The 112,578-nt window shown below is 67.3% G+C and carries 109 protein-coding genes, 1 tRNA gene and 1 other RNA gene (2 of these 111 cut by a window edge); 60 read left to right on the forward strand and 51 right to left on the reverse strand.

The genetic code is table 11. The annotated features are described in order from the left end of the window. A protein-coding gene (locus tag N2K95_RS14340) for a M20 metallopeptidase family protein (protein WP_260652077.1) crosses the window boundary here: on the reverse strand, positions 1-212 show its 5' end (the start). It extends 964 nt beyond the left edge of the window; 212 of the gene's 1,176 nt are visible here — the first part of the coding sequence; the start codon lies at positions 210-212; the stop codon falls past the left edge of the window. Between the two features lie 51 nt (positions 213-263). After that, positions 264-425: a hypothetical protein gene (locus N2K95_RS14345; RefSeq protein ID WP_260652078.1), complete on the reverse strand. Its 162-nt coding sequence runs from the start codon at positions 423-425 to the stop codon at positions 264-266. Positions 426-552: 127 nt separating this feature from the next. Here N2K95_RS14345 and N2K95_RS14350 point away from each other — a divergent pair, with 127 nt between their 5' ends. From N2K95_RS14350 to N2K95_RS14365, 4 genes are all read left to right on the forward strand, one after another. Then, a complete protein-coding gene (locus N2K95_RS14350; protein WP_260652079.1) occupies positions 553-1,950 on the forward strand; it encodes a sensor histidine kinase in 1,398 nt (465 codons plus the stop codon). A gap of 77 nt (positions 1,951-2,027) precedes the next feature. Further along, positions 2,028-2,768: a response regulator gene (locus N2K95_RS14355; RefSeq protein ID WP_260652080.1), complete on the forward strand. Its 741-nt coding sequence runs from the start codon at positions 2,028-2,030 to the stop codon at positions 2,766-2,768. Positions 2,769-2,873: 105 nt separating this feature from the next. Continuing rightward, complete coding sequence (locus N2K95_RS14360) at positions 2,874-3,755, forward strand: ABC transporter ATP-binding protein (RefSeq protein WP_260652081.1); 882 nt, start codon at positions 2,874-2,876, stop codon at positions 3,753-3,755. Beyond that, on the forward strand, positions 3,752-4,981 hold the full coding sequence (locus tag N2K95_RS14365; protein ID WP_260652082.1) for an ABC transporter permease: 1,230 nt from the start codon (positions 3,752-3,754) through the stop codon (positions 4,979-4,981). Before N2K95_RS14360 ends, N2K95_RS14365 begins: the two co-directional genes overlap by 4 nt. Positions 4,982-5,051: 70 nt before the next feature. Here N2K95_RS14365 and N2K95_RS14370 read toward each other — a convergent pair whose 3' ends face one another. The 4 genes from N2K95_RS14370 to N2K95_RS14385 form a co-directional block, all read right to left on the reverse strand. Beyond that, positions 5,052-6,605 (reverse strand): acyl-CoA synthetase, encoded by a 1,554-nt coding sequence (locus tag N2K95_RS14370; protein WP_260652083.1) that lies wholly within the window; start codon positions 6,603-6,605, stop codon positions 5,052-5,054. Between the two features lie 4 nt (positions 6,606-6,609). Then, a complete protein-coding gene (locus tag N2K95_RS14375; RefSeq protein WP_260652084.1) occupies positions 6,610-7,620 on the reverse strand; it encodes an ABC transporter substrate-binding protein in 1,011 nt (336 codons plus the stop codon). A gap of 255 nt (positions 7,621-7,875) precedes the next feature. After that, complete coding sequence (gene malQ / locus N2K95_RS14380; protein WP_260652085.1) at positions 7,876-10,044, reverse strand: 4-alpha-glucanotransferase; 2,169 nt, start codon at positions 10,042-10,044, stop codon at positions 7,876-7,878. Positions 10,045-10,103: 59 nt separating this feature from the next. Continuing rightward, positions 10,104-10,430, reverse strand: coding sequence for a DUF6221 family protein (locus N2K95_RS14385; protein WP_260652086.1), 327 nt, complete (start codon positions 10,428-10,430; stop codon positions 10,104-10,106). Between the two features lie 112 nt (positions 10,431-10,542). On the opposite strand from N2K95_RS14385, the gene N2K95_RS14390 reads away from it, so the two are divergent. Beyond that, entirely contained in the window at positions 10,543-10,776 is a 234-nt protein-coding gene (locus N2K95_RS14390; RefSeq protein ID WP_260652087.1) for a hypothetical protein, read from the forward strand. Positions 10,777-10,798: 22 nt separating this feature from the next. On the opposite strand, the gene N2K95_RS14395 is transcribed toward N2K95_RS14390, so the two are convergent. Further along, positions 10,799-11,557 (reverse strand): SDR family NAD(P)-dependent oxidoreductase, encoded by a 759-nt coding sequence (locus N2K95_RS14395; RefSeq protein WP_260652088.1) that lies wholly within the window; start codon positions 11,555-11,557, stop codon positions 10,799-10,801. Positions 11,558-11,677: 120 nt separating this feature from the next. Here N2K95_RS14395 and N2K95_RS14400 point away from each other — a divergent pair, with 120 nt between their 5' ends. Further along, entirely contained in the window at positions 11,678-13,390 is a 1,713-nt protein-coding gene (locus N2K95_RS14400; protein ID WP_260652089.1) for an AMP-binding protein, read from the forward strand. Here the strand turns inward: N2K95_RS14400 and N2K95_RS14405 are convergent. After that, positions 13,387-16,851 (reverse strand): bifunctional proline dehydrogenase/L-glutamate gamma-semialdehyde dehydrogenase, encoded by a 3,465-nt coding sequence (locus N2K95_RS14405; protein WP_260652090.1) that lies wholly within the window; start codon positions 16,849-16,851, stop codon positions 13,387-13,389. The two genes, N2K95_RS14400 and N2K95_RS14405, sit on opposite strands and share 4 nt — an antisense overlap. 140 nt (positions 16,852-16,991) lie before the next feature. On the opposite strand from N2K95_RS14405, the gene N2K95_RS14410 reads away from it, so the two are divergent. Beyond that, a complete protein-coding gene (locus tag N2K95_RS14410) occupies positions 16,992-17,897 on the forward strand; it encodes a LysR substrate-binding domain-containing protein (RefSeq protein ID WP_260652091.1) in 906 nt (301 codons plus the stop codon). A gap of 959 nt (positions 17,898-18,856) precedes the next feature. Here the strand turns inward: N2K95_RS14410 and N2K95_RS14415 are convergent. The 4 genes from N2K95_RS14415 to N2K95_RS14430 form a co-directional block, all read right to left on the reverse strand. After that, positions 18,857-19,807, reverse strand: a complete 951-nt coding sequence (locus N2K95_RS14415; protein ID WP_260652092.1) for a YsnF/AvaK domain-containing protein — start codon at positions 19,805-19,807, stop codon at positions 18,857-18,859. Between the two features lie 213 nt (positions 19,808-20,020). Then, on the reverse strand, positions 20,021-21,709 hold the full coding sequence (locus N2K95_RS14420) for a long-chain-fatty-acid--CoA ligase (protein ID WP_260652093.1): 1,689 nt from the start codon (positions 21,707-21,709) through the stop codon (positions 20,021-20,023). An 81-nt stretch (positions 21,710-21,790) separates the two neighbouring features. Beyond that, a complete protein-coding gene (locus tag N2K95_RS14425; protein WP_260652094.1) occupies positions 21,791-22,756 on the reverse strand; it encodes an ATP-grasp domain-containing protein in 966 nt (321 codons plus the stop codon). A gap of 114 nt (positions 22,757-22,870) precedes the next feature. Continuing rightward, positions 22,871-23,623 (reverse strand): SDR family NAD(P)-dependent oxidoreductase, encoded by a 753-nt coding sequence (locus N2K95_RS14430; protein WP_260652095.1) that lies wholly within the window; start codon positions 23,621-23,623, stop codon positions 22,871-22,873. A 134-nt stretch (positions 23,624-23,757) separates the two neighbouring features. Between N2K95_RS14430 and N2K95_RS14435 the strand changes: the two genes are divergently transcribed. The 3 genes from N2K95_RS14435 to N2K95_RS14445 all read left to right on the forward strand — a co-directional run bounded on the left by N2K95_RS14435 (position 23,758) and on the right by N2K95_RS14445 (position 26,785). Beyond that, a complete protein-coding gene (locus tag N2K95_RS14435; protein WP_260652096.1) occupies positions 23,758-24,444 on the forward strand; it encodes a phosphoribosyltransferase in 687 nt (228 codons plus the stop codon). A 153-nt stretch (positions 24,445-24,597) separates the two neighbouring features. Next, positions 24,598-25,194 carry an HdeD family acid-resistance protein gene (locus N2K95_RS14440; protein WP_260652097.1) on the forward strand — a complete coding sequence of 199 codons (597 nt, stop codon included), beginning with the start codon at positions 24,598-24,600 and terminating at the stop codon, positions 25,192-25,194. Positions 25,195-25,498: 304 nt separating this feature from the next. Next, entirely contained in the window at positions 25,499-26,785 is a 1,287-nt protein-coding gene (locus N2K95_RS14445; protein ID WP_260652098.1) for an ammonium transporter, read from the forward strand. Positions 26,786-26,872: 87 nt separating this feature from the next. Here N2K95_RS14445 and N2K95_RS14450 read toward each other — a convergent pair whose 3' ends face one another. Further along, positions 26,873-28,666, reverse strand: coding sequence for a thiamine pyrophosphate-requiring protein (locus N2K95_RS14450; RefSeq protein WP_260652099.1), 1,794 nt, complete (start codon positions 28,664-28,666; stop codon positions 26,873-26,875). Between the two features lie 140 nt (positions 28,667-28,806). Here N2K95_RS14450 and N2K95_RS14455 point away from each other — a divergent pair, with 140 nt between their 5' ends. The 4 genes from N2K95_RS14455 to N2K95_RS14470 all read left to right on the forward strand — a co-directional run bounded on the left by N2K95_RS14455 (position 28,807) and on the right by N2K95_RS14470 (position 32,605). Further along, entirely contained in the window at positions 28,807-29,349 is a 543-nt protein-coding gene (locus N2K95_RS14455) for a dihydrofolate reductase family protein (protein WP_260652100.1), read from the forward strand. 250 nt (positions 29,350-29,599) lie between these two features. Then, positions 29,600-30,415, forward strand: coding sequence for an alpha/beta fold hydrolase (locus tag N2K95_RS14460; protein ID WP_260652101.1), 816 nt, complete (start codon positions 29,600-29,602; stop codon positions 30,413-30,415). Between the two features lie 7 nt (positions 30,416-30,422). Next, entirely contained in the window at positions 30,423-31,985 is a 1,563-nt protein-coding gene (locus tag N2K95_RS14465) for an ATP-binding protein (protein WP_260652102.1), read from the forward strand. 143 nt (positions 31,986-32,128) lie between these two features. After that, positions 32,129-32,605: a GtrA family protein gene (locus N2K95_RS14470; RefSeq protein ID WP_260652103.1), complete on the forward strand. Its 477-nt coding sequence runs from the start codon at positions 32,129-32,131 to the stop codon at positions 32,603-32,605. A 16-nt stretch (positions 32,606-32,621) separates the two neighbouring features. On the opposite strand, the gene N2K95_RS14475 is transcribed toward N2K95_RS14470, so the two are convergent. From N2K95_RS14475 to N2K95_RS14500, 6 genes are all read right to left on the reverse strand, one after another. Then, positions 32,622-34,001 carry an NAD-dependent succinate-semialdehyde dehydrogenase gene (locus tag N2K95_RS14475; protein WP_260652104.1) on the reverse strand — a complete coding sequence of 460 codons (1,380 nt, stop codon included), beginning with the start codon at positions 33,999-34,001 and terminating at the stop codon, positions 32,622-32,624. Positions 34,002-34,145: 144 nt separating this feature from the next. Next, positions 34,146-34,868, reverse strand: coding sequence for a trimeric intracellular cation channel family protein (locus N2K95_RS14480; RefSeq protein ID WP_260652105.1), 723 nt, complete (start codon positions 34,866-34,868; stop codon positions 34,146-34,148). Between the two features lie 124 nt (positions 34,869-34,992). Further along, positions 34,993-35,283, reverse strand: coding sequence for a hypothetical protein (locus N2K95_RS14485; RefSeq protein ID WP_260652106.1), 291 nt, complete (start codon positions 35,281-35,283; stop codon positions 34,993-34,995). Between the two features lie 100 nt (positions 35,284-35,383). Then, positions 35,384-36,433, reverse strand: coding sequence for a glucose 1-dehydrogenase (locus tag N2K95_RS14490; protein ID WP_260652107.1), 1,050 nt, complete (start codon positions 36,431-36,433; stop codon positions 35,384-35,386). A gap of 138 nt (positions 36,434-36,571) precedes the next feature. Further along, positions 36,572-36,941: a transfer-messenger RNA gene (gene ssrA / locus N2K95_RS14495) on the reverse strand. A 173-nt stretch (positions 36,942-37,114) separates the two neighbouring features. Then, entirely contained in the window at positions 37,115-37,411 is a 297-nt protein-coding gene (locus N2K95_RS14500; protein ID WP_407080092.1) for a hypothetical protein, read from the reverse strand. 147 nt (positions 37,412-37,558) lie between these two features. Here N2K95_RS14500 and N2K95_RS14505 point away from each other — a divergent pair, with 147 nt between their 5' ends. The 10 genes from N2K95_RS14505 (at position 37,559) to N2K95_RS14550 (ending at position 47,771) form a co-directional block, all read left to right on the forward strand. After that, positions 37,559-38,221 (forward strand): nucleoside/nucleotide kinase family protein, encoded by a 663-nt coding sequence (locus N2K95_RS14505; protein WP_260652108.1) that lies wholly within the window; start codon positions 37,559-37,561, stop codon positions 38,219-38,221. A 134-nt stretch (positions 38,222-38,355) separates the two neighbouring features. Further along, positions 38,356-39,276: an SMP-30/gluconolactonase/LRE family protein gene (locus N2K95_RS14510; RefSeq protein ID WP_260652109.1), complete on the forward strand. Its 921-nt coding sequence runs from the start codon at positions 38,356-38,358 to the stop codon at positions 39,274-39,276. A gap of 53 nt (positions 39,277-39,329) precedes the next feature. Further along, a complete protein-coding gene (locus N2K95_RS14515; protein WP_260652110.1) occupies positions 39,330-40,406 on the forward strand; it encodes a CdaR family transcriptional regulator in 1,077 nt (358 codons plus the stop codon). 96 nt (positions 40,407-40,502) lie between these two features. Continuing rightward, positions 40,503-41,732, forward strand: a complete 1,230-nt coding sequence (locus tag N2K95_RS14520) for a glycerate kinase (RefSeq protein WP_260652111.1) — start codon at positions 40,503-40,505, stop codon at positions 41,730-41,732. A gap of 55 nt (positions 41,733-41,787) precedes the next feature. Next, a complete protein-coding gene (locus N2K95_RS14525) occupies positions 41,788-43,143 on the forward strand; it encodes a GntP family permease (RefSeq protein WP_260652112.1) in 1,356 nt (451 codons plus the stop codon). 133 nt (positions 43,144-43,276) lie between these two features. Further along, positions 43,277-44,743 (forward strand): amino acid permease, encoded by a 1,467-nt coding sequence (locus N2K95_RS14530; RefSeq protein WP_260652113.1) that lies wholly within the window; start codon positions 43,277-43,279, stop codon positions 44,741-44,743. Between the two features lie 119 nt (positions 44,744-44,862). Continuing rightward, positions 44,863-45,261, forward strand: coding sequence for a hypothetical protein (locus tag N2K95_RS14535; RefSeq protein WP_260652114.1), 399 nt, complete (start codon positions 44,863-44,865; stop codon positions 45,259-45,261). A gap of 41 nt (positions 45,262-45,302) precedes the next feature. Beyond that, the gene (locus N2K95_RS14540) at positions 45,303-45,629 is read left to right on the forward strand and encodes a hypothetical protein (RefSeq protein WP_260652115.1); all 327 of its coding nucleotides are present in this window, start codon (positions 45,303-45,305) and stop codon (positions 45,627-45,629) included. 227 nt (positions 45,630-45,856) lie between these two features. Beyond that, on the forward strand, positions 45,857-46,348 hold the full coding sequence (locus tag N2K95_RS14545; protein WP_260652116.1) for a DUF5684 domain-containing protein: 492 nt from the start codon (positions 45,857-45,859) through the stop codon (positions 46,346-46,348). Positions 46,349-46,511: 163 nt separating this feature from the next. Continuing rightward, positions 46,512-47,771 (forward strand): Nramp family divalent metal transporter, encoded by a 1,260-nt coding sequence (locus N2K95_RS14550; protein ID WP_260652117.1) that lies wholly within the window; start codon positions 46,512-46,514, stop codon positions 47,769-47,771. Between the two features lie 2 nt (positions 47,772-47,773). Here the strand turns inward: N2K95_RS14550 and trxB are convergent, their stop codons facing one another. Next, positions 47,774-48,751: a thioredoxin-disulfide reductase gene (gene trxB / locus N2K95_RS14555; RefSeq protein WP_260652118.1), complete on the reverse strand. Its 978-nt coding sequence runs from the start codon at positions 48,749-48,751 to the stop codon at positions 47,774-47,776. A 105-nt stretch (positions 48,752-48,856) separates the two neighbouring features. Between trxB and N2K95_RS14560 the strand changes: the two genes are divergently transcribed. Then, complete coding sequence (locus N2K95_RS14560) at positions 48,857-49,381, forward strand: GNAT family N-acetyltransferase (protein WP_260652119.1); 525 nt, start codon at positions 48,857-48,859, stop codon at positions 49,379-49,381. 34 nt (positions 49,382-49,415) lie between these two features. Here N2K95_RS14560 and N2K95_RS14565 read toward each other — a convergent pair whose 3' ends face one another. From N2K95_RS14565 to N2K95_RS14580, 4 genes are all read right to left on the reverse strand, one after another. Next, complete coding sequence (locus tag N2K95_RS14565; RefSeq protein WP_260652120.1) at positions 49,416-50,291, reverse strand: ABC transporter permease; 876 nt, start codon at positions 50,289-50,291, stop codon at positions 49,416-49,418. Beyond that, complete coding sequence (locus tag N2K95_RS14570; RefSeq protein WP_260652121.1) at positions 50,288-51,217, reverse strand: ABC transporter ATP-binding protein; 930 nt, start codon at positions 51,215-51,217, stop codon at positions 50,288-50,290. Before N2K95_RS14570 ends, N2K95_RS14565 begins: the two co-directional genes overlap by 4 nt. Before the next feature lie 24 nt (positions 51,218-51,241). Beyond that, entirely contained in the window at positions 51,242-51,787 is a 546-nt protein-coding gene (locus N2K95_RS14575; protein WP_260652122.1) for a GNAT family N-acetyltransferase, read from the reverse strand. 97 nt (positions 51,788-51,884) lie between these two features. Beyond that, positions 51,885-51,957: transfer RNA gene (locus N2K95_RS14580), tRNA-Ala, on the reverse strand. A gap of 209 nt (positions 51,958-52,166) precedes the next feature. On the opposite strand from N2K95_RS14580, the gene N2K95_RS14585 reads away from it, so the two are divergent. Then, positions 52,167-52,571 carry a four-helix bundle copper-binding protein gene (locus tag N2K95_RS14585; RefSeq protein ID WP_407080093.1) on the forward strand — a complete coding sequence of 135 codons (405 nt, stop codon included), beginning with the start codon at positions 52,167-52,169 and terminating at the stop codon, positions 52,569-52,571. Between the two features lie 15 nt (positions 52,572-52,586). On the opposite strand, the gene N2K95_RS14590 is transcribed toward N2K95_RS14585, so the two are convergent. Further along, positions 52,587-53,102 carry a mycothiol transferase gene (locus N2K95_RS14590; protein WP_260652123.1) on the reverse strand — a complete coding sequence of 172 codons (516 nt, stop codon included), beginning with the start codon at positions 53,100-53,102 and terminating at the stop codon, positions 52,587-52,589. Positions 53,103-53,246: 144 nt separating this feature from the next. Between N2K95_RS14590 and N2K95_RS14595 the strand changes: the two genes are divergently transcribed. The 4 genes from N2K95_RS14595 (at position 53,247) to N2K95_RS14610 (ending at position 57,314) form a co-directional block, all read left to right on the forward strand. Then, positions 53,247-53,471, forward strand: a complete 225-nt coding sequence (locus tag N2K95_RS14595; RefSeq protein WP_255791013.1) for a hypothetical protein — start codon at positions 53,247-53,249, stop codon at positions 53,469-53,471. A gap of 64 nt (positions 53,472-53,535) precedes the next feature. Then, a complete protein-coding gene (locus tag N2K95_RS14600; RefSeq protein WP_260652124.1) occupies positions 53,536-54,252 on the forward strand; it encodes an IclR family transcriptional regulator in 717 nt (238 codons plus the stop codon). Between the two features lie 85 nt (positions 54,253-54,337). Further along, positions 54,338-56,308, forward strand: coding sequence for a heavy metal translocating P-type ATPase (locus N2K95_RS14605; protein WP_260652125.1), 1,971 nt, complete (start codon positions 54,338-54,340; stop codon positions 56,306-56,308). Between the two features lie 10 nt (positions 56,309-56,318). Beyond that, complete coding sequence (locus N2K95_RS14610; protein ID WP_260652126.1) at positions 56,319-57,314, forward strand: magnesium and cobalt transport protein CorA; 996 nt, start codon at positions 56,319-56,321, stop codon at positions 57,312-57,314. A gap of 72 nt (positions 57,315-57,386) precedes the next feature. On the opposite strand, the gene N2K95_RS14615 is transcribed toward N2K95_RS14610, so the two are convergent. After that, positions 57,387-58,748: an MFS transporter gene (locus N2K95_RS14615; protein WP_260652127.1), complete on the reverse strand. Its 1,362-nt coding sequence runs from the start codon at positions 58,746-58,748 to the stop codon at positions 57,387-57,389. A 306-nt stretch (positions 58,749-59,054) separates the two neighbouring features. Here N2K95_RS14615 and N2K95_RS14620 point away from each other — a divergent pair, with 306 nt between their 5' ends. Then, positions 59,055-60,491, forward strand: a complete 1,437-nt coding sequence (locus N2K95_RS14620; RefSeq protein WP_260653827.1) for a DHA2 family efflux MFS transporter permease subunit — start codon at positions 59,055-59,057, stop codon at positions 60,489-60,491. Positions 60,492-60,555: 64 nt separating this feature from the next. Here N2K95_RS14620 and N2K95_RS14625 read toward each other — a convergent pair whose 3' ends face one another. Continuing rightward, entirely contained in the window at positions 60,556-61,437 is an 882-nt protein-coding gene (locus N2K95_RS14625) for a manganese catalase family protein (protein WP_260652128.1), read from the reverse strand. Between the two features lie 200 nt (positions 61,438-61,637). Here N2K95_RS14625 and N2K95_RS14630 point away from each other — a divergent pair, with 200 nt between their 5' ends. After that, positions 61,638-63,113 (forward strand): S10 family peptidase, encoded by a 1,476-nt coding sequence (locus N2K95_RS14630; protein ID WP_260652129.1) that lies wholly within the window; start codon positions 61,638-61,640, stop codon positions 63,111-63,113. Positions 63,114-63,180: 67 nt separating this feature from the next. Here N2K95_RS14630 and N2K95_RS14635 read toward each other — a convergent pair whose 3' ends face one another. Further along, a complete protein-coding gene (locus N2K95_RS14635; RefSeq protein ID WP_260652130.1) occupies positions 63,181-63,681 on the reverse strand; it encodes a DUF456 domain-containing protein in 501 nt (166 codons plus the stop codon). Between the two features lie 220 nt (positions 63,682-63,901). On the opposite strand from N2K95_RS14635, the gene N2K95_RS14640 reads away from it, so the two are divergent. Continuing rightward, entirely contained in the window at positions 63,902-65,011 is a 1,110-nt protein-coding gene (locus N2K95_RS14640; RefSeq protein WP_260652131.1) for a TIGR04086 family membrane protein, read from the forward strand. Positions 65,012-65,539: 528 nt separating this feature from the next. Here the strand turns inward: N2K95_RS14640 and N2K95_RS14645 are convergent. Then, a complete protein-coding gene (locus N2K95_RS14645) occupies positions 65,540-66,448 on the reverse strand; it encodes an SDR family oxidoreductase (RefSeq protein ID WP_260652132.1) in 909 nt (302 codons plus the stop codon). Positions 66,449-66,665: 217 nt separating this feature from the next. On the opposite strand from N2K95_RS14645, the gene N2K95_RS14650 reads away from it, so the two are divergent. Continuing rightward, a complete protein-coding gene (locus N2K95_RS14650) occupies positions 66,666-67,106 on the forward strand; it encodes a universal stress protein (RefSeq protein ID WP_260652133.1) in 441 nt (146 codons plus the stop codon). Positions 67,107-67,202: 96 nt separating this feature from the next. Here the strand turns inward: N2K95_RS14650 and N2K95_RS14655 are convergent, their stop codons facing one another. Continuing rightward, positions 67,203-68,726, reverse strand: a complete 1,524-nt coding sequence (locus N2K95_RS14655; protein ID WP_260652134.1) for an MFS transporter — start codon at positions 68,724-68,726, stop codon at positions 67,203-67,205. A 127-nt stretch (positions 68,727-68,853) separates the two neighbouring features. On the opposite strand from N2K95_RS14655, the gene N2K95_RS14660 reads away from it, so the two are divergent. The 3 genes from N2K95_RS14660 to N2K95_RS14670 all read left to right on the forward strand — a co-directional run bounded on the left by N2K95_RS14660 (position 68,854) and on the right by N2K95_RS14670 (position 70,555). Continuing rightward, positions 68,854-69,420 (forward strand): TetR/AcrR family transcriptional regulator, encoded by a 567-nt coding sequence (locus tag N2K95_RS14660; RefSeq protein ID WP_260652135.1) that lies wholly within the window; start codon positions 68,854-68,856, stop codon positions 69,418-69,420. Between the two features lie 71 nt (positions 69,421-69,491). Continuing rightward, positions 69,492-69,959: a ribonuclease E activity regulator RraA gene (gene rraA / locus N2K95_RS14665; protein ID WP_260652136.1), complete on the forward strand. Its 468-nt coding sequence runs from the start codon at positions 69,492-69,494 to the stop codon at positions 69,957-69,959. A gap of 8 nt (positions 69,960-69,967) precedes the next feature. Next, positions 69,968-70,555, forward strand: a complete 588-nt coding sequence (locus N2K95_RS14670; RefSeq protein ID WP_260652137.1) for a dienelactone hydrolase family protein — start codon at positions 69,968-69,970, stop codon at positions 70,553-70,555. Here N2K95_RS14670 and N2K95_RS14675 read toward each other — a convergent pair. From N2K95_RS14675 to uraD, 7 genes are all read right to left on the reverse strand, one after another. Next, positions 70,552-71,397: an HpcH/HpaI aldolase/citrate lyase family protein gene (locus N2K95_RS14675; protein ID WP_229950764.1), complete on the reverse strand. Its 846-nt coding sequence runs from the start codon at positions 71,395-71,397 to the stop codon at positions 70,552-70,554. The two genes, N2K95_RS14670 and N2K95_RS14675, sit on opposite strands and share 4 nt — an antisense overlap. 80 nt (positions 71,398-71,477) lie before the next feature. Next, complete coding sequence (allB, locus tag N2K95_RS14680) at positions 71,478-72,836, reverse strand: allantoinase AllB (RefSeq protein WP_260652138.1); 1,359 nt, start codon at positions 72,834-72,836, stop codon at positions 71,478-71,480. After that, a complete protein-coding gene (locus N2K95_RS14685) occupies positions 72,836-73,660 on the reverse strand; it encodes a bifunctional allantoicase/(S)-ureidoglycine aminohydrolase (RefSeq protein WP_260652139.1) in 825 nt (274 codons plus the stop codon). Before N2K95_RS14685 ends, allB begins: the two co-directional genes overlap by 1 nt. Continuing rightward, entirely contained in the window at positions 73,657-74,967 is a 1,311-nt protein-coding gene (locus tag N2K95_RS14690) for a DUF6986 family protein (protein WP_260652140.1), read from the reverse strand. The genes N2K95_RS14685 and N2K95_RS14690 overlap by 4 nt, the downstream gene beginning before the upstream one ends. Then, positions 74,967-75,902 (reverse strand): factor-independent urate hydroxylase, encoded by a 936-nt coding sequence (pucL, locus tag N2K95_RS14695; RefSeq protein WP_260653828.1) that lies wholly within the window; start codon positions 75,900-75,902, stop codon positions 74,967-74,969. Before pucL ends, N2K95_RS14690 begins: the two co-directional genes overlap by 1 nt. Before the next feature lie 15 nt (positions 75,903-75,917). Next, positions 75,918-76,259: a hydroxyisourate hydrolase gene (gene uraH, locus N2K95_RS14700; RefSeq protein WP_260652141.1), complete on the reverse strand. Its 342-nt coding sequence runs from the start codon at positions 76,257-76,259 to the stop codon at positions 75,918-75,920. After that, positions 76,256-76,783 (reverse strand): 2-oxo-4-hydroxy-4-carboxy-5-ureidoimidazoline decarboxylase, encoded by a 528-nt coding sequence (gene uraD, locus N2K95_RS14705; RefSeq protein WP_313771109.1) that lies wholly within the window; start codon positions 76,781-76,783, stop codon positions 76,256-76,258. Before uraD ends, uraH begins: the two co-directional genes overlap by 4 nt. Before the next feature lie 239 nt (positions 76,784-77,022). On the opposite strand from uraD, the gene N2K95_RS14710 reads away from it, so the two are divergent. The 4 genes from N2K95_RS14710 to N2K95_RS14725 all read left to right on the forward strand — a co-directional run bounded on the left by N2K95_RS14710 (position 77,023) and on the right by N2K95_RS14725 (position 82,811). Then, positions 77,023-77,577 carry a DUF3995 domain-containing protein gene (locus tag N2K95_RS14710; protein WP_260652142.1) on the forward strand — a complete coding sequence of 185 codons (555 nt, stop codon included), beginning with the start codon at positions 77,023-77,025 and terminating at the stop codon, positions 77,575-77,577. Between the two features lie 282 nt (positions 77,578-77,859). Then, a complete protein-coding gene (locus N2K95_RS14715) occupies positions 77,860-79,011 on the forward strand; it encodes an XdhC family protein (protein ID WP_260653830.1) in 1,152 nt (383 codons plus the stop codon). A 9-nt stretch (positions 79,012-79,020) separates the two neighbouring features. Then, entirely contained in the window at positions 79,021-79,923 is a 903-nt protein-coding gene (locus N2K95_RS14720; protein WP_260652143.1) for an FAD binding domain-containing protein, read from the forward strand. Then, positions 79,920-82,811 carry a molybdopterin-dependent oxidoreductase gene (locus tag N2K95_RS14725; RefSeq protein ID WP_260652144.1) on the forward strand — a complete coding sequence of 964 codons (2,892 nt, stop codon included), beginning with the start codon at positions 79,920-79,922 and terminating at the stop codon, positions 82,809-82,811. Before N2K95_RS14720 ends, N2K95_RS14725 begins: the two co-directional genes overlap by 4 nt. Positions 82,812-82,868: 57 nt before the next feature. Here N2K95_RS14725 and N2K95_RS14730 read toward each other — a convergent pair whose 3' ends face one another. The 3 genes from N2K95_RS14730 to N2K95_RS14740 all read right to left on the reverse strand — a co-directional run bounded on the left by N2K95_RS14730 (position 82,869) and on the right by N2K95_RS14740 (position 85,621). Beyond that, positions 82,869-83,966, reverse strand: a complete 1,098-nt coding sequence (locus N2K95_RS14730; protein ID WP_260652145.1) for a fatty acid desaturase family protein — start codon at positions 83,964-83,966, stop codon at positions 82,869-82,871. A gap of 336 nt (positions 83,967-84,302) precedes the next feature. Then, complete coding sequence (locus N2K95_RS14735) at positions 84,303-85,286, reverse strand: hypothetical protein (RefSeq protein ID WP_260652146.1); 984 nt, start codon at positions 85,284-85,286, stop codon at positions 84,303-84,305. After that, the gene (locus N2K95_RS14740; protein WP_260652147.1) at positions 85,283-85,621 is read right to left on the reverse strand and encodes a PadR family transcriptional regulator; all 339 of its coding nucleotides are present in this window, start codon (positions 85,619-85,621) and stop codon (positions 85,283-85,285) included. Before N2K95_RS14740 ends, N2K95_RS14735 begins: the two co-directional genes overlap by 4 nt. 158 nt (positions 85,622-85,779) lie before the next feature. Here N2K95_RS14740 and N2K95_RS14745 point away from each other — a divergent pair, with 158 nt between their 5' ends. The 3 genes from N2K95_RS14745 (at position 85,780) to N2K95_RS14755 (ending at position 88,238) form a co-directional block, all read left to right on the forward strand. After that, entirely contained in the window at positions 85,780-86,118 is a 339-nt protein-coding gene (locus N2K95_RS14745) for a PadR family transcriptional regulator (protein WP_260652148.1), read from the forward strand. Next, a complete protein-coding gene (locus tag N2K95_RS14750; RefSeq protein WP_260652149.1) occupies positions 86,115-87,146 on the forward strand; it encodes a hypothetical protein in 1,032 nt (343 codons plus the stop codon). Before N2K95_RS14745 ends, N2K95_RS14750 begins: the two co-directional genes overlap by 4 nt. 123 nt (positions 87,147-87,269) lie before the next feature. Continuing rightward, a complete protein-coding gene (locus N2K95_RS14755; protein WP_260652150.1) occupies positions 87,270-88,238 on the forward strand; it encodes a hypothetical protein in 969 nt (322 codons plus the stop codon). Positions 88,239-88,298: 60 nt separating this feature from the next. On the opposite strand, the gene N2K95_RS14760 is transcribed toward N2K95_RS14755, so the two are convergent. Together N2K95_RS14760 and N2K95_RS14765 are read right to left on the reverse strand one after the other, a co-directional pair. After that, positions 88,299-89,183, reverse strand: coding sequence for a dihydrodipicolinate synthase family protein (locus tag N2K95_RS14760; RefSeq protein ID WP_260652151.1), 885 nt, complete (start codon positions 89,181-89,183; stop codon positions 88,299-88,301). 11 nt (positions 89,184-89,194) lie between these two features. Then, positions 89,195-90,109, reverse strand: a complete 915-nt coding sequence (locus N2K95_RS14765; protein ID WP_260652152.1) for an EamA family transporter — start codon at positions 90,107-90,109, stop codon at positions 89,195-89,197. 45 nt (positions 90,110-90,154) lie between these two features. Between N2K95_RS14765 and N2K95_RS14770 the strand changes: the two genes are divergently transcribed. From N2K95_RS14770 to N2K95_RS14815, 10 genes are all read left to right on the forward strand, one after another. After that, complete coding sequence (locus N2K95_RS14770) at positions 90,155-90,631, forward strand: MarR family winged helix-turn-helix transcriptional regulator (RefSeq protein WP_260652153.1); 477 nt, start codon at positions 90,155-90,157, stop codon at positions 90,629-90,631. A gap of 250 nt (positions 90,632-90,881) precedes the next feature. Next, positions 90,882-91,751, forward strand: coding sequence for a hypothetical protein (locus N2K95_RS14775; protein WP_260652154.1), 870 nt, complete (start codon positions 90,882-90,884; stop codon positions 91,749-91,751). Between the two features lie 74 nt (positions 91,752-91,825). Continuing rightward, positions 91,826-93,073, forward strand: a complete 1,248-nt coding sequence (locus N2K95_RS14780; protein WP_260652155.1) for a glycosyltransferase 87 family protein — start codon at positions 91,826-91,828, stop codon at positions 93,071-93,073. Positions 93,074-93,196: 123 nt separating this feature from the next. Further along, a complete protein-coding gene (locus tag N2K95_RS14785; protein WP_260652156.1) occupies positions 93,197-94,009 on the forward strand; it encodes a mycofactocin-coupled SDR family oxidoreductase in 813 nt (270 codons plus the stop codon). 169 nt (positions 94,010-94,178) lie between these two features. Next, on the forward strand, positions 94,179-95,198 hold the full coding sequence (locus tag N2K95_RS14790) for a VOC family protein (RefSeq protein WP_260653832.1): 1,020 nt from the start codon (positions 94,179-94,181) through the stop codon (positions 95,196-95,198). Between the two features lie 4 nt (positions 95,199-95,202). Next, entirely contained in the window at positions 95,203-96,180 is a 978-nt protein-coding gene (locus N2K95_RS14795) for a fumarylacetoacetate hydrolase family protein (RefSeq protein ID WP_260652157.1), read from the forward strand. Positions 96,181-96,206: 26 nt separating this feature from the next. Further along, on the forward strand, positions 96,207-97,187 hold the full coding sequence (locus N2K95_RS14800) for a cyclase family protein (protein ID WP_260653833.1): 981 nt from the start codon (positions 96,207-96,209) through the stop codon (positions 97,185-97,187). Positions 97,188-97,231: 44 nt separating this feature from the next. After that, positions 97,232-98,359 (forward strand): FAD-dependent monooxygenase, encoded by a 1,128-nt coding sequence (locus N2K95_RS14805; protein ID WP_260652158.1) that lies wholly within the window; start codon positions 97,232-97,234, stop codon positions 98,357-98,359. Next, positions 98,356-99,477, forward strand: a complete 1,122-nt coding sequence (locus N2K95_RS14810; protein WP_260652159.1) for an amidohydrolase family protein — start codon at positions 98,356-98,358, stop codon at positions 99,475-99,477. Before N2K95_RS14805 ends, N2K95_RS14810 begins: the two co-directional genes overlap by 4 nt. After that, positions 99,470-100,492 carry a fumarylacetoacetate hydrolase family protein gene (locus N2K95_RS14815; protein ID WP_260652160.1) on the forward strand — a complete coding sequence of 341 codons (1,023 nt, stop codon included), beginning with the start codon at positions 99,470-99,472 and terminating at the stop codon, positions 100,490-100,492. The genes N2K95_RS14810 and N2K95_RS14815 overlap by 8 nt, the downstream gene beginning before the upstream one ends. 65 nt (positions 100,493-100,557) lie before the next feature. Here the strand turns inward: N2K95_RS14815 and N2K95_RS14820 are convergent, their stop codons facing one another. Both N2K95_RS14820 and N2K95_RS14825 read right to left on the reverse strand, forming a co-directional pair. After that, positions 100,558-101,016 carry an HD domain-containing protein gene (locus N2K95_RS14820; RefSeq protein WP_260652161.1) on the reverse strand — a complete coding sequence of 153 codons (459 nt, stop codon included), beginning with the start codon at positions 101,014-101,016 and terminating at the stop codon, positions 100,558-100,560. 176 nt (positions 101,017-101,192) lie between these two features. After that, positions 101,193-101,663: a GNAT family N-acetyltransferase gene (locus N2K95_RS14825; protein ID WP_260652162.1), complete on the reverse strand. Its 471-nt coding sequence runs from the start codon at positions 101,661-101,663 to the stop codon at positions 101,193-101,195. A 148-nt stretch (positions 101,664-101,811) separates the two neighbouring features. On the opposite strand from N2K95_RS14825, the gene N2K95_RS14830 reads away from it, so the two are divergent. From N2K95_RS14830 to N2K95_RS14840, 3 genes are all read left to right on the forward strand, one after another. After that, on the forward strand, positions 101,812-102,009 hold the full coding sequence (locus tag N2K95_RS14830; protein WP_260652163.1) for a hypothetical protein: 198 nt from the start codon (positions 101,812-101,814) through the stop codon (positions 102,007-102,009). A gap of 79 nt (positions 102,010-102,088) precedes the next feature. Then, on the forward strand, positions 102,089-102,289 hold the full coding sequence (locus N2K95_RS14835; RefSeq protein WP_260652164.1) for a hypothetical protein: 201 nt from the start codon (positions 102,089-102,091) through the stop codon (positions 102,287-102,289). A gap of 131 nt (positions 102,290-102,420) precedes the next feature. Further along, on the forward strand, positions 102,421-102,729 hold the full coding sequence (locus tag N2K95_RS14840) for a hypothetical protein (RefSeq protein WP_260652165.1): 309 nt from the start codon (positions 102,421-102,423) through the stop codon (positions 102,727-102,729). Here N2K95_RS14840 and N2K95_RS14845 read toward each other — a convergent pair. The 3 genes from N2K95_RS14845 to bsh all read right to left on the reverse strand — a co-directional run bounded on the left by N2K95_RS14845 (position 102,726) and on the right by bsh (position 105,329). Further along, the gene (locus N2K95_RS14845; protein ID WP_260652166.1) at positions 102,726-103,214 is read right to left on the reverse strand and encodes a MarR family winged helix-turn-helix transcriptional regulator; all 489 of its coding nucleotides are present in this window, start codon (positions 103,212-103,214) and stop codon (positions 102,726-102,728) included. The two genes, N2K95_RS14840 and N2K95_RS14845, sit on opposite strands and share 4 nt — an antisense overlap. Then, positions 103,211-104,107 (reverse strand): alpha/beta hydrolase family protein, encoded by an 897-nt coding sequence (locus N2K95_RS14850; protein WP_260652167.1) that lies wholly within the window; start codon positions 104,105-104,107, stop codon positions 103,211-103,213. Before N2K95_RS14850 ends, N2K95_RS14845 begins: the two co-directional genes overlap by 4 nt. 274 nt (positions 104,108-104,381) lie before the next feature. Beyond that, positions 104,382-105,329, reverse strand: coding sequence for a choloylglycine hydrolase (bsh, locus tag N2K95_RS14855; protein WP_260652168.1), 948 nt, complete (start codon positions 105,327-105,329; stop codon positions 104,382-104,384). A gap of 289 nt (positions 105,330-105,618) precedes the next feature. Between bsh and N2K95_RS14860 the strand changes: the two genes are divergently transcribed. From N2K95_RS14860 to N2K95_RS14870, 3 genes are read left to right on the forward strand one after another with little or no spacing between them, the layout of a single operon-like run. Continuing rightward, entirely contained in the window at positions 105,619-106,659 is a 1,041-nt protein-coding gene (locus N2K95_RS14860) for a nitroreductase family protein (protein WP_260652169.1), read from the forward strand. Further along, positions 106,656-108,233 (forward strand): phenylacetate--CoA ligase family protein, encoded by a 1,578-nt coding sequence (locus N2K95_RS14865; protein ID WP_260652170.1) that lies wholly within the window; start codon positions 106,656-106,658, stop codon positions 108,231-108,233. The genes N2K95_RS14860 and N2K95_RS14865 overlap by 4 nt, the downstream gene beginning before the upstream one ends. Positions 108,234-108,288: 55 nt before the next feature. Continuing rightward, positions 108,289-108,972 carry a M23 family metallopeptidase gene (locus N2K95_RS14870; protein WP_260652171.1) on the forward strand — a complete coding sequence of 228 codons (684 nt, stop codon included), beginning with the start codon at positions 108,289-108,291 and terminating at the stop codon, positions 108,970-108,972. 331 nt (positions 108,973-109,303) lie between these two features. Here N2K95_RS14870 and N2K95_RS14875 read toward each other — a convergent pair whose 3' ends face one another. The 4 genes from N2K95_RS14875 to hpaE all read right to left on the reverse strand — a co-directional run. After that, complete coding sequence (locus tag N2K95_RS14875; protein WP_260652172.1) at positions 109,304-110,101, reverse strand: HpcH/HpaI aldolase family protein; 798 nt, start codon at positions 110,099-110,101, stop codon at positions 109,304-109,306. Further along, positions 110,086-110,871 carry a 2-oxo-hept-4-ene-1,7-dioate hydratase gene (gene hpaH / locus N2K95_RS14880; RefSeq protein WP_255791069.1) on the reverse strand — a complete coding sequence of 262 codons (786 nt, stop codon included), beginning with the start codon at positions 110,869-110,871 and terminating at the stop codon, positions 110,086-110,088. The genes N2K95_RS14875 and hpaH overlap by 16 nt, the downstream gene beginning before the upstream one ends. A gap of 84 nt (positions 110,872-110,955) precedes the next feature. Then, positions 110,956-112,053, reverse strand: coding sequence for a 3,4-dihydroxyphenylacetate 2,3-dioxygenase (hpaD, locus tag N2K95_RS14885; protein WP_260653834.1), 1,098 nt, complete (start codon positions 112,051-112,053; stop codon positions 110,956-110,958). A 50-nt stretch (positions 112,054-112,103) separates the two neighbouring features. After that, on the reverse strand, positions 112,104-112,578 hold the 3' end of the coding sequence (gene hpaE, locus N2K95_RS14890) for a 5-carboxymethyl-2-hydroxymuconate semialdehyde dehydrogenase (protein ID WP_260652173.1). 1,043 nt of this gene lie beyond the right edge of the window; only the last 475 of its 1,518 coding nucleotides appear in the window; its start codon lies beyond the right edge, outside the window; its stop codon occupies positions 112,104-112,106.

Genomic DNA, 112,578 nt, shown 5'->3' on the forward strand with positions numbered 1-112,578 from the left:
AGGACCGTCGGGCCGGGTTCGGCTCCGCGCAGTACGGCGACCACGGAGGTGGTCTTGACCCCCAAAGTGATGTCCAGATCCAGCCCCTCCAGGGCGGCAAGGACCTTTTCCTGCGTCCGGGGCAGGTTGATTCCGGTCTCCGGGTCCCGGTGCAGCTCCCGCCGCAGGGCCACCAGTTCAGGCAGGATCGCCTGTGCTTCCTGTACAAACATGCTGTAAGTCCTGTCATCTACGCTGATGGCCGGCTGCCGTCCGGGCTGCCTCTACCTACGCAGTAAATCACTCCCTTCGCTCCAGCACAGCGGTGCGGGCCCCACCCGTGCCGTTTCCGGTGCGACGACGGCGGCCGGCGGCAGCGGCGGTACGACGACGGCGGCCAGCGGCAGCGGCGGTACGACGACGGCGGCAGGCTGGGCAGCCGACACACCGGCACCCGGGGCGTCCCCGGGCACCAACGTCGAACCGCACCACAGTGGCGGACTCCCTCATCCCCCGGTCGCTCATCCCCGCGGCGGAGCCCCCGCGCACCGTTCGGCTCCTAGACTGGGCACCATGATCGAGACCATGGCCTTCGACCGGGCCGACGCCGCCGCAGAGCAGCACCAGAAGACGCGGCCGCGCTGGCTCACCCGTCTCCCCTGGCGGACCGGCGAGGACTGGGAACGCCCGGGGCCCACCCGCGACCAGCAGCGCCACGACGTCATCGGAACCCTGGTCCTGCTGGTGGTCTCCGCGTTCATTTTGGAGGTGAGCCGCGGAATCGGCGCCCTGGCCGGGGAAACCGAGCCCATCTGGATCCAGCACCTGGCGCTGGCTCTGATTATCCTGCCCTTGGTGGTGCGCCGACGTTACCCGGTGGCGGTCATGCTGGTCTGCAGCGCCGTGTTCCTGGGCCTGGGACTGCTGGTGCCCATGGTCGCCACCCAGATGACCTTCCAGGCGGCCTATTTCGCCTCGCTCTACACAGCCGTGGCATGGGCGAAGGACCGAAGGATGCTCTGGCTCGGCACCACCGTGGTTATTGCGGTGATGGCCTTGTGGGTCATCCTCTCCTTCACCGTCTCGTCCTCCTATGACGGCATGCTGGAACGGATCACGGAAGGCGATGACACCTACCGCGGATTCCTGCCGCCGCTGGTTTCCCTGGCCCTGTACAACCTGGCGATCAACGCGGCGTTCTTCGGCGGAGCCATCATGTTCGGCATGAGTGCCTGGCGCAGCGCGCACCAGCGTGAACTTCTTGTCCGGCAGTCCGCGCAGCTGGAACTCCAGGCGACGGAACTGGCCCGGCAGGCGGTGCTGGACGAGCGGCTGCGCATCGCGCGGGAGCTGCACGACGTCGTCGCGCACCACATCTCGGTGATCGGCGTCCAGGCCGGCGCGGCCCGGCGCGTGCTGGAGAAAAAGCCGGAAGCTACGGCGGGCGCCCTGCAGACCATTGAGGCCTCCTCCCGGGAGGCGGTCGAGCAGATGCGCTCCCTGCTGGGCGTGCTCCGCGCCGGCGGGGACCCGGGCCCAGAGTCCGACGGCGGTGCGCGGCGCAGTCCGGAGCCCGGCCTGGCGGACGTCCCCGAACTGGTGCAGGAGCAACCGGGACTGTCGGTGTCCTACCACCGGTCCGAGGACGCTCCCGGCGCCCTGGACCGGGTCCCCGCGCCCATGGGCCTCTCGATTTACCGGACGGTTCAGGAGTCCCTCGCCAACGTCCGCAGGCACTCCACCGCAGGGGCCGCCGTCGTCGCGCTCCGGACCGGCACCACGGAGACAGGGAACCGCTGGGTGGAAGTCGAAACCGTGGACAACGGCAGGCCGCGCGCCGGGGACACTGCGGGGTCCGGCTTCGGTATCCGGGGCATCCGTGAGCGTGCTGACCTGCACGGCGGCATCGCCGAAATAGGTCCGCGGTCCGGCGGCGGCTGGCGCGTCAGGGTCCGCTTTCCGGTGCGTTGACCGCTACCGTGGGTGCCGGGGGCGGTACCGTGCCGTGGGCTGGGGCATGCCCCTGCGAAAAGGAGAGACACAAGTCGATGGAACCGATCCGGGTCCTGCTGGCCGATGACCAGGCCCTGCTGCGGGCGGGGTTTGCCATGATGCTTTCAGTTGAAGACGAAATCGAGGTGGTGGGGCAGGCCGCCAACGGCCGCGAAGCGGTGGACTTCGCTGCGGCGCATCCCGTGGACATCATCCTCATGGACGTGCAGATGCCGGTGCTGGACGGCATCCGGGCCACCGAACAGGTGGTGCAGGCCGGCACCGCGAAGGTCATCATCCTCACCACCTTTGAACGCGACGACTACCTGTTTGACGCCATCAGCGCCGGGGCGAGCGGCTTCCTGCTCAAGAACTCCGATCCGGATGACCTGGTCGCCGCGGTCCATGCGGTGGCCTCCGGCCATGCCCTGCTGGCGCCGGAGATGACCGTCCGGATGATCGAGCGCTTCGCCCGGCAGCTGCATGCCGAGGCCGCGGGGTCGCCGACAAGTCCGGCGGGCACCCCGGCTGCCGGGATCCGTCCGCCGGCCGGCTCCAGCCAGCAGCGGAAACTGCTGGCTTCGCTCACCTCCCGCGAGCGCGAAGTACTGGTGAACGTGGCCGCCGGGCGCAGCAATGCCGAGATTGCCGCGGGCATGTTCGTGGCCGAAGCGACCGTCAAAACCCACGTCTCCAATCTGCTGGGCAAGATCCAGGTCCGGGACCGGGTGCAGGCCGTGGTGTTCGCGTACGAGTCCGGCCTCATCCTCCCGGGGGATAAGCCCGCCGCCGGCTGAGCCCCGCAGGTTCCATCCCGCGGCCGATCCGCTCCGGCGTCCTTCTGCCTAAGCTCGAAGCAGAAGACAACCGCCAGGCCCGGCTTCCGCCGAAAGGAACAGCCCATGTTGCAGGTCCGCAACCTCACCCGACGCTTCGGGGACAAGACCGCCGTCGACGACGTCACGTTCGACATTCCGTCCGGCCGCATGACCGGCTTCGTCGGCGCGAACGGCGCCGGCAAGACCACCACCATGCGCATGATCATGGGCGTGCTGACCGCCACGTCCGGCGACGTACTGCTGGACGGTTCCCCCGTGACCGCCGCGCAGCGGGCGCAGTTCGGGTACATGCCCGAAGAGCGCGGCCTCTACCCCAAGCAGCCCATCATCGACCAGCTGGTCTACCTCGGCCAGCTGCACCGGATGAGCCAGTCCTCCGCCCGGCGCGAGGCACTGGCGCTGCTGGACCGGTTTAATCTGGCCGACCGGAGCAAGGACAAGCTCGAATCGCTCTCCCTGGGCAACCAGCAGCGCGTGCAGATCGCCGCCTCGCTGCTGCACCGGCCTACCGCCCTGATCCTGGACGAACCGTTTTCCGGACTGGATCCGCTCGCGGTCGACTCGATGGTGGAGCTGCTGCGCGAACGGACCGCGGCCGGCGTGCCGGTGCTGTTCTCCAGCCACCAGCTGGACCTGGTGGACCGGCTCTGCGACAACCTCGTGGTCCTGCAGAACGGCCGTCTGATGGCCGCCGGCACCGGCGACGATCTGCGCGCCACGGCACCCCGGCGGCACCGCATCACGGTGTCCCCCGACGCCGGCTGGCTGCGCGAGGAAACCGGGCTCACCGTCATCGATGTGGCCGGCCCCTCCGCGCTCGTGGAGTTCGACGACGACGTGCACGCCCAGCGCACCCTGGCCGCCGCACTCTCCCGCGGCACGGTGCAGGAATTCGCCCCCATCCGACCTTCCCTGAGCGACATCTACCGTGAGGTGACAGCATGAGCACCGAAACCCGCACCCCCGTGGCCACGCCCGGGCAGACTCCGGAAGCCCCGGACAACACCCCGGCCTGGGCAATCGTGACGCTGCGCGAAGTCATGGTCAAAATGCGCGACCGCACCTACCTGCTCTCCACCCTGGTGACCCTGCTGCTGATCGGTGGCAGCGTTTTCTTCAACGCCTACATGTCCGCCCGCGGCTCGGACCACACGGTGGCCGTGGCCGATTCCGCCGCCACCGAAATCATCGCCGCCGCGGACGCCGCCGGCTCTGAAAATGACGGCAACACCTCCTTCGAAGCCGTGACGGCCGACTCCCCGGAGGCTGCCCTGCAGCTGGTCCGCGACGAAGAGGCCGACGCCGCGCTGCTGCAGGAGGAGAACGGCAACTGGACCCTGACCGGGAAGGACGAGATCGATTCCGGGCTGCGCGGGCCGGTCTCCGAAGCCCTGACCGGCTATGTCATCAGTGCCAATGCCGCCGCCGCGGGTACCACGGCCGCGGAACTGACGGCAGGCAGCGAGCTGGACGAAGCCCTGCTGGAAGGCGACGCCGAGCAGGCCGTCATCGCCTCCGTCATTGGCTTCGCATTCAGTTTCCTCTTCTACATGGCCACGATCCTGTTCGGCATGGCCATTGCCACCTCCGTGCTCGAGGAGAAGCAGAACCGGGTGGTGGAGATCCTGGCCACCGCCATCCCCATCCGCCAGCTCCTCTACGGCAAGGTCATCGGCAACACCATCCTGGCCGTGGTGCAGCTGGCACTCTACGGCGGGGTGGCCCTCCTGACGCTGAACCTCACCGGAACCGCGGACATGGTGGGATCCATCATTCCGGTATCCGGCTGGTTCCTGGTCTTCTTCCTGGTCGGGTTCCTGATCCTGGCCGCCGGCTGGGCGATGCTCGGCGCCATGGCCAGCCGTTCCGAGGACCTGAACAGCAGCTCCACTCCGGTGATGGCCATCATTTTCGCGGCACTCTTCGCCGGCCTGTTCGCCAAGGGACAGCTGCTGGTCATCGCCTCGTTCGTGCCGGTCATTTCCTCCGTAGCCATGCCCATCCGGATGCTCAACTCGGACGTGCCGCTGTGGCAGACCTTCGCGTCGCTGGCCCTTGCGCTGGCCGCGGCCTACGCGCTGCTGTCCTTCGCCGCCAGGATCTACCGGCGGGCCGTCCTGCAGAGCGGAGGCGCACTGACCCTGCGCAAGGCCATGAAGCTGGAGCAGTAGCCCCGGAAGGGAGCATCACAAATGGCAGGCGGGGAGCATCGGCTCCCCGCCTGTTTCATTTGTGCTGCAGTCAGCCCGAATACTGCCGGCGCAGCTCAGCCTTGCGGATCTTTCCACTCGCTGTTCGGGGAAAGTCCTCCACCATCGTCACGGTGCGCGGCACTTTGTACCGGGCCAGCCGCGCGAAGAGGTGTTGCTGTACTTCTTCGGCCGTCAGCGCGTATCCCTCCCGCAGGCTGATGACCGCCCGGGGCACTTCGCCCCATTTGCTGTCCGGCACTCCGATCACGGCAACGGCAGCCACGGCCTCCAGTTCCGCAATGGCCTGCTCGACCTCGGCCGGATAAATGTTCTCTCCGCCGGAAATGATCATGTCCTTCAGCCGGTCGGAGATGAACAGGTACCCGTCGTCGTCGAAATAGCCCATGTCCCCCGAGCGGAACCATGCGTCCTCCGCGTAGGCCTCCGCGGTGGCGTCGGGCCGGTTCCAGTAGGAGCGGATGACGTTGGGGCCGGAAATCTGGATCTCCCCCACCTCCCCCGCCGGGAGCACCCCGCCGTCCGGGCCCGTGACCCGCACGTCGGTGAAAAAGTGCGGCAGCCCGGCAGAGCCTGCCTTTTCCCGGGACCGCGCGGCGGGAAGCGCCGTGGCACCCGGAGCCGTTTCGGTCATTCCATAGCCGTTGGAGAAGGACAGGCCGCGGGCCTCATAGGCCTCCAGGACGCGCAGGGGCACTGCGGATCCGCCGCAGGTGATGGTGGTCAGCGAGCTGATGTCCCGCTTGTCCCAGTCCGGATGTTCGCACAGCATCTGGTACGTGGTGGGAACGCCGCTGATGTAGGTAGCCGCATACTGTTCAATCGCGGCCAGCGTGCGGCCCGGTTCGAACCTGGTTTCCAGCACCACCGTTCCGCCCTTGAGGAGCACCGGAAGCACACCCATGTCCAGGGAGGCGACGTGGAACAACGGGGAGATCATCAGGGCGACCTCGGTCCCGGACACGTCATAGTCCACCAGCACGTTGTAGCAGTTCCAGGCGAGGTTGGCGTGGGACAGCAGGGCACCTTTGGGCTGGCCGGTGGTGCCGGAGGTGTAGAGGATCATCGCCCCGTCCTCTCCCCGGACGGGCAGGTCCAGCCGGTCCGGGGACGCTCCGGCAATCACCGCGTCGAAGTCAGACACGGGCTGCCCGCCTGCTGCGGCCGGACCGACCTCCGGCGCGGCGCCGTCGGCGACCTCCAGCCGCACCGCCACCGAGGTGCCGGCCGATCCCAGCTGCGCCAGCCGGGCGAGCGCACCCGTGTACACCAGGACCGTGCTGCCCGAATCCTGCAGTGCAAACCGGATCTCGGGCGGCGCCAGGCGGGTGTTCAGCGGAACAAAGACGGCGCCCAGGGTTCCGGCGGCGAAGAACGTCTCCAGGAAGGCGGGATGGTTATCCCCGAGGAACGCCACCCGGGAGCCGTGGTCCACACCGGACGCCCGCAGTGCCTGTGCCAGCCGGTTGATCCGCTCGTCCAGCTCCGTGTAGCTGATGCCCCGGCCCTGGAAGACCAGTGCCGTCCGGCCGGCGGACTTCAGGCGCCGGCGGTGTATCCATGATCCCAGCCCCTGGTTTTCCATGGCGCTACTGCACCGTCATGGCATCGACGTCCGGTTCCTTTGCCACAAACTCGTACTTCATCATGAGGGCACCCATATCGTCCAGCTGGTCGCTTCGAAGTTCGGCATCGAACTCCTCCATGGCCAGGTTCTCGGCGACTGCCGGGTCCATATCCATGAACGCCGGAAGGGTGGCGCGGACGTCGTCGATGTTGGCCTGCGCAGAGGTGAGCGTTTCGGTGACGGCTTCCTTGAACGCCGTGACAGTTTCCGCGTTTTCCTCCGCGTACCGGCCGGAGGTAAACGTGACCATCGTAGGCATCCCGGGGACCGCTTCCTGGTTCGGATAGCCCACCAGGACATAGTCAGGATTGGCCAGGGCACGGCTCAGGAAAGGCTCGGGCAGCCAGATTGCGTCGGTGTTGCCGAGCTCGAGCTGGGCTTCCATATCCGGGAAGGGCAGCTCGTTGAACTTGATCTGCTCCGGATCGGCGCCGGCCAGGGCGGCGCTTTCCATGATGGTCAGATCACCTTGGGTATTGACCGCGTTGACGGTAGTGGTTTTGCCTTCCAGATCCGCGAAGGACGTGATCCCGGAGTCCGCGCGGGCCACCACGCCGTTGATGTCATTGCCCTCGGAGAGGGAATTCGAGTACCCGGAGACGATCTGCATATCCAGGCCCTTGTCCTTGGCCACCATGACCGACAGCGGGTTACCCACGGCGAAATGGATATCACCGGTGGAGACCGCGGGCAGCATGGCCGCACCGCCCTGGCCCCGCTGGAGCTCTATTTCCAGCCCGTGCTTCTCGAAAATTCCTTCGTCAATGCCGTACTGCATGGCTGAGGACGGCGCGATGGACAGCACCCCCACCACTATCTGCTGCAGTTCACCGGTGCCGGAACTTTCACTGCCCGACGGCGACGACTCGGCCTCGGAGCCGCCAGTCGAACCGGAGCAGCCGGTCAGTGCCAGTGCCAGCAGAACTCCGCCTGCCGCAGCGGTGGACAGTTTCCTGGTGATCGTGTTCCTCATGACCTACCTCTTCATTGTGGTGGTAAGAGTGGTGCCCTGGCCGTAACCCCGGACGGTGGCTCCATGAACCCGTGGCGGCGGCTGGCTCCATGTCACCCCGGATCATTGAGAATGTCAACAGTATTATTTTTCCCATACCGGCAGGGACCCCGGGAAGCGCACAAAAAAGCGGTGCGGTGGTCCGCAAGGCAGACCACCGCACCGGTGCTGAAACGAAATCTCCGCAACGCCCGGAGGCGAGGGCGGAGTGGAACCCTAGATCCCCTTCTGCATCAGGGCTGCCAGGGAGCGGAACCTTTCGTTCTGTTCCAGATTATCCAGCAGCACCGCGTCGCCGTCGGGACCGCAGAGGGGAATCCGCCAGTTCGGATACTCATCGGCCGTCCCCGGCTGGTTCTGGGTCTTCTTCTCGCCCACCAGATCCGCCAGGGCCACTCCCAGAAGCACCGAGGGGGTCTGCAGGATGAATTCGTGCAGCGCCTCCACGGTCTGCTGCACTTCCTCGCCGTGCATCTGCCCGGCCACCTGATCAGAGGCGGACTCCGGCAGCAGTCCGCGCTGCCGGAGCGCGTCCAGCACGGCCTCCTGCGCCTCGCTGTCCGCCTTCCGCTCTTCCTCCACCGGCCGGTTGAGCAGGCCCAGGGATTCGCGCAGGTTCACGTGTTCGCCGGCCAGGTAGCCGGCAGTCGGCGGGAGGTCATGGGTGTTGACGCTGGTCAGCGCGCCCACCCGGTATTCCTCGGGTGCCCGGGGGCCGTCCTCGGTCTGCTCGAACCACAGGATGGAGGTGCCCAGCACCCCGCGCTCGGCGAGGTATTCCTGGACCCACGGCTCAAATACGCCCAGGTCTTCGCCGATGACGACGGCGCCGGCCCGCTGGGCTTCCAGCGCCAGGATGCCGATCATCGCCTCGTGGTCGTAGTAGACGTACGCACCCTCGCCCGGAGACCCGGCCTCCTGCGGGATCCACCAGAGCCGGATCAGGCCCAGGATGTGGTCCACGCGGATACCGCCGGCATGCCGGAGGATGGTGCGGATCATGTCCCGGTAAGCGGCATAGCCGGACTCGGCCAGGCGTCCCGGGTGCCACGGCGGCTGGCTCCAGTCCTGGCCGCGCTGGTTGAACATGTCCGGCGGTGCACCCACGGAAATGCCGGAGGTCAGCACATCACGGAGCATCCAGGCGTCGGCGCCGCTGGGGTGCACACCCACAGCGAGGTCATGGATGACGCCGATTCCCATGCCGGCCTTCTTCGCGGCCCGCTGGACGGCTTCGAGCTGCTCGTCGCAGATCCACTGCAGCCACTCGAAGAAGTCGATGCGTTCCTGCAGCCGGGGCAGCTGCCGGATCACGTAGTCGCTGTCCGGACCGGTGGCCTCGGCCCATTCCGGGGCGCCGGGGGCCAGTTCCTCTGCCAGAGCACACCAGCGGGCGAAGTTTTCCAGGCCCTGCCCGGCGTCGGCCTTGAAGGCGTCAAACTGCTTCTGCCGGCCCGGGCTGCGCTCCACCTGGTACACATCCTGCAGTGCCTGCAGTTTGGCGGCATAGCTGGCGTTGCGGTCCAGTTCCGCCGCGGAGGTGTTAGCCGGGTAAAGCGATCGGGCCGCTTCTTCGGCCGCCTGGCGCCGGTCGTCGGTGAGGTAGGCGTATTCGGGTACTGCTTCCACCCGAATGTACAGCGGGTTGAAGAACCGCCGGGTGGTGGGGAGGTACGGGGAAGGCTCGATGGGGGGAACGGGCTCCGCAGCGTGGAGCGGGTTGATCAGGACGAACCCGGCGTCGTAATCCGTGCCCGCAACGGCGGCAAGGTCCGCCAGATCGGTAAGGTCTCCGATCCCCCAGGACCGGGAGGAGCGGACGGAGTACAGCTGCGCCTGCACGCCCCAGGCGCGGTCGGCTTCCAGCGAGTCCGCAGTGTCGAGCCGGTCCGGGGTGACCACCAGCACGGCGCTGCCGGAGGTGTCGCCGCTTACCACTTCCAGACGGTGCCAGCCCAGTTCCAGTCCCTTGGGCAGGGGAACCATGGTGCGTGCCACGGCTGAGCCGTCCACGTCGCGTTCCTCCTCGGGCGTGGAGGGCCAGTCCAGTTCCTGCTCCGAGCCGTCTTCCAGGCGGAGGGTCAGCTGCGCGGAGCTGTCCGGCGGCAGGTGGACCGGCACGCTGCCCGGCTGACCCTGGCGGACGACGACGGTGGGCGGCAGCGGGCGCTTCCATGCGGCTGCCTTTGACTCGGTCAGGGACCGCTCCAAGTCCTGCTCTGAATCGGTGGCCAGGCCCATGGCGGAAAGGACGCTGCGCAGCGTGGAGTCCGAAACCGGTTGCTCGGAACCGTCCCATCCGGTGAAGGTGGTGGCTACCTTGTGAAAATCGGCAAGCTGATGGAGAAGATCCGGGGTGGACGGGGCTTTGGGCTTTTCACTCATAAAACCAATCTATGGCCCCGGCCCCGCCGAACGCACCTTCGGGGTCGGCTGCCTGCCCGCTAGGGGTGTTCCTGCGTGAGGCGCCAATTGTCCTGGAAATCCGGATGGTCTTCGTGGACGGCAGCGAGCGCGGAAAGCGCCAGCCGCGTCCATTCCAGCTCCTCGCGGAACTGGGGATCCTCGTCGGGGTCCACCACCATGCGCGAAAGGGCATGGCGGCGGGTGCCCCCGATGATCTCGATGAGCATAAGCTTCGTTTCGCATTCCTTCAGCAACCGTTCCTCATACCAGCGGTCGGAGAGTGAAACGTCGGAGGATGCGAGTAGTTTGCGGGCTTCGGAAATGTCTTCCTGGAAACGTGTGACCAGGAAATCGACGATATCCATGGCCCGAATCGTACCTGTCCGGCGCCCGCCGGTCAGGAGTCCATGCGTGAACGGGAATATTTAATGGCCAAGCCGTGGTTACTGTAAGCATCAACTAAACAGGAGACGCATTTTGCCGGTAGCTAACGCCCACTCCCAATCCACGACGTCGCACGCCAGGCGCGTGCGCAGCATCCGTTCCCTTCGCCGCGGCGACACCGTTGAAGCCCGCAGCGGCGGCACCACCTATTTCCGCGGCGAGGTCCAGGACACCGCCCCCGGCCTGTCCACGGTCTGGATCCGCGATGAGTCCACCGGCCAGCGGACGGCGGCCAGCATGGACGATTTCAGCCTCTGGAAAGAGTAGGGGATCCCGCTCCCGGGCGGAATCAGCGGTCAATCAGGGCACCGGCGCTGATGTTCAGCGTCGCCGCTGTCATGCTGGCGGCACGGTCGGAGGCGGCGAAGGCCGCCACGTTGCCGACGTCGTCCAGGGTGGCCGCGCGGCCCAGCATCGTGGAGCGGACCATGGCGTCGGCAATCTCGCCGGCGCCTTCCATGTTTTCCGGCAGTGTTTCCGGAACCCCGCCGCTGCGCAGGGTCAGCACCCGGATCCCGTAGGACCCCAGCTCACTGGAGAGCTGGCGGCGCATGGACTCCATCGCCTCAAAAGCTGTCTGCAGCCCGCCCAGGAACAGACCGGGCACCGGATCCCCCGAGCCGCCGAACACCAGAATCACCCCTGACCGCTGGCGCATCATATGCCGTGCTGCGGCCTGCGAGGTCAGGAAAATGGTCTCGACGGCGGTGGCGACCGGCCGGAGATAATCGGCCACGGACATTTCGGCCATAGGCGTCCCCTGCACGTCCCCGTGCTGGATCACGTTCATGGAGATGTCCAGGCTGCCGGCTGCCGCCACCACGTCGTCGGCATGCTCGTTAACCGCCCGCGCGTTGGTGGCATCCAGCAGGGCCGTGTCCGCCGTTCCCCCGGCCTGCCGGATCCGCTCCGCCACCGCTTCGAGCGGTCCGGGTGTGCGGCCGGCGAGGAACACCCGCGCCCCCTCCCGGGCAAAGGCCTGCGCCACGGCTGAGCCAATGCCGCCGCCCCCGCCGTAAATCACCGCATTCTTTCCACTGAGGTCCATGGTCCCGCCTCCCGGTTGCCCTGCCTGCCCTGCCGGTCCCGCCCGCCCGCATACGGTCCCCATCATGGGCCGCTGCCCGGTGCAGACACAATGTCCCGGCTAAGCCCGCGTCGGCCTAGCATGGAGACTACGGCCGCGGGAGTGATCCACGGCACACTTGATGGAACGGAGCCGCACAAGATGTTCAACGCCCTCACTGTCCAGGAACCGGTGGCGCCCGCCGCGCTGCTGTGCGACCGGCATCCCGCCGACTCGGTTGCCTTTACCGTCATTGAGCAGGACCTCTCGGCCACGGACCTGACCTACGGGGAACTGCAGGAGAGTTCGGAGCGGGCAGCGGCTGCGCTTGCCCGGCTGGGGGTGCGCCGCGGGGACCGGGTGGCAACGCTGATGGGCAAGAGCGGCGACCTGGTGACAGTGCTGCTGGGCCTGTGGCGGCTGGGGGCGGTCCATGTGCCGCTGTTCACCGCGTTTGCCACGCCTGCCGTTTCCGTCCGGCTGGCCGCCAGCGGAGCCCGGGTGGTGGTCGCGGACGGAAACCAGCTGGACAAGGTTTCACCGCTGGTTTCCGACCTTGGACTCACGGTCCTGGCCGCCGGGGCAGCCGGGGATGCCGGGGATGCCGGGGCAGCCGGGGCAGCCGGGGATGCAGCCGCCGGGGTCCAGGACTGGCTGGAGCTGCTGTCCACCGAGCAGCCCGGCATGCCGCCGGCAGTCCTGGATCCGGAGGACCTGCTGGTGGAGATCTTCACGTCGGGCACCACCGGGGCGCCCAAGGGAGTTCCCGTGCCGGTGTCCGCGCTCGAAGCGTTTTCCGCGTACTTCTCCTACGGATTGGATGTGCGGGATGAGGACGTGTTCTGGAACGCTGCAGATCCGGGCTGGGCCTACGGCCTGTACTACGGGATCCTGGCGCCGCTGGCTGCGGGCCGCCGGAACCTGCTGCTGCGCGGCAGTTTCAGCGCGAAGCTGTGCTGGCAGGTCCTGGAGCGGTTCGGCGTCACGAACTTCGCCGCGGCGCCCACCATTTTCCGCTCGCTGCGGGCCGAAGCGCCCGACGGCGTCGGCCCCCTGGCGCTGCAGCGCGCCTCAAGTGCGGGCGAACCTCTGGACGCCGAAACCATCAGCTGGGCCACCCGCTGCCTGGGCACTCCCGTCCGGGACCACTACGGGCAGACGGAAATGGGGATGTGCATTGTGAACGGCTGGGAGGAATCGGTGTCCCGCGAGATCCGCCCCGGATCCATGGGCCACGCCCTGCCCGGCTACCGCACCGAAGTGCTGTCACTGGAAGAAGACTCTCCGGCCGCGCCGGGCGAGAAGGGGCGGGTGGCCATTGACGTTCCGGCCAGCCCGTTGATGTGGTTCCGCGGCTACACGGACAATCCGCAGAAATCCGCAGAACGCTACAGCAGTGACGGCCGCTGGTACTACACCGGAGACACCGGGTCACGCGATGCCGACGGCTACACCTACTTCTCCGCCCGGGATGACGATGTGATCATCATGGCCGGTTACCGGATCGGCCCGTTCGAGGTCGAATCCGTCCTGGCCACGCATCCGGAGGTGGCGGAGAGTGCCGTGATCGGGGTGCCGGACGAGCTGCGCGGGGAACGGCTCGAGGCGTACGTGGTGCTCCGCTCCGGCTCCGGCTCCCCCGAGCTGGCGGCGGAACTGCAGCAGCTGGTCAAGACGCAGTATGCCGCCCATGCGTATCCGCGGGCGGTGCACTTTGTGGAGGAGCTGCCAAAAACGCCGAGCGGAAAGCTGCAGCGTTTCCTGCTGCGTGCTTCCCGCCCGGCGTCGGAGTCCGAACCTCCGGTGAACGCCTAGATCAGCGCGTCCGAGAGGAAGTTCGGCGTTCCGAAGCGGTGCGCGGTGATGCTGACGGCCTGCTCGTGCAGGAACGGCAGCAGCTCCAGGCGGCCGGATTCGGTGACGGGCTGGGCGTAGACCGCGATATCCGGGGTGCCGCCGGTGGCTTCGGCCAGCGCCGGGGCGGAGCCGCCGATGAGCCGGACCCGACCGGAGGTCAGCGAGGCAGCCGAAGCCAGCCAGGCGGCGTCGTCCTGAACCCGGAACTCAAGTCCGAGTTCGGTCAGGACGGCCCGCACTCCGGCGGGGAGGTCGACGGCGGCGGACACGGACACGTTCGATCCTGCGGTCAGCGCTGCGGCCAGGACCCGGACGAGCCGGGCTGCGGGCTGGCCTTCGGCGAGGCGCACGGTGACCGGAACGGGAACGTACCGGAACACGTTGCGCTCGGCGGACAGGGCGGACACGTCCTTCGCGGTGCCGAATTCACTGTTCCAGGCACGCGCGTCGCTGTTCGCAGCGCGGCGGAGGAAGGCGGCGTCGTCGGCAGTGAAGACCGAGCCGGCCGATTCCGCGGCGGCGACCAGGCGTGCTGCCGGCGCTGCTGCGGGCAGTTCAACGGCTGCTTCGGAGGTGCCGTTTACGGCTTCCCAGTTGCCCAGGCCGATCAGGTAGTTCGGACCGCCGGCCTTGGTGCCTGCACCCACGGCGGACTTCTTCCAGCCGCCGAACGGCTGGCGGCGGACGATGGCGCCGGTGATGCCGCGGTTCACGTACAGGTTGCCCGCGGAGATGCGGTTCAGCCAGACGTCCATTTCCGCGGGCTCAAGGGAGTGCAGGCCCGCGGTGAGGCCGTAGTCGATGTCATTGGCCATATCGATGGCCTCTTCGAGGGTAGCGGCGGTCATGACGCCGAGGATCGGTCCGAAGTACTCGGTGAGGTGGTACTCCGAGCCGCGGCGGACACCGGTGCGGATGCCCGGGCTCCACAGCCGGCCGCTCTCATCGAGCTGTTCCGGCTTCAGCAGCCAGGTTTCGCCCTCGCCCAGTTCGGTAAGGCCCCGAAGGAGCTTGCCGGCGGCGGGCTCGATGACCGGGCCCATCTGCGTGGTGGGATCTTCGGGGTAGCCGACCTTCAGTGACTGGACGGCGTCCACGAGCTGGTTCCGGAAGCGCTGGGACCGAGCCACGGAACCGACCAGGATCACCAGCGACGCGGCGGAGCATTTCTGCCCGGCATGGCCGAAGGCGGACGCAGCGACGTCGCGGGCGGCGAGGTCGAAGTCCGCACTCGGGGTGACGATCACGGTGTTCTTGCCCGAGGTTTCGGCCAGGAGCGGCAGATCGGGGCGGAAGGAGCGGAACAGTTCGGCGGTCTCGTAGCCGCCGGTCAGGATCACGCGGTCCACGGCCGGGTGGGAAATCAGCTGGCGGCCGAGTTCCTTTTCACCCAGCTGGACGAGCTGCAGGACGTCGCGCGGAACGCCGGCTTCCCAGAGGGCTTCCACCATGACCGCACCGCTGCGGGCGGACTGGCGGGCGGGCTTGATAACGACGGCGGACCCGGCGGCCAGCGCCGCAAGGGTCGAGCCTGCCGGGATGGCTACCGGGAAGTTCCACGGCGGGGTGACCACGGTCAGGCGGGCCGGGACGAAGCGGGCGCCCTCCACGGTGTCGAGTTCGCGGGCGAGCTCGGCGTAGTAATGCGCGAAGTCGATGGCTTCGGAGACCTCGGGGTCCGACTGGTCCAGGGTCTTGCCGGTTTCGGCGGCCATGACCTCCATCAGATCGGCACGGCGTGCCTCGAGGACTTCGCCCGCGCGGTGCAGGACCTCGGCGCGTTCGGCACCGCTGAGTGCACCCCAGGCCTTGCTCTTGGTGACGGCGGTGTTGATGACGGCGTCGAGCTCCGCCTCGTTGCTCACGGCGGCCGCGGCGACGGCGGCCTTGCCCAGTTCGGACCCGGGGACGCGGGCGAGGATGCCGCGGCCCCAGGCCTGGTTTGCGGGCAGCGACGGATCGCTGTCCGGGGTGTTGTCGAAGCTGTCCGTGGCCGCGGCCACGGCGGGGAGGTTCCGGTCCTGCACACGGTGCGGGGCAGGAACGGCGGTGTCCAGGTTCTCCAGCGAAGCCAGGAAGCGCAGTTTCTCGCGTTCGAACAATGCCTCGTTGTCGGCCAGTTCAAACACGGCGGACATGAAGTTCTCCGAGCTGGCGCCTTCCTCCAGCCGGCGGATCAGGTAGGCAATGGCAACGTCGAATTCCGCCGGGTGCACCACCGGGGTGTAGAGCAGCAGGCTGCCGACGTCGCGGCGCACCACCTCGGCCTGGCCCGCGGCCATGCCCAGCAGCATTTCGAATTCGATGCCGTCCCGCACGCCGCGTTCCCCGGCCAGCAGCCAGGCGAACGCGACGTCGAACAGGTTGTGTCCGGCAACGCCGATCCGCACGTTCTTGATGCGGTCCGGATGCAGGGCGTAGTTGATGACGCGCTTGTAGTTGGTGTCGCTGTCCGCCTTGGTGTGCCAGGTGGCCAGCGGCCAGCCGTGCAGGGAGGCTTCGACCTGTTCCATGGGCAGGTTGGCGCCCTTGACCACGCGGACCTTGATGGCGGCACCGCCGTCGGCGCGGCGGGCGGCAGCGAATTCCTGCAGGCGCACCATGGCCGAGAGGGCGTCCGGGAGATAGGCCTGAAGCACGATGCCGGCTTCCAGGTCTTTGAACTCAGGCTGCGAGAGGATCCCGGTGAAGACCGCCATGGTCATCTCCAGGTCCTTGTACTCCTCCATGTCCAGGTTGATGAACTTCTTCACCGGGGACTGCGCGGCGCGGCGGAAGAGCGGGGTGAGGGAGTCGATGACGTGCTGCACGGCCTCGTTGAATGCCCACGGGGAGTGCGGGGCCACGGTGGAGGAGACCTTGATGGAGACGTAGTCGACGTCGTCGCGGGCCAGGAGGGCGTGGGTGCCTTCCAGACGGCGGGCTGCCTCGTGCTGGCCGAGGACGGCCTCGCCGAGGAGGTTCATGTTCAGCCGGGTGTTGTCCTTGCGGATGCCCGCGATGGCCTTGCCGAGCTTGGCGTCGGTGGCGTCAACGATGAGGTGGCCGACCATTTCGCGCAGCACCTTGCGGGCGGCGGGGATGACCACCTGCGGCACAACCGGTCCGAGGATGCCGCCGGCACGCACGGCGGCACGCATGTACCAGGGCAGGAATCCGGGCACACGGGGGGCCAGGGCGGCGAGGTTGCGGGCGGCGACGCGGATATCTTCGGGGCGCACAACGCCGTCGACGAAGCCCACGGTGAAGCCCAGACCGTCCGGGTCCTTGAGGACCCCGGCCAGCTGGGCGGCGGACGCGTCCACGGGCACGGCAGCTGCCTCGGTCAGCCAGCGGCGGACAAGGGCGACGGACTGCTCTGCCAGCTCGGCGCTGGGGGCGGCGTCGGCGGTGGCGCGGTCCTCATAGGTGTCGGTCATGACTTGGTGCTCTTTTCATCTAACAGGTGGTTATCCCCCGGGGGTACTGATCCAGTATCCGCTTGTAGTTCAATTAGATAAAGCGATCTTTTCCAACCAATACAGGTTGGCTCTCCTTATCAATTCGAAGGACGTCCCGCGTGCTTGATATCCGCCGCCTTCGGCTGCTGCATGAACTGAAAGTCCGGGGCACGCTGGCGTCCGTTGCCACGGCATTGAATTTCAGTCCGTCCTCGGTGTCGCAGCAGCTGGCCCTGCTGGAAAAGGAGGTGGGGGTGCCGCTGCTGCGCAAGACCGGGCGGCGGGTCACGCTCACTCCGCAGGCCGAGATCCTGGTGGAGCACGCGGCCGGCATCCTGGATGCCATGGAGCGGGCCGAAGCTGGTCTGGCCGAGTCCCTGATCACCGTGACGGGAACGGTCCGGCTGGCTGTCTTCCAGTCCGCGGCTCTGGCCCTGATGCCGGATGCCCTGACCATCCTTGGCCGGGATTATCCGGAGGTGCGGATCGAAATGACCCAGCGCGAACCGGAAACCGCCCTCTATGAAACCTGGGCCCGGGATTTCGACCTGGTGATTGCCGAACAGTACCCCGGGCACGCGGCGCCCAGGCATCCCGGGCTGGACCGGGTGCAGCTCACCACGGATGCCATCCATCTGGCGGTGCCTGCCGGGGAGTTGGGCGGCGGCGAGGTCCGGTCCATCGCAGACACCGCATCCCGTGCCTGGGTGATGGAACCCCGCGGCGCCGCCTCGCGGCACTGGGCCGAGCAGGCGTGCCGGCAGGCGGGGTTCGAGCCGGATGTTCGGTATGAAACGGCGGACCTGCAGGCGCAGATCCGACTGATCGAGTCCGGCAACGCCGTCGGCCTCATGCCGGAACTGGTGTGGACCGGCCGCACTCCGACGGTCCGGCTGCTGGATCTGCCGGGGCGGCCGCGGCGGACCATCTTCACCTCGGTCCGGGAGGCGGGGAGCCAGCGTCCGGCCATCCTCGCGTGCCGGGAGGTCCTGGAGCGGACGGCCCGGCTGGTGTCCTCCGTGTAGGTGTGTGCCGGGCGGGCTGGGGCCTGGCCGCCAGCACAGCGTCCCACCGGGTGGGCTGCTGTTGCTGATGGGACCTCAGGAGCTACGACGAGCCCCAAACCGTGGGACCCCGTACGCGGAGGGGTCTCCCGCCAGCACAGCGCCCCATCGGGTGGGGCAGCTGATGCTGGTGGGAGCTCAGGAGATACCACCAGCCCCAAACCATGGGACCCCGTGCGCGCTGGGACTGACTCCCAGCACAGCGTCCCATCGGGTGGGGCCTCTGGTGCTGATGGGACCCCAGTAGACACCACCAACCCCAAACCGTGGGACCCCGTGCGCGCTAACGCCATTCAGTGTGCAGTAAATGCAGTCCGGCCGCTCGGCAGGCAGCATCTACTGCACTATGAAGCCGCAGCTCGGCTCCGCGTCGGCTGGTTCACAGCTGATGTCCTCTGCGGTTCCGCCAGGCAGCTTCAGGTGTACGTACACAAGAGGCGCCGGGCTGCCCGCTGGGTGGTGCTGCTGTGACAGCGGCCCCACCAATAACATCAGCACCAGTCGCTGGGATTCGGAGCCGGCTATACGGGAGATTCACGGGGCGGAACTGATCTACTGAGCAGATAATGCGCTTATGGCCACCGGATAACCCCGTTATCTGCTCAGCAGATCCCGAACCCCCGCGAATAACCCCGTTATCTGCTCAGCAGATCCCGAACCCCCGCGAATAACCCCGTTATCTGCTCAGCAGAAACCGGACCCCCGCGAATAACCCCGTTATCTGCTCAGCAGAAACCGGACCCCCGCGAATAACCCCGTTATCTGCTCAGCAGAACCCAGTCCCCCGCACTCATCACCCCCGGGACCAGCACAGCGGCAGCGCCTACCCCAGACCAGGCCGGCATCCCCCACCCCGCACAGCACAACGGCGGACCCCGGAAGCCCGGGACCCGCCGTCGTGCGCGTTGGAGAGTTGGAACCTAGCGGCTACCGCCGGACCCGGATCCGGAGGACCCGGACGAACCTGAGCCGGAACCGGACCCGCCGGACTTCTTCCCGCGGCCGGAGGAGCTGTCGTTCACGTCCGTGTCGATCTGCTCCTTGCGGACCTCCTCGGACACACTCTCCGTGCCGGTGACCGTCTCCGTATCCAGGCGAACACGCTCCACCGGTTCGGTGTGCTTGGACACCACTGCTTCTTCGGCGTGGAGGGTCACTTCGTGCTCGTCTTCGCTGAGTTCGGCGCCGGAGAGGGCATCACCCGCATTGGCGTCCGTAATGGGCTCACGCTCGATCCGCACTTCCTCGTGGCTGACCGGCACCTGCTTGGTGACGGTCTCCGTCACGATGTACTTGCGCAGCCGCGCCTTGCCCACTGCCCGGCTCTCGGTGCCGACGTTGAGCCGCTCCTCCGAACGGGTCATGGCGTCGTCTCCGCTGGAACCCGAGCCCGAACCCGAACCGGAGCCGGAGGACGAGGAAAGGCTGGACGTGCCCGAACTGGTGGACGTGCCCGCGGTCCGTGAATCCGAAACGGTACCGCTGCCCATGCTGCTGTCCCGCGTCTCGGTGATGGTGTCGGTTTCCGAGACGGACTCGGAGGATCCGTCGTCGTAACTGAAGCCGTAGTAGCGGTAGAGGGTGACTTCCTCATCGGGGCTGATCGAACCGTCGCTTTCAATGTGCGGCGCGTTCTTAACCTCTTCCTTGGAGTAAGGCACCAGGACGTCGGCGCCCTCAACGGTTGCCTCGCTGAGGGGAATGAACGTTTCCGAGGTGCCGAAGAGGCCGGTGTTCACGGTGACCCATGCCGGTTCGTCGGTCTGGTCGTCCAGGTAGAAGGTGCCTACGGCGCCGATCCGGTCACCGTTTGGACCCACCACATTGCCCGAACCACTCATGAGTCCTTCGACCTGCTGATTCGTGATCATCTTGTTCTCCTCGCGACAGCGAATCCGCCGAGTCGGTTGACCGACGGCAATTCACCACCGGCCTGAGCGGAGACAGCAGGGCGATCGGTAATCCGCCTGCGGCTCCGGGCCGGCTGGTTGACTGGTGAGGAACCTGGCACACATACCAAGCCCACTTACAATTCCAACCGCTGGCCCGGGGACCGTCAATAGGTACTTATAGAGAGGGAAGAACTACGCGTCCTGCAGCAGCTTGTCCCGCACCTGGCGGCGCAGCACCTTGCCCAGCATGGACTTGGGCAGTTCCTCAATAACCACGATCTTCCGCGGCACCTTGTAGGGCGTGAGCCGTTCGCGGCAGTAGGCGCGCAGCGCGGCCTCGTCGAGTTCGGCACCTTCCTGGAGGACGACGGCGGCCACCACCTGCTCGCCGCCGTCGGCCCGGGGCAGGCCCACCACGGCGGCGTCGAGGATGTGCTGGTGGGTGCGCAGCACGTCCTCGACCTCCGACGGCGAGACGTTGAAGCCGCCGGTGATGATCAGTTCCTTGCGGCGGTCCACCACCTTCACGAAGCCGTCCTCGTCCACGGTGACGATGTCCCCGGAGCGCAGCCAACCGCCGTCGAGCAGTACCTCGGCAGTGCCCTCGGGGTTGTTCCAGTACCCTGCGAAAACCTGCGGCCCCCGGATGAGCAGCTCGCCGGGGGCACCGCGCTCGACGTCGTTCTCCGGGTGTTCCGGGTCCACCACACGCATGTCGGTGCTCGGGAAGGGAACGCCGATGGTGCCGTTGCGGCGCGATTCGGCGAACGGGTTGCCCAGGGCCACCGGGGAGGATTCGGTCAGTCCGTAGCCTTCGACCAGCAGCCCGCCGGAGACCTCTTCCCAGAGCTTCACCGTTGCGGCGGGGAGGGTCATGGCGCCGGAGATGGCGAAGCGGATGGTGGACAGGTCCACGCCGCGCTTCTTGGACTCGTTCGCGGTCTTTTCGTAGATCGGCGGAACGGCGCAGAAGACGGTGGGCTTGGATTTCTTGGCTGCGGCCAGCACCAGGTCGACGTCGAACTTGGGGAACAACACCAGCCGCGATCCGGTCAGGACCGAGAAGGTCAGGTACAGGGTCAGGCCGAAGGCGTGGAACATCGGCAGCACGCCGTAAATGACTTCCTTGCCCTCCTGCGCACCGTGCATCCAGGCCTTGCCCTGCAGTGCGTTGGACCGCAGATTGTAATGCGTCAGCATCACGCCCTTGGGCAGCCCGGTAGTGCCGGAGGTGTACTGCAGCGCTGCCAGGTCGGTGACCTCCGGGCGCGGGTGCTCCGGCGCCAGGGGTGCGTTGTCCAGCAGCTCTTCCCAGGACATGGTGCGCTCGGTCTTAACCGTCAGGCCCGCGCGGGTGCGCCGCAGGGACGGAACGGGCAGGGCCAGCGCCATTCGCTTGATGCGGGGCATCGTCTTGGTGATGTTCACGGCCACGATGGTTTCCACGGCCACGTCGCCGGGGAAGTCCTGGACCTTCTCCACCGCCTTGTCCCAGACGATGGCCACCTTCGCCCCGTGGTTTTCGAACTGGTGGCGCAGCTCGCGCTCCGTGTACAGCGGGTTGTGGCCGACGACGACGGCGCCCAGCCGGAGCACAGCGTAGAACGCGATGAGGTACTGGGGGCAGTTGGGCAGGATGACGGCGACCCGGTGGCCCTTGCGCACGCCCAGCTTCCGCAGGCCTTCAGCGGCCCGGTTAATCCGGTCGCCGAGGTCCCGATACGTGGTTTCCGCGCCGAAGAATTCCAGGGCCACCTTGCTGCCGAACCGCTCCACAGCATCTTCCATCATGGCTGTCAGGGACTCCGTGGGCAGCTCAATCTGCGCGGGAACGCCGGGCTGATAGTTCTTGACCCAATGCGGTTCCGGGGCAGCAGACATGGAGGACTCCTTCTGGTCGGACAATACTTCGACTATATCGAGGCAGCAGCCCTGTGGATAAAAAAGTTGTGCCGCACCACGCTATCCGACGGCGGGGTCCAGAGACGCCAGATACCGGGCCAGGGCACGGGGCGCGGACCGCGGAGCCGCCGCTTCGACGGCGGCGTTGTAGTTCGTGTTGGTGTTCACGTCATAGGTGAGCAGCCGGCCGTCCGCGGCCTCGATGAACTCAATGCCGCAGACCTCCAGCCGGTTGCGGCGGGCGAATTCCAGGTACTTGCCGATCACGGGGTGGTCGAAATCCTCGCGCAGGCTGAACAGCTGGGTGTCCGCGTCCGGAGCAATGGTGGCGCCGGGCGGCATGATCGGCTTGCCCGTGGACGGGTCGATGGCGCAGGCATCGGCGGGGCAGAGCTGGAATCCACCGCGGGCCGTGTCCGCCTTGATGGCGTAGAGGAATTCCCCGCCCACAATCTCCGCCCGGGTGATGAAGGGCTCGGCCGCAACAATGTACTCCTGGATCAGGGTGATGCCGTCCGCCGGCTCCTCGAACTCCTCCGACGCGACGTAGTCCGCCAGTTCGCCGTGGGATTCGAACTTCCGGACCCCGAGTCCCTTGCCGCCCTGGTTGTGCTTGGTGATGAACGGCGCCTCGAATTCCTTCGCTGCGGCCAGGATTTGGTGGCGTCCGACGGCAGCGACGGTGCGTGGAGTGTCGATGCCCGCGGCGCGCAGCGCGGTCAGCTGGTCCACCTTGCTCATTTCCAGCTCCAGCACGCGGCGGCCGTTGACCGTCCGGCGGCCGTGCGCTTCGAGCCAGGACAGCACCGCCCGGGCGTAGTCCTTGGACAGCCCGTGCTCCCTGGTGTGCGAGGAGGCGCTGATCCGGGACCAGAAAATCCCCTCCGGCGGCACGGAGTCCAGGTCCAGGACGCCGTCGGTGAGCAGCCATTCCTCCACGTGCACACCTTCGGCTTCGAAGGCGCGGGCAAACGGCGGGAACCACTCGGGGTTCTCATGCAGGGCATAGACCGTGGGGGTGCTCATGGGACTCGCTTTCGCCGGTTCGTCGTCGGCCGGGAGGGCCGGCGGTGCAGAGCAACCCTAGGCCCGACGGCGGGGCGATGCCAGCTTCCGTGACGCCCGACGTCGGCCGCCCTCCTACCGCCCCCGGCCTGCCAGCTTAGCCACGAGTGCCTGCGGCGCCCGGTTGCCGACGGTGGCCAGCACCCGGTACCGCTTGGACGGAATGGAGATGCCCTTACCCGCGAAGGCGTCTGCGAGGGCTTCGCGCACCACGCGGTCCGCATTGAGCCACATCCACTTGGGGTAGATGGTCTTGTCCATCTCCATCCGCGCGTGGAAATCCGTGTGGACAAAGCCCGGGCAGACGGCGGTCACGGTGATGCCCCGGTCCCGGTAATAGAGGTTGGCCCAGCGGCTGAAGTTGATCACCCAGGCCTTCGCGGCGCTGTAGGTTCCCCGCGGGATGAAGCCGGCCACCGAGGCCACATTGATGATCCGGCCGCCGCCGCGGGAGGACATGGCATTCAGCGCTGCGTGGCTCAGCTGCAGCGGCGCGCCCACCAGCACGTTCAAGTGGTCCACTTCGTCCTGCAGTTCGTTGCGGGCAAAATCGTTCTTCAGCCCGTAGCCGGCGTTGTTGACCAGCAGTCCGACGTCGGGTTTCCGTACGCGGTCAGCGACGGCGGCCACCCCTTCCGGGGTAGCGAGGTCCGCCGCAATCCACTCGGTCTTCACGGAGTAGTCCCGTGCCAGTTCCTCCGCGGTGGATTCCAGCCGCTCAGTATTCCGGCCGGTGAGCACCAGGTTGTACCCGCGCTGCGCGAGCTGGCGGGCGAACTCCGCGCCGATCCCGGATGTGGCTCCTGTGATAACTGCTGTCTGCGTCATACCGCCACCTTTCTATGCCGCGGCGGGTTTGGCAACGCGGCCGGTTGTGTACGCCCCTTGCCGGTGCCGGCGGTGGTCCCTAGCTTGGGAGGAGCACCGAGCCCGTTTATTCCCTTACTGATCCGTCCCTTCCCATGTTCTTCTCCGCTTCTGCTTCCTCCGCCCGCTGGGAGGACCGTGCCGACGCCGGCCGGGACCTCGCCGTCGGGCTGGCCGCCTATGCGGGGGCACCCGGATTGCTGGTCCTGGGCCTCCCCCGCGGCGGAGTCCCCGTGGCAGCCGAAGCGGCGCGGGCGTTGTCCGCCCCGCTGGATGTGGTGGTGGTGCGCAAGATCGGCTTCCCGGAGCAGCCGGAGCTGGCCGCCGGTGCGGTGGCCGGCATCGCGGGAACGGTCTGCACAGTCCGCAACGAGGACGTACTCCGTTACTGGCGCAGCCGCGATCCCGGCGCGGAGGACCTGTTTGCAGCCGCGGCGGAGGAACAGCTTGCTGAAGTCCGGCGGCGGGAGGAGCTGTTCCGGCCGGGAGCGCCGGCGCGGAACATCACCGGCGCGACGGTCATTGCGGTGGATGACGGGCTGGCCACCGGAGCGACCATGCGCGCGGCCCTGGGAGCGGTCCGAAAGCTCGGGCCGGGGCGGCTGGTCGCGGCGGCCCCGGTGGCGTGCGGCAGTACGGCGGGGCTCCTCGTCCCGCCGCCCGACGACGTCGTGGTGCCCTGGCCGAACAGCGGACTGGAGGCGGTGGGGCTGGCCTACCGCCGGTTCGGCCAGACCACAGACACCGAGGTCCGTGCACTGCTGGGCGTCGAAGGGGATTGACCGCCGCCGGGGGAAGGCCCTCCCCCGCCGATCCCATGCCGGGCCGGCCGGTTCCGGGGCAGTTCCCTAGAGAAGCAGGCCCGCCGCGGCGGATACTAGGGGGTGACCGGCGTCCGCCGGACCGGGGGGAGAATCTCTCTGGAGGTTTTGGGAATGTCCGCATCAGGCAGTTCTTTCCATCAAGAGGGCGGGTTCGCGTTGGACGCCTTGAACCTTGCCAAGTCCGCGGTGCGGGGCATCCGCCTGGGACTGGGCATCACCGGACTGGTTTCGGTGGTCCTGGGGCTGCTGGTCCTGTTCTGGCCCGGGGCGACGCTCGAGGTTCTCGCGGTCCTCTTCGGCCTGTATTTCGTTGTCGCCGGTGCGGTCCGCATCCTGCTCGGCATCTTCACCGGGCTGGGCGCAGGATTGAAGATCCTCAATATCCTGGTGGGCCTGGCCCTGCTGGTAGTGGGGGTTATTGCCGTCCGCAATCCCATGGAAACCCTGACGGCCCTCGGGCTGGTCATCGGGATCGCCTGGATAGTGGAGGGCGTTATGGCCCTGGCCGAGTCTGACCGCGGCGGGTCCCGCTGGTTCGCCATTGTCCTGGGCGTCCTCAGCATTCTCGCCGGGATTGTGGTGCTCTTCCTCCCCCTGGAAACCCTCGCGGTTCTCGTGATTTACGGCGGGATCTTCCTTGTGGTCCTGGGTGCAATCCAGATTGTCCGGGCCTTTGCCTTCGGCCGCGGCATGCCCCGGAACGCCTAGCTTCCCCGCTTCCCTGACAGCTAGGCCGCCGGCGGCACGCGCCCGAGCCGGGCGGCGCGCCGGGCATGCGCGCAGGAGCCGGGCGCATACGCACCCAGCAGGCTCCCAGCAGACATCCAGCCCGCGTTAACGCACCGCTAACCTCAAGGCGCTCCCGGCCGTAACATCCCGGCCCCACCCTTAAAGCAGCGCCGCTAATACCGGGGTGCCCGGCCGGCCGCGGGGGGCCGGCCCGTCCATATTCTCCGCCCGGCTGCGTCGGCAGAAGCAGAAACGGGCGCACAACCCGAACGGGAGTACCTCCATGGACTCTGGAAACACGGCCTGGCTGCTGGCCAGTTCCGCTTTGGTCTGCCTGATGATCCCCGGGATCGCCTTCTTCTACGGCGGCATGGTGGGCTCACGGCGGATCCTGAACATGATGATGATGTGCTTCGGCGGGGCCAGCCTCGTCGCCGTCCTATGGGTGCTTTACGGCTATTCCGCAGCATTCGGCGATTCGCTGGGCGGTGTGGGCCTGCTGGGCGACCCGCTGGAATACCTCGGCCTCTCCGCGCTCCTCGCTGAAGATCCCGCCGCGTCCGTCCCGGTGGCCCTGTTCGCAGCCTTCCAGCTGATGTTCGCCTGCGTGACCACTGCCCTGGTGGCCGGGTCCGCGGCCGGTCGGATGAAGTTCGGGGCCTGGATGGTCTTCGCCGGTCTTTGGGCCACACTGGTCTATTTCCCGGTGGCGCACTGGGTCTTCGCTTTCGACAACGCGGAAGGCACCGTCGTCGGCGGCTGGATCGCCAACCGGCTGGGCGCCATCGACTTTGCCGGCGGCACCGCGGTGCACCTGAACGCCGGTGTTGCTGCCCTGGCCCTGGCGCTGGTCCTGGGCCGCAGCAAGGGCTGGCCGAACTCGCACGGCCAGCCGCACAGCCGGCCGCTGATCCTGCTGGGGGCAAGCCTGCTGTGGATCGGCTGGTACGGCTTCAACGCGGGCTCAGCCCTCAGCGCGGGCCATTCCGCCGCCGTCGTCTTCCTGAATACAGCCGTCGCGGCCGCAGCCGGTCTGCTGGGCTGGATGCTGATGGAACGGCTGCGGCTGGGCCGCTCCTCGAGCCTGGGTGCGGCGTCGGGCCTGATTGCCGCACTGGTGGCCATCACCCCGGCGTGTGGTGCGGTGAGTCCACTGGGCGCCGTCGCCATCGGTGCGATCGCCGGGCTGGTCTGCTCGCTGGCCATCGAACTGAAGTTCCGCCTCGGGTTCGATGATTCGCTGGACGTGGTGGCCGTGCACGCGGTCGGCGGCCTGCTGGGCACCCTCCTGATTGGCCTGTTCGCCACGGAGGCAGCACCCAACGGGGTGAGCGGTCTCTTCTACGGCGGCGGCTTCTCCCTGCTCGGCAGCCAGGCCATCGCCTGCGGCGCCGTGCTGGTCTACTCCTTCGTAGTCACCTGGGTGATTGCCAAGGTGCTGCAGCTGACCATCGGCCTGCGCATCCCGGAGGAGAGCGAGCTGCGGGGCATCGACCTCATGGCCCACTCCGAATCCGCCTACCTGAATGATGAAGAACCCGTGGAGCTCGGCGCACCGACCCGCACCTAGGTCGGGGGTACCGAAAGGAGGAACGGGCGCACCCGCTGCGGGTGCGCCCGTTCCGGCGTTCCGGGGGCTGCTCCTGCCCCGGAATGCTCAGAGATCGCGGTAGAGTCCCTCTTCCTGCTCCAGGTAGATATCCAGCAGCCGGCGGGCATGCTCGCCCGCGGCGCCCTCCTGCGCCAGTCCGTCCTTCATGGTCTCGGCCTGGGCGGCACCGCTGGGGAACGGCGGCAGCAGCGGCACCGCGGGATCGGTGACCACCTCGATCAGGAACGGCCGCGTGGCGGCGAGCGCCACGTCCCAGGCCTCGCCCAGCAGTTCCGGATCCTCCACCCGGATGCTTTCCAGCCCCAGCAGCTTGGCGTACTCGGCGTACGGAAAGTCCGGCAGCGACTGGCTGGCCTCGAACCGCGGATCGCCCTCCATCTCACGCTGTTCCCACGTGACCTCGGCCAGCTCACGGTTGTTGAGCACGCAGAGAACGAAGCGGGGGTCCTCCCACTTCTGCCAGAGCCGGCTCAGGGTGATCAGTTCGGTCACTCCGGCCATCTGCATGGCGCCGTCGCCGGAGAGCGCCACCACCGGACGGTCCGGGTACGCCAGCTTCGCGGCCAAACCGTACGGCACGGCGCAGCCCATGCTGGCCAGCGTGCTGGACAGGTGCGCGGGCACGCCTTCCGGAAGGTGCAGGTGCCGCGCGTACCAGTACACGGAACTGCCGACGTCGACCGCCACCTGCGCGTTGTCCGGCAGGCGCCGGTTCAGCTCGTACACCACGCGTTCCGGGTTCACCGGATCGGCGGGCGTCATGGCCCGCGTCCGGGCCAGCTCGTGCCAGCGGCGGACGCTTTCCTCCACCTGCCGCCGCCAGGGCGCGTCCGGCCGGGCTTCCAGCAGCGGAATCAAGGCGTCCAGGGTGGCCACGGCGTCTCCGGTGATGCCGACCTCCACCGGGTAGCGGTTGCCGACAGCGGACGCATCCCGGTCAATCTGTACTCCCCGCGCGGTCCCGGGCTTGGGATAGAACTCCGTCCACGGATCGCTGGATCCGATGATCAGCAGGGTGTCGCAGTTGTCCATCACGTAGCCGGCGGAACTGGTGCCCAGATGCCCCATGGTCCCGGCGGAAAGCGGCAGTGTTTCATCCACGTACGGTTTGCCGAGCAGGCTGGTGGTGATGCCGGCACCGATCTTGTCGGCCAAAGCGTAAACCTGTGCGCGGGCATCGCGGGCACCCTGCCCCACCAGCAGGGCCACCCGCTCGCCGGAGTTGATCACTTCCGCGGCGGCCCGGATATCCGCTTCAGCCGGTGAGGTCCGCGCGGGGCTGAACACCGGGACGGTGTTGAGGATGCCGTGCTCCTGTTCCAGTTCCGGCGCCGGTGCCTGCTGCACATCATGCGGAATGATGACGACGGCGGGCGTTCCGGTGGCCAGCGCCTTCTTGAATGCGCGGTCCAGCACCAGCGGAACCTGTTCAGGGGAGTTGATCTGCTGGCGGAACGCCGAGGCCACGTCCCTGGTCAGGTTCATCAGGTCCACTTCCTGCATGTAGGAGGACCCCAGCACGCTGCGGGACTGCTGGCCGACGATGGCCACCACGGGCGCCCCGTCCAGCCGCGCGTCGTACAGGCCGTTGAGCAGGTGGATCGCGCCGGGGCCCTGCGTGGACATCACCACACCCACTCCGCCGGTGTATTTGGCATGTCCCACGGCCATGAAGGCGGCGTTTTCCTCGTGCCGGACCTGGATGAACTCGGGGTCGCCGCTGCGGCGCATGGCACCCAGGACGGTATTGATGCCGTCTCCGCTGTAGCCGAACACCCGGTCCACGTTCCAGGCCTGCAGGCGTTCGACAATCAGATCCGCTACGAGCCGCTCGCTCATGGTTTTCCCTTCCGCGCTGTCCGCCCGGCCGGTTGCCAGCCCCGGCCGACGCAACAAATGATCAGGCTGCTTATGGTCAATGCCTATCAACCTATCCCAGAAGGCTTCGCTGGGTACCGGTGCACCGTTATCCTCGTCCCATGCCTAAGGTCATCTATTACGTTGCCTCCTCCCTGGACGGTTTTATCGCTACGGAGGACAACCGCCTGGACTGGCTGCTCCAGTTCGGTTTCGAGGCCTTCCAGGACCATTACAACCGGTTCATGGCCGACGTCGGCGCCGTGGTGATGGGCGCGGAAACCTACCGCTGGCTCCGGGCGGAGGAGCCGGAGAGCTGGGAGTATTCGCAGCCGTGCTGGGTGCTCAGCCACCGGGAGGAACCGGCTCCGCCGGAGGGTGACATCCGGTTTGCCTCGGGGGACGTCCGGGAGGTCCTGCGGGAAGCCCGTGACGCGGCGGGAGAGCGCAACATCTGGATGGTGGGCGGCGGCAACGTGGCGGCCCAGTTCGCCGAGGCCGGCCTGCTGGATGAATTGTGGGTGACCTACATGCCGGTGGCCTTGGGCAGCGGGAGGCGGCTCCTGCCGGTGTCCGGGCCCACCGCGCCCATGCGCCTGCTTGCCGCTACCTCCTTCGACGGCGGGGCGGTCGAACTCCGTTACGGCGTATCGAAAGCGCAATAGCCCGGCGTTTAGGGCACCGGCAATGCGGCACTTACCGTTTTCGCGGACATTTGACAGACATTCTGCACTCGCACGGCGTAAATGGTGGCTGATTTGTTGTCACGATGCTTGTTTACATTCCGGCCCGTCCGCCACGGCATTCCAGCCGCGACCCGGCTGGCCGTTTATACCCAAGCGGACCTGTAATGTTTGCTGTGACTCCGCTCATGGTATTGCGGGCACGGCATAAGAAAAGCAGGCGTACAGGTAAATGAAGACTGATATCCGCACCCGGAACAACGTTCAAGTGCTGGGACGAGCGGACGGGCCAGTGCTGCTTTTCGCCCATGGTTTCGGCTGCGATCAGGGAATGTGGTCACGGGTGCTGCCCCGCTTCACCGATGACTTCAAAGTGGTCCTCTTCGACCATGTAGGGGCGGGCGGTTCCGATCTGGATGCCTACACCCCGGCTAAGTACTCCACCCTGGACGGCTACGTGGCCGACGTCCTGGAACTGTGCGAGGACCTGGACCTGCAGGACGTCACCTTCATTGGTCACAGCGTCAGCGCCATGATGGCCATCGCGGCCGGTGCCACCGCGGCCGAGCGTCTTGCCCGGATCATCCTGGTTGCCCCGTCGCCCAGCTACATGGACTATCCCGAGGACGGCTACGTGGGCGGCTTCAGCCGGGCCGATCTGGATGAACTCCTCGAATCCCTCGACACCAATTACCTGGTCTGGGCCGCCGCCATGGCCCCGGTGATCATGGGCAACCCCGCCGCACCGGCCCTGGGCACCGAACTCGAAGGCAGTTTCTGCCGGGTCAACCCGGGCATCGCCCGGCAGTTCGCCCGCGTGGCGTTCCTGACCGACGTGCGGAGCCTGCTGCCCAAGGTCACCGTTCCCTCGCTCATCATGCAGGCCTCAGCGGACCTTCTGGCCCCGGACCATGTGGGCCGCTACCTGCAGGAACACCTCCCGCAGAGCACCCTGGTCCAGATGAAAGCCACCGGCCACCTCCCCCACGTGAGTGCACCGGAGGAGACCGCGGACATCATCCTCGGCTACCTGCAGCAATCAAAGTAGACCGACCGTGGACCTGGATTTCCAGCTCGATTACCGCGCCCTGTCCCAGTCCGCTCCGTCGGGGTATTTCGTCACCCTGGCGGACGGTACGGTGGTGGACGCCAACGGCACGGCACTACGGTGGATCGGCAAGACCCTGGAAGAGGTCCGCGGCACCAGCCTGTTGAAGCTGCTGCCCGTGGGCGACCGGATTGTGTACACCACCCATGCAATGCCTCAGTTGCAGCTGAACTCGGCGTTCGCCGAACTTGCCGTCGACCTCCTGGGGCCGGACGGCCAGCGCATCCCGGTCCTGCTCTCCGCCACGCGCTCACCCGCCGCCGACGGGCGGCCGGTGCTCGACCAGGTGGTTGCGTTCTACGCCCACGAGCGCCGGTTGTATGAGCGGGACCTGATTTCCGCTCTGCGCACCGCCGAGGACGCCGAGGCCGCCCGTGCCGAGGCGGAAGCCAGCCTCACCGCGCAGGCAGTGGTGCTGCAGGAAAAGGACGTGGTGCTGCAGGCCTCGCTGCTCGAGAGCCTGCGGAAGGAGTCGATGCTCGAGACCATCCTGAATACGGTTCGGGTAGGCGTGGTGGTTATTGGCGAGGACGGCCGGCGCATCCTGACCAACTCACGCCAGATCCTCCACGAACGCCTGGCCCGGCCTACCTACACCATCAATCCAACTGAAGCCGAGATGCTGATCTTCGGGCCGGACCGAACCACCCTGATCCCGATGGGACGGCGTCCGGTGCAGCGGGCCATCCTGGGCGAGTCCTTTTCAGACCAGCTGGTCTGGTACGGGAGCGGTGAGGAACAAAAGGCGCTGAGCGTCTCGGCCCGCTCCGTGAAGGGCGACGGCGACGCCTTCCGCGGCTCCGTGATCGCCTACAGCGACGTCACCGGGCTCGTCAACGCCGTAGCGGCCAAGGACGACTTCGTGGCCAATGTGTCCCACGAGCTGCGCACACCGCTGACGTCGATCATGGGTTATCTGGAACTGGCACTGGACGAAGAAGACGTCATTCCGGCGTATGTGGCCTCCTCGCTGAAGGTCGCCCAGCGGAATTCCGAGAAACTCCTGCACCTGGTTTCGGATCTGCTGTCCGCCGCGGCCGGATCCGCCCACGTACAGCAGGAAGTCACAGACCTCAGCGAACTGATCCGGGCCGGCATCACCTCCGCCGCGCCTCGCGCCGAAATCAACTGCGTGACCATTGTCGCCGAGGTCCCCGAGACCCTGCCCGCCCTGGTGGACCCCAAGCGCATCTCCCAGGTGCTGGACAACCTGCTTTCCAACGCGGTGAAGTACTCGCCCGACGGCGGCCGGGTGACGGTCAGCGCGTGGCGCAGCGAGGACGGGGCGACCGTCCTTCAGGTGGCGGACTCCGGGATCGGCATGACCGAAGCCGAGCAGTCCGAGGTCTTCACCAAGTTCTTCCGCTCGGGTACCGCGCGTCGGGCGCAGATCCCCGGCGTCGGGCTGGGCCTGGTCATCACCAAACGCATTGTGGAGGAACACGGCGGCACCATCGCCATGCAGAGTGAGGCCGGCAAGGGCACTGTCTTTACGGTCACACTGCCCTGATCCGGCTTGCATTTGCGCGGATTTTGAGGCCAAAAGCGCTTTGTGCCATTATCCGAAAGGTAAAAGTCCCTCCCCGCGTGCGCGCACCCGGTGAGGGCAGGAAGCTGCTTCCCGCAGCAATGCGTTGAATGGATTTTTCGGTAATGGCAGAAACCAGCAAGGTGCGCGCAATCGTCCGCCGTCTGGGCTCTTTTTCAGCAGTCGGCGCCGTCGCCTTCGTGGTTGACGTAGGCCTGTTTAATATTCTCTCTGCCACGCTGGTGCCCGACCAGCCGATCGTAGCCAAGACCATTTCCGTACTCGCGGCCACCACTGTTTCGTGGCTGGGCAGCCGGTACCTGACCTTCCGGAAGCTGCGCACCCGGAGCATCCGCAGCGAGACGCTGCTTTTCGCCCTGACCAATCTGGTGGGACTGCTCATTTCCACGGGCTGCCTGTACATCTCGCACTACGTGCTGGATTTCCGCAGCACCTTTGCGGACAACATTTCGGGCAACGTGGTGGGCATCGCCCTGGGCAATATCTTCCGCTACTTCGCGTACCGGTACGTGGTGTTTAACGGGCCGAGCGACCGCGCGGGGCAACCGGAAACGGAACCGGAAAGCACCCGCGCGGCCTAGCCGCTTCCGCGCGGGGTTACTTCTTCTGCGGGGTGCGGATCAGCTTCTTGTTGACGAACTCGGCCATGCCGAACCGGCCCAGCTCGCGGCCGACGCCGGAGCGCTTGACGCCGCCGAAGGGCAGGTCCTCCTGCGTGCCGGAGGTGCCGTTGATCCAGACCATGCCGCTTTCCAGCTGGTCGGCTACGTTCAGGGCGCGGTTTTCGTCGGTGCTGAACACCGCGCCGCCGAGGCCGAACGGGGAGTTGTTGGCCAGTTCAATGGCTTCTTCCTCGCTGGAGACCTTGTAGATGACGGCCGCGGGGCCGAACAGCTCTTCGGAGAACGCCCGCATTTCGGGCGTGACGTCGGTCAGGACGGTGGGCTGCACATAGGCGCCCGGGCCGTCGATCAGGCTGCCGCCGGTGTGCAGGGTGGCGCCCTTGTCCACGGCATCGCGGATCTGCTCCACCAGGCCGTCGGCTGCTGCCTGCGTGGAGAGCGGACCGAACCGGGTTTCCGGCTGGAGCGGGTCGCCGGGCTCAATGGCGGCCATCCGCGCGGTGAACTTCTCCACGAAGTCGTCGTAGAGGTCCTCCATCACAATGAAGCGCTTGGCGGCGTTGCAGGCCTGCCCGCCGTTGCCCATCCGGCCGATTACTGCGGCCTTGACCGTGGTGTCCAGGTCCTCGGTGTCCAGGACGATGAACGGATCGCTGCCGCCGAGTTCCAGCACGTACTTCTTCAGGTTCCGGCCGGCGACCTCGGCGACGGCGGACCCTGCCCGCTCGGAACCGGTCAGGGAAACGCCCTGGATCCGCGGATCGGCGATGATGTCCGCAGCCTGCTCGTTGGTGGCGAACAGGTTGATGTAGGCACCCTCGGGGACTCCGGCGTCGGCGAAGATCTGTGCCATCGCCAGGGCGGACTGCGGGCAGTTGTTGGCGTGCTTGAGCAGCACCGTGTTGCCCAGCATCAGGTTCGGACCGGCGAAGCGGGCCACCTGGTAGTACGGGTAGTTCCAGGGCATGATGCCCAGCAGGGCGCCCACGGGCTCGGTGCGGACCACGGCGTTGCCGCCGCCCTTGACGTCGAGCTGCTCGTCCGCCATGAAGCCGGGGCCCTGGGTGGCGTAGTACTCGTAGATGTTGGCGGAGAGGGCAACCTCGCTCTTCGCCTCGCGCAGCGGCTTGCCCATTTCCAGGGCAATCAGCTTGGCGAGCTCGTCGGCACGCTCCCGGTACAGTTCCGCAACGCGGGTGATGACCTTGGTGCGGTTTTCCACGGGCTCGTTCCGCCAGCTGGCGAAGGCCTCGTGTGCTGCAGTGACGGCCTGGTTGATTTCGGCGTCGGTGGCTTCAGCGAATTCCTGAAGGGTTTCTCCGGTGGCTGGATTTACGCTCTTGTAAGCACTCATATTGGCCACGCTACTCCCGTAAATCGGGTCTGCAAAAGCCTGGAATTACGGGACTAAATCCGCCTCAGCGCTTGTTGTAGGGCAGCCGCGGACAATCGCCGGAAGGCGGCCGGGAAGGGTGCAACCAGGCCGGTCGCCAGTCCGTCACCGGCGCAGGCGTGCTTTCCAGAACCTCGGGCGCGGCCAGCCCTGGGCCGAGCTGCGGCGGTCCTCCGTGCGGGGGCGCCGGCTGAGCCGGACACTGAATTCCCCGGGTCCGGGCAGCCGCCAGCCGCGCCGGCGGGCTACGGTGCACAGCACGGCGCAGGTGCCGATGGCCACGCCCATGCCCACGTTCTGCAGGCCCAGCTGGTAGAGGATCACCATTTCGACGGCGGCCACCAGCGCGCCCGTGGCGTACAGGGTGTTGCCGCCGAAGATGGCCGGCACCCGGCCCACCACGATGTCGCGGATCATGCCGCCGCCCACGGCGGTGACAACACCGATCAGGATGGCCGGGAGCCATTCGAGCCCCAGTCCCAGCGCCTTGGCCGTGCCGGTGGCGGCCCAGCAGCCCAGCGCGAAGGCGTCGATCACGATGAGGAACCGGTTGGCCCACTTGCCCTTGAGCTCAATGGCATAGGCAATGGCGGCCCCGGCGATGGCCGCAAAGAGATAGGCGGGGTTTGTCAGCGCTACGGGCGTGCCGGCCTGCAGGAGGGTGTCACGCAGCACACCGCCGCCCAATGCAGAGGTGAGGGCGAGGACCAGGAAGCCCACCGGGTCCATCCGCAGCTGCCGCGCCACGGCGCCGCCGAGGACGCCGTTCGCCAGCACACCGGCGAGGTCGACGGCGTCGAACACCGCACTCGGGTCGAAAAGATCCACGCCGCTCCTGCTGTTTCCGTTGCCCGTTCTGCCGCCGCCCATTCTACGTGGCTAGCGCGGGGACACCGCCATCAGCAGGTAGCGGCCCACCGTCCTGGCTGCCGGGATTTGCCCGGCCCGTCGGTCAGCTGTCGTCCCCCTGGGGATACTCGTCGTCGTTCCCGGGGACGTCCGCTTTCTGTTCCAGGATGTCCGCTTCGGACCCCTCGGGATGGACCGGGCCCTCGGGCCCGGCGTCCCCGGTGCCTGGAACTGCTGGAATCTCCTGCTCAATGCCGTCTGCCTCGGAACCGTCGCGGTGGACTTCTCCGGCCGGGCCGGCATCGCCGGCGCCGGGAACCGCGGGCAGTGACTGCTCCGCCCTGTCGGCCTCCGAACCGTCGGGAAGAACCGGTGGGTCAGCGTCCTTGCGCATGTGCGTGCCTCCAATGCGGGTTGCCGTGGCCGCCGCGGGCGGCTTCAGTCTCTTCTGTTTATCACCGAAGCCGCCCGGTAGAAATACCCCGTCGAACCCTCTAGGAGTCCTGCAGGTCCAGCACTACCTTGATGTCGCCGTCGCGGTCCTCGCAGGCCTGTGCATAGTCCGCCAGCGGAACGCGGCGGGAGATCAGCTGCTCCAGCCAGCGGGCGTCGCTCTTGGCCAGGGCCGCAGCGGCTTTGAGGTAGTGGCGCCGGTTGGCGTTGACGGTGCCGAAGACCACGCGGTTGTCCATAACCAGGTTCAGGTTCAGTTCGCCCAGGTCCAAGGGCTGCTCGCCGCCCGGCTCGGAAACGCCGGTGAGGCAGGTGACCGAGTTCTTGGCTCCGTGCTGCAGGACGTCGCGGATTACCGTTGGCACGCCGGTGCATTCGATGATGATGTCCGGCTTGATGCCGGACTCGGGGAGGGTATCCGTGTGGAAGACGGCGCCCAGGTCCTTGGTCAGCTTCTCCTTCGGCCCGTCCTCCTCCAAATCGAAGACGTGCACTTCGAGTCCGCGCTGGACTCCGAACAAGGCACCGAGCAGTCCGACGGGGCCGGCTCCGGTGACGGCGACTACCTGCGGCCGGAAGTAGGCACGGCCGCCGATCCGGTCAATCTGCTCCCAGGCCTTGGCCAGAATGGTGGCCGGTTCCAGCAGCACGCCTACGCGTTCCAGCGAGGGTTCGAGCTTCACCATGTCCTCGGGGTCCCCGCGCCAGTATTCGCGCGCGAAACCGTCGAGCCCTTCGATGCCGTGCTCGGTGTAGGTGCCGGTCAGGCACATGTCCCACTCACCGGCGGCACAGGCCCGGCAGTTCTCGGCGCAGGGGCGGCGGACAATCCCGACCACGAGGTCTCCGGCGGCGAGGTCGGAATCCTCGGGGGCCTCGACGACGCGGCCCAGGTTCTCGTGTCCCATCACCAGGTAGTCCCGGTCCTCGGGCGCGGTGCCGAATTCGGCAGCGATAACCTCACGGTCGGTGGCGCACAGGCCCACCGCGAGGGTCTCCACCAGCACGCTGCCCTCGGCTGCCTCCGGTTCCGGCAGGTCCCGAAGCTCCAGCGAATCCTTCTGCCCCGGGGTGATGATTAGTGCCTGCATGTGTTTCCTTCCCGTGGCTGCCTGCTGTCTGTATCCCAGATTAGCGGCACGGCGGCAGTGCCCGGGAAACGGCTGCGGCCGGGGGCGCAGCCCGCCCGGACACAGAGAAGGCCTGCCCCGGAGGGCAGGCCGTCAAAGTGGTGGAGATGGGGGGAATCGAACCCCCGTCCGGTGTTGTATTGCCAGGGCTTCTCCGGGCGCAGTATGCGTCGGATTTTCTCGGCCCCAGCCATCGTGCATACGAGTGGCTGATCCGGGCCCAGCCGTCAAAATGTCCCGAACACTCCGACGGCGGGAGTGTTCAGCAGTGGCTCTCTAAACGACGCCAGCATCCGGAGCGAGAGCAACTCCGGGCTGACGGACTACTCCGGCTGCTTAGGCAGCGAGAGCGAAGTCAGTGCGCATAGGTTTGGCACTTATTGTTTTGCAGAGAGCGTTAACGAGATAACTCTGCGTTCTCGGCCCGCTTCCCCTGGCTCAACAAACATCGTCGAAACCGATCATCCCCGTATTGAATTACCAATCCAGCTGCAGTCACCGGCTGCCCCGTGCCTGCCTTACGCCCCTTTCGGGACGTCCACTGGATATAACGACGCCGGCCCGCGGATCATTCCCGCTGGATCGCAGCTTTTGATGCTCGTTTCCGATGCACCGGGAGGGACCTGCGGGCCGGCCGAATGGCTAGCGGCGGCGGCCGAAAATCAGGGAGGCCGCGGCCACGGCACCGGTGACGGTGTAGACGGCAGGCCAGGCACCCATCTTCTTGGCCAGCGGGTGGGACAGGCCGAAGGCGGCCACGTAACCGGCGGTCAGGGCCGCTGCGGTGCCCGTTCCGGCGTCGCGCTTCCAGAGGGCAAACGCACCGGCGCCTGCGGCGGCGAGCACCGCCCCGCCCAGCTGGCGGTTACCCGTGGAACGTGCGGTCTTGTAGCCGCCGATCAGGCCGGCGGTGGTGATCAGGGGGGTCAGCAGGGACAAGGTTTTCTCCTCAAGTAGGCAACAGACCCAGCTTATGCCGGGCCCGACGGAGCCGTCTAAGCAAGCACCGTTGGCGGCTGTGGGGGTGCCCTGCCGCAGCCGTCATAGACTGGTCCTCCCCAGGAACAGCCCTGTGAGCGGAGGACCGTGCCAGATTCCCTGACGACTTTGACGGAGCTGAAAAACCGGCTCTCGGCGTTGACTGAGCGGCAGGCAGGAACCGTGATCGTCGGTGTCGCCGGTGCCCCGGGCGCCGGGAAGACCACCCTGGTGGAAGCACTGGTCCGCGAACTGAACGGCGCTTCGGACGACGCCGAGACGCAGCAGTTTGCCCATGTACCCATGGACGGCTTTCACCTCTCGGACCGGGAGCTGGCCCGGCAGGGCCTGCTGGCGCGTAAGGGAGCCCCGGAAACCTTCGATGCCTGCGGCTATGCGGCGCTCCTCGAGCGTCTCCGCGCCCCGCGGAGCACGGTGGTGTATGCCCCCGGTTTTGAACGGACGCTCGAGCAGCCGCTGGCCGGCGACATTCCGGTGTTCCCGGCGGCGAAAGTGATCCTGACCGAGGGGAACTATCTGCTGCTGGACCGGCCTCAGTGGCAGGAGGTCCGGTCCCGGTGCTCGGAGGTCTGGTACTGCGAGCCTGACGATGAGCTGCGCGTGCGGCGACTGGTGGAACGGCACGTGCGGTTCGGCAAGGCGCGGGACCGGGCCGCTGCCTGGGTCCGCGACGTGGACGAACCCAACGCCCGGCTGGTGCAGGGGTCCAGGGAACGCGCCGACGTCGTGATCCGCATGCCCTGGGCCTGACCGCCCCGGAGCAGGCCGGCACGGAAAACCGGCGCGGGCTTTGGGCCGCCGCCCCTGCCTCGCGTATAAAAGGACGCAGACTGCAAGGACGGAAACGGGCCCTCGATGAGCCGCCCTCATAAGGAGACACAAGCATGGACGCACGCCCCTCGATACTGCTGGAAGACGGAGCCTCGCTGGAGCAGGTGGGTACGGGCGCGGTCTGGGCCGAAGGTCCCACCTGGATTCCGGAGCGCAACGCCGTGCGGTACAGCGACGTGCGGTCCAACCGGATCCTCGAATACAGCGAAACCACCGGCGAGCTAAGCGTTTACGGTGCCGACGTGGAGTTCACCAACGGCCGGGCTCTGGACTCGGACGGCTCCGTGGTGCAGTGCTCGCACGGACGCCGGGCCGTCGAACGGGACCGCAACGGCAGCGTGGAAACCCTGGTGGACCGCTTCGGCGACGTCCGCTTCAACTCGCCCAACGACGTCGTGGTGAAATCCGACGGCACCATCTGGTTCTCGGATCCCTCCTACGGCATCGACAACCCGGCCGAAGGCCACCCCGGCGAGCTGGAGTACGGCGACCGGTACGTGTTCCGCTTCGACCCGGCCAGCGGGGACCTCACTGCGGTGATTACCGACATCATGGCCCCCAACGGTCTGGCGTTCTCTCCTGACGAGTCCGTCCTGTACGTCTCGGATACCGCGGAGGAGGCCGTTTCCCCTCACGGCCCGGCGCAGTCCGACGGCAATCCGATCCGTGCCTACGACGTCGTCGAGGGCCGGCAGGCGAAGAACGGCCGGGTGTTCGTGCGGGTTGGCCCCGGCGTGCCCGACGGATTCCGGGTGGATACGGACGGGAACATCTGGTCCTCCGGCGGCGACGGCGTGCGGGTCTTCTCTCCGGCCGGCGAGCTGCTCGAACACATCCCGGTGCCCGAAACCGTCAGCAACGTCTGCTTCGGCGGGCAGGACGGCCGGACGCTCTACATGACCGCGACCACCGGCCTGTACCGGATCCGCACCACGGCCAGCGACGCCGCGGCCGCCCTGCGCGCGGACCGGTAAGGGGCGACGGCGGCGCAGACCGGGCAGCCGTTCGCCCGCTCTAGACTGGGGATATGTCAGCGCCGCTAGGCAGTGCATTGGCGCAACGCGTCGTGGACCGCATCTCCCCCACGCTTCACCACAACGTCAACGTCATGGACGCAGCGGGACTCATCATCGCCTCGCGGGACGCCTCCCGCATCGGGACACTGCACGCGGGTGCCCGGGAGGCCGCAGCCACGGGTAAACCCGTCGTCATCCGGCCCTCCGCGGAACGCGACGGCATGCGGGCCGGCGTGAATTGTCCGATTGAACTCGACGGTGCCGTGGTCGGGGTGGTCGGCCTGACCGGCGCCCCCGACGTGGTGATGCCGCTGGCCGACGTCGTGGTCCTGACCATCCGGCTGCTGCTCGAGCGCGACCGGGAGATGGACAGTACCGCGTTGCGCGAGGCGCGGGACAGGGAACTGCTCGCGCGCCTGGTCAACGGCGGCTCCCCGTCGGTGTCCCTGGAACGGGACCTGGCGAAGGGTTCCCCATCCCTGCCGGGGCCGTGGCGGCTGGCGGCCGTCCTGGACCGCTCCTCCGCAGGTCCTCCCGCCCACCGGCTCCCTGTCCGTTCCGGCCCGGTGGGTGATCTGGTGTCCCGGTCGGGCCGCTACCGCTCGGCTTCGTTCCAGGGCGCCCTCTGGATCCTGCTGGCAGCCCACGACGCCGGAGCGCTCAGCGCCGCGGCGTCGGACAGCGGTTCGGTGCTGCTGCTGGGCGATACCTGCACCGGGACGGAGTCGCTGCAGTCGTCCGCGAGGTCCCTCGGGCTCCTGGTTGCCCGTCCGGAGATCCTCCCCCCGGCATCCGCCGTCCTCCATCTTCGGGAGTTAAGCGCCGAGCTGGCCGTGGCCTGCATGCCCCGCGAAACTGCCGGGCATCTGGCCGCCCGCATAGCTGACCTGACCGACACCCAGCGGACCACGCTGTCCGCTTTCCTGGACGCCGGCGGGTCCTTCTCCGAGGTTTCCCGCGTCCTCTACGCCCACCGGAACACCATCATCCAGAGACTCGACCGCATTGCGGAGGTGACGCAACTGAACCCCCGGAACGCACATCAGGCGTTGACGCTGCGGCTGGGTCTGGTGGCTGCACGTGCATAACCCGTGCGTTATGACCACTAAACAGCTCTAAAAGAGAATACTTAGTGGTCATTTTCGCCATAGGACTGTGAGTATTGACACTCTAATGTTGACAGAGTGCCAAATTCCCGCCCCGCCGTAATTGTCGTCGCGCCCGATTCGTTTAAGGGCAGTGTTTCGGCCGCCGGTGCCGCCGCGGCCATGGCCCGCGGCGCGCGCTTGGCGTTCGGCGCGGCTGCCGAGATCGTTGAGCTGCCAATGGCCGACGGCGGCGAGGGGACACTCGACGCTCTGCTGGCAACCTGGCATCGCCCGCACTTGAGCATGGCAACTACCGACGCGCTGGGACGCCCGAAGGCGGCCCGCTACGGCAGCTCTGCAGACGGCCGGGTCGGCATCATCGAAGCCGCCGAGGGAAACGGTCTCCCTGATGTCTCGGACGTCCCCCTGCAGCCGCTGCGGGCGGACAGCCACGGGGTGGGCACCATCGCTAAGCGGCTCCTGGATGACGGCGCCGAGGAGATCCTGCTGTGTATTGGCGGTTCAGCCAGTACGGACGGCGGAACCGGCCTGCTCACAGCCTTGGGGGCGCGCTTTCTGGACGCAGCCGGCAATCCCGTAGCGCCAGGCGGCGGCGGGCTCGGCAGTATCTGCTCCGTCGACACATCCGGGCTGCATCCGCGTGCGGCCACCGTGCAGTGGAGGATCGCCGTCGACGTGGACAATCCCCTGTGCGGGGAACGAGGAGCGGCGGCGGTTTTCGGGCCGCAGAAGGGTGCAGGCCCGGCGGACATCGAGTTGCTTGACGCCGGTCTCGCCAACCTCGCCCGGGTCCTTGCCGACCTCGCTGCAGGAACCCGGCCACCGGCGGAGGGCAAGTCCGGCCGTCAGGGCCCGCCCTATCTCTCCACCCCCGGTTTCGGTGCTGCCGGCGGCCTGCCGTTGGCGCTGGTTGCCCTGCTCGGAGCAGAAACCGTTCCGGGAGCGGAACTGGTGGCAGACGCGGTCGGCCTCGACGCCGCCCTGGCGCGCGCCGACGTCGTCCTGACCGGTGAAGGCTGCCTGGATACACAGTCGCTGGGCGGCAAAGTGGTAGATGCGGTCCGCCGCCTCGCGCCGGCGTCCGCCCCCGTCCTTGTCGTCGCCGGAACCGTCCAGCTCAGCGCGGCGCAGTGCCGGGAGGCCGGCATCACTGCTGCCGTGTCCATCGCCCGGGGAGCCTCGACGCTCCCCGAACTTACGGCCGCTGCGGACATCCTCATCGAGGACGCCGCTGCCCACATCTGCTCCGCGCTTGCGTTCGACTCCGCCGCACCAAGGAGTTTGGGACTTCACGAAAACTCGTGATTCCATGATTTGCCCTGTTGATGAACACCGAAGTTTTTCACTTTAAAGGAACCCCATGATTGATCTGCTGATATTGCTGCTGCTGGTGATCGGCATCGTCGCCGTCACGGCGAAGCTGAAAATCTCGCCATTCCTCGCCCTCCTCGCAGCCGCCTTTATCGGGGCATTGGCGTTCCGCCTGCCGGTTGAGGAAATCATCCCGACCATTACGACGGCGTTCGGCAACACCATGGGCAACATCGGCCTGGTGATCCTTTTCGGCACGATGATCGGTGTAATCCTTGAGCGGTCCGGCGGCGCGATTGCCATGGCTGACGCGCTGATCAAGGTCCTGGGAACGCGGTTTCCCACCCTGACCATGAGCATCATCGGCTACATCGTGTCCATTCCCGTGTTCTGCGATTCCGGGTACATCATTCTCAACTCGCTCAAGAAAGCCATGGCTGAGCGGGCCAAGGTGTCCCTGGTCGCCATGTCGATAGCGTTGATGACCGGCCTGTATGCCACCCACACAATGGTTCCGCCCACTCCGGGTCCGCTGGCCGCCGCGTCCAACCTGAATGTGGTGGACAGCCTCGGCCTGCTGATTGTCCTCGGCCTCGTGGTGGCCGCAATTTCGGCGGGGGCCGCCCTGCTCTTCGCCAACCGGTTCCTGAACAAGGACGTTGAACTGCTGCCCGTTCCCGCCGAAGAGGCGGACGTGAGCTACGAGGATCTGCGGACCCAGTACGGAAAGCTGCCAAGCGCCTTCATGGCCTTCCTGCCGATCCTGCTGCCTATTGCGCTCATCTGCCTGTCCTCGATAGCCAAGCTGCCCGGCGCGCCCATGGGTAGCGGCGGCCTGTCCGCAACCGTGAATTTTGTCGGCACCCCCGTGGTGGCGCTGGCGCTCGGCCTGGGGGCGGCGGTGTTCCTGCTGCGCGGCAAGGGCAAGCTCGAGTCCTTCAACACCCAGATCACGGATTCCATCGTGCTGGCAGCCCCCATCCTGCTGATCACCAGTGCCGGGGCAGCCTTCGGCGGAGTGCTGGGCAAGAGCTCCATCACCGCTTTCCTGTCCGACAACCTGGCAACGCTGGGTCTGGGCATTGCGGTGCCGTTCGTGATCTCCGCGGCGCTGAAGACGGCGCAGGGGTCCTCCACGGTTGCCATGGTGACGACGTCGGCCATGCTCCTGCCGCTGCTGGAGCCGCTGGGGCTGGCCGGTGGTGCAGGTCCCGTCCTCGCAGTGCTCGCCGTCGGTGCCGGTGCCATGGTGGTGTCACACGCCAACGACTCGTACTTCTGGGTGGTCTCCCAGTTCAGCCGCATTCCGACGGCCACCGCGTACCGCACGCTGACACCGGCCACGGCCGTGCAGGGTGTTGCCGGCTTTGCAGCGGTATGGGTCCTGAGCCTGTTCCTGCTCTAAAGGCGGACGGTGCCCGGCGGAATAAATAGCCGGCGGGGGTACCCGGCCGGCGGACGCAGGTCCATACTTCTGCCGTAGCTGGTGCCGTACACCTTGATTCCGGCCCTGCCGCCGGGCACGGAGGGGAGCCGATATGTCCACAGTCGCCGGAGGCGGTCGTTCTGTTCTCCGCCGCAAGCCCATTGAGGAAATCGACGAGGAGAAAACCGGGAACAAGCTGTTCAAGAGCCTCGGCCTCTGGCAGCTGACGGCCATCGGTGTGGGCGGGATCATCGGCATCGGCATCTTCACTCTGGCCGGGCTCGTGGCCAACGGCGGTGCCGATGCCTCCCCCGTGGGCCCGGCGGTGCTGATCTCGTTCCTGGTGGCCGGCCTGGCCAGCGCCGCCGCGGCCCTGTCCTACGCCGAGTTCGCAGGGATGGTGCCGCGCGCCGGGTCCGCCTACACCTACGGGTATGTGGCGCTGGGCGAACTGATCGGATGGTTCATCGGCTGGGACCTGCTCCTTGAATACACTGCGATCGTGGCTGTGGTGGCCATCGGCATCTCCGGCTATTTCACCGAGTTCCTCGCCGGTTTCGGCATCGACATGCCGGTCTGGATGCAGGGCACCGGGGATACCGTAGAGGGCGGACTGATCAACCTTCCCGCCGCCGTCGTCTGCCTGTTCATCACGTGGATCCTCAGCCGCGGGACCAAGACCTTCGGCCGCTTTGAACTGGTGGCCGTGGGCCTGAAAGTCCTGCTGATTGTGTTCATTGTGGGGCTGGGGTTTTTCTACGTGGACACGGACAATTACACGCCGTTCCTGCCCAGCGGTTTCGGGGCGGTGTTCACCGGGGCGGCCACCGTGTTCTTTGCCGTCTTCGGCTATGACGCCATGAGCACCGCCGCCGAGGAAGCCACGGACGGCAAGAAACACATGCCCAAGGCCATCCTGCTCTCCCTGGCCATTGCGATGGTCCTGTACATCCTGGCTACCCTGGTGCTGACCGGAATGCAGAATTACCAGGACATCAGCCCCACCGCCGGTTTCGCCTCGGCCTTCCAGTCCGTCGGGCTGCCCGTCATCGCCACCGTCATTTCCGCCTTCGCCGTGCTGTCCATCCTCACCGTGATGCTCACGTTCCTACTCGGTGTCACCCGCGTTTGGTTCTCCATGAGCCGGGACGGGCTGCTGCCGGCCTGGTTCTCCGGAACGGACAAGCGCGGCACCCCGCAGCGCGTAACCTGGATCGCCGGCGGCACCTCGGCCCTGCTGGCCGGGTTCTTCCCCATCCGTGCCGTGGCCGACCTGACGAACATCGGCATCCTCGCCGCCTTCGTGGTGGTCTGCGTGGCCGTGATTGTGCTGCGCTACCGCCAGCCGGACGCCCCGCGTGAATTCCGGCTGCCCCTGATGCCCTGGGTGCCGGCGTTCGGGGTGCTGGCCTCCGGATTCCTGATGCTGCAGCTGCATTGGGAAACCTGGCTACGGTTCGGCATCTGGCTGGTGATCGGAATGCTGGTGTACGCGGTCTACGGGTACCGGCATTCCCTGCTCAATCCTCGCAGTCCGAGGCACCTGTCCCTCCGCGCGAATCCCCGGCCGGAAAACTGACCGTACTGCCTCAACACGCAATGTTGCCGGGCATAATATCTTCCCATTCAATAAATACCGGCTATTATCTCGCTTACGGGTTCCGAATATTGAAGCCCTTAGCCGGGGGGAATAGTTAAATGGGCAGTCAGTCTCAGACCATGCCTGCTGCGCGGAGGCGGTCCGCCATGCTTTTCCGCCGTGCCCGCAGCGGCCTTGTGCTCATTGCCGTTTTCTGGATCTGGATGCTTTTCGGCGCCGCTGATTTTGTTGCCGCTCTTTTCGGTTCGCCCATACATGCTGCTCTTGCCGTATTTGCTCTCGGCACATTGACACTTATATCGCTGCTTTTCCTCCCCATTTGTCTTGCGTACCTCGTGCTCAACCGGCCGTCGATGCGGGCCGGGTCGCCGGCCGCATCCGCCCGCCGGACGCAGGGCAACGGCCTGGCACCCGTGATCCGGATGATGCCCCGCCGCGACGCTGCCCGTGGCGAGACCGTCCGCGCAGCCGCTGAACGGCAGGACCTCGCTTCCTAACCCGCGCCGGCGCCCCGTCCTTCCGGAGGCTCCGTCCAGGAATGTCAGAGGCAGTTGCCATTGTGGAGGGCATGAGTTCCTCCATAGGCACCCGGATGCCCTCCGCCCCCGCCGGCCCTGTCACCCACGCCCACTACCGCCGGGAACCCTACGTCCGCTGCCGGACCGGAAACGGCACCGTTGATGCAAAGGCCGTGGCCTGGACCCGCACGGAGGTCCTCCTGCACTGGATCGACGACGACGGCCAAGCCCACAACCGGTGGACGCCGGCTCCCACAGTGCGGAGGATTGCCCGCGATGAATCCGTCTGGCGTGATCCCTACGACGACTTCCGCTTCTACTACCAGGCCTCCCTCGCCGCCGCCTGACCGGGTGCTCCCGGACAGGACAAGAACCGCAGCACCGAAACCCTATTCCGTCGATACTTGCGCGCCGCGCATCCTTGATTTTTGAAGTTATTCACTGCAGCTGGAAGTGGCGGGATACCTGCCCCGGAAGCGTCCGGCGGGACCCCTGACAGACACGAAGGAATAACGGTTCACTAAAGGAGGGGTTTGACCTTGACATCGGCGTCCCAACAAATATCGTTCTCGGCATGATCAATTCAGTCTCGAGCCTTCCGTTTGTCATTTCTGCGTCCGAATTCACCACTACAACCACCGATCCGGCCGTAAGCGCCGGCGCCCTTTTCGGTGGCTTCCTCGTTATGCTGGTCATCTCCGCCGTAGTCGGCGGCCTTGCAATGATGGGCATGTTCAAGAAAGCCGGCCGCAAGACCTGGGAAGCGTTTATTCCCGTGTACTCCACTGTGGTGCTGTTCCGCATAGCGGGCATGTCCGGCTGGTGGCTGCTGGCCCTCATGGTGCCGATCCTGCAGATCGTGGCCATGGTGCTCCTGGCAATCAACCTTGCGAAGGTCTTCGGCCAGACCGCGGTCATTGCGGTGCTGCTTGTCCTGTTCAGCTTCGTGATGTACTTCTACCTCTCCTACGGCTCCGCCCGCTACCTCGGCCCGCAGGCCAGCAAGGGGCCCCTGGGCGCAACCGGCGACCAGAGCTACCCCAGCTACACACCGGCCAGCAACTAACACCCTCCCCATCCGTCCGAGGCGCGCATCCGCATGGGATGCGCGCCTTCTTCGTTGCCCCCGGCCCCTTCCCGGCCGGCACGCCGGCAGGATGCTCCGCGCTTCGGAGGGGACCCACGAACATTTGTTAGGGGCGCCGAACTTTAGGTGCTAGGTTGCTGTCATGGCACGTACCGTCCCGCTCCCCGACACCACCGCGCGCCCCGCAGCCCGTCCCCGCAACATCCTGTGGCTGCTCGGCCCCGCACTGGTGGCCGGCGTCGCCTACCTGGACCCGGGCAACGTCGCCAGCAACATGACCGCAGGAGCGCAGTTCGGCTATCTGCTGGTCTGGGTGGTGGTAACCGGCAACGTCATGGCATGGCTGATCCAGTACCTCTCGGCCAAGCTCGGCCTGGTCACCGGCCGCAGCCTGCCCGAGCTGCTCGGCGAACGCATCGGCAGGAAACCGGCCCGGCGGCTGTACTGGCTGCAGGCCGAACTGGTGGCCATGGCCACCGACGTGGCGGAGGTGATCGGCGGCGCCGTTGCGCTCTGGCTGCTCTTTGACCTCCCCCTGTTCCTGGGCGGGATCATCACCGGCGGCATTTCCATAGTGGTGCTGCAGCTGCAGAACAGCGGCCGGCACCGGAGCTTCGAATATGTCATTGTCACGCTGATGCTGGTGATTGCCGTCGGCTTCACCGCCGGCGTCTTCCTCAACCCGCCCGACGGCGGTGCGGTGGTCGAAGGCCTCGTGCCCCGTTTCGAAGGCAGCGAGTCGGTGCTGCTCGCGGCGTCCATTCTGGGCGCCACCGTAATGCCGCACGCCATTTACGCGCATTCCGCCCTGACCCGTGACCGGTTCCCCGGACGCACCGCAACCCTGACAACTACCCGGCTGATCAAGGCCACCAAGTGGGACGTGACCATCGCGCTGGCCGTGGCGGGGTCGGTGAACCTGGCCATCCTGCTGCTCGCCGCCGGGTCGCTCCAGGGCGTGGCGGGAACTGACACGCTCGAGGGTGCGCATGCTGCCATTGCCGCATCGCTGGGCGGGGTGGTGGCCACCCTGTTCGCCGTCGGGCTGCTCGCGTCCGGTTTGGCTTCGACGTCGGTGGGCGCGTATGCGGGCGCCGAGATCATGCAGGGCCTGCTGAAGATCCGCATTCCCATGCTGCTGCGCCGCCTGATCACCCTGCTTCCCGCACTGGCGATCCTCGCCGTCGGCATCGATCCCACCTGGGCGCTGATCCTCAGCCAGGTCATCCTCTCCTTCGGCATTCCGTTCGCCTTGATTCCGCTGGTCTGGCTGACCGCGCAGCGGGACCTGATGGGGAGCCACCGCAACCACTGGTGGACCACGGGCCTGGGCGTGCTGGTCTCGGTGCTGCTGGTTGGACTGAACGTCACCCTGCTGGTGCTGACCTTCACCGGCGCCTGAGGCTAGCCTTTCAGCGAACCCTCCACGAGCGCAGTGGCGATACTGTCCGCATCCGCCTGCGCCGCCAGGTAGCGTTCGGCATCCAGTGCCGCCGAGCAGCCGGTGCCGGCTGCGGTGATGGCCTGCCGGTAGCGGTGGTCCACGGCGTCGCCGCACGCAAACACCCCGTCCAGGTTGGTCTGGGTGCTCGGGGCGGCCACTCTGATGTAGCCGTCCGGATCCAGCTCCACCTGTCCGGCCAGCAGATCGGTGCGCGGGGCGTGGCCGATGGCCACGAAGATCCCCTGCACCGGCAGTTCGCGCGTTGCACCGGTGACGGTGTCCGTGAGCGTCATTCCGGTGACCTTGTCCGACCCGTGAATGGCGGTGACCTCGCTGTTGAACTCGAACCGTATCTTGGAATGGTCCCGTGCCCGCTGGGCCATGATGCGGGAGGCGCGCAGGGCGTCCCGGCGCACGACGACGGTCACCGAGTCCGCGAAGCGGGTCAGGAAGAGTGCTTCGTCCATGGCCGAATCCCCGCCTCCGACCACCGCAATGTCCTGATTGCGGAAGAAGAAACCGTCGCAGGTGGCGCACCAGGAAATCCCCCGGCCGTTGAGCTGCTTTTCCTCCGGCAGCCCCAGCTCCTTGTAGACGGATCCGGTGGCGAGGATGACGCTGCGGGCCTTGTGGCTTTTCCCGCCGCCGGTGACCACGCGTTTGGTGTGCGTGCCCAGGTCCACCGACACGACGTCGTCGTACTCCACCAGTGCACCGAACTTCTCCGCCTGCCGGCGCAGGTTGTCCATGAGGTCCGGTCCCAGGACGCCGTCCGGGAAGCCCGGGAAGTTCTCCACTTCGGTGGTGTTCATCAACGCACCGCCGGCGGTCACGGAACCGGCGAGGATGCGCGGCTTCAACCCTGCGCGGGCTGCGTAGATTCCGGCCGTGTAACCCGCCGGTCCGGACCCGATGATGAGGACGGAATCAGTGCCCATCTGCTTTTCCCTTCGCTGCGGCGTTCTTCAAGTCTGGCCGGGAGCGGGTTAGGGTCGGTACCCCGGGCGCGTTTAGCGATGCCGGAAACGGCAAAGGAGCCAGCAGTGTCAGCAGCACTCAAGAACATTCAGCTGATTCAGCTTCCCCGCGGAGTGATTGATGCGCTGGCCGCCGGGAATCTGCCCGCGGCCAACCAGGAGGCGCCGCTGGAACTGACCGAGCATTTTTCCCGGGACCGGCAGCCGCTGTGGCGGATGAGGAGCGCACAGCTGCGGGAGAATCCGGGCGATGCAGTCTGGATCACCCGGGCGATCTTTGACCCCGAAGTCGGACGGGCCGTGGGTCTGGCCGGTTTCCACGGGCCGCCGGATGAGGCAGGCATGGTGGAGGTGGGGTACTCCGTGGACCCGGCCTACCGTCGCCAGGGCTACGCCCGGGCCGCTTTGGAGGCGCTGCTGGCGGCGGCTGCCCGCGAACCGTCAATCCGGACCGTCCGCGCCACCATCAGCCCGGATAACAGCGTCTCCCGGCGGCTGGTGGAACAGTACGGGTTCGCCGCCAACGGCGAGCAGTGGGATGACGAGGACGGGCTGGAGATTATTTACGAAGTGCCCGCCGGGGACAGCTGAGGCCGGTTCCCGGCGGGCACTCGGGGTCCGCTGCTCAGCGGATGCGGGAACGGATCCGCAGCGCCGCCAGCAGGACGAAGACCACTACCATCGCCGCCAGGATAAACACCACGTACCCGGCGGATACCTCCCAGTTCCCCACCTGTGCAGTAATTCCGAAGATGTCCTGCACCGCGGCCACGGCGTCGGGCTGGTCCGTCACGGCGTCCATGGGTCCGGCGGTCATTTCCTGGCGCACCACCATGGAGGCCTGCATAAAGGGCAGCGCGCTGACGAAGTTCTTCACGCCCTCAGGGAAGGCACCCACGGGAATGTAGGACCCGGCAGCGAAGCCGAGGATGGTGCCCACCAGCGTGGACAGTGCCGCGAAGGACCCCGGGGTGCGGACGAAGGTGACGATGAAGGCGCTGAGTGATCCGAAGGCGACGCAGCTGAGCACCAGGTAGCCGTAGGTGCGGGCCAGCTGACCCGCTGTGAGCACCACCCCGTCCACCGCGGCCAGGTATCCCAGGCTCACGGCCAGCACGATGGTGGTCATGATCAGCGCGACCGTGACAGTGGACAGCAGATACCCCAGGACCAGCTGCCCCCGGGTGATCGGTGACACCAGGAAGTCCCGGAAGCGCCCCGAAGCGGTGTCGTCCACAATCACGTTCACGGCGGCGAGCCCCGTGGTGATCGCGGTGATTCCCACGATCCCGGCGAACATCCATGCGTCCACCAGGCCCTTGACGTCCTCCTCGGCGGCCTGCGGAAACATTTCCTCCAGGCCCTCGGTCTGCTGGTTGCCCAGGAACAGGGTGTAGAGCAGGAACAGGACCAGCGCGCCGAGGAGGGAAAAGAACAGGTTCAGCCGGTCACGGAAGTACAGGCGCAGGTTCCGGCCGGTGATATCCAGGACTACGTTCATGCTGCTTCCCCCTGCCGGCCGGTGAGGGCCAGAAAAACGTCATCCATGGTTCCGTGGCGGAATTCGAAGTCCAGCACGCTGTCGCCGTGCGCCGCGAGGAGGCGGCGGGCGGTGTCGGAGCGGTCCACCCGCAGCCGCAGCACGTTGCCGTCCGATCCGGCGACGTCGACCCCGGCGTCGCGGGCGAGGCCGGCAAGCGCCTGCGGTTCGGCGGAGGTGATGGAGAGGATGCTGCTGCTGTATTGGGCCCGCAGCGTGGTGGGCGTACCGTCGGCGACGATCTTTCCCTTCTCAATCACGCAGACCCGGTCCGCTTCCTCGGTCTCCTCCATGTAATGGGTGGTGAGGAAGACCGTGAGTCCGTGATTTTCGCGCAGGTCATGGATGGTGGACCAGACCAGGGCCCGGCTGCCCGGATCCAGGCCGGCTGTGGGTTCGTCCAGGAAGATGATCGACGGCGAGTGCAGCAGCGCGCGGGCGATGTCCACCCGGCGTCGTTCCCCGCCGGAATAGGTGGCATAACGCCGGTCGAGGAAGTCGCCCAGACCAACCAGCCGGCCCAGCTCGTCAATGCGGGCATCATTGGCAGCCTTGTCCGGTGAGTAGAACCGTGCCCGGGTCTGAAGGTTTTCCCTTCCGGTGAGAATGGGATCCAGCAGTGAATCCTGGAACACCACGCCGATGGCTTCGCGGACGCCGCCTCCGCTGCCGCGTACGTCGTGCCCCGCCACCTCGACAGTGCCGGCGTCGAACGGGAGCACGGTGGTCAGGCAGGAAATGGTGGTGGACTTCCCGGCGCCGTTGGCCCCCAGGAAGGCAAACACGCTTCCTGCCTCGACTTCGAAGGACAGGTCGTCCACGGCGGCCACACGGCCGAACCGTTTGGTCAGTCCCCGGACGGAGATTGCGGCGTCCGTAGTTCCCATTTAGCTCCCCTAGCTTTTGCGGGTCTATGCGTCCAGGAGCAGGTCGTCGAATTCCAACGGAGTCACTGTGTTGTTCTCCCAGTCCGAGCGAAGTATCGCATAGGCCACGGAGGCAAGCCGGGACCCATCCGCCGTCGGCCACGCCTGCCGGTAGTGCGCTTCCTTGACGAACCCGGCGCGCAGGAAGGTCTTGCGCATGGCGATGTTGTCTTCCCGGGTTTGGCCTTCGAACCGGACGATGTCCGGCAGTTCGGTGAAGGCAAGCCGGCACAGGGCCCGCACGACGCCGGTGCCCAGGCCGCGGCCCCGGTGGTCTTCCGCCAGACGGAGGTCAAAGTCGACGTTCTCGTCGGTCAGTCCCGCCAGGACTGCCAGCCCAATGTCTTCGCCGTCGTGCTGCACCCAGTAGCCCTGGGATTCCCCGCTCCAGAAGTGCCCCTCCGCCACCCGCTGGTTTGCGGAGGACTCGCCGGGGGCCGGATTCACGTGGAAGGGAAACCGGTTGGAGGCCAGGAACGCTGCGACCGCCCCGGCGTCATCGGGCGTCATGCTGCGGAAGGTGATGGTCATGCCGGGAAGTGTAGTCTGCGGGCGTAACGCTGCCGAGAAGCCCGCCCCGCGCCGTCCCGACAAAGCAAAAACCCCCGGCTTCCCGGGGGTTTTCCTGTGGAGCTTAGGGGAATCGAACCCCTGACCTTTTCATTGCGAACGAAACGCTCTACCAACTGAGCTAAAGCCCCGGAACTGCACCGCGCGGCGTCGGACCGTGGTCCAACCGAAACCGAACAACCGGCCCCGCCAGGCTACACCGATTCTAATCACGCTCTTCGGCCCGCGCCAAACCCCCGGCTCCCTTGGAATGCCTCCCCGCCCTCGCTACGGTCGGGGAACCGGCACGGCCAGCCAGGGAAAACGGTCCTGCCAAATGCCCCGGAACCAAGGAGGACCCATGGCCCTGATGACCGAAATGCTTGAGAACCGTCCCGGCGGACCCCGCACCCCGGACCCGCGGCTCCTGGCCGAGTGCCTGCGGGCCTGCGCGGAATGCGCCCAGGTGTGCAATGCCTGTGCGGATGCCTGCCTTGCTGAAGAGATGGTGGCGGATCTGGCCGACTGCATCCGCATCGATCTGGACTGCGCCGGGATCTGCGCAACCACCTCCGCGGTGTTGTCCCGGACAGGGACCACGGGTCCGGCGACCGCGAGCCTGCTGCACGCGTGCATCGCGGCCTGCGCTGCCTGCGCCGAGGAATGCCAGCAGCACGCCTCCATGCACCAGCATTGCCGGATCTGTGCGGAAGCCTGCCGGCGCTGCCTCAATGCCTGCGAAAAGCTCCTACTCTCGCTCGGCTAGCACGGACTCCCGGCCTCACGCCGCCTGCGCCAGCACCATGCCCCGGACGTAGGCCGCCTGCCCCACATGCTCCAGACAGTCGGCCAGGGTGCTCACCAGCCGTACGCCCAGCGTCACCGGCGGGTCCCAGGCCCGGTCCACAATCTGCTCCAGGTCCTCGCCCGACAGGCCCGAGACGAAGGCCGCGGTGCGGGAGTGCACGTCCCCGTAATAGCCCACCAGCAGCTCCGCGGACTCCACTTGGACCTGTGCCACCTGCTCGGAGGTGTGCCCGTACCCGGTGTCCTCCACCGCGAGCGGCAGCCCCACCCGTTCCGCCCAGCCGTTGGCGGTCCAGACCTGTTCCTGCCCGGCCACCTCGGCAACCTGATAATCCTCCACGCGGGACAAATGCCAGATCAGCCAGGAAACGGAGTTTCCGTCCGGATAGGGACGGTGGTTGAGGGTTCCGGCGTCGAGGTTGTTCACGGCCCGGCGGACGGCGCTGGGCAACCGCCCGAAGGCATCAACAAGAAGATCGCTCTGGTTCATGGCGGCAGGTTCCTCGGGGTCGGCGGCACGGTTTCGCCATCTTTTCACGGTGGCCGGGGTCCGGGAAGAGCCGTTTCGGTGCCAAAGCAGAAAACCCGGGACGGAGCGGTTCCATTGACGGCGTGCGGTCCTAAAATTGCTCGCATGAGCTGGACAGACGAACGTCCCGCATGGCTTCCGCCCATCCCGCCACCGCACCGCGGCCAGGTCCGGATTGTCCTGGGAATGATCCTGGTCTGCAGTGCCATGCTGACCAGCCTGGTGGTCGCCGCCTTCGGGGCCCTGCTGAGCATGTACATTCTGTGGCCGCTGGCCGGCGGGCTGCTGCTGCTTATGTCCGGGCTGCTCAGCCGCCGCCGCGGCGCGTAGCGGCACGTCCCGGGGCCTGGCTCCGCGGCATGGGTGCGGGCCGGCCTGCGCTTAGGATTGGCCCATGACACCCCCCGAACCCACCGGTGCCGGTTCCCAGTCCCAGACCCTCTCCCGCGGAATCCGGGCGCTGGAACTCCTCGCCGAAGCGGAGAACCCGCTGAGCATCGCCGAGCTCTCCGAAGGACTCGGGGTACACCGTTCCATCGCCTACCGGATCCTGCGCACGCTGGAGTCCCATTCGCTGGTGATGCGCGACGACGCCGGCCGGGTTTCGGCCGCACCCGGCCTTGCGGCGCTGGCCCGGGGCGTCTCGCGGGACCTGCAGTCGGCGGCCCTGCCCGAGCTCAGCATCCTGGCCAACGAGCTGTCCATGACGGCCTTCGTTGCCGTCTGGGACCGGCAGAACTGTGTCACCCTGATGACGGTGGAGCCCACCCACAGCCGCACGGCCCTGATCCAGCGCCCGGGCACCCGCCACTCCTTCACCGCCGGCGCGCCGGGCATCGCCATCCAGTCCGCGATGACCGAGGACCAGTGGGACCGGCTGGCCCCCGGCCAGAAATACCGCAGCGAAAGCCGGACCGCCCGCGAGCGCGGCTATGCCGTGAGCCACAACGAGGTCATCGAAGGAGTCTCCGCTGTCGCGGCACCCGTGACGGCCTCCGGCCAGCTGCCCGCCGCCGTGTCCGTGGTCTATTTCGGCTCCGGCAAAGACGAAGACGCCATGGGGCTCCGCCTGGCCGAAACCGCCCGGCGGATCGAAGCCGCGCTCCGCTAGAACGACGGCGGCGCCCCGCACCCCGGATGTTAGGCAAGGTTTGTCTTGCTGGAAACTGCTCGGCAGCAGGCTTAAAACGGAAAGCATGTGGAGGAGGATTCGGGGCGCGGTGCGCCGTTATCCGCTGGTGTTCACCACGGTGCTGGTGGGCCTGGCGGTCCTTACCCTGCAGGCGGCCGGCGCCGGACCCGCCGCGGCCTGGACCGCAGGTCTGTATGCGGGTGCCGTGGCGCTGAAGACCGCCGCGGAAATGCTCCGGAACATCCGTGCCGGGAACTGGGGGCTGGACATCCTGGCCGTCATCGCCATCCTCAGCACCGTCGTCGTCGGTGAATACCTGGCCGCGCTGATCATTGTCCTGATGCTCTCCGGCGGGGAAGCACTGGAGGACTATGCGGCCGGCCGGGCACGGGGTGAGCTTGATGCCCTGCTGAACCGGGCGCCGCAGGTTGCGCACCGGCTGCCGTCCCAAGCCGGCGGGTCGCTGCCCGGGAACCGGCGCATCCCCCGGGGTGCGGCGGAAGACATTCCGGCCACCGAGGTGGCTCCCGGGGACATCCTGCTGATCAAGCCGGCCGAAGTGGTGCCGGTGGACGGCGTCCTGCTGGATCCCGCGGCGGAGTTTGACGAATCCTCCCTCACCGGCGAGCCCCTCCCGGTGGCTCGCAAGGCCGGAGCCACGGTGATGAGCGGTTCCGTTAACGGCGCCCATGCGGTTTCCCTCCGCGCCACGGCGACGACGGCGGACAGCCAGTACCAGCGCATCGTGGCCCTGGTGCGGGAGGCCTCGGCATCGCGTGCTCCCCTGGTCCGGCTGGCGGACCGGTTTGCCGTCCCCTTCACCCTCGTGTCGCTGCTGATCGCCGGCACCGCCTGGGCCGTCTCCGGCGATCCGGTCCGGTTTGCCGAGGTACTGGTGCTGGCCACACCCTGCCCGCTGCTGATCGCCGCTCCGGTGGCCTTCGTGGGCGGCATGAGCCGGGCGGCCCGCAGCGGCATCATCGTCAAGGGCGGGGCGGTGCTGGAGCAGCTGGCGCGGGCCCGGAGCGCTGCCTTCGATAAGACCGGAACCCTGACCTACGGCCGGCCCGGGCTTGTGTCAGTGAATCCGGCGCCCGGCTTCAGCCCGGACGAACTCCTGTCACTGGCAGCCTCCGCCGAGCAGTATTCCTCCCACGTCCTGGCCGCCTCGGTCCTGGCCGCCGCCCGGAACCGGGGGCTGCAGCCGGCTCCTGCCGACACGGCGCAGGAGGTCACCGCCAACGGCGTCGAAGCGCTCATCGGGGGCCGGACCGTCCGGATCGGGAAGCACCGCTTCATCGCTGAAACGGACCCGCAGGTGCCTTCCGCGGACCTCTCCCCCGGGCAGATGGTGGTGTATCTCAGTGTGGACGGCCGGTTCGCCGGCACCCTGGTGATGAGCGACGCCGCCCGCACGAATGCAGCCGCCACCCTGACGCAGCTGCACGGACTGGGGATCCGCGACACAGTGATGCTCACCGGCGACGGCCCGGCCACCGCGCGGGCCATCGGCAACACGGTGGGAATCACGGATGTACGCGCCGGGCTGCTTCCGGAGGACAAGGTGCGCGCCGTCGCAGCCCTGCCGCTGCGTCCGGTGGTGATGGTGGGCGACGGCGTCAATGACGCACCGGTGCTGGCGGCGGCCGACGTCGGCATCGCCATGGGTGCACGGGGTTCCACGGCCGCCAGCGAGTCCGCCGACGTCGTGATCATGGCCGACGATGTTTCCAAGGTGGCCACCGCGGTGGAAATCGGCCTGCGAACGATGCAGGTGGCGCTGGGCAGCATCCGGCTCGGCATTGTCCTGAGCCTGGCCCTGATGCTGGTGGCGTCCTTCGGTTACATTCCGGCGGTCGCCGGTGCCCTGACCCAGGAACTGGTGGATCTGGCCGCCATCCTCAACGCCCTGCGTGCCCTTCACGGGTCGGGACGCCGGCCGTCCCGCCCCGCACGGCGGCAGGGGCGAAGGCGAACAGGGATAATGGACACTGGCCGGCGTCCATGCCCGGCCGATGACGGGTTTAAACGCTAGGGGAATGTCCATGACGTTGGTCGACAATGCGGTGTACGTGGACGGCAAGCGCCACCACAATCCGGACAGCCTCGATGAGACCTTTGAACTGACGCGCAGTTCCGGCGGCATGGCCTGGATCGGCCTGTACCGCCCGGACGAGGTGGAGCTGCTGGCCGTCGCCGAGGAGTTCGGCCTGAACCTGCTCATTGTCGAAGACGCCCTGGCTGGCCACCAGCGCTCGAAGCTTGAACAGTACGGTGACCAGCTGTTCCTGGTCCTGCGTCCCGCCCGCTACCTCGACGACGTCGAACGCGTGGAGTTCGGCGAGCTGCACCTGTTCGTGGGACCCAACTTCGTGGTGACCGTCCGGCACGCCGAATCCCCGGACCTCACCCGGGTCCGCAAGCGGCTGGAACAGGAACCGGAGCTGCTCGCGCTGGGGCCGCAGGCGGTGCTCTACGCCGTGCTGGACCAGGTGGTGGATGAATACGCGCCCGTTGCGGCCGGACTGGAAAACGACATCGACGAGATCGAGGACCAGCTGTTCGGCGGCGACGCCGAGGTTCCCCGCCGCATCTACGAACTTTCCCGCGAAGTCATCCAGTTCCACCGTGCCATCAGTCCGTTGGAAAACGTGGTGGGCGAACTGCGCCAGAACGCGGACCAGTACGGCATTCCCACGGACCTGCACGACAACCTCGGCGACGTGCTGGACCATGTGCTGCGCCTGGTGGACCGGGTCAATGCATACCGCGCGATCCTGGAGAATGCGCTCACCCTCTCCTCCACGCTCGCGTCCAACCGGCTCGCAGAAACCAGCATTGAACAGAACGAACAGGTGAAGCGGATTTCCTCCTGGGCCGCCATCCTCTTTGCCCCCACCCTGGTGGGCACCATTTACGGCATGAACTTTGACCACATGCCCGAACTCAGCTGGGAATTCGGATATCCGCTGGCGATCCTGGCGATGTTCGGGATGGGCTTCGTCCTCTACGTGACCTTCAAGCGGAACAAGTGGCTCTGACGCGCCGGGGCGCCGCCGTTGACGGCGGCACCCCGGCACACCCGTAGCGGCAGCCCGGCGGACCGGCAGCCGCTAGCGCCGGGAGTCCTGCTTCGGAGCATCCTCCACATGCAGGTCATTGCCCTTGGTTTCCTTCACCATGGTCACCGCGACGAGGGACACCACGCACAGCACCATGATGTAGATGCCGATCGAGGGCGACCAGCCGGTCTCGTTCAGCAGTGCCTGGGCAATGGTCGGCGCGAACGCTCCGCCCAGGATGGCCCCGAGGGCGTACCCGATGGAGACTCCCGAGTACCGCACCCGGGCCGGGAACATCTCGGCGTACATGGCGGACTGCGGGCCGTAGGACAGGCCCAGGCCGATGGTCAGGACAAAGATCGCCACCGCAAACAACACAATGTTGGTGGTGTCGATGAGCAGGAACATCGGAACCGACCACAGGAACACCCAGGCGTAGCCGATCTGGAACGTCCGGACCCGGCCGATCCGGTCGGAGAGGATTCCGCCGTAGAGCGTGAAGATCAGCCAGCCGAAGGACCCCAGCGTGGTGGCCAGCAGCACCGAGGGCCGGTCCATGCCCAGCCCGCCCGTCTCCGGCTTGCCCGTGGCATAGGAGGCGAAGAATGCAATGACCAGGTACCCGGCCGCGTTGTTTGCAACGAAGATCAGCGCGCTGAGGACCACCTCGCGGGTGTTGTGCCGAAACAGCTGGCCCAGCGGCGCGGAGGATTCCTTCTTCCGCTCCTGGATCTCCTTGAACACGGGGCTTTCCGCCACCGAACGGCGGATGAAGTAGCCCACGGCGATCAGCACCACGGAGAGCAGGAACGGAATGCGCCAACCCCAGGCCATGAACTGCTCCTCGCTCAGGCTGGTGCTGAGCACGTACATCACGAACGTCGCCAGGATCATGCCGATCGGCACGCCGATCTGCGGATACGCGCCGAACAGTCCGCGCTTGTTCACCGGCGCATGCTCCACCGACAGCAGGGCTGCTCCGCCCCATTCCCCGCCTGCAGAGAAGCCCTGCAGGATGCGCAGCAGGATCAGCAGGATGGGGCCGGCGATGCCGATCTGCGTGTAGGTGGGCACCACGCCGATCAGCGCGGTGGAGGCACCCATCATGATCAGGGTGAACACCAGCATTTTCTTCCGGCCGATCCGGTCCCCCAGGTGTCCGGCCACCACGGCGCCCAGCGGGCGGAAGAGGAAGCTGATGCCGATGGTCGCGAAGGAGACCACCTGCCCCAGCGGCCCGTCATTGATGGGACCGAAATACAGGGTGGCCAGAACCAGACCCGCAGCCTGGGCGTAAATAAAGAAGTCGTACCACTCGATGGTGGTGCCGACCAGTGTCCCGGCGAGGACCTTGCGTTCCTCCCGGCTCATCCGCCCGGAAGAGGGCACGGCGGACGCGGCGTTGGTGCTCATCTAAAACTCCATTGTTTTGCGACGGATAAAACCGTGATACGGATCACTTCCGCATCCGGATGACCGCATCGTACGCCCGCCGCAGCCGGCGGGGCGTGCACCGGGTCCGGCGAGTTTCAAAGCTGCAGGGTTTGCCACGAACCGCCCGGGGGTATGCCGTGCACGCAAGTAGGTCCACAATGGACTTCGGCTCTTTTTGCGCCTCTTCCACTTTCTCGACTGAAACGGCACCAACGCACTGTGAATACCACCAAGCCGGACATCAAACCCTGGCCGGCCCTCTGGTCCCTGGTCATCGGATTCTTCATGATTCTGGTGGACTCCACGATCGTCAACATCGCCACCCCGGCCATCATGGCGGATCTGGATGCCGGCCTGGATAAGGTCATCTGGGTCATCAGCGCCTATCTGCTGGCCTACGCCGTACCGCTGCTGATCACCGGCCGTCTCGGTGACCGGTTCGGCCCGCGCCGCGTCTACCTGATCGGGCTGGTGGTCTTCACCCTCTCCAGCCTCTGGTGCGGCTTCGCGGACAGCGTGGACGCACTGATCCTGGCGCGCGTCTTCCAGGGCTTCGGCGCCGCGCTGATGACTCCGCAGACCATGTCCGTGATCACCCGGATCTTCCCGCCGAACAAGCGCGGCACTGCGCTGGGCCTGTGGGGCGCGACCGCCGGCGTCGCCACCCTGGTGGGACCCATCCTGGGCGGCGTCCTCGTGGACGCGCTCGGCTGGGAATGGATTTTCTTCATCAACGTGCCCGTCGGCGTCGTCGGCTTCGTCCTCGCCTACCGCCTGGTGCCGAAGCTTGCCACGTCCGTCCACCGCTTCGACTATCTGGGCGTCCTGCTCAGCGCCGCGGGCATGTTCGCCCTGGTGTTCGGTATCCAGGAAGGCGAGAGCTACAACTGGGGCACCATCGCCGGTCCGGTCTCCGTCTGGTCACTGATCATTACCGGCATTGTGCTCCTCGCCGCGTTTGTAGTGTGGCAGCGGTTCAACCGTGCCGAGCCGCTGCTGCCGCTGAAGCTTTTCCGGGACCGCAACTTCTCCCTGGCGAACATCTCCATCACCGGCATGGGCTTCGCCATGACGGCGTTCTCCCTTCCGCTGATCCTCTTCGCGCAGAACGTGCGCGGGTTGAGCCCCACGCAGGCGGCGCTGTTGCTGGCCCCCATGGCAGTGCTGTCCGGGGTCCTGGCCCCGATTGCCGGCAAGACCGTGCAGCGCGGGAACCCCAAGTTCATTGCCGTGTTCGGCTTCGCGGCCATGGCGGCGTCCCTCATCTGGCTCGGCGCGCTTCTGAGCCCGGACGTGCCCTACTGGCAGCTGGTGCTTCCGATGCTCCTGATGGGCCTGGCGAACGCCTGCATCTGGCCTTCGGTGTCCCTGACGGCCACCCGGAACCTGGCGGCCGACGTCGCCGGCGCCGGTTCCGGTGTCTACAACACCACCCGGCAGTTCGGCGCGGTGATCGGCAGCAGTGCCATCGCGGCCATCATGCAGTCCCGGCTGACGGCGCATCTGGGCGGCGGAGCGGCCGACGGCGGTACGGCGCCGGCCGCGGGCGCGTTCCCCGAAGCACTCAAGGCCGGCTACTCCGAGGCGATGGGCCAGTCCCTATACCTGCCCGCCGCGGTTATTCTCCTGGCCCTGGTGGCGTCGCTGTTCTACGCCAAGCCGGCCCCGGAGCTCACCTCCCGCGGTGCGCGGGAAACCGCACCGACCGTCACGAAGGGCTGACCGCGCTGCCCGGACAGCAGAAAACCGGGCAGAGCCCCCGCTCCGCCCGGTTTTCCCGCTGGGGCTATTCCTTCTTCAGCTTGTCCTGCGCAGCCCCTGCTGCCTTCTCCACGGGGTTGGGCACATCGGTGGTGCCGTAGAACCGTGCGTCCGGGCGGGTGGGGGGCGGCATGGGGGCCCGGGTGGTGGGACCGTCGTGGTAACTGAACTCGCCCTTCCCGTCCGGGGCGGGTCCCTTGGCCCAGGAGCCTTCCTTCGCATGCTCCCCGTCGGAGAAGTTCAGGTACTGGTAGGACACCTCGCGGTGTTCCTTGTTGAGCGGGAAGTTGCTGGGTACCGGTAGCTGTTCCATGTTCTCCGCCTGAAGTTCCAGGGCCGCGGTGGTCCACTGGTTCTGGTGCATGGTGTCCCGGGCCAGCAGGAACGCCAGCAGGTCCCGCACCCCGTGGTCATCGGTCATGTGGTAAAGCCGGGCGACGGCGAGACGGCCCTGCATTTCAATGTTGGCGTTGGACGTAAAGTCCGCCAGCATGTTGCCGCTGGCCGTAATGTACCCGCCGGTCCAGGGGTTGCCGTTGCTGTCCACGGGGCGGGCACCGGCACCGGCGACGATGGCGTGCTGTACATCCATGCCGCCCACCACTGCTGCAACGGTGGGATCGTCCTGGACGGCGTCGCCGGTAATCCCCAGCGGGGCCTTTTCCAGCAGCTGCGCAATCATGACGGCCAGCATTTCGACGTGGCCCATTTCCTCGGCAGCAATGCCGTACAGCAGGTCCCGGTATTTGCCCGGGATGTGCGCATTCCAGGATTGGAATCCGTACTGCATGGCTACCGTGATTTCGCCGTACTGTCCGCCCAGGGCCTCCTGCAGCTTCCGGGCGAATACGGCATCCGGCTTATCCGGGGTGGCTTTGAACTGGAGTTCCTGTTTGTGGAAAAACATGCAATTCCTCCGCACCTTGTGGACCGGCGCCGAAGTCGGCTGTCCCTCGGTCGGGGGTGCCGTGGCCGGTCACGGTGATTCCAAAGTAGACCCGCGCCGAAGCCGGTGGAAGACCGTACCCCGGACTTGCCGGAGCATGGCAGGGAACCGCCCCGTTTCCTTGCCGGAAGAAGGGCTGCAGCACCGGTAGTGTCCTTGCCATGGTCTCCCAGGAACATCCCGAATCCCCCGTCCGCCCCGGCCCGGATGCGAACCCCGCACCGGACGTCACCGATGACTTTGCGGTGCGGCGGCATACCCTGCCCTCGGGTCTGGCGTACACCACCACCGCCGGCCGGATGGTGTTCCGCAAGGAAGAAGTCCGCGACGGGAAGTCGGACGGGTTCCTGCCCAAGGCGGAGATCTTCGTGGTTGCCTACACCGCTGATGCCCCGGAGACCGGCCCCAACCGCCGCCCCGTGGTGTTCGCCTTCAACGGCGGGCCGGGGTCCTCGTCCGTGTGGCTGCACATGGGGCTGCTGGGCCCGCGAATGGTGGACTCGGGCGACGCCGGCACGCTGACCCCTCCCCCGTTCGGCCTGGTCGACAACCCGCAGACCCTGCTGGAACACGCGGACCTGGTGCTGATCGACCCCGTGAACACCGGTTTCTCCCGCGTGGTGGACGGCAATGACGCCGCCGAGTTCCACGGGTTCGAGGAGGACCGGGACCTGGTGGCCGAAGTGATCCGGCTCTGGACCACGCGCAACAACCGCTGGCTGAGCCCGAAGTACCTGGTGGGCGAGTCCTACGGCACCCTGCGCGCGGTGGCCGTGGCCGGCAAGCTGTTCGACGCCTACGGCCTGGCCGTCAACGGACTGGGCCTGATCTCCACGGTGCTGAACCTGGCCACCCTGGATTTCGCACCCGGACGGGACACCCCCTACGCCCTGCATCTGCCCACCTACGCCGCCATCGCGCATTTCCACGGCCGGCACCCGGGACGCGAGCTGGCCGACGTCGTCCGCGAAGCCGAAGAGTACGCCTCCCGTGACTACGGCTACGCACTGACCCAGGGTGCCCGGCTGGGCGCAGGGGAACTCGACGACGTCGTTACCCGCCTGGCTGCGATCACCACCCTGAGCGAGGGCTTTATCCGCCGGACCAACCTGCGCTGGGACTACGCCATGTTCTCCGCGGAGCTGCTCCGGGACCAGAACCTGGCGGTGGGGCGCATTGACGGCCGGTTCACCGCGGCGCCGGCGCACCAGCAGGACTGGATCAACTGGGATGACCCCAGCCTGGTGGCCATCAACGGACCGTACTCCGCGGCCATCAACCACTATCTCCGCGCGGAACTCGGCTACGAGAACGATCTCCCGTACGAAATCCTCACCGGCCGGGTCCAGCCGTGGAGCTACAAGGCCTTCGAGGGTGTGCCCGTGGACGTCACCGGCACCCTGGAACGGCTGCTGGTGCATAACCCGGGCCTGCGGGTGCACGTGGATTACGGCTATTACGACGGCGCCACGCCGCATTTCGCCGCGGAGTACGTGTGGGCACACATGCGGCTGAGCGAGGAAGCACGGTCCCGGTTCACGCACCATTACTACGAGGCCGGGCACATGATGTACGTGAAGCCCGAATGCCGGGCGGACCAGCTGCGGAACCTGGCGGAGTTTGTGACTGGAGCCTAGGGCTCAGGCCTCCGGCGGGCGGCGGAACCAGGCCGCGAAGACTGTCCGGCTGCGGCGGGAGGCCGGTTTACCGGGTGGCGAAATGGAGCCAGACGGCTCCGCCCCAGAGACCTCCTGCGGTCAATGCCAGCGCGAGCTCCGCCAGGATCCCGAGGCCCATCGCCTTCAGGGTGGCCACGCTGGAGGACCAGGCGGTGGGCAGGTCCCGCTTGCGGAGCCACTCGCTGAGCAGCAGGCCGACGGCGAATCCGATGAACAGGCCGACGGCGGGAATGGTGAACATGCCGACGATGCCCACGCCCACACCGGCCACAATGGAGCGCTTGGGGATTTCCCGTTCCTTGAGCCGCCGTCCGGTGAGGAGCGCGCTGGAGAGCATTCCGGCGATCAGGAGGACCGCGCCGATGCCGAAGGCCCACCAGGCAGGCGCGCTTTGCACCCCCAGGGCCCAGCCCAGCATGGCAATGATGATCAGGATGCTGCCCGGCAGCACGGGCACCACAATGCCGATCAGACCCACGGCGATGACCAGGGCTGCGGCAATGGTTACAAGAAGGTCGGGATCCATGCCCCCAGTGTTCCACCAGCGGCCTGCGCTGCTGCGTATTTGCGGGCCGGGGTGGCTGCATTTTCCCGGCCGCATTTTCCCGCCCGCCGCCGCATTCCGGGAAGTGGCCGGAAACGTGCGCTGGCGCACAACGGTGCGGTCAGGTGGAGGAATTACTAAGGATGCTTATAAGGTGGCATCTTCAGCCCGATTCACCGGACGGAAAACAGGAGAGCAGTAAATGAGCACCGAACCAGGGAACACAAACGCTTCCAACACCGGACGCGGCGCCTCTGAGGGCGGCCCGTTCCGGGACCGGTCCGACCGGCCGGCACCCGTTGACAACAGCCAGGCCGTTCCCGTGGACGGACACCGGGAGGACACCGCCACCCGGGCCATGGACACCGACGCCGCTGCGCTGCACACCTCCGGCCGGCGCTCGGGCAGCCATGCTGCCGAACCCGCCGCTGGCTACGTCGACGACGACGCTGCCAACCGCCCGACGTCGGCCTCCGATTCCCGTTCGGACTCCGAAGATACGCGCACCCGGGTCGCACCGGTCGCCGCAGGTTCGACGGGCACGGACGGCACCGGTGAACACCGGGGCGCTACGTCGGTATCCGCCGTGCGCGACCACCGTGATGCAGACACCGACCGCGACGCGGACCGTGACAATGGCCGGAACGAGAAGCATGACGGCGACGTCGTGCGGACCAGCAACCGCCGGCACGATGACCGGGACGCTGAGCACACCCGCGGGGCAGCCCTGCCCAACCGCGAGGCACTGCTCGCCCGGGAAAAGGAACGCTTCGGCGGCTTCAAGTTCGGCGCAGCGTTCTTCGGCTGGCTGACCGCTACGGGCATGGTGGTGCTGCTTTCGGCACTCGCCGCGGCCATCGGTGCCGCCGTGGGCCTCTCGGCGGAAACCAACCTGGGCCAGGCCCTGGAATCCGCCGCAGCCAACCAGTCCGCCGGCATCATCGGCGCGATCATCATGCTCCTGGTCCTGCTGCTCTCCTACTTTGCCGGCGGGTACGTCGCCGGCCGCATGGCCCGCTTCAACGGTGCCAAGCAGGGTCTGGCCGTCTGGCTGTGGGCACTGGTGGCGGCCGCCGTCGTCATCATCCTGGGCCTGATCTTCGGCAGCGACATCCGCAGCATCAGCCAGCTCAACTCGGTTGCCCCGCTGCCGGAAAACCTCGAAGGCGTGGACGCCGGTACCTGGATTGCCGTCGCCGCGAGCCTTGTTGCCACGCTGCTCGGCGCCATCCTGGGCGGCCTGGCCGGTATGCGTTACCACCGTCGTATTGACCGTGCGGACTTCCGCACGGAGGAGACCACCGTCCGCTAAGACGCGGCTTTACGGTCCCAGCGGCCGCTGCATCCCCGGGTTCCGGGGTGCGGCGGCCGCTTTTGTTTTTGCCCGGGCAGCACCACCAGCACGGCATCCCAGCCGGCTGTGGGAGCCTGCGCCGGCCGGGCAGCACCAGCACGGCATCCCATCAGGTGGGAAACTTGTTGCTTCCTGGGACCCCACCAGCACCACCAGCACCATTCCGTGGGACCCTGTGCTGCCAGAGCCACCCCACCAGCACGGCACCCCACCCGGTGGGACACTTGCTGCTTCCTGGGACCCCACCAGCAACAACGGCACCATTCCGTGGGACCCTGTGCTGCCAGAGCCACCCCACCAGCACGGCACCCCACCCGGTGGGACACTTGTAGCCTCCTGGGACCCCACCAGCACCACCAGCACCATTCCGTGAGACCCTGTGCGGCGCCGACTCCACACAAACCAGCTGCCCCGGGCGCGCCCACCACCTTAAACACCTGAGGCCCCGCAACTGCGGAGCCTCAGGTGTTTAGCAAACCGGAACCCTTACGGGGACGGGGTTCCGCCGTTGACGTTCAGGGTTTCGCCAACCACGTAGCTGGATTCCGGGGACGCCAGGAAGACGTAGGCCGGGGCCAGTTCGGTAGGCTGGCCCGCACGGCCCAGCGGGGTGCTCTGACCGAACTCCGTCAGCGCTTCCTTCTGCTGTCCGTCGGACGGCTGCAGCGGAGTCCAGAACGGACCCGGCGCCACGGCGTTCACCCGGATGCCCTTGGGTGCCAGCTGCTGGCCCAGGCCCTTGGTGAAGTTGTTGATGGCCGCCTTGGTGCTGGCGTAGTCCAGCAGATCGGCGGACGGGTTGTACGCCTGGATCGAGGTGGTGTTGATGATGCTCGATCCGGCCGGAAGGTGCTTCAGCGCAGCCTTCGTCACCCGGAAGAACGAGTAGATATTGGTCTTGAACGTGTGGTCCAGCTGCTCATCGGAGAGATCCTCGAGGTTCTCCACGGCAATCTGCTTACCCGCATTGTTGACCAGGATGTCCAGCCCGCCCAGGGCCGACACGGCATCCTCGACCAGCTGGCGGCAGTACTCGGGATCCTTGAGATCACCGGGAAGCCGCACCAGCTTACGGCCGGTCTTCTCGACCACCTCGGCAATGTGCTGGGCGTCCGGCTCCTCCTCGGGAAGGTAGGAGATGGCGACGTCGGCCCCCTCGCGGGCGAAGGCAATGGCCACGGCCGCGCCAATGCCGGAGTCGCCGCCGGTGATGAGCGCCTTGCGGCCCTCCAGGCGGCCGGTGCCGCGGTAGGTATCCTCGCCGTGGTCCACGTGCGGGGTCATGTCCTTGTCCAGTCCCGGCTCGGGCTGGTCCTGAATGGGCGGGGCGATGGACGGGTAACGGTCCACGGGGTTCTGGAAGGTGTACTGGTCCGACTTGTTGCCGTTGGTCATAGAAGTTCCCACTTTCGGTAGGTCAGTCCATTCGGGCGGTCCTGTCCGGACCGCCGTAATAGGCGGGCGCTCACGCTAACGTAAGCATGCTTATTACCCTATGCCCGATTGCTGGTTCTGCTCAAGTCCGCGGTTCCGCCGCACAAATCGCCGCTGCTCTGGCCCTGCCCGCTGCCGGGGGCGCAAACTGCTGCTTATCCAACTTGGAAGGAACACCATGACTGAGGGAACCCGGAAACGGATTGTGGTCGGAGTCGATGGCTCAGAGGAGTCGCTGGAGGCGCTTCGCCTCGCCCGTCGGCTGGCGGACCTGCTGGACTGCCGTATTGATGCCATCACGGTGTGGGAGTTTCCGGCAATGCTGGCCACGCCGTTTCCCACCGCCGATTGGTCGCCGCGGGTGGAAGCCGAGCGAGGCCTGGCCGAGGCGGTGGAAGCAGCCTTCGCAGGGGAGGGCACTCCTGGGGATCTGACCCAGTCAGCGGTGGCCGGGCAGACCGCCGGGGTGCTGATGGATGCCAGCCGCGGGGCGGAGATGCTGGTGGTGGGCAACCGCGGCCGCGGCGGTTTTGCCGGGCTGCTGCTCGGTTCCGTCAGTACCACTGTGGCCGCGCATGCCTACTGCCCGGTGCTGATCGCCCGGCCGCACCGGGATTAACCCGACACCACCGGGACTAGCGGGGCCGCACCGGGAGCAACCCAACAACATCGGGACTAGCGGGGCCACATCAGGACTAGCCCAACACCACCGGAACTAGCGGTGGGCCGGAACCCGGCGCAGCAGCACCGCAGCCCCAATGGCGGCCAGCACCATGGTGACCACGCCGATCAGCGAGGTGATGTTGACGCCGGAATCGAAAGCGGCCTGCGCGGAATGCAGCAGCGCCGATCCCGTCTCGGCAGGCAGGCCGCGGGCAGCCTCCACCGCCCCGCCGAGGGTCTCCCCGGCCGAAGCAGCCTGTTCGGGATCCAGCCCGGCCGGAACGGAGACGCCGCTGCGGTAGGTAGCGGTCAGGATACTGCCCAGCACCGCCGTGCCCAGGACGGATCCGATTTCGTAGGCGGTCTCGGAAATAGCCGAGGCGGATCCGGCGCGGGACGGCGGAACGCTGGCCAGGATCAGGTCATTGGAGATGGTTTCTGCAGCCCCCACCCCGACCCCGAGCAGCAGGAACGCGATGACCAGCTGGAGCACGGTCACAGACTCCCCCGCAGCAAAGACCAGGGCATAGCCGGCTCCGTTGAAGAGCAGCCCGCCGGCCACCACAACCGCAGGGCGGACCCGCTTCACCAGGGGCACCACGGCCAGGCCGGTGATGATGGTGAGCACCAGCCCGGGAAGCATGGTTAGGCCGGCCTCGATGGGCGTCTGTCCAACCACAAGCTGCAGGTGCTGGGAGAGGAAGAAGATGAAGCCCACCATGGCGAACAGGCTGAGCAGGTTCGCGGCGATGGAGCCGCTGAAGACCGGGTTCCGGAACAGCCGGACATCAAGCATCGGCTTTTCACGCGAAAGCTGGCGGCGGACAAAGAAGAAGCCCAGCACCAGGCCGACGGCGATGAACGGCAGGCCGGCAGCGGCGCCGTCGTGCGCGAACTCCTTGATGCCGTAGGTAACCGAGAGCATGGCACCCATGACCAGCACGACGCCGAACCGGTCGACGGCGCCGGGGCTGGGGTCCTTGGACTCGGGCAGCAGGATGGGCGCGAAGATCAGCAGCGGCAGCAGTACCGGGATGGACAGCAGGAACACCGATCCCCACCAGAAGTGCTCGAGCAGCACGCCGCCCACAATCGGGCCCAGGGCCGCACCGCCGGAGAAACCGGCCGCCCAGATGGCAATGGCAAACCGGCGCTGGGACGGATCGGTGAAGATATTGCGGATCAGGGACAGTGTGGCCGGCATCAGCATGGCACCGAATACAGCCATCAGGGCACGGGCAACGATCAACAGCGCCGCCGACGGCGCAAACGCAGCCACCAGGGAGAAGACCCCGAAGCCCACACTGCCGATCATCAGCAGGCGCAGTCGGCCGATCCGGTCACCAAGGCTGCCCATCGGCACCAGCAGGCCGGCCAGGACCAGGGCATAGACATCCACAATCCACAGCAGTTCGACGCCGGTGGGCGCCAGCGCCTGCGACAGCGACGGGATGGCAAAGCTGAGGACGTTGTTATCGATGGAGACGAGCAGCACGGGCAGCATCAGGATGACGAGTCCCCACCATTCGCGCGTGCCTGCACGCGTAGTTGCGGGATTTTCCTGGACCGCCAGCACAGCGTCCTCCTTTTGGAACAACGTTAGGAATTCATCGCGGGAAACACCCGAGTTACTACTGTACCGTCTAGACTGTATGGTGGCGAATCTGCGGCAGTTTGGTCAGCTGATGGCGTAGCGTGAAGTCATGTCCAACTCTCGCCCCGCCCGGGACCGCATCCTCGACGCCTATGAGGAACTGCTCATCAACGAAGGCCCCCGCGGCGCCACCCTCGACGCCGTCGTCGCGCGTGCCGAGGTTTCCAAAGGCGGCCTGCTCTATCACTTCAAAAACAAGGAAGCGATGGCCGGTGCACTGATCGAAAAGCTCCGCGGCCTCGCTGCCACCGACCTGCAGACCATGCGCGAGGACCCCGAAGGCCCCGCCCGGTACCTGGTCCGCAGTTCCGTGTATGTGGGCAGCGAGCTGGACCGTGCCCTGATCGGCGTCGTCCGCCTGGCCCAGGCCTCGGACCCCGTGGCGTCGGACCTGCTGCAGGAGATCCACCGCAGCTGGTTCGATCTGGTCCATGACGAGGTGGGCGATCCCGGCATTGCCCGCGCCATCACCCTGCTGGCAGACGGGCTGTACTACAACGAGGGCCTCCCCGGCGGCTGGCCGCAGGCCACCCGCGACAGCAGCCCGCACTCGGTGACGGACCTGCTGGAAATCGTGGACGTGCTGAAGTCCCACGCCCGGCAGACACGCACGTAACCTCCGCGCGCACCCACCGCTGTCCGGCGTGGCAGGGACGCTCCCCACACGCCGTCTGTCACAGTGGTGCCATGAAAACGAGCACAGCTGACCTTTTCGACGAACGCGGCGACGAGCTGGCGTCGGTGTCCCTGCAGTTCCAGGACCTGGGCGGGCAGGTGGGCTTCACCGGCCCGATCCGCACCGTCCGCTGCCTGGAGGACAACGGCATTATCAAGTCCCTGCTGAACTCCCCCGGCGAGGGGGCGGTCCTGGTGATCGACGGCGCCGGGTCACTGAACACCGCGTTGATGGGGGACCTGATTGCCGGGGCTGCCGTGGACAACGGCTGGGCCGGCGTCGTTATCAACGGAGCCATCCGTGACCGCGCCGCCGTCGCCAAGCTGCCGCTGGGAGTGAAGGCGCTGGGCTCGAATCCGCGCAAGAGCGCGAAAAACTCTGTCGGCGAGGTGGATGTGCCCGTAGAGTTCGGCGGCGTCACCTTCCGTCCGGGTGCGGTGCTCTACGCCGACGAGGACGGGATCCTCGTCGAACCCTAGGAGACCCGATGGCCAACGTCCTGCTCTTCCACCACGCGCTCGGCCTGACCTCCGGCATGGATGCCTTCGCCGAGGTCCTGCGCGAAGCGGGCCACACGGTGACGGTGCCCGATCTCTATGACGGGCGGACCTTCACCGATCTGGAGGACGGGGTGGCCTATGCCCAGGAGATCGGCATGGACACCATCGAAGAACTGGGCGTCAGTATTGCGAACCGGTTCCCTGCGGAAATGGTCTATATCGGCTTCTCGCTCGGTGTGATCCCGGCGCAGCGGCTGGCGCAGACCCGGCCCGGCGCCCGTGGCGCGGTGCTGGTCAGCGGCTGCATCCCGCTTGGCGCCTTCGCCGACACGTGGCCCGCCGGGGTACCGGTGCAGATCCACGGCATGGACGCGGATGAGGAATTCGTGGACAGCGGGGATCTGGACGCGGCCGAGAATCTGGCCGCGTCCACACCGGATGCGGAGCTCTTCCTCTATATGGGAGCGTCACACCTGTTCGCGGACATCAGCCAGCCGGATTACGACATGGACGCCGCGTTCACCCTCACCCGACTGGTGCTGCGGCTGCTGGAGCGGGCCGACAAACCCGCTTAGGCGTTCCAGAGTCCGTAGGAGTCCGCCAGCGAGGAGATCTTCTGGGCGCGGGCCAGGCGCGGCAGGTAGGAGCCGTCGCCCACCACGGCGCCGGCGGCATGCGCTTCCAGCAGCTCGTGGGCCCAGGTGATTTCGGATTCGCTCGGCGAGAGTCCCTGGTTGATGAAGTCCGTGGCCTCGGGCATCAGGCACAGCTTGCCGGTCATGCCCATGCTCTGGGTGACCTTGCAGGCGTCCAGCAGCTTTTCCCCGAGCGCGCCGACGGTGGGACCGTCGATCGGGCCGGGCAGCTGGCCGACGCGGGAGGCGACCACGAGCTTGGAGCGGGCGTAGGCCAGCGCCATCGGATCGTCCGAGGCGCCGGTGTCGCGGCGGAAATCGCCGACGCCGAAGGCGAGCCGGAACGTGCCCGGTGCACTGGCAATGGCGGTGGCGTTTTCAATGCCGAGGGCGGATTCCACCAGGGCCAGCACCGGGGTGCCGGCCTGCAGCCGCATGGCCGTGTGGGTGACCTGCTCGGGCTTTTCGGTCATCGCGAGCATCACGCCGCGCAGGCCCGGGGCCTTCGAGAGGGCGGCGAGGTCGTCGGCCCAGTAGTCGGTTTCGATGCCGTTGACGCGCACCCAGGCGGTCATGCCGGTGGAGAGGGCCTCGACGACGCGTTCGCGGGCTTCGGCCTTGCCGCCGGCGGGAACGGCATCCTCCATGTCGAAGACCACCGAATCGGCCTCGGACGCCAGCGCCGGTGCAAAATTCGCTTCATCTGCGGCGGAGGCCAGCAGCCAGGAGCGGGACAGTTTGGCGGGGAGGGCAGCAGCGCGGCTGTTTCGGAAGGGGGCCATAAATAAGACATTACTTTCACGGCTGTCGGTTGCGAAAATGCGACGGGCGTCATGTGGGCACCGTCACGCAAACAGTTCGGCTACGCCTCGCCCCGGCGCAGCAGCCGGCCGGCGGGAACGGCAGGGTCGACGTCGACGCCGGCCAGCAGTGTGCGGCGCACGACACCGGTGAGCTGCTTACCCGCGTACGGCGTGACCGGGTTGCGGTGCTGCAGGGAGGCCGGGTCCACGGTGAAGGTTTCCTCCGGTGCGAAGACTGCGAAGTCGGCGTCCTTGCCCGGCTCAATGCCGCCCTTCCGGTCCAGCCCGGCCAGTGCCGCGGGAGCCGCGGACATCCAGTGCAGCACCCGCTCCAGCGGAATTCCGCGGGAACGGGCCTCGGTCCAGATCAGCGCCAGGCCCAGCTGCAGGGAGGACACTCCGCCCCAGGCGACGCCGAAGTCTCCCCGCACCAGGTCCTTCAGGTCAGAGGTGCTGGGTGAATGGTCGGACACGATGCAGTCGATGGTGCCGTCCGCCAGGCCGGTCCAGAGCTGTTCCCGGTTCGCCGCCCCGCGTATCGGCGGGCAGCATTTGAAGGCCGTGGCGCCGTCGGGAATCTCCTCAGCGGTCAGGGTCAGGTAGTGCGGGCAGGTCTCGGCGGTGAGCCGGACGCCGTCGTCCTTCGCCGCGCGGATCAGGGGCAGCGCCTCGGCGGAGGACAAGTGCAGGATGTGCGCCCGCGCCCCGGTGCGCCGCGCCGCGTCGATGACCCGGCCGACGGCGGTGTTCTCCGCTTCCGGCGGCCGCGAGGCCAGGAACCCGGCGTACCGGGAACCGGCAGGGGTTGGTTGGATCTTGCCCGGGTCCTCGGCGTGGACGATCAGCAGCGCGTCGAAGGTTTTCAGTTCGGCGAGGACGGCTTCCATTTCCGCCGGTTCCAGATGCGGGAATTCGTCCACGCCGGAGTGGACCAGGAAGCATTTAAAGCCGAAGACCCCGGCGTCATGCAGCGGGCGCAGGTCGGCTGCGTTTCCGGGAACGGCGCCGCCCCAGAACCCGACGTCGACGGCAGCCTGCGGCCCGGCACACGCCCGTTTGGTCTCCAGGGCGTCCACTGTCACGGTGGGCGGGATGCTGTTCAGCGGCATGTCGATCAGGGTAGTGATGCCGCCGGCCGCCGCCGCCCGGGTGGCCGAGGCGAACCCCTCCCACTCGGTGCGCCCGGGCTCGTTCACGTGCACGTGGGTGTCCACCAGTCCGGGCAGCAGGACTTCGTCCCCGGCCAGTTCCAGCAGCCGCTCTCCCGCCAGCCCGGTGCCGAGCGGCACGACGGCGGCAATGCTCCCGTTCCGCACGCCGACCTCCGCCGGTCCGATCCCGCCGGGGGTCAGCACGGCGCTGCCGCGGATCACCAGGTCGTACCCGGCGCCGTCGTTGTACCCCGCGCCGTCGTGCATCACCGGCCTCCGAGCAGGACCTGGCGGTTCACGTCCTTATACAGGAGGTAGCGGAAGTTCGAGGGGCCGCCGGCGTAACAGGCCTGCGGGCAGAAGGCGCGCAGGGACAGGTAATCCCCCTCCTCCACCTCCACCCAGTCCTGGTTCAGCCGGTACACCGCCTTGCCCTCGAGCACGTACAGCCCGTGCTCCATCACGTGGGTTTCGGCGAACGGAATCACGGCTCCGGGTTCGAAGGTCACCACGTTCACGTGCATGTCATAGGCGACGTCCTCCACCGGGATCATCCGGGTGGTGCGCCATTTGTTGTCGGTGCCGGGCATCGGCGTCGGTTCAATCTCCGACTCGTTGCCGAACACCGGCGCGGGGGTGTGCCCCGGCAGCGGCTGGTGGGCCTTGCGGATCCAGGTGAACTTGGCCGGTTCCTGCCCCTCGTTGAACGCTCCCCACAGCGTTTCCGGCGGCAGGTAGGCGAACCCGCCCGGGGTCAGCACATGGTCCCGGCCCAGCCGGCGGACGGTAAGCGTGCCCTCGAGGACAAAGAGGAAGGACTGCACTTCCAGTTCCGGTTCGGGCGCCCGGGAGCCGCCGCCCGGGGCAATCTCCATCAGGTACTGGGCGAAGGTGGTGGCGCCGCCGGCGACGGGCCGGTTCAGGATCCAGGCGCGGGTGCCGGCCCATTCGGGCAGCACGCTCACCACGATGTCGCGCAGCACCCCGCGCGGAATCACGGTGTAGGCCTCGGTGACCACGGCGCGTCCGGTGAGCAGGTCGGTCTGGGCGGGCAGGCCGCCCTCGGGGGCGTAGTAGCGGGGGCGATTCACTTTTGAACCTTTTCGTCGGCGGCGGTGGGACGGGCAGCGGCCAGGGCGGTAAGTTCGACGCCGGTCAGCCCGGTTTCCTGCGTAATTTCCGTTTCGGTGAGCGCTCCGCACAGCAGGCCGCGGCGAACGAAGCGGGCCAGGGCGCGGGCGGTGGCCGGTTCGTCGAGTACGCTGCCGCCGCGCTTCTGCACGTAGTTGCGCAGGCGCGCCGCGGCGGCGTCGAACCCTTCCCGGTAGAAGGCGTACGTGGCCAGGAAGCGGGTGGGCAGCTGCGCGGGATGCAGGTCCCAGCCCTGGTAGAAGCCGCGTTCCAGGGAGCGGCGCACCAGCCGGGCATGCAGCTGCCAGGCCGACCGGATCTCGTCCGGCGTGCCCAGCGGCAGGATGTTGGTGGAGCCGTCCGAAAGCCGGACACCGGTGCCGGCGGCGGCCACCTGCATCACCGCCTTGGCGTAGTCCGCGGCCGGGTGCTCCATGGACTGGTACGGGGCGGCGATCTGCACCGCGTCGGAATAGTCGTAGGTGCCGTAGTGCAGCGCCGAGACCCGGCCCCGGCCCCGGTGGATCAGCTGCGCGGCGGGCACGGTGCCGTTGGCGGCGAGGATCAGCTGCGGGGTTTCCACCTGCACCTCGAACCGCAGCCGTCCTTCGGGCAGGCCGTGGGCATCCTCCAGCAGTTCACAGACGTAGACCATGGCCTCGACCTGTTCCACGGTGGAAACCTTGGGCAGGGTCAGTACCAGTCCGTCCGGCAGCGGCCCGGCAGCGAGCAGCCCGGCGAGGAACAGGTCCAGGGTGCGGACGCCGCGGGCCCGGGTGCCTGCTTCAAAGGACTTGAACCGGATGCCGACGAACGGCGGGGCGGTGCCGTCCGCGACCGCCTCTGCCACGGCGGCGGCCGCCTGCCGGGCGTGGCCGTCCTCCTCGTCGTCGGGCCGGGAGCCGTAGCCGTCCTCAAAGTCCAGGCGCAGGTCCTCGATGGGTTCGGTGCGCAGCTTCGCCTCAACGAGGGGCACGACGGCGCCGGCCACGTCCGGGTCGAGGCCCAGCCGGTCCGCCAGCTCGGCCAGGGATCCGTACGCCGCCAGCGCGGCCAGCGCGTCCTCGCCCCAGCTTCCGGGCAGGGCCGGCACGCAGCGGTCCGCCGGGATGTAGACGGTGGAGACGGGCTGGCGGCTGCCGTCGTCGCCCGGGTAGGCGGCGGCGAGTAGCCGGTCGGTGTCCGCGAGGACGGCGTCCAGCCGGGCTCTATGCTCGGCGCCGAGGACGGGTTGGGGCGGATTGGAGTTCCCGGACCGAGGGGACATCAGCAGAACCCGCCCACGGTGTTCCACACCTGGGCATCCGGGTCCGTACCCTCGCGCAGGACCGAGGCTTCGATCAGCCCGTAGGGGCGGTCCGCGGCGAAGAAAACCTCGTTGGGGTTATCCAGGCCGAAGGGTGACAGGTCCACCAGGAAGTGATGGTTGTTCGGCAGGGAGAGGCGCACTTCGACAATCTCCGGGTGCGCGGCGATTACGGCCTTGCCCATTTCATACATGCTCTGCTGCAGGGCCAGGGAGTGCGTGGTGGCGAAGGCGTCCAGGAGCAGGGTCCGGGCCGAGGCGTAGAGGGCATTGAAATCCAGGCCGCCCAGGTCCGTTTCCGGGGCGTAGCGCCATGTGGCCGTGACGTCGGTGGCGAGGATCCGGTCGGTGGTTTCGGCGAGGGTGGTGTAGCGGTCCCGCGGGAAGCCGTGGAACTCCGAGCCGGTGGATTTCAGCACCGTGAGGCCGCTGATCCCCGAAATGAGGTGCTGCTGACCGGCGGCGGACAGCAGCAGCGCGGTGCGGACTTCGGACTTGTCCTTGGCGAAGGCATGGTCATGGTCGCTGATCCGGTTCCAGAAGTACTGCTCCGCGGCCCAGCGTCCGCCGGTGACCCAGTCGAACCCGGCAGTGAAGTGCTGTTCCAGTCGCAGCAGGAACGCCTCGGGGGAGCCGACGCCGTCGCGCGCGAAGGCGTAGATGGTGTTCTTCTGCGTATCGGTGGCCACCACGGAGGAGTTGTCGCCCTGCGTGTGCGCCGCATCGAAGTCGCCGTGCAGCTGCGAGGTGACGCTGAGGTCCTCCAGGGAGTGCCGGGCGGTGTCGCGGGTGACCTTCACCAGCCGGACTTCGGCCTTGCCGTACTGGTTGCGGCCGAGCACGATTGCGGGCGGATCAGGAACCGCAGCGGCGGCAGGGTCCGCGGGGGCGTGCATTGCTTCTGTCATGGCTCAGCTTCCTCGGTAGGTGGAGTAGGCAAACGGACTCAGCAGCAGCGGCACGTGGTAGTGCTGACCCGGATCGGTGAGGTGAAAGGTCAGGGAGACGCTGGGGAAAAAGGTGTCCGTTCCCGTGGCCGCGAAGTAGTCGCCGGTGGCGAAGTCGATCCGGTAGGTGCCCGGTTCCAGTTCCACCGGACCGAGGCTGCCGACCCGGCCGTCCCCGTCCGTGGTTCCCTCCCCCACCCGAACGTCCCCGGCATCGTGCAGGGACCACAGGGAAACGGCGACGCCGGCGGCGGGCCTGCCGGTGCCGGTGTCCAGGATGTGGGTGGTGACGTGGCTGCGGGTCATGCGTTCAACAGTCCTTCGAGCCGGAGGATGGCGATGTCGCGCAGCTGGGCTGCAACGACGGGGAGTTCCTCGGTGTCGGTGTGCTGCAGCCGTTCCTCCAGGACGGCGAGGATGTCCTCCGCGCTGCGGCCTGCGGCGCGGAGGAGGAATACGCGGCCAAACCGGTCTTCGTACGCCCGGTTGCCGGCCTGCAGCCGGCCCTGGATTCCCTCCAGCCCGCTGACGGACGCCTGCTCGCTGCGGGAGAAGCGGGCTTCGGTGCCGGAGCCGGACGGGCGGTCACCGAGGCGTGGATGGTGGACCAGGGCGGCGTCGATCTCGGCCTCGGTGAAGTCCGGAGCGGCAAGTTCGGCGAAGCTCAGCAGCTCCCCGGGAGTGGTGAACGGGCGGGCAGCGGCCACCTCGTTGCACCAGCGGGGAATGTCGACGCACGGGCGGAGCATTGCCTCCGCATCCCGGCGGGATGCGGCATTGAACGCGGCAAGGAAATCCGGTGCTTCTTCAGGCGTATCTTCGAGGGGCACGGGTGTCAGCTTTCAGTCAGAGCTCATCCGCCGCCGGCGCTGGACACCCTTGACCATCGGCGTCGCCGACTTGATTCGATGTTCCGGAACGGAATTTATATTTCGGACAGTCTGTGCGCCGCCGCAGTATCTGTCAAGGAACTGCCCGTGAGGGAAACCCGCCTTATTACCGCGGATTGATTTGCGCGCTGGTCCGCGGGTACTTCCTGCAGGGCGCGACGGCTTTCACAATGGCTTCCATGGACTCCTCCAACGACCCGGAGGAAGGCCGGCGGCAGGCACGGGAGGCGGGACGCCGGAGAACCCCAGCCGGGCTCGGCCGCGCCTGCCTCTGGACGGCGTGCGCCGCCGGGCTGTTGCACGCGGCATTCAGCCTCTACTGGGCAGTGGGCGGCCGCTGGCTGCTGGACACTGTGGGCCGGTGGGCCGTGGAGGAATCTGCAGAGGCGCCGCTGCGGACCGGACTGCTGCTTGGAGCCGTGGCCCTGTTCAAGGCTGCCGCCGCACTGATTCCGACGGCGTCCGCATACGGCCGGGTGCCGTGGCCGGGCCTCTGGCGGGCGGTGAGCTGGATCGGTGCCGTGGTGCTGGTGCTGTACGGCGGAGCGAACACGGTGGTCAGCAATGCCGTGCTGGCGGGGCTGATCCGCCCGGACACCGGGTATGACCGCAGGGCGACGATCGGGCATGCCTGGCTCTGGGACCCGCTGTTCCTGCTGTGGGGTGCAGCCCTGCTCGGCTATCTCCTGTTGTCCCGTGCCGGGCGGGATAGCCGCAGGGAACGCGCCCGCTGAGGGAGAACACGCCCTTTCCGGCGGGGTATCTTCCGGAAAGAACTGCGTGGTACGCTTCCCTGCAATTACCGGACCCGGAAGGTTTTGGAACGGATTTACGGAGCCGGAAGAACATTCTTTTGATACCCGCACCTGCAAAGTAATGCGCTTTTGAAATGTTTCATTGTTTTGCGGATTCAAGCCCTTGCCGGGATTTCCGGCAGGGGAACTTCCCGCATTGGTTACTGGGCTAGCCGGTGGCGGTTGCCACCCCTCGCCGGAGGGTAGGCCGCAGTGTTGGACATGCTGGAGGAGCTGGCGGCAGCCACGGCCGGGGGCGTCCCCTGCGCCGCGGCGACCATCGTCCGTGCCTCCGGTTCGGTGCCCCGGCCGGTCGGCACCACCATGCTGATCAGCGGCACCGGGATAATCTCCGGGTCCCTTTCCGGCGGCTGCGTGGAGGCCGCCGTCGTCGCCCTCGCCGAGGATGTCCTCGCTGACGGCCGCCCGCGGCTTGAGTCCTTCGGCTACAGCGACACCGACGCGTTCGCCGTCGGACTCAGCTGCGGCGGCACCCTGGAGGTGTTCATTGCTCCCGTCTTCCCCGGCACTGTCCCGGCCGTCCCGGATGCCGGCACCCCGTGCGCGCTGATCCGGCGGATCGACGACGGCGGAGGCGCGGTTCCGCTGCTGATCAAGGACCCCGCAGAGGCAACGCCTGCAGGTCTGCTTTCCGCCCACGGTCCCGCCCTGGCCTCGATGCTGGGCACGGATCCGGCGCGGGCCGCCGCCCGCCTCGCTCCACTGCTGGCCGCCGGCCGCACCGGCGTCGTCGAGCTGGGCGGCAGGCAGCCGGGCGGACCGGAGTGCGACCGCGGCAGCGCCGTCCTCTTCCTGGAGTCCCGACTCGCGCCGCCGCGGCTGGTGCTCATCGGCGCCAACGACTTTTCCGCCGCGCTCGCCCGGCAGGGGCGGCTGCTCGGCTACCGCGTGACCGTCTGTGATGCCCGGCCGCTCTTCACCACCCCGGACCGTTTCCCCGACGCGCACGAGGTGCACGTGCAGTGGCCGGACTCGTACCTGCGCGGGGAGGCAGCCGCCGGGCGGCTGGATGCCCGCACCGTGGTGTGCGTCCTCAGCCACGACGCTCGGTTCGATGTCCCGGCCCTGGCCGAGGCCCTGCGCCGGGACGTCGCCTTTGTGGGGGCAATGGGGTCGCGCCGCACCCACGACGCCCGGCTGGCCGCCCTGCGCGCAGCCGGGCTGACCGCCGCCGAGCTGGCGAAGCTGCACTCCCCCATCGGGCTCGATATCGGTGCCGCCACCCCCGAAGAGACGGCCGTGTCCGTTTTCGCGGAGATCGTGGCCGCCCGGTCCGGTGCCGCCGCCAGCGGGCAGCCGCTGCGTGCCGTGTCCGGCCCCATTCATCCGATCAACCGGCTTCACGCCAGCTGAGGACAGCCCATGGACCTGCCCACCGTTTCCGAGCTGATCCGCACCGCGGATCCGCAGCACTGGCGCCCCGGCGACGCCTGGCTCGCCGGCGGCACCGTGCTGTTCTCGTACGGCAGCGAGACCCTGCAGCGGCTGCTGGACCTCACCGCCGCCGGCTGGGAACCGCTGGTGATGAACGACGACGGACTCGAGATTGCCGCCACCTGCACCATCGCCGCACTGTATGCGTTCCCGGACGCCGTCCCCCCGCAGCTGCGGACGGCTTGGCCTGCCCTGGACCTGGTGCGGCCGTGCTGCGACTCGTTCGTCGCCTCATTCAAGGTCTGGAACATGTCCACCGTGGGCGGGAACATCTGCACCGCCCTGCCCGCCGGGCCCATGACCTCGCTGACCACGGCGCTCGACGGCGTCGGCCTGGTTCATTCCCCCGACGGCACCACCCGCCGGGTACCGGTGGCCGAACTCGTGACCGGCGACGGCCGCACTTCGCTGGCACCGGGCGAACTGCTGCGCAGCATCACGCTTCCGGCCGCCGCACTGCGTGCCCGTACCGCGTTCCGGCGGCTCTCACTGACGGACCTGGGCCGGTCCGGGGTGCTGCTGATCGGCCGGACCGACGAGGACGGCGGTTTTGTCCTCACCGTCACCGCGGCCACGAAACGCCCGGTCCAGCTGCGCTTTCCGGCCGTGCCGGACGCCGCCGAGCTGCAGGCCGGGCTGGAACTGGACCCCGGGCTCTGGCACGACGACGTCCACGGGCTGCCCGCATGGCGGCGGGACATGACCCGCCGTCTTGCCGAGGAAATCCGGGCGGAGCTGGCCACGCCAGCAGCCGCTTCCGGGTCCGCACCCGCACCCGGGCCAGCACCCGCACCCGCGCCCGCACCCGCGCCGAAGGACGGTTCCCTGTGACGTACCGGATCAACAACGCCGAGGTGGACGCCGCCCCCTTCCCCGGCCAGTGCCTGCGCACCTTCCTGCGCGAGCAGGGCAACCTGGGCGTCAAGAAGGGCTGCGACGCCGGTGACTGCGGTGCATGCACCGTGCATGTGGACGGCCTGCCCGTGCACAGCTGCCTCTATCCTGCGGTCCGTGCCGAAGGCCGGGAGATCACTACTATCGAGGGCCTGGCCGACGGCGACGCCCTGCATCCGATGCAGCAGCAGTTCCTGGATGCTCAGGGCTTCCAGTGCGGATTCTGCACTGCCGGCATGGTGATGACCGCCGCCACCTTTGACGAGGCGCAGAAGGAGAACCTGCCCCGGAACCTCAAGGGCAACCTCTGCCGGTGCACCGGTTACCGGAGCATAGAAGATGCCGTCTGCGGGCGCCGGCACACCGAGTCGAGCACCGCCGGCACGGGATCCGCAGGCACCGGGCCCGCCGATGAACCGCAGTCCGCCGGCGCGCCGCGGACCGTCGGGGCCAATGTGGCCGCCCCGGCGGGTCCGGACATCGTGACCGGCCGCGCCCGCTACACCCTGGATGTCCCGGCGGAGGAGCTGCCCGGGCTGCTGCATCTGAAGATCCTGCGCTCCCCGCATGCGCATGCCCGGATCCTGTCCATTGATGCGGGCGCCGCCCTGGCCGTGCCGGGCGTCGAAGCGGTGCTGACCCACGAGGACGCCCCGGACCAGCTGTTCTCCACCGCCCAGCACGAACTGCACACCGACGATCCCGATGACACCCGGGTCCTGGACTCCGTGGTCCGCTTCCGCGGCCAGCGGGTCGCCGCCGTCGTCGCCGACACCGTGGGCGCCGCGGCGGAAGGGGTGCGTGCGCTGAAGGTGGAGTACGAGCTGCTGCCCGCGGTGCTGGATCCCGAGGCGGCCCAGACCCCCGGCGCCCCGGAGGTCCATCCCGGCACCGCCGGGAATGTCGTGGCGGAACTGCACTCGGACCTCGGCGACGTCGACGCCGGACTCGCGGCGGCCGACGTCGTGCATGAAAACACCTATTACAGCCAGCGGCTGCAGCATGTGGCGCTGGAGACGCACGGGTCCATTGCGCACTTCGATGAGCGAGGGCGGCTGGTGGTGCGCACGTCCACGCAGGTGCCGTTCCTGGTCCGGCGGGCGCTGTGCCGGGTGTTCGGGCTGAAGCCTGCCTCGGTGCGGGTGCTGACCGGCCGGGTGGGCGGCGGCTTCGGCGGCAAGCAGGAAATGCTGACCGAGGACCTCGCCGCGCTGGCCGCGCTGAAGCTGAACCGGCCGGTGCAGCTGGAACTGACCCGCGAGGAGCAGTTCACCGCCACCACCACCCGGCACCCCTTCGCCGTGAAGGTCCGCGCCGGTGCCGCCGCGGACGGCACCCTGACCGCGCTGGCCCTGGATGTCACCGCCAACACCGGCGCCTACGGGAACCATGCCCCGGGCGTGATGTTCCACGGCTGCGGGGAATCCGTGGCCGTCTACCGGTGCGCCAACAAGAAGGTGGACGCCCGCTCCGTCTACACCAACACGCTGCCCTCCGGGGCGTTCCGCGGCTACGGGCTGAGCCAGATGATCTTTGCGATCGAGTCCGCCATGGATGAGCTCGCCCGCGGGCTGGGCATGGATCCGCTGGACTTCCGCCGCCGCAACGTGGTGGCAAAGGGCGACCGCATGGTTTCCACCGCCCCCGTTCCGGCCGAGGACGTGCATTACGGCAGCTACGGCCTGGACCAGTGCCTGGAGCTGGTGTCGGGTGCCCTGGCCGCGGGCCGGCAGCGGCCGGAGACCTCCGGGGCGGAGCTTGCGGTTTCATGCGGGCCGGCCGGCGCGGCCGACGACGGCGGGTGGCTGATCGGGGAGGGCACCGCCGTCGCCATGATCGACACCGTGCCGCCGCGCGGACACATCAGCCACGCGAAGATTTCCCTGCGCGGGGACGGCCGGTACGGGCTCGACGTCGGCACGGCCGAGTTCGGCAACGGCACCACCACCGTGCACGCGCAGCTGGCCTCGACGGCGCTGCGCACCACCGCGGACCGGGTGGTGATCCGGCAGTCGGACACGGATCTGGTGGATCATGACACCGGCGCGTACGGCTCCACCGGCACCGTGGTGGCGGGCAAGGCGTCACTGGCCGCGGCGGAGGAACTGGCCGTCCTGCTCAGGGGCTTCGCCGCGTCCCTGTTCCGCAACACCTCGGCGCAGGTGCAGCTGCTGGCGGACGCGGTGGAGTGCGGCGGCGAGCGGGTGCCGCTGGCCGACGTCGCCGCCCGGGCCCGCGAGGAAGGCATCGAGCTGTCCGCGGAGGGCCGGTGGGGCGGCACCCCGCGGTCGGTGGCGTTCAATGTGCAGGGCTTCCGCGTGGCGGTGCAGGCCGGGACCGGGGAGCTCCGGATCCTGCAGAGCGTGCACGCCGCGGATGCCGGCGTCGTCGTCAATCCGCTGCAGTGCCGCGGCCAGATCGAGGGCGGCATTGCCCAGGCCCTGGGGGCGGCGTTGTTCGAGGAGGTGCGGATCGACGCCGAGGGCACGGTGGAAACCCGGATCCTGCGCGAGTACCACATCCCCACTTTCGCCGATGTGCCGCGGACCGAGATTTTCTTCGCGGACACCGATGATTCGCTGGGGCCGATGGGTGCCAAGTCCATGAGCGAAAGCCCGTTCAACCCCGTGGCTCCCGCCCTGGCCAATGCCCTGCGGGATGCGACCGGGATCCGGTTCGCCAGAACGCCGTTCGCCCGGGACCGCGTGTATCTGGAGCTGCGGGCTGCACGGGGGCTTTCCGCCGAAACTCCACGCACCCGCGCCTGCGGTGTAGCCGTTTCGGCTGCTGCCGGAAACGAAACCGGACCACCCCCTGAGGGATGATCCGGTTTTTACGATGTCCGCGAACTAAAGCGGTGCGCGGCGGCAGAGTTTCGGAACTTACACGCGGTGCGTGCTGGCCAGCGGGCAGGCCCACGTATCGACCCCGCCGCGGCCCACCCTGTTGATATAGGCGGTGACGTCCCGCAGGGATTGGCCAAACGCGGTTTCGGTGTACTTCACACCCAGCTGATCACAGTGCTGGCGGACCAGCGGGGCGACTTTTCGCAGATTCGGGCGGGACATGGAGGGGAACAGGTGGTGTTCAACCTGGAAGTTCAGTCCTCCCATAAAGGTATCCACCCACCGGCCTCCGGTGATGTTGCGGCTCATCAATACCTGCCGGCGCAGGAAATCGATGCCCGCTTCCCGGGGTGCGATGGGCATGCCGATGTGGTTCGGGGCGAAGGAAATACCCATATACAGCCCGAATACGGCGAGTTGGACGCCGATGAACGCTGCACCCTTGCCCGGTGAAAGCACGAGGAAGACCAGCACCACATAACTGACCAGGCGCACGGCGATGAAGCTAAGTTCCACCCACCGCCGCTTGATCCGGCCCTTTCCCAGTACCCGCTTGATGCCCTGCACATGCAGGTTGACTCCCTCGAGCAGGAGCAGCGGGAAGAAAAAGTAACCCTGTTTCGTGGCAAGCCAGCGCGTGACACGGTTCGTGCGCGCTTCGGCTGCCTCGGGGGTGAAGGCCAGCACGCCGGGGGCGATGTCCGGATCGGTGCCGATTTTGTTCGGTGCAGCGTGATGCTTGCTGTGTTTTGCATTCCACCAGCCAAGGCCCATGCCGGCGAAGAGATTGACCACGATCAGTGAGACCCACTCATTCCACTTCGGCGACACGAAGATCTGCCGGTGTGCGGCATCGTGGCCCAGAAACGCGATCTGTGTCATCAGCAACGCCAGCACCACCGCGGTCACCATCTGCCACCAGGTATCCCCGAGCAGGATGAAAGCCAGGGCCAGCACCAGGCCCATCAGGGTTACTCCGATCAGCTTGGCCCAGTAATAGCCGTAATTCCGGCGCATATAGCCGGCTTCCTGGACCTGGCGGGTCAAAGCGGTGAAGTCGCTGAGATGCCGCTGGCGGGCCGGGCCAGCTGGCCGTTTGCCTTCTCCACTCGAATCCACGCTGGTACCCGTCATAAGGGCGTCTTCCATAATTCACTCTCATATCGGCGGACAAAGTCCATGTCATATTAACCAAAACCCCTGCATCCGCAGACTCCGGCCGCGCCCCGGGGAGGAACGCGGCACCGGATTCCCGCCCCGGCAGTAGATGCCGAGACACTGTTTGGGATGCAGAAAAGCACCGGATTCGCTCCCCCGCCTTTGGCTGGGATGCGAATCCGCTGGTTCAGAATTTCCGGCTGGTGGCCGGCATATGCTAAGCGTGCTTAGCGTATATGAAAGACAGCTTATCCGGTTTTTCCGGCAATTAAGGACCCGCGAAAAGTAACGCAATGTCGTGGGCACACCGGACTAGCCGGCAGGCGTGGTGTTCCGGCCGGCGAAGCTCAGCACGGGCCGTTTCCAGGCCACCCACGCACCCACGACGCCAACTATTGAGCAACTGACGTAGAAGATTACGGGCTGGATCCCGATCAACCCTATGGTGCTGTTGCCGCCGAGACTGAGGAACAGGCCGGAAAGCGGGAGGGAAGCCAGAGGGATGAGGACCAGGCAAGCCCAGGGGCGCGCTTTCGGCCCGGTAGCGGCAAGCAGGGCAGCAAGCACCACCAGTTCCAGGAACCACCACGCCAACCGCTGGTCGTTGATGAGGTAGGGGCCACCCCAGAAGGTGCGCTGAGCTCCGCCGCCCTGTAGATAGCTGGTGAGGGTAATGAAGACGCCAAGCAGGGGTGCACCGATGAGTACAAGCTTCCGCAACAACGAAGTCCGGACGGGATTGCCGAGCAGGGCCAGCAAATTCGCGGTTCCAAAGAAACTGAACACCAAGGGATGCACGGGGATGGCGGGATCCGTGACGCCGAGGACGACCGCCAGGGCGATGCTCGTTGCCGCGGCAGCCGCATGCAGGACCTTTGCAATAGTGTGCCGTCCCGCAGCGAGGGTTGCGAACGCCATGATAGTCAGGACAAAAGCGATCACAGCGGGAGTGGTGAACGCTCCGAACGGATGGTCCACCAGGTTGTAGCTGTTCCAGCGGAACCACCGCCCCAACTCGCCGAGGACCATCATCACCAGCGCGAGCACCGTACCGCCGATGGTCCCGATGGCCGCCACCCTGTCCCGGCGGCGGCCCGGCAGAACCTGGTTTACGCGCGCAGCGGTCCCGTGCAACGACAGGTGGATAAGCTCGGATCGGGTTGGCTTCCTTCTCCCCTCACCTGTGGCGACGTCGAGCAACACCCCCAGGAATTCCTCACCGTGCCGAGCGCGCCAGCTGGCAGGGTAGGCCCACAGCGCCCGCCGGTAATAACGCTCCAATGCCGCCTCGCTCATGCCAGTGCCCCTTTGGTCCTGATGCGCAGGCTCTGCCGGGCGGCATCTGCGGCTGCTTCCATTCGATCGGCCTCTCTTTTCAAGGCGTCCGCCCCGCTGTCAGTCAGCGCGTAGTAGCGGCGGAGCCGCCCGGCCACTACTTCCTCGCCGTCGTCCCGCACCAGACCCTCCTCCTGGAGCCGGTCCAGCGTTGTATAGAGGCTGCCAGGTTTGAGCGCCACTCTCCCGCCGGAGAGTTTTTTGGTTTCACTCAGCATGGAATAGCCGTGATGCCTGCCCCTGGCCAACGCAGTGAGGATCAGGAAAGTGGGTTCGCGCATCTCGCGGGTGGTCATGGAAGCAATATATGTATGTGACATGAATATAAGCAAGAGCTTCCTGCCGCGTTTTTTCGGGCCCCTGAGTCGATACGGTTTCGACTCCGGCCAACCGTGACCCAACCGTTATATCCTTTTCTTCCTTATATTCAGTTTTTCTGACTATCGTTCTGGGCATGAGCAAGCATGAGATGCGCGAACCGACCTTTCTGGTCCTCTCGGCCCTGGCCGACGGCCCCAAGCACGGCTACGCCCTGATCGCCGAGACGAAGGACCTGTCCGGCGGCCGGGTAAAGCTGCAGCCCGGCACCCTCTACGGCGTGCTGGACCGGCTGCGGGAGGACGGGCTGGTGGAGATTTCCGGCGAGGACGTGGTGGACGGCCGCGCCCGCCGCTACTACCGGATTACCGACGTCGGCGCCGTCACCCTCGCTCGGGAAGCAGACCGACTGGCAGCCAACGCCCGGCAGGCAATGTCCAAGCTGCGGCTGCGTGCAGCGCAGGCCGGAGCATGACCGGCGGAACCTCCAAGCTGGAGGCCGCTTACACCCGGGCGCTGGGCGCCTACCCGCGCCGCTGGCGCCGGGAGCAGGGCGAGGAACTGATCGGCGTGCTGCTCTACGTCGCCCGTTCCGAGCAGCGCACCAAGGCCACCCCTGCGGAACTGTTCAACCTCGTGGGCAACGGGCTGGCAACCCGCGGGCTCGAACTGCTCGGCAGCGTGGGCAGGCGGCGCCGCAACGGCATCGCCTTCACCGCCACGGTGCTGGCCACCTACCTTGCGCTCACCCTGACGTTGCTGGGCGAATGGGGTCCGTGGGTCCGGCCGGGCACGCTGCGCTGGCGGCCCACCGGCGAGGGCTTCGGGGAGGCGTTCCTGGCCGCGGGACCGTTCACGACGGCGGCCGCAGCGGTTTATCTGGCACTGCTCGCCGGATTTGTTGCCGCGCTGGCCGGCCGGGCACAACTGCGCCGGACCCTGCACCTCAGCGCGGCAGCCACTGCTCCGTTGATTCCCCTCTCCGGCGCGGTGACGGGAATCCTCGCACCGCCGCTCACTCCCATGCTGGTGCTGAGCGGCCTGGCGCTGCTGGCCCTCATCGGCAATCCCGCTGCCAGCCCTTCCCGCCGTGTCCTGCTGGCTGCCGTCACGGCCGGTGCCTCGCTGGCGGGTCTGCTGCTGGCCGTAAGCCGGCTGGCCGGTGGCTCCGCACTGTTCTTCTACGATCCCGCCAGCGTGCTGGCCGTCGACGCCCGGTCCCTGACGCTGGCAGCGGCGGCACTGATGCTGACGGTTGGAATGGTCCTGGTCAGCGGAACCCGTCTGATCCCCTGGACTGCTGGCCTGGCTGTGGCCGCCGTGCCGCTGCTGGTCCGGCTCTGGTCCGGGAATTCCCTGGAGACGTGGCTTGCCGGTGCGGGCCTGGCCGGCCCCGCTGCCACCCACTGGGAATGGGGCTTCTTCCTCGTACTGGCCCTGGCCACGGCAGCACTCACCTCCGCCGGCCGGCAGCTCCGGTCCCGGCGGCTCCGACCCGCCTGAACCGCGCATCAACACTTCCTGCACAGAACCGCCTGTTCCACCTGATAACCGCTGTTGTTCTACGGACATGCTCCCGATGAGCTGGTCCGGCACCGCCCTGGCTTCAGTCTCGAAAGGCATCCCATGAACCGCAACCGCTTCTACCCTGTCCCGTCCGCATCCTCCGCCGCCGCACCCGGCGTCCCGGCCCGCCGTCGTCGTTTCCTGGCCGGCCTCGGGGCTCTCGCCTTCGGAGCCGCCGCGCTCACCGGCTGCGCGGCCGAGGCAGCACTGACCCCGGTCGCGGATTCCTCCGCCGACCCGTACGAGATCTATCTGGCCGAAGACATGGACGCCATCCACTTTGCCCAGGATGTCCTCCGCTTCCAGTGCTACACGGACAACGGCTACCCGGAATACGAGTCCTTCATCCCCGAGGAACCGGCAGTGCAGTGGCGTGCTGATCTGCTGGACCAGCTGACCGTCGCGGACGGGTTCTTCGACAGCGTGCAGGACGCTACGGGCAGCGGCCTCCGCGGTGAACAATCCGACCCGTCGCCGGCCAAGGTCTTTGTGCACGATGACGCCTTCGAGGCCGTCGCCGAAGCCTGCAACACGAAGGCCTGGGCAGCACTGGGGAAAGACGCCGAGCAGAGCCTCGTTGATTACAACCGGCTCAGCAGCAAGCTGGCCGGCGGCCTGGCCGACCGGACGTTTGAGGCACTGGCACCCCTCCAGCAGGAAGTGGTCCAGTGCCTAGTCGACGCCGGGGAACCGGTGACGCCGGCATCCGACAAGCTGTACGGCTTCACGTCGGAGGTCGAGCTCGGTGCACCGGTGGAATATCCGGAGCGCAGCGGCCCGAAGAAGACGTCCGGGGTGGAGATCATTCCGGCCGACGTCGAAATCACCTATGCACCTACTCCCGCCGAAGCGGCCCTGGCCGTGAAGTACTACAACTGCTCCCTGGAAACAGGCGTGCGGGATGAGTTCGCCGGCGTGATCCTAGAAACCAAGAAAGAGGTCGTCGCCGAGCACGCGGCGGAGCTGGAGAAATCCAACCCCCGAATCGCCGAGCTTGCTGACACTGCCCGCGAACTCACCGGCCGTTAGCCCCTCCCCGACGCCGGTGCCCGCCCGAGCGGCGGGCACCGGCGCCGGCGCTAGTCCTGGCTAAACCAGTTCCAGGTCGCTGAGCACCAGCGCGAGCCGGCCCTGCACTGCTTCCCCAAGCGGCTGCAGCGGTGCCGGCAGATTGTCCTGCGGCAGCAGGCCCAGCTGCGCGGCAATCGCCGAAATCACACGCAGGCTGCCGAACTCCGCGAACAGGTTCCAGAGCGGTTCCAGCTCCTCCGACAGCTTCCGGACGGTGCCGGCATCCCCCGCCTGTGCGGCGCGGGTGATCGCGAGCGCCCGGTCCGGCAGCGTGCCGCCCAGAACACTGAACCAGACGTCCGCTCCGGCGCTCAGGGCCGGGCCGGAGAACCCGTCGCCGCTGACGCCCAGCGCAACCTTTGCGGGTAGCACGGCCCGGACCTGCCGGATTCGGTCGGCTGCCTCTGCAACGGGGCGCGGCGGAATCTTCACGGCTTCGACGTGCGGCAGGGCCCCTATCCGGGCATACAGCTCATCCGTGAAGGCGAACCGGGTGGTGGTCGGATTGTCATAGATGCAGATGGGCACCGAACTGGCCGCGGACACCGCTTCAAACAGGTCGGCCACTTCATTCTCGGTCAGCGGCTGGTAGGACACCGGCGCGAGCAGCAGCCCGGCGGCCCCGGCGTTCTGTGCATCCTCCGCTCCGCGCAGCACGTCGGAGGTGCGCAGGGCACCGATGCCAACTATCACCGGCACCTCGCCGGCGGCCTGGACCGCGGCCTCCGCCACGCGGCGTCGTTCTTCCCGGGACAGGTAGGCGTAGCTGCCGGTGGAACCCAGGGCGCCGATGGAATCCGCTCCCGCCTCCGCCGCCCGGCGGACCAGCGCAGCGAAGAGGTCCAGATCGACGATGTCATTGATGACAGGGGTCAGGGGAAAGGCGGACAGGCCGGTGAACACGGGACCTCACTTCAGCGTCGGGTAACTGACCGGCCCAGCACATCACGTGGGTGCACCGACGCGGCGGTGGCACGCCGATGTCCGGCCGGCCCGGCCAGCACCAGGGTGGCCAGGACTATCGCCGCGCCCAGGCACTGACCGGGACTGAGCGACTGCCCGGCGAGCAGCCAGCCGGCAGCGGCCGCGACCACCGGACTGAGGAGCCCCAGCAGCGCCGTACTTGACGCGGGCAGCCGGTGCAGGCCGCGGAACCAGAGGCAGTAGGCCAGCGCCGTGCCAATGACACCGAGGTAGGCGTATCCGGCAACGTTGACGCCGGTCAGTGCGGGCGGCAGCCCCTCCGCCAGCAGGGCAATCGGCAGCAGGAACAATCCGCCGGCCACCAGCTGCCAGGACGTGGCCGCCAGCAGCGTGTCCGGCGTGCCCCACTTCTTGGTAAGGACCACCCCGGCCGCCATCGCGACCGCTCCCCCAAGCGCTGCCGCCACACCCAGGGCATCCAGCCGCGCCTGCGCCTGCAGCACCAACAGCCCGACGCCGGCCAGCCCGGCTACCCCCGCAGCCAGCTTCCGTCCGGTCAGGCGTTCGCCGATCCACCGAGAGGCAAACAGTGCGACCAGCAACGGCTGCACCGCACCCACGGTGGCAGCAACACCGCCGGGCAGCCGGTACGCGGTCACAAACAGCAGGGCGAAGAACAGGCCGATGTTCAGGATCCCCAGTACCGCGGAGCGCCACCACCAACCGCCCCGGGGCAGCCGCCGGACCAGCAGGAGCAGCAGCAGGCCCGCGGGCAGCGAACGCAGCAGGGCGGCCAGCAGCGGGCGGTCCGGCGGCAGCAGCTCTGCGGCCACGATATAGGTGGTACCCCAGACAATCGGCGCCAGGGCCGTCGTCGCGGTCAGAGTTCCGGTTTTGCTAAGCACTTAGCCAACATAGCTAAGTGCTTAGGTAATTGCTAGGGTGCTTCCATGAGTGATCACGTGGGCATGGTTCTTGGGCAGTGGGCGGCGGAACGGCCGGACCTGGACGTGTCACCCATGGCCGTCGTCGGCCGGCTGTCCCGGGTTTCCCGCCGGTTCGATGAACAGCTGGCGGCAACCTTTGCCCAACACGGCCTGGATGCGGCCTCCTTCGACGTCTTGGCCACACTGCGCCGCTCCGGCGAGCCGTACACGCTCAGCCCCAAAGAGCTGACCGCCAGTTCCATGGTCACCTCGAGCGCCATTGCCCAGCGGCTGAACCGGCTGGAGGCACAGGGATACGTGCTGCGCTCCCCGAGTTCCTCGGACCGGCGCGGCAAGCAGGTGACCCTGACCGACGCCGGCCGGGCCGCCGTCGACGCCGCCCTTCCGGACCACGTGGCCACCGAACACCGGCTGCTGGACGGCCTGGACGGCGGCGAGCGGGAGGTGCTGGCAGCACTGCTGGCCAAGTTGGACACCTGATGGTTTGCCCTCCGCTTGCGGGTCGGCTGCTGAGGTTTTCCACAGCCAGGGCTTCCCTACCGGCGGGGCGGTCGGACCCGGAAAATACTGGACGAACACCGAATGTCTATTCCCGGAAAGGGACCCGGAAGTCCCTAGGCTGATCCCGTCCCTGGAAATTACGGTTGGCCGTCTATGAAAGTGGGTCCGTGTGGATATTTTTCGGAACAAGCCTGCCGGAACGGAAACTCCGGATTCGTACCTAACGTTCATGTCGGCTTCCACCGCGCATGAGTTCCGGATGCTGGCCCGGGAGGTTTTTGCCGAGCTGGGGCTGGAAGTTGGCATTTATCCGGATCACGCGGAGGATAGCTCAGGACGCAAGTATGGTTTCTGGAACATTGCCGCCATCTGCAATCCGGAGCCGCGGACCGTTTGGCGGAGCCTGATAGCCGCCCATCTCCAACGCCTGCTGACGGGCTTCGACGGACCAGACCCGTTCGACATCGTTCCTCCTGCGGAGATACCCGCCCGGACCTTCGCCCGCCTCTATGAAGAATCCGCCCTTCCACCCTTGGACGGCCACCCCCACCGGGAGTTCGCGCCGGGCGTGATCGAAATGCTGGCACTCGACCTTCCGGACACGGTTGCGACGTTCCGGCATGAAAACGCCAGGACCTTCGGCGGGTGGGAAGCGCTCCGACAGCAGGGGATTGCGAACCTGCGGGCATTGAAGGTGGAACGGCTGGAGACCCTCACCCCGCCTGGAGGCGGTTCATTTAGTGCCCTGATCGGCTCATCCTTCTACACCGCAAGCAGGGCCATACTCCTTCCCTCGCTGGCCACGGAACTCACCGGCAAGCGGGTCCGCGGCGAGTTCGGCTGGCTGATGAGTGTCCCTAACCGGCATCAGGTGGCGTGGCATGTCATCGAGGACTCGTCCGTCATCGGAGCCGTCAACGGGATGGCCTCCTTCACCGCCGCGGGATACAGCGATTCCCCCGGCCCGGTGAGCCCGCACGTCTACTGGTGGAACGGAACCGGTTACGAGCAGCTGACCGAGGTCTCCGACGAGGGCACCGTGAGAATCCGGGTGGGCCAGGGATTCCAGGCCGTCCTGGAGTCGGTGATGAAAGGATAGAGCCTCCCGGGCCGCGCAAAGAATGAGGAGCACTCCGACAAACCGCCGGAACGCCGCCGTCTAAACTGGCAGGCATGGCCTTATCAACGGCGGACTCCCGCGCGGACCCGGCACCCAGTACCCGCACCCGGATTCTCTGGTTCGCCCTGGGCCTGCCCGCTGCCCTGGTCCTGGTGGTTCTCGGCGCGCAGATCCACGGCCTGGATTTCACCGTGTACCGCGAGGGAGCGCGGGCGTTCCTGGGCCTGGGCGAGCACCGGCTCTATGACCCGAGCCTGGTCCAGACGGACACCCGCGGCCTGCCGTTCACCTATCCGCCCTTCGCCGCCCTGCTGCTGACACCGTTCGCGGTCCTGCCCGAGGCCGTCGGGCTGGTCCTGCTGACCGCGACGTCGTGCCTCTGCCTGGTGCTGACCGCGTTCCTCGCCGCCCGCTATCTGCAGGAGAACAAGGTGCTGCCGCCGAAGCTGCACACCGTCCTGGGCGGCAGCGCCGGCGTCGCCGTCCTCGCCACCCTGCTGATCGGGGTGCTCGGGCCGTGGCGGGAAGGTCTAGGCTTCGGCCAGATCAACCCGATGCTCATGCTCCTGATTGTCGCGGATCTGCTCCGTCCGGCGTCGTCCAAGTTCCCGCGCGGGCTCCTGATCGGCCTGGCCGCGGGCATCAAGCTCACGCCGCTGGCGTTCGGGCTGATTTTCCTGGTCCGCCGCGACTGGCGCGCCATCCTGACCATGGGCGCCGCGTTTGCCGCCACCATTGCCGTCGGCTGGCTGGCGTCCCCGGAGCAGTCCCGCACGTTCTGGCTCGACTCCCTCTTCGATTCCACCCGCGTCGGGGACACCACGGACATGTACAACGTGTCGCTGAATTCCCTGCTCGCGCATCTGGGCACCCCCGAGGCGCTGCAGCGTCCGCTCTGGCTGCTGGCCTCGGCCGCCGTCGTCGTCCTGGGCTTTTTCGCGATCCGCCGCTCGGACGCCCGCGGCGACACGGTGGCGGCCATCAGCGCGAACGCCGTCGTGATGCTCGCGATCTCCCCGATTTCCTGGTTCCACCACTGGGTCTGGATCGCGCTGGTGCTGCCGGCGCTGTGGGTGGCGGTACGACGACGGCGGGCCGGAGTCCGCGCCGCCGGCACCGCCCTGCTGGTGGCGCTGGTGCCGGTGTTTATGCTGTCCTCGATCACCGTCACCATGATGCTCACCGGCGTCGTGAGCGGGCAGGGCCCGGTGGCGCTGGAGCTGTTCACCGGCCTGGGCGTGGTGCTGCCGGTGGCCGCGCTGGCGTTCTGGGCCACCGCACCGGCGCGTTCGGCCGGCTAAAAGCGGCCCGGTGAAAATCGAGTACCTTCTGCTCCCCACCGGATGGCAACGCATGTTAGCTTGTCGGGCACTGTCGGGAATCAACGGCGTTTCCTGACGCGACGAAGGATGAAGGAGTCCCTCATGGGCAAGCTCGACGGAAAAGTAGCATTCATCACCGGTGCGGCACGAGGCCAGGGCCGAAGCCACGCTATCAAGCTGGCGGAGGAGGGTGCCGACATCATTGCCGTCGACATCTGCAGTCAGATTGAGTCAGTCGAATACGACATGGCGACCCCGGAGGATCTTGCCGAGACGGTGCGCCTCGTCGAAGCTCTCGACCGCCGTATCTTCGCCCAGCAGGCGGATGTACGCGACCTCGCTGCGCTCGAGAAGGCGGTCAAGGAGGGAGAGGTTGCCGTCGGCCCCATCGACATCATCCTGGCCAACGCAGGCATTGCACCTATCGGACTGAGTGGTGATCGCGAGCAGCCGTTTCTCGATGTCATCGACGTCAACCTCACCGGCGTCTACAACACGGTGATTGCTGCTGTGCCAAGCCTCATCGCGAAGCAGGCGGGCTCCATCGTCCTGACGAGTTCCACCCAGGGCCTCAAGGGAACCGGCGGCAACGGTGGAGCCGGAACCGGCTATGCCGCCGCCAAACACGGAGTCGTAGGGCTTATGAGATCGTTCGCCAACTGGCTCAGCCCGCAGAACATCCGCGTCAACTCGATCCACCCAACGGGAGTCGCGACCCCCATGATCCAGAATCCGGTCCTGGAGAAGCTGTTCGCCGACAACCCGGGAAGCGGCGATGCGGTCAAGAACCTGATGCCTGTTCCGTGGGTCGAGGCGGTCGATATCTCCAACGCGGTTGCTTTCCTGGTGAGCGACGACGCCCGGTATATCACCGGTGTTACCCTCCCCGTGGACGCGGGCTTCAACGCTCGATGAGGCCGAGGGGCCCGCGTGGAGAAGGTCGACCGGGCCCTTCGTCGCGGGCCCGCTCCGGCCATCCACCGCACGGATACCTGACATAGGAAAAGAAGGCTTCCGCGGATATATGATCGGCGTCACAGTTAGGTTCTGAATTGCTCAGCAACTAACGAATGTGAGTACGCCTGTGGAACGACTTCTCTCCCATCTGGCACACCTGGAAATCACCAGCCCCGACGTTGACGCCTCCACGCGTTTCTACGTGGAAAAGTTCGGCATGCGCCTGGTTGATTCCGTCGACGGCGCGTCCTACCTGCGCTGCTGGGGCGACTACTACCGGTACAGCCTGGTGGTGCGCCCCGGAGACGAACCATCCCTGGCGGCCATGGCCTGGCGCACCGCCTCCGCAGAGGCCCTGGAAGCGGCTGCGGCGAACGTGGAAGCCGCCGGAGTGCAGGGCGAATGGGTTCCGGGCGGGCACGCCCACGGCAAGGCGTACCAGTTCACCGGCCCCTACGGGCACCCCATGAAGCTGGTCTATGAGGTGGAGCAGTACGTCGCCGAGCCCGGCTTCGAATCCACCTATCCGGACCGGCCCGAGCGCCGGAGCAGCCACGCCGCCGCGCCCCGCTTCCTGGACCACGTGACCATCGCCAGCAGCGACGTCCGCGGCTTCGCCGACTGGTACAGCACCACCCTGGGCTTCCGGATCATGGCCTTCACCACCCTGGACGAGGCACCGATCACCGTCTTCTCCGTGCTCACCACCAACGAAAAGTCCCACGACCTCGGGGTGGTTCTGGATACCTCGGGCCGGCCGGGCCGGGTCAACCATATTGCCTTCTGGGTGGACACCCACGAGGACCTGCTCCGCGCAGCGGACGTGCTGATGGAAAACGGCACCCCGATGGAATACGGACCCTCCATCCACGGCATCGGCGAGCAGAACTTCCTGTACTTCCGGGAGCCGAGCGCGCTGCGGGTGGAACTGAATTCGGGCGGCTACCGCAACTACGTGCCGGACTGGGAACCGCGGACCTGGACGCCTTCCCTCGGTTCGAATAACTTCTACCGCAACGGGAGCATGCCGCATTCCCTGACCGAATCCTTCCCGCTCGCGGACGGGTTCACCGCCACGGAGGAAGGCGTCTCGGACGAAATGAAACAAGCCCTGATCAACCCCTACGCCCAGCATGGCCGGGGCTAAGGCGATGACATATTCACTGATCACCTTCCGGGACCCGGCCACCGGCGATGCCCGGGCCGGCCTGGAATCCGCCGGCCGTGTGCTGCCGCTGACCGACGCGAATCTGGATCTGCCCGGCAACGAAAAGCCCACCCTGGAGTCCGTCATTGAGCACTGGGACAAGGCCGAGGGCCAGCTGGACCGGCTGGCGGAAGGCGCTGCCGGCGACTCCGCGGACTGGCTGGACTATGCGGACCTCACCGTGCTCGTTCCGCTGCGGCCGCAGCAGATCCTGCAGGCCGGCGCGAATTACCGCCAGCACGTCATTGACCTGGCGGTGGCGCACCGCGACGGGGAGGGCACCGACGAGGAGATCCGCGCGCGGACCGCGGCCACGATGGACCGGCGGGCAGCCGAGGGCACCCCGTACTTCTTCATCGGCCTGCCGACGGCGATGGCCTCCGCCACCGAGGACCTGGTCCTCCCGGGCTACAGCCGGGCCCACGACTGGGAACTGGAACTCGCTGCCGTGGTCGGCAGGCGTGCCTTCCGCGTGAGCCCCGAAGAGGCTCTGGACTACGTCTTCGGCTACACGATGGTCAATGACATCACCACCAGAGACCTTGTGTTCCGCAAGGACATGCCGGCCATCGGCAGCGACTGGTACCGGTCCAAGAACGCCCCGGGTTTCCTGCCGACCGGTCCCCTGGTGCTGCCGGCCAAGTTCGTCGAGGATCCGCAGGACCTGATGGTTACCCTGCGGCTCAACGGCGACACCATGCAGGCCGAATCGACGGCGGACATGCTCTTCAGCGTGGCCCAGCTGATTTCGCATGCCTCCCAGCAGATGCCGCTGCTGCCCGGGGACCTGGTCCTGACCGGCAGCCCGGCCGGCAACGGAGCGCACTGGGGCCGGATGCTCCGCGACGGCGACGTTATGGAAGGCACCATCACCGGACTGGGCACGCAGCTCGTGCACTGCAGGGATGAGGTGGCACCGTGACCGGAGTCAATGCCGAAGACCGCGAAATGATCCGCCGGGACGATGCGCTGGGGAGCATCGAGGCGATGGCCGCCGCGCACAACAACTGGGGGCGCTGGGGACCGGACGATGTCCTGGGCACCCTGAATTTCATCGATGAGGCCAAGCGGGTCGAGGCCGCCGGGCTGGTCCGCACGGGGCAGACGTTCTCCCTGTCCCAGCCGTTCGACACCAACGGCCCCCAGAAGGGCTGGCGCCGCCGGACCAACCCGGTGCACACCATGACGGATACCGGCACCGATGCGGAGTTCGGCGACCAGGGGTTTCCGCACGGGATCGGCGGAGCCGACGACTACATCGCCATGCCGCTGCAGTGTTCCACGCAGTGGGACGGACTCGGCCACATTTTCGACCGTGGAAAGGCCTGGAACGGACGCCGCGCCGGTTCGGTGGTGACCAGCGAAGGGGACCTGGTCACCGGGATCCAGACCGCGGCGGCGCAGATCGTCACCCGCGGCGTGCTGCTCGACGTCGGGCGGGCGCTCGGGCCCGCGCTGGGCAGTGACGACGGCGAGCTGCCGGACGGATACGCCATCACCGCCGGGGACATCGAAGCCACCATCGAGAAGCAGGGGCCCAGCTCGGCGATCCGGCGCGGGGACATCGTGGTGCTGCGCACCGGCCAATACGCCCGAACCCTGCGCCAGGGGTGGGGCGAGTACGCAGGAGGTCCGGCGCCGGGACTGTCCTTCGGCATGGCGCCCTGGCTGCACCGGAGCGAGATCGCCGGGATAGCCACCGACACGTGGGGCTTCGAGGTCCGGCCCAATGAATTCGACACGGCGTTCCAGCCGCTGCACCAGATCGCCATCCCCAACCTCGGCCTCTTCCTGGGCGAAATGTGGGATCCGGAGCAGCTTGCCGCGTCCTGCGCCGCCGACGGCCGGTACGACTTTCTGCTGACGGCCGCTCCCCTGCCCATCACCGGGGCTGTCGGCTCGCCGGTCAACCCCATCGCCGTGAAGTAACCCGCTACATAATCCGCCGGAATGAAAACAAAGGAGTTTGCATCATGGCAGCTGTGAGCAAGGTAGGCATTGTCGGTTCGGGCGCGGCCGGGTTAACGGCGGCGATTCTGCTGGCCGACGCGGGCGTGGAGGTGGAAGTCCTGGAGAAGGAATCCGGTCCGTCTCCGCTCGGGTCCGGGATCACCCTGCAGGGCAACGCCCTGCGCATCTTCCGCCAGCTCGGCATCTGGGAGGAAATTGCCACCAAGGGCTTCGCCTTCAGCGAGCTGGGCCTCCGCGCCCCGGATCCTGCGGGCACCGTGCTCTCCGTGGTTGACGACGTCCGGACCGGCGGGGCGGACCTGCCCGCAACGCTGGGGATGTACCGGCCGGACCTCGCCGACGCTCTCCGCCGCCGCGCCGCCGACGCCGGAGTCCGCATCAGCTACGGCAGGAAGGTCAAGGGCGTGGAACAGGACGGCGGTTCGGTCACGGTCATTACCGACGACGGCGAGCGCCTTGCCTACGACCTGCTGATCGGCGCGGACGGGCTCCACTCGGCAGTGCGTGCGGCGATCGGTATCACCACCGAACCGGAGCCCACCGGGATGGGCATCTGGCGGGCGTTCGTGGAACGGCCAGCCGATGTGGTCCGCACCGACCTGACCTATGGCGGGCCCTGCTATATCGCCGGGTACTGCCCCACCGGCCAGAACAGCATGTACGCCTACCTGGTTGAGGATGCCCAGGACCGCAGGGTCGAGGACGGACCGCAGATCATGGCCGGTCTCGCCGCGGCCTACGGCGGGCCGTGGAAGGAAATCCGGGCCAGTCTGGACCACAGTGCGAGGATCAACTACACCCGGTTCACCACCCATCTGGTGGACGGGCCCTGGAACCGGGGCCGGGCCGTGATCATCGGGGACGCCGCGCACAGCTGCCCTCCCACCATTGCCCAGGGTGTTGCCCTGGCCGTGGAGGACGCGGCGGTCCTGGCCGATCTGCTGACCAGCCGCGACGAACTGGATGACAGCCTCTGGGCAGCCTTCACGGAGCGGCGGCTGGAGCGGGCCAGAATCGTCATCCAGGGATCGGTGCAGCTGGGGCAGTGGATGCTCGACGGGCAGATCCGGGACGCCGACGTTCCGGGCGTGATCGCAACGGTGGCGGCAGCCGTAAGCCAGCCCGCATGAGCAGGCAGCAGTCCGGCGCCCCGGTGGTGGACGTACATGCCCACGTCCTGCTGCCGGCGCTGCAGGAGTACGTGGCGGCCAGCGCTCCGGCGGAGTTCGCCGCTGCGCAGGAGCTCGATGCCCGGCGGCAGGGACCTGAATCGCTGGCAGTCTCCGGCGCCATGATCCGGGACCGCTGGCCGCGGCTGGTGGACCTGTCCCGTCGGCTCGCAGACATGGATGCCGCGGGAGTCGACGTGCAGCTGGTGTCCCCCTCGCCGTCGCACTATTACTACTTCGCCGGTCCCGTGCTTGGGGCGGAAATCGCCCGCCGGGCCAACACCGCCGTTATGCAGCTGGTGGCGTCCGCCCCCGACCGGCTGGCGGGACTGGGGCTCGCTCCCCTGCAGCACCCGGAAGCCATGGTGGCCGCCCTGGACCACGCGGTGCTGGACTGCGGCCTGCTGGGGGTCGAGATCGGTTCCTACGCGCCAGCCGTTGACCGTCTTCCCGGGCAGGAACCGAACGCCGGGACCGTGGAACTGTCCGACCCCCGGCTGGAACCTTTCTGGGCCCGGGCCGAAGAACTCGGCGCGCTGGTTTTCCTGCATCCGTTCGGCTGCTCGCTGGATGAGCGGCTGGACCGGTTCTACCTGGCCAATACCGTGGCGCAGCCTGCGGAGAACGCCGTCGCGCTCTCTCACCTGATCTTCTCCGGCGTCCTGGACCGCTATCCGAAGCTGCAGCTCCTGGCCGCGCACGGCGGCGGGTACCTACCCAGCACGCTCGGCCGGTCCGACCACGCCTGGCGGATCCGGCCGGACGCACATGGGTGCGCCGCCCCGCCGTCGTCCTATCTGCGCCGCCTGTGGTTCGACTCGCTCACCCACAGTCCCGCCGAACTGCGGGCCCTGGCCGGCGCCGCCGGGGCGGACCGGATCCTGCTGGGCTCCGACTATCCGTTCGACATGGGCTCGGAAGACCCGACAGGGGAGGTCCGCGCCGCGGGCTTGATCCCTGAGGAGGAACAGCACATCCTCGCAGGCAACGCTGACGTGCTGGGGATTCGGCCCGGCTACCGGGCCTCCGCCCCGGCCATGAGCGCACCGCGCACGGAAGGACACGGAAACGATGGTTAAGATCGCACGCTGGAACGACGGCGGGGAGGTCCGCTCCGGCTTCATCCATGAGGACCGGGCCTACCCGCTGCCCGCCGGACAGACCGTCAACGATCTGCTCGACGACGGGCTGGAGGAGACCCTGGCACTCGCCGAACGGACCATCGGAGGAGCCGCGCTCACCGGCGACGGCGCGGCGCACCCGCTGTCCGGCGTCGTGCTCCTGGCTCCGCTGGTGCCCGCCACCCTGCGCGACTTTGTGGCCTTCGAGGAACACGTCGAGGGCATGCGGATCAGCGTCGACGGCGCCGCCGGCGTGATGGAGGAGTGGTACCAGGCCCCCACGTTCTACTTCAGCAATCCGCACACCGTCCGCGCCACGGGGGAAGAGATTCCCATTCCGGCCGGCTGCAGCCAGCTGGATTTCGAAACGGAGGTCGCCGCGGTCATCGGCCGGGTCCCCGGCAGCAGCGGCACCAACCTCAGCGCCGAGCAGGCGCAGCGGCACATCTTCGGGTACACGGTCTTCAACGACTGGTCCGCCCGGGACCTGCAGCGCCGGGAAATGAAGGTCAGTCTGGGTCCCTGCAAGGGGAAGGACTTTGCCGGCACCCTGGGTCCCTGGATTGTCACCGCCGATGAATTCACACACCGGCACGACGCCGACGGTTTCCTCGGGCTGCGGATGAGCGTTGACGTCAACGGTTTCCGGGTGGGTGAGGACCTGCTCTCCAACCTGGGCTGGCCGTTCGCCGAGCTGGTGGCCTACGCCTCCCAGGACTCCGTGGTGCTGCCGGGCGATGTGCTGGGATCGGGCACCTGCGGCAGCGGCTGCCTGGCCGAGCTGTGGGGCCGCCATGGTTCCCAGACGCCGCCTCCCCTGCAGACCGGGGACACCGTCAGCATGACGGTAGAGGGCATCGGCACCATCACCAACACCGTGGGTCCCCGCCGCGAAGCATCCACCCTGGTGCGTGCCCGTCCCCGGCAGCGGTTGCCCCGGGCCTATAACGGGGCCGGAGTGGCGGGGGCCTGATCCCAGCGGCGCGCATTGTCCCGCCGGCCGCCGCGTATCCCGAGGAGGTTTCGGCCCGCAGCGGCCTACTCCGGATGGGAGCCGGCAAGCAGTTCCCGCGAGCGCTGGTATTTCGCGGCCAGGCGCGTCCGTGTCTCCTCATCCAGTTTCCCGACCCGTTCCGGGTTGGTGTTGTCATCCAGGTCTGCTGCTTTGACGATGCGGGCAATCTCGTTGGCCCGGACGCGTTCGAAGTAGCGTTCCGGGGGCTCACCCTGGCGTTTAGTCATGGCGTCCACACCTTCGATCACCGTTTCGGGGAATCCCTGGGCGCGCAGCGTCTCCAGCGTGGTTCCCGTGTCTTCCACGACGTCGTGCAGCCACCCCACAGCGCCGGCCTCCTCGCGCAGGGAATCCGGTGCCGTTTCGGCGGCTGTCCGGGCTACGCGCCCGGGGTGGCTGATGTAAGGGGCTCCTGCTTTATCTGTCTGGCCCTCGTGTGCTGCTCTGGCCACGCGCTCGGCGTGGGCTATGAGATTTTCCATCTACTCTCCTTGCTTGGCCTGCATAGGCCACTTGTTCCGTTTCGAGTTCTTATTGGCCGGCTCTGCCTGCCGGAATCCCGGGGCCGACGCCGGGTTCCGCAGCGGAAGCAGCCTCAGGCCAGCCCAGTGAGAAGTACATCTCCGGCACTCCGGCATACTCCCGGTCCAGCCCGGGATTATGCTGCAGGCCGGCGGCCAGCGCGGTGCGCCGGGAGCCCCGTGTTCGTGGTGGTCACCCGGGCCAGGATGGGCAGTTCCGGCAGCAGTGTCCGGCCGCGGCGCACCGCTTCCGCGGCCCCCTCCTTCGCATAGCCCCGTCCCCAGACCGCCGGGTCGTAGCGGTAATACAGATTCAGGATGGTCCTGCCGTCCACGACGGCGCGCTGCAGTCCGGTGAAGCCGACGACGGCGTCCGGTGTCTCCCGTTCGGCCACCGCCCAGTAGCCGAAACCCTCCCGGTCCCAGTGGTCCAGGAAATCCTGCAGGGACCTTGCCGCGGATTCCACCGTCGGGGTATGCGGATTGTGCCGGTTGGTTCGAAGATCGGTGTGGATCCGGACGGCGGCATCGTAATCCGCGCGTTCGAGCCGTCTCAGCAACAGGCGTTCGGTGCTCACGGGGGTCCAGTCGTCCGGATCTTGGCGCATGCCCTCATCCTAAGCGGGGCCTCCCCCGGTTTTTGCGCCTCGAAGAGGTATCAAAACGGGTAGTCCGGATAAACCGCTCTCTGCCCAGCATGGCTAGATTTGGGTTTCACCCACCCGTGGAAACCTACTTGTCTCGCTAGGAGCACCCGTGCCACCCAGCATCTATGCGCCGTTCCTGCTCGTGGGCGCCCTGGCTCAACTGCCGACGGCAATCTACGCAATGACACACCCCCAGCGGCAGAAAGGCCAGGCCCTGACTGACCGGGCAAAGTCCTGTCTGGCCCTGTCCCTTGTCGGCGCGCTGGCCATACTGGTTGGAACTGCCCTGGTATTGGTCGGTCCCTAGCCCAACGGGAAAGAGCAACGCCACACGGCTGGAATAGCACCGGTCAGCCGACCATGGACAGCAAGGTATTCTTCCGAGCATGACAATTCCCGGGGGCACCGAAACCAACAACCACTCAAGTAACGCCGTCATGTATTTCTGTGGTGCGGCCGCCATGCTGATGTTCGCAATACTCGCTTTCGGCAACGCATCGGAATGGTTCGACTACGTTTCCGCCGCCATCTGGCTCGGACTCGCCGTAGTCCTTGGCTACCGGGGATTCCGCCCGGGCGCGGTCTGAGCCGGCCGACCCCGGACCTCCAATGAAACCCAGAGCGTTCCCTTTCTCACCGACTTCCGCCACCTCACTCGCGGTCGGTGACCTGATCCCCGTGCAGGGCCTGTCCGGCAATTTGGGCATGCCTGCAGGTCGTGGAACTTCAGCCTCGGAAGCGCAAGCATTTCATCGTTGCCCTGTTGCCTTGGCGCGGCGGATCGACGCCCGGCACCTCCGACGTGGCGGGACTCGTCCCGCTGGAACGGGCGTTGTCCGGGATACAGATCTTCACCGAAGGCCACTTGCAGGTCATTGGGAATGCGGAACCGAACGATGAAGGGCAGGAGCGTTTTTACGGCCCGGGCTATGTAGGCAAAGTAACGTCGGTGTGGGGCTGGAAAGCGACAATCTGGCACGCCCAGGACGCTGCGGACGGCGGGGTGTCCCTCACGGACCCGGACTAATCCAGCACCCGCCCCACATTCTCCAGCCAGCGGGCGACGACGGCCAGCTCCTGGGCACTGAACCCGTCGGTGATCTTCCCGTTCAGCTCGCCCAGCGCGGACTGCACGACGCCGAGCGCGGCCTTCCCGTCGGCGGTCAGGTTCACCCGGATGGTCCGGCGGTCCGCCGGATCCGGTACCCGGGTGAGGAGCCCGGCCTTCTCCAGCCGGAACAGCAACCCGCTCAGCCCGGCCGGCGAGGCATCCACGGCTTCGGCCACCTCGCCGGTGCTCGCCCCGGGACGGTTCGCCAGATACAGCAGCACGCCGGAGGCTGCCGCGCTGAGGCCGCGGTCTTCGCCCCGGCGTCCGATCCACCGGCGCAGCCTCCGCTCGGCGGTCAGCGTCAGGAAGACCAGCCGCGGCGGACGCCGCCCTCCGCCGTCGTCCGGCCCGCCGCTCTCCGTTCCAGCACTGCCCGGCCCGCTGGCAGCCCCTTGCCTCACAGCTGCTTCGCGATCCGTCCGTCCAGCCAGGTGAGGACCTCGGGCCACAGCTTGTCCTTAACCCCGCGCCGGAAGAAGCCCATGTGCCCGATCGCGGGTACCCCGGCGTCGTCGGGCGAGTAGGTGCGCCGCTCCAGCGGAGCGTTGGTGAGCCGGCTGTAGATGGCGTTGATCTGTCCCGGCGTGGCCCAGAGGTCGTCAGTGAAGCCGATGGACAGCACCTCGGCCTTGACCCGGGCTGCGCGTTCGGCGGCGTCCATGCTCGGATCGTCGAAGAAGTAGTTGGGCCGGCGGGACCAGGAGCTCCACTCGAGCATGGCGCCGCCGGGCATGTCCTCGCCCAGGCCCATTTTTCGGCCCGGCACTGCGCCGAGAAGCCGGCTGGTAAGTGGACCGAGGACCCGCAGGACCAGTCCCACGCGCAGCCGTTCCTTGGGATCCTGAATGGCCTTGGTGACACCGGCGTGCGAGGCCACGGCCACGAATCCGAGCAGTCCGTCGGTGCCGTTGTCCAGGGCCATCGCATGTCCGCCGATGCTGTGCCCGACGGCGAGGCGCGGCAGCTCGGGGAACCGCGCGGCCATCCAGTCCGCGGCGGCGGGCACGTCCTGGCTCATCCAGTCCCGCATCCGCAGTTTCCGGTTGCCCTTCGGACTGCCGGACGCGCCGGTGCCGCGGTAGTCGTAGGTCAGGACCGCGTACCCGTTTTCGGCCAGGTATTCGCTGAAGCCGGTGTAGAGCCGTTCGGCTACCGCTGTGGCCGGATGGATGATGACCGCGGCGCGGGGTGCGGCGTCGTCGGGCACTCGGAGGGTGCCGGCGAGCGCTCCGCCCGCGGGGACGGGGATGCTGATCCGTTCGGACGTGACCGCTGCCACACTATTATTTCGCATGCGAAGTAATTTACACGGGACAGAGGGTTTCGGATACCCGGCAGTCGAAAAGGCATTAGTTACCGTTTTCCGGCCGAAAAACGGTAACTAATGCTCTTTCGATCCGCTGGGCCTTGTCGGTCCACACTCCCCGCCCGCACGGCATCCCAGCCCTTGTTGCTGGAGGGGACCAACGGGACCACATCAGCCCCTACAGCACCAAAGTGTGGGACCCCGTGCTGTTGCACCGGCTCCGCCGGCACCACTGACCCGCAAGCGCGGCCGAGGCGACGAGCTACACCACCACAAGCTCCGTTCTATCTGCCCCGTGGTCGGCCATCGCCACGCTCTGGATTGCCGGATCCTCGTAGGTGTTCCAGTAATAGGTCATCGTGCGGGAGGAGAAGAGGCCGGTGTAGGTGGTCTTCTCAAACTCGCCCGAGCCCATGGCCGCGCTGCCGTCCACCATCGCGACCTGCTGCAGCGTGTGGAACGCACGGCTGACGTTCTCCTCTTCGCTCGTTTTGGGCGGATAGTGCGCGTGGACATAGGCCGCGCGGACAAACCGTGACGGCGAGTAGTAGTCACCGGGGATTCCCCGCATAAGCGACCCCGAGCCGAACGGGGTCAGGTGCGCCTGGTTGAGCACAACCTCCTCGGGGAAGTCGGGCGACGTGTTGAGGTAGTTGCGCAGGTTCTCGTGGTGCCAGCCGAAGCCGGGCTGGTTCGCCAGGACGTCGACGTCGTCGTGGAAAACGTGCATACCGTCGCTCGTGTACTCCACCACGATGGCGCGGGTCGAGTCCCCGATCAACCAGTGCAGCAGCGAGCTCGGATACTTTTCGTTGATCGGCCGGTCCACGATGACAACGCTGTCCAGGGCTGCCTCGACCTCGTCGACGGTGGCGAACTGGGAGGCCACCCAGAGTGGAAACTCAAACGCGGCGACATTCGTGGCGCCGTCGACCGGTGCCGACGCGTACTCCGCGTATCCCGGAAAGTTGAGGCCGCCGACGGCGAGGCCTGCGTCATTGCCGCAGTCGAAGTACAGCGGCGTATCTTCCTGCACGATGCCCATGCCGATGACGGCGTGCTCAATCTTCGGCACCGCACCGAAGGGCGACTTGGTGGCGTATCCGGTGGGCGTCAGCACCACCCGCTCCCCGAAATCGGACGTCCAGTCGAGGTTTCGTGCGAAATAGAGGTTGCCGCTGCCGTCCGTGAACCTGATGCCTGTGCACATGGTGACGCTCCCTGTTCCGGCGAAGCCCTGACGGAGTTTCGCCTGTCCGGTGGGCAGATGCCCAGAGAAGCTGGCGAAGAGGAGAACGGAGCTGGCTGCCCGTCATCCCCTGCCCTTTTCAGGGTAGGCCCGGACCCGGGGCGGACGGGAGGCTCCTCCCCAAACCCGGGCCCGGACCGGTGCAGGTCACCGTGCAGGTTCTTTCGTCACGACCTGGCAGCACCGAAAGAAACAAGCCACACGGGTAAGGAATGTGTCCTGCGCCACAAGTCACACTATGGTTGGGGGCATGTTCGAATCCGATGTCTGGGGGGCCATCATTAAGGACGCCCACCGATACCCGTCGCCGCACAATTCACAACCAATAAAGGTGCATCTGCGCAGCCAAACGCAGGCAGCCGTTTATTACGACCTCGACCTGGGCTTACCCGCGGAATCCTATGGAATTCCCTTCGGCCACGTCTGTGCCGGAGTTTTCCTGGAATCCCTCCGGGTCTGCGCCCAGGCCCGCGGATATGGGCTCCGCGAAGAACTTCACCTCAGTGACATGGACTTCGACTCAAAGGACCGGCTGCATTTCATCGGCCTAGTCACCCTGGTGCCCCAGGCGTCCGACCCCGAGGACCAGGCCGACTATGAAGCCTTCCTGGTCCGGCAGACCTCCCGCCGCCCCTATGACAACACCCTGGTCGACCCCGCCGCCGTCGCCGAAGTCGAAACCAGGGCGAAGCGGCACGGCCATGTCTTCCGCAGTTCCAGCGATCCCGCGCTGGTACGTTCCGTAGTCCACGTCAACCAGGCCACTCTCTTTGACGATCTGCGCAACGACGCCGTGCACCGGGAAATCCTCACCTGGCTCCGGTTCTCGCGTGCCGAGGCCAGACAGCGCGGTGACGGTCTGAGCGCCGAAACCATGCTGATGCCCGGACCCGTGCTGCGTTTCGCCATGCAGCACCGCGGATTGTGGGAGGCTCCGGTGGTCGGTGCACTCATCCGCAGAATCTACCTGAACACCATGCGCGGGGTGCGGCAGCTGGGCTGGCTGGAGGGGCCGTTCGACGGGCCGGCCGACTACGTGGAAGCCGGCCGCACGTTTATGCAGGTCTGGCTGGTGTTCACCCGGCACAATGTCTACCTGCACCCGTTCGGCACCGTGATCACCAACCAACGCTCGCACGCGGAGTTCGTAGCAGCCGCCGGAGCCGACGAGACTGACGGGCGGAAGGCATGGATGCTCTTCCGCTTCGGCCACAGCACTCCCCCGCCCCCGGCGCACCGGCGCCCCGCGTCCGCCATGATCCTTCCCGCTGCCCAGGAGCTGCATTCATGAAAAAGATCTTGATCTTCGCTTTCCTCGCCGTGCAGGAACGCTTCGTACGGCTGTTTATGCCCCGGGTCTCCACGCATCAGCTGCTGCTGCTGCCGGGAATTGAATCCCTCCGCTGGACACTGGGCCGGTGGCGCGCCTGGCGGACCTTCGAACTCGCGGCGAAGAAGGTCCCCGCCTACCGGCAGTTCCTGGCGAAGCACGACTTCCCGGGCCGACTTCCGGGCAACGGCACCGTCTACGACGAGTTCTCGCAGATTCCGGAAATGGACAAGGACAGCTACATCCGGCCCTGGAGCACCGAAGAACGCTGCCTGGGCGGCAAGCTGCCCCGCCGCGGCGTCGTAGTGGACGAATCCTCGGGCAGCTCCGGCGTCCCCACCAGCTGGGTCCGGGGTCCGGACGAGCGCGAGGCCACCCGCCAGCTGCTCCAGCTGGGCTTTGCCCGCACGTCCAAGGCGCTGGACAAACAGCCGTTTGTCCTCAATGCGTTTTCCCTGGGGGCCTGGGCCACCGGCATGAATGTCACGTCGTCGCTGACCGATGTCACCATGATCAAGTCGATCGGTCCGGACAAGGACAAGATCATCCAGACCATGCAGGAGTTCGGCACCGGTTTCACCTACATCATCCTGAGCTACCCGCCCTTCCTGAAGGCCCTGTTCGAGGACACCCGGCTGCGCTGGCAGGACTACGACATTGTCGCGGCGTTCGGCGGCGAGGGCATCAGCGAGAACATGCGCGCCCACATCAACAAATACACGCACGGCGCATTCGGCTCCTACGGCGCCTCCGACCTGGAAATCAACCTGGCCATCGAGACGGACTTCTCCGTCGCCCTGCGCCAGGCCGTCGCGGAGCACCCGAAGCTGGCCGCGCGCATCACCAAGCAGGACGAGTACGGCGTGCTGCCGATGATCTTCCAGTTCAATCCGTACGGCTATCTGATTGAAACCAACGACGCCGGCGAACTGCTCGTGACGATTGTGCGCCGGGAGAACATCAACCCCCGCATCCGCTACAACATCCACGACCGCGGCCATGTGATGCGGGTGCGGGACCTGAAGCCGATTCTGCGCGAATACGGCCTCACCCAGGTGCTGAGCGAGCAGCTGCTGGATCTGCCGCTGCTGTTCCACTACGGCCGGTCGGATCTGTCCGTGGACTTCAACGGTGCCGTCGTGGCTCCCGATGCGCTGCGGGACGTCATCTACAACGAGCAGGCGCTGCTCGACGCCGTCGAAAACCACCGCCTGATCAGCTACGAGGATGCGGCGGGCAACCGTCAGCTGCACATTGCGCTGCAGCTGAACGAGCAGGCCACCGAGTCCAAGGAGCTCGACGTCGAGCGGTACCTCGGGCACGTAGTCACCGAGCTGCGCCGGATGAACGGGGACTTCAACAACGCCATCCGGACCGCCCCGGACTCCACCCTGCCCACCGTGGCCTTCTATCCCTACCGGACTGGTCCTTTTACCGACGACGGACGCAAGCTTAAGAATGAGTACGTCTGGCAGCTGGACGGCGACGAAGTCGGGGACTGGGAGCTGGACTTCTCCTACACCGCACAGCAGTAGGGGCATATCCGGAGCCTGCGGGGCGTCGTCGTTCATCACCGCGAGAGGATCCGCAATGAACATCCCCGACGCCCCGCTGGCGGTCTCCCTCCCGTTCACCGGGACGTGGAAGGTGCAGAACAGTCCTCTGCGCCGGGTGCCCAGCCACGGTACGCATCTGCTTGCCACCACATACGCCATCGACTTCGTAGGCGTGGACGACGCCGGCCGGACGGCTCCCACGGTCAGCTGGCACACCGCGTTCGGCACCGAGCCGCCGGAGCTGTTCTTCGCGTTCGGGCGCCCGATCCTGGCGCCGGTTCCCGGGCAGGTGGTGACCGTGCACGACGGCGAAGCGGACCATGAGGCCCGCCGGTCGCAGCTGGCCCTGGTGCCCTACGTGCTGGGACAGCAGGGCCGGTTGCGGCAGGGAGCCGGTGCCATCGCCGGGAATTACGTCCTCATCGCCACGCCCGACGGCGGCGCGGTGGTCGGGGTGATGCATCTGCGGTCCGGGTCGATCCGGGTTTCTGCCGGGCAGCACGTGCGCGAGGGCGAGCAGATCGGGGACTGCGGAAACTCGGGCAACTCGACGCAGCCGCACGTGCATGTGCAGGCGATGGACCGGCCGGATCCGTGGACCGCCCGGGGAGTGCCGCTGGTTTTCCGGTCTTTCGGGGAGAAGCTCGTCCGCGGGAGGACGTTTATCCCCCGCGAGAACATGCTGCCGCAGGAAGCCTCCACGGTATTGGCGCCCTGACGGGCGTTGGCGCCCCTAGACATCGCCACCGAGACCGGGGCCGCGTCGGTATCAGGGGCGGTGCTGGGTCGGCGCAGCACAGCATCCCACGATGTGGTGCGGATGTTGCCTAAAGGGGTAACAGCAGCCCCACCAGCACCAGACCGTGGGACACCGTGCGGCTGACGGCGGCTGGGCGAATCGAAAGTGCACTAGTTACCGATTTTTTGACGGAGAACGGTAACTAGTGCAGTTTCGATTCCCGGGGACCACGGTCCGCGCCGATTCGTGCTCCGCCTGGTCCCAAATGCGCAGGTCGATGCGGTGCCGGACTTGCCGGGCCGGACTCCCTTCAGTAACTGGCCCGGGCGCCGCCGTCCGCAGATGAAATGAACTTCGCGGCCAGGGCTTCGCTGCCCCGGGCCAGGAGCGCGACGTCGGCGCCCACCAGGATGAAGTCCACGCCGGCCTCGATGTAGCGGCGGGCAGTTGCTTCGGCGAACGCGTTCACGCCCACCGGTTTCCCGGCGGCCTTCACCACTCGGATGCAGTGCTCGACGGCGGCCATCACCTCGGGATGTTCCTGCTGGCCGAGGAGGCCCATGGACGCGGCAAGGTCCGCCGGCCCGATGAACAGGCCGTCCACCCCGTCGACGGCGGCAATCGCCTCCACGTTGTCGACGGCGGCGGCGGTCTCGATCTGCACCAGCAGCGTCACGGATTCCGCGGCGTTCTCGAGGTACCCCTCGATCCGGTTCCAGCGCGACGCGCGGGCCAGGGCACTGCCCACCCCGCGGATGCCCAGCGGCGGATACCGGACGGCGCGGACCAGCTCCGCGGCCTGCTCCGGGGTGTCGACCATGGGAATCAGCAGGTTCTGCGCGCCCAGATCCAGGTACTGCTTCAGCAGCACCGCGTCCCCGCTCGGCGGGCGGACCACCGCGGTGACCGGATACCCGTGCACCGCCTGCAGCTGCGCGAGCAGGGATTCGAGCCCATTGGGGCTGTGCTCGGCGTCGATCAGCAGCCAGTCCAGGCCGGAGCCGGCGCAGATTTCCGCGATCAGCGGGCTGCCGGAACAGACCCACATGCCGGTCTGCCGACCCCCGGCCAAGCGGGCGGCGAAGGTTTCCTCTACTCGAAGCGGCATGTGATGGTTCCCAACGGTCCGTAGTCGGCAAAGACGGTGTCGCCCTTGTAGACCCACATGGGGCGGGTGAAGGAGCCGGCGAGGATGATTTCCCCGGCCTCCAGCGAGGTGCCGTGCACGGCGAGCTTGTTCGCCAGCCAGTACACACCCGCGGCGGGATGGTTCAGCACCCCGGCCGCGACGCCGGTTTCCTCGATGCCCTGGTTCCGGTAGAGCAGGGCCGACACCCAGCGCAGGTCGACGTCGGCCGGTTTCACCGGGTTCCCGCCGACCACCATGGCGCCCATCGCCGCGTTGTCCGCGATGGTATCCACAATGGTCCGGCCCTCCATCTCGATCCGCGAGTCCAGGATTTCCAGCGCGGGCACCACGTAATCGGTGGCATCCAGGACATCGAACAGCGTGCAGTTCGGCCCGGAGAGCGGCTTGCCCAGCACGAACGCCAGCTCCACCTCCACCCGGGGATGGGTGTACCGGTCCCACTCCAGGGTGCAGCCGTTTTCCAACACCATGTCGTCGAGGATGACGCCGTAGTCGGGTTCGGTGATGCCGGTGGCAGCCTGCATGGCCTTGGAGGTGAGGCCGATCTTGTGGCCGGCGAGGGACCGCCCGGAGGCGATCATCCGTTCCCGCCACAGGTTCTGCACCGCGTAGGAGTCATCGATGGTCATGTCCGGGTAGCGCGCGGTCAGGCGCGGCACCGGGGTGCGGGTGCGTTGGGCTTCGAGCAGCTCATCGGCCACCGCCCGGAGAGTTGATTGATCTAGCACGGCGATTCCTTTGGGTTCAGGGTGCAGCGTGTTCGGAGGGTGCGACGACGACGGCGCTGGGCTGGCGCCGTCGTCGGCCGCGGTCTAGAGCTGGGTGCCGATCTTGAAGCCCTGCGCGGCCTCGCCGGAGGAGCTGCCGGCGTCGTAGTCGGGGCGGGTGTAGGAGAACCCGTCGGCGCCGATGGTGACCGCCATTTCCGAGGTTTCGGTGCGGGCGGTGAGCGGCTGCGGGTTGCCGTCCAGGTCCAGCACCAGGGAGGCCTCGGTGTACCAGGACGGGACCACGGGGTTGCCCCACCAGTCGCGGCGCTGGTTGTCGTGGACGTCCCAGGTGATGGTGGGGTTGTCCGGATCGCCGGTGTAGTAGTCCTGCGTGTAGATCTCGATGCGGTGGTCGTCCGGATCCAGGATGTAGAGGTAGAAGGCGTTGGAGACGCCGTGCCGGCCGGGGCCGCGCTCAATCCGGTCGGAGATGCGCAGGGCGCCCATCTTGTCGCAGATCTGAATGATGTTGTGCTTTTCGTGCGTGGCGAAGGCCATGTGGTGCATCCGCGGGCCGTCGCCGCCGGTCAGGGCGGTGTCATGGACGGTGTGCTTGCGGTGCATCCACGCGGCGTAGGTGACGCCGTCGGAATCCTTGATGTCCTCGGAGACGCGGAAGCCCAGGTCCTCCAAGTAGGCGCGGCCGCGGGGCACGTCCGGGGTGACCTGGTTGAAGTGGTCCAGGCGGACCAGTTCCCCGGCGGAGTAGAGGTCATAGCGCTGGGTGAGGCGTTCCACGTGCTCGGTTTCGTAGAAGAACTCGTAGGGGAAGCCCAGCGGGTCCTCCACGCGCACGGAGTCGCCGATGCCCTTCACGAAGCCGTCCCTGCGGCGTTCGGTGCGGCAGCCCAGCTCCTTGTAATAGGCCTCGGCCACGTCCACGTCTTCGGGGGTGCGGACGCGGTAGGCCAGGGCGGCGACGGCGGCCACCGGACCCTTGCGCAGCACCAGGTTGTGGTGGATGAACTCCTCAAGGGAGCGCAGGTAGATGGCGTTCTCGTCCTCTTCGGTGACGTGCAGGCCGAGAACGTCCACGTAGAACTTCCGGGACCGTTCCAGGTCGGTGACCACCAGGTCCGTGTAGGCGCAGCGGACAATGTCCGGCGGGGCGATGCTGGGGGTGGGGATGCGGTTTTCGATGTCCATGGTTTTGCTCCTTTGCAAAAGGCGGGGGGAGTGCCGGGGAAGGGTTAGCCGTCGACCTTGGCGGCGTCGTCGGTCCCGAACTTGGGGGTGTGGACCTTGCCCAGGGAAATGTGCACGGCCTGCTGGTCGGTGTAGAAGTCGATGGAGCGGTAGCCGCCCTCGTGGCCCAGACCGGAGGCCTTCACGCCGCCGAACGGGGTGCGCAGGTCGCGGACGTTGTGGCTGTTGAGCCAGACCATGCCGGCCTCGGTGCTCTGCGCGAAGTTGTGCGCGCGGGTGAGGTCGGAGGTCCAGATGTAGGCGGCGAGCCCGTACTTGGTGTTGTTGGCCAGTTCCAGGGCTTCGGCTTCGGTGTCGAAGGGGGTGATGGCGACGACGGGGCCGAAGATTTCCTCCTGGAAGATCCGAGCGTCGGGGGCGACGTCGGCGAAGACGGTGGGGGCGATGTAGTTGCCCTCTTCCAGGCCTTCGGGACGTCCGCCGCCGGCGAGCAGGCGGCCCTCGGTCTTGCCGAGCTCC

Origin of the sequence: Arthrobacter zhaoxinii, from assembly GCF_025244925.1 — a bacterium.
Classification (GTDB): domain Bacteria; phylum Actinomycetota; class Actinomycetes; order Actinomycetales; family Micrococcaceae; genus Arthrobacter_B; species Arthrobacter_B zhaoxinii.

Coding starts and splice junctions, on each gene's coding strand:
- N2K95_RS14675 (WP_229950764.1), bottom strand. CDS start 71,397: ATGGCCCCCTTCCGAAACAGCCGCGCTGCTGCCCTCCCCGCCAAACTG.
- trxB (WP_260652118.1), bottom strand. CDS start 48,751: ATGGGCACTGATTCCGTCCTCATCATCGGGTCCGGACCGGCGGGTTAC.
- N2K95_RS14535 (WP_260652114.1), top strand. CDS start 44,863: ATGGGCAGTCAGTCTCAGACCATGCCTGCTGCGCGGAGGCGGTCCGCC.
- N2K95_RS14785 (WP_260652156.1), top strand. CDS start 93,197: ATGGGCAAGCTCGACGGAAAAGTAGCATTCATCACCGGTGCGGCACGA.
- N2K95_RS14670 (WP_260652137.1), top strand. CDS start 69,968: ATGGCCAACGTCCTGCTCTTCCACCACGCGCTCGGCCTGACCTCCGGC.
- N2K95_RS14875 (WP_260652172.1), bottom strand. CDS start 110,101: ATGCCGCTTCGAGTAGAGGAAACCTTCGCCGCCCGCTTGGCCGGGGGT.
- N2K95_RS14595 (WP_255791013.1), top strand. CDS start 53,247: ATGAGCTGGACAGACGAACGTCCCGCATGGCTTCCGCCCATCCCGCCA.
- N2K95_RS14565 (WP_260652120.1), bottom strand. CDS start 50,291: ATGAACGTAGTCCTGGATATCACCGGCCGGAACCTGCGCCTGTACTTC.
- N2K95_RS14605 (WP_260652125.1), top strand. CDS start 54,338: ATGTGGAGGAGGATTCGGGGCGCGGTGCGCCGTTATCCGCTGGTGTTC.
- N2K95_RS14350 (WP_260652079.1), top strand. CDS start 553: ATGATCGAGACCATGGCCTTCGACCGGGCCGACGCCGCCGCAGAGCAG.
- N2K95_RS14755 (WP_260652150.1), top strand. CDS start 87,270: ATGAACCGCAACCGCTTCTACCCTGTCCCGTCCGCATCCTCCGCCGCC.
- N2K95_RS14375 (WP_260652084.1), bottom strand. CDS start 7,620: ATGAGGAACACGATCACCAGGAAACTGTCCACCGCTGCGGCAGGCGGA.
- N2K95_RS14425 (WP_260652094.1), bottom strand. CDS start 22,756: ATGAGCACCCCCACGGTCTATGCCCTGCATGAGAACCCCGAGTGGTTC.
- N2K95_RS14395 (WP_260652088.1), bottom strand. CDS start 11,557: ATGGACCTCAGTGGAAAGAATGCGGTGATTTACGGCGGGGGCGGCGGC.
- N2K95_RS14775 (WP_260652154.1), top strand. CDS start 90,882: ATGTCGGCTTCCACCGCGCATGAGTTCCGGATGCTGGCCCGGGAGGTT.
- N2K95_RS14625 (WP_260652128.1), bottom strand. CDS start 61,437: ATGTTTTTCCACAAACAGGAACTCCAGTTCAAAGCCACCCCGGATAAG.
- N2K95_RS14590 (WP_260652123.1), bottom strand. CDS start 53,102: ATGAACCAGAGCGATCTTCTTGTTGATGCCTTCGGGCGGTTGCCCAGC.
- N2K95_RS14490 (WP_260652107.1), bottom strand. CDS start 36,433: ATGCAGGCACTAATCATCACCCCGGGGCAGAAGGATTCGCTGGAGCTT.
- N2K95_RS14815 (WP_260652160.1), top strand. CDS start 99,470: ATGGTTAAGATCGCACGCTGGAACGACGGCGGGGAGGTCCGCTCCGGC.
- N2K95_RS14820 (WP_260652161.1), bottom strand. CDS start 101,016: ATGGAAAATCTCATAGCCCACGCCGAGCGCGTGGCCAGAGCAGCACAC.
- N2K95_RS14735 (WP_260652146.1), bottom strand. CDS start 85,286: ATGAGCGAGGCGGCATTGGAGCGTTATTACCGGCGGGCGCTGTGGGCC.
- N2K95_RS14690 (WP_260652140.1), bottom strand. CDS start 74,967: ATGTCCCCTCGGTCCGGGAACTCCAATCCGCCCCAACCCGTCCTCGGC.
- malQ (WP_260652085.1), bottom strand. CDS start 10,044: ATGAGTGAAAAGCCCAAAGCCCCGTCCACCCCGGATCTTCTCCATCAG.
- N2K95_RS14850 (WP_260652167.1), bottom strand. CDS start 104,107: ATGCGAAATAATAGTGTGGCAGCGGTCACGTCCGAACGGATCAGCATC.
- N2K95_RS14550 (WP_260652117.1), top strand. CDS start 46,512: ATGGCACGTACCGTCCCGCTCCCCGACACCACCGCGCGCCCCGCAGCC.
- N2K95_RS14600 (WP_260652124.1), top strand. CDS start 53,536: ATGACACCCCCCGAACCCACCGGTGCCGGTTCCCAGTCCCAGACCCTC.
- N2K95_RS14645 (WP_260652132.1), bottom strand. CDS start 66,448: ATGACCAACGGCAACAAGTCGGACCAGTACACCTTCCAGAACCCCGTG.
- uraH (WP_260652141.1), bottom strand. CDS start 76,259: ATGACCCGCAGCCACGTCACCACCCACATCCTGGACACCGGCACCGGC.
- N2K95_RS14385 (WP_260652086.1), bottom strand. CDS start 10,430: ATGGATATCGTCGATTTCCTGGTCACACGTTTCCAGGAAGACATTTCC.
- N2K95_RS14865 (WP_260652170.1), top strand. CDS start 106,656: ATGAAAAAGATCTTGATCTTCGCTTTCCTCGCCGTGCAGGAACGCTTC.
- N2K95_RS14835 (WP_260652164.1), top strand. CDS start 102,089: ATGACAATTCCCGGGGGCACCGAAACCAACAACCACTCAAGTAACGCC.
- N2K95_RS14355 (WP_260652080.1), top strand. CDS start 2,028: ATGGAACCGATCCGGGTCCTGCTGGCCGATGACCAGGCCCTGCTGCGG.
- N2K95_RS14800 (WP_260653833.1), top strand. CDS start 96,207: ATGATCCGCCGGGACGATGCGCTGGGGAGCATCGAGGCGATGGCCGCC.
- rraA (WP_260652136.1), top strand. CDS start 69,492: ATGAAAACGAGCACAGCTGACCTTTTCGACGAACGCGGCGACGAGCTG.
- N2K95_RS14370 (WP_260652083.1), bottom strand. CDS start 6,605: ATGGAAAACCAGGGGCTGGGATCATGGATACACCGCCGGCGCCTGAAG.
- N2K95_RS14770 (WP_260652153.1), top strand. CDS start 90,155: ATGAGTGATCACGTGGGCATGGTTCTTGGGCAGTGGGCGGCGGAACGG.
- N2K95_RS14805 (WP_260652158.1), top strand. CDS start 97,232: ATGGCAGCTGTGAGCAAGGTAGGCATTGTCGGTTCGGGCGCGGCCGGG.
- N2K95_RS14510 (WP_260652109.1), top strand. CDS start 38,356: ATGGACGCACGCCCCTCGATACTGCTGGAAGACGGAGCCTCGCTGGAG.
- N2K95_RS14745 (WP_260652148.1), top strand. CDS start 85,780: ATGAGCAAGCATGAGATGCGCGAACCGACCTTTCTGGTCCTCTCGGCC.
- N2K95_RS14415 (WP_260652092.1), bottom strand. CDS start 19,807: ATGATCACGAATCAGCAGGTCGAAGGACTCATGAGTGGTTCGGGCAAT.
- N2K95_RS14365 (WP_260652082.1), top strand. CDS start 3,752: ATGAGCACCGAAACCCGCACCCCCGTGGCCACGCCCGGGCAGACTCCG.
- bsh (WP_260652168.1), bottom strand. CDS start 105,329: ATGTGCACAGGCATCAGGTTCACGGACGGCAGCGGCAACCTCTATTTC.
- N2K95_RS14525 (WP_260652112.1), top strand. CDS start 41,788: ATGATTGATCTGCTGATATTGCTGCTGCTGGTGATCGGCATCGTCGCC.
- N2K95_RS14740 (WP_260652147.1), bottom strand. CDS start 85,621: ATGACCACCCGCGAGATGCGCGAACCCACTTTCCTGATCCTCACTGCG.
- N2K95_RS14475 (WP_260652104.1), bottom strand. CDS start 34,001: ATGAGTGCTTACAAGAGCGTAAATCCAGCCACCGGAGAAACCCTTCAG.
- N2K95_RS14470 (WP_260652103.1), top strand. CDS start 32,129: ATGGCAGAAACCAGCAAGGTGCGCGCAATCGTCCGCCGTCTGGGCTCT.
- N2K95_RS14445 (WP_260652098.1), top strand. CDS start 25,499: ATGGACTCTGGAAACACGGCCTGGCTGCTGGCCAGTTCCGCTTTGGTC.
- N2K95_RS14430 (WP_260652095.1), bottom strand. CDS start 23,623: ATGACGCAGACAGCAGTTATCACAGGAGCCACATCCGGGATCGGCGCG.
- N2K95_RS14585 (WP_407080093.1), top strand. CDS start 52,167: ATGGCCCTGATGACCGAAATGCTTGAGAACCGTCCCGGCGGACCCCGC.
- N2K95_RS14795 (WP_260652157.1), top strand. CDS start 95,203: ATGACATATTCACTGATCACCTTCCGGGACCCGGCCACCGGCGATGCC.
- N2K95_RS14635 (WP_260652130.1), bottom strand. CDS start 63,681: ATGGATCCCGACCTTCTTGTAACCATTGCCGCAGCCCTGGTCATCGCC.
- N2K95_RS14435 (WP_260652096.1), top strand. CDS start 23,758: ATGTTCTTCTCCGCTTCTGCTTCCTCCGCCCGCTGGGAGGACCGTGCC.
- N2K95_RS14540 (WP_260652115.1), top strand. CDS start 45,303: ATGTCAGAGGCAGTTGCCATTGTGGAGGGCATGAGTTCCTCCATAGGC.
- N2K95_RS14640 (WP_260652131.1), top strand. CDS start 63,902: ATGAGCACCGAACCAGGGAACACAAACGCTTCCAACACCGGACGCGGC.
- N2K95_RS14860 (WP_260652169.1), top strand. CDS start 105,619: ATGTTCGAATCCGATGTCTGGGGGGCCATCATTAAGGACGCCCACCGA.
- pucL (WP_260653828.1), bottom strand. CDS start 75,902: ATGCACGCCCCCGCGGACCCTGCCGCCGCTGCGGTTCCTGATCCGCCC.
- N2K95_RS14620 (WP_260653827.1), top strand. CDS start 59,055: ATGATTCTGGTGGACTCCACGATCGTCAACATCGCCACCCCGGCCATC.
- N2K95_RS14515 (WP_260652110.1), top strand. CDS start 39,330: ATGTCAGCGCCGCTAGGCAGTGCATTGGCGCAACGCGTCGTGGACCGC.
- N2K95_RS14420 (WP_260652093.1), bottom strand. CDS start 21,709: ATGTCTGCTGCCCCGGAACCGCATTGGGTCAAGAACTATCAGCCCGGC.
- N2K95_RS14485 (WP_260652106.1), bottom strand. CDS start 35,283: ATGCGCAAGGACGCTGACCCACCGGTTCTTCCCGACGGTTCGGAGGCC.
- N2K95_RS14570 (WP_260652121.1), bottom strand. CDS start 51,217: ATGGGAACTACGGACGCCGCAATCTCCGTCCGGGGACTGACCAAACGG.
- N2K95_RS14660 (WP_260652135.1), top strand. CDS start 68,854: ATGTCCAACTCTCGCCCCGCCCGGGACCGCATCCTCGACGCCTATGAG.
- N2K95_RS14360 (WP_260652081.1), top strand. CDS start 2,874: ATGTTGCAGGTCCGCAACCTCACCCGACGCTTCGGGGACAAGACCGCC.
- N2K95_RS14715 (WP_260653830.1), top strand. CDS start 77,860: ATGCTGGAGGAGCTGGCGGCAGCCACGGCCGGGGGCGTCCCCTGCGCC.
- N2K95_RS14400 (WP_260652089.1), top strand. CDS start 11,678: ATGGAGACTACGGCCGCGGGAGTGATCCACGGCACACTTGATGGAACG.
- N2K95_RS14780 (WP_260652155.1), top strand. CDS start 91,826: ATGGCCTTATCAACGGCGGACTCCCGCGCGGACCCGGCACCCAGTACC.
- N2K95_RS14610 (WP_260652126.1), top strand. CDS start 56,319: ATGACGTTGGTCGACAATGCGGTGTACGTGGACGGCAAGCGCCACCAC.
- N2K95_RS14810 (WP_260652159.1), top strand. CDS start 98,356: ATGAGCAGGCAGCAGTCCGGCGCCCCGGTGGTGGACGTACATGCCCAC.
- N2K95_RS14575 (WP_260652122.1), bottom strand. CDS start 51,787: ATGACCATCACCTTCCGCAGCATGACGCCCGATGACGCCGGGGCGGTC.
- N2K95_RS14615 (WP_260652127.1), bottom strand. CDS start 58,748: ATGAGCACCAACGCCGCGTCCGCCGTGCCCTCTTCCGGGCGGATGAGC.
- N2K95_RS14530 (WP_260652113.1), top strand. CDS start 43,277: ATGTCCACAGTCGCCGGAGGCGGTCGTTCTGTTCTCCGCCGCAAGCCC.
- N2K95_RS14750 (WP_260652149.1), top strand. CDS start 86,115: ATGACCGGCGGAACCTCCAAGCTGGAGGCCGCTTACACCCGGGCGCTG.
- N2K95_RS14460 (WP_260652101.1), top strand. CDS start 29,600: ATGAAGACTGATATCCGCACCCGGAACAACGTTCAAGTGCTGGGACGA.
- N2K95_RS14630 (WP_260652129.1), top strand. CDS start 61,638: ATGGTCTCCCAGGAACATCCCGAATCCCCCGTCCGCCCCGGCCCGGAT.
- N2K95_RS14825 (WP_260652162.1), bottom strand. CDS start 101,663: ATGCGCCAAGATCCGGACGACTGGACCCCCGTGAGCACCGAACGCCTG.
- N2K95_RS14710 (WP_260652142.1), top strand. CDS start 77,023: ATGGACTCCTCCAACGACCCGGAGGAAGGCCGGCGGCAGGCACGGGAG.
- N2K95_RS14405 (WP_260652090.1), bottom strand. CDS start 16,851: ATGACCGACACCTATGAGGACCGCGCCACCGCCGACGCCGCCCCCAGC.
- N2K95_RS14545 (WP_260652116.1), top strand. CDS start 45,857: ATGATCAATTCAGTCTCGAGCCTTCCGTTTGTCATTTCTGCGTCCGAA.
- N2K95_RS14450 (WP_260652099.1), bottom strand. CDS start 28,666: ATGAGCGAGCGGCTCGTAGCGGATCTGATTGTCGAACGCCTGCAGGCC.
- allB (WP_260652138.1), bottom strand. CDS start 72,836: ATGCACGACGGCGCGGGGTACAACGACGGCGCCGGGTACGACCTGGTG.
- N2K95_RS14455 (WP_260652100.1), top strand. CDS start 28,807: ATGCCTAAGGTCATCTATTACGTTGCCTCCTCCCTGGACGGTTTTATC.
- N2K95_RS14650 (WP_260652133.1), top strand. CDS start 66,666: ATGACTGAGGGAACCCGGAAACGGATTGTGGTCGGAGTCGATGGCTCA.
- N2K95_RS14870 (WP_260652171.1), top strand. CDS start 108,289: ATGAACATCCCCGACGCCCCGCTGGCGGTCTCCCTCCCGTTCACCGGG.
- N2K95_RS14720 (WP_260652143.1), top strand. CDS start 79,021: ATGGACCTGCCCACCGTTTCCGAGCTGATCCGCACCGCGGATCCGCAG.
- N2K95_RS14440 (WP_260652097.1), top strand. CDS start 24,598: ATGTCCGCATCAGGCAGTTCTTTCCATCAAGAGGGCGGGTTCGCGTTG.
- N2K95_RS14730 (WP_260652145.1), bottom strand. CDS start 83,966: ATGACGGGTACCAGCGTGGATTCGAGTGGAGAAGGCAAACGGCCAGCT.